97 protein-coding genes and 1 tRNA gene (1 of these 98 running past the window's edge) are annotated in these 115,343 nt (G+C 61.7%); 39 read left to right on the top strand and 59 right to left on the bottom strand.

Annotation, left to right across the window (positions count from 1 at the left end; genetic code table 11):
* Positions 1 to 917: the beginning of an NAD-dependent DNA ligase LigA gene (gene ligA, locus HMPREF2978_RS02895; protein ID WP_070743990.1), read on the bottom strand. It extends 1,108 nt beyond the left edge of the window; 917 of the gene's 2,025 nt are visible here — the first part of the coding sequence; its start codon is at positions 915 to 917; its stop codon lies off the left edge, out of view.
* 53 nt (positions 918 to 970) lie between these two features.
* On the bottom strand, positions 971 to 2,230 hold the full coding sequence (locus HMPREF2978_RS02890; RefSeq protein WP_070743988.1) for an ATP-binding protein: 1,260 nt from the start codon (positions 2,228 to 2,230) through the stop codon (positions 971 to 973).
* Positions 2,231 to 2,375: 145 nt separating this feature from the next.
* On the opposite strand from HMPREF2978_RS02890, the gene HMPREF2978_RS02885 reads away from it, so the two are divergent.
* From HMPREF2978_RS02885 to HMPREF2978_RS02860, 6 genes are all read left to right on the top strand, one after another.
* Positions 2,376 to 3,047 (top strand): 3'-5' exonuclease, encoded by a 672-nt coding sequence (locus tag HMPREF2978_RS02885; protein WP_070528666.1) that lies wholly within the window; start codon positions 2,376 to 2,378, stop codon positions 3,045 to 3,047.
* 63 nt (positions 3,048 to 3,110) lie between these two features.
* Positions 3,111 to 3,623: an ArsR/SmtB family transcription factor gene (locus HMPREF2978_RS02880; RefSeq protein WP_070528669.1), complete on the top strand. Its 513-nt coding sequence runs from the start codon at positions 3,111 to 3,113 to the stop codon at positions 3,621 to 3,623.
* Positions 3,623 to 4,621, top strand: coding sequence for a serine hydrolase domain-containing protein (locus HMPREF2978_RS02875; RefSeq protein WP_070528672.1), 999 nt, complete (start codon positions 3,623 to 3,625; stop codon positions 4,619 to 4,621). The genes HMPREF2978_RS02880 and HMPREF2978_RS02875 overlap by 1 nt, the downstream gene beginning before the upstream one ends.
* 9 nt (positions 4,622 to 4,630) lie before the next feature.
* Positions 4,631 to 4,915, top strand: a complete 285-nt coding sequence (locus tag HMPREF2978_RS02870) for a hypothetical protein (protein ID WP_070528676.1) — start codon at positions 4,631 to 4,633, stop codon at positions 4,913 to 4,915.
* A gap of 4 nt (positions 4,916 to 4,919) precedes the next feature.
* On the top strand, positions 4,920 to 5,183 hold the full coding sequence (locus tag HMPREF2978_RS02865) for a FitA-like ribbon-helix-helix domain-containing protein (protein ID WP_070528679.1): 264 nt from the start codon (positions 4,920 to 4,922) through the stop codon (positions 5,181 to 5,183).
* A 108-nt stretch (positions 5,184 to 5,291) separates the two neighbouring features.
* Positions 5,292 to 6,422 (top strand): ATP-binding protein, encoded by a 1,131-nt coding sequence (locus HMPREF2978_RS02860; protein ID WP_070528682.1) that lies wholly within the window; start codon positions 5,292 to 5,294, stop codon positions 6,420 to 6,422.
* A gap of 8 nt (positions 6,423 to 6,430) precedes the next feature.
* On the opposite strand, the gene HMPREF2978_RS02855 is transcribed toward HMPREF2978_RS02860, so the two are convergent.
* Together HMPREF2978_RS02855 and mnmA are read right to left on the bottom strand one after the other, a co-directional pair.
* Entirely contained in the window at positions 6,431 to 7,339 is a 909-nt protein-coding gene (locus HMPREF2978_RS02855) for a uroporphyrinogen decarboxylase/cobalamine-independent methonine synthase family protein (RefSeq protein ID WP_070743986.1), read from the bottom strand.
* A complete protein-coding gene (gene mnmA, locus HMPREF2978_RS02850; protein ID WP_070743984.1) occupies positions 7,340 to 8,425 on the bottom strand; it encodes a tRNA 2-thiouridine(34) synthase MnmA in 1,086 nt (361 codons plus the stop codon).
* Between the two features lie 102 nt (positions 8,426 to 8,527).
* Between mnmA and HMPREF2978_RS02845 the strand changes: the two genes are divergently transcribed.
* A complete protein-coding gene (locus HMPREF2978_RS02845) occupies positions 8,528 to 9,370 on the top strand; it encodes a spermidine synthase (RefSeq protein ID WP_070743982.1) in 843 nt (280 codons plus the stop codon).
* Here the strand turns inward: HMPREF2978_RS02845 and HMPREF2978_RS02840 are convergent.
* The 8 genes from HMPREF2978_RS02840 to HMPREF2978_RS02805 form a co-directional block, all read right to left on the bottom strand.
* Complete coding sequence (locus HMPREF2978_RS02840) at positions 9,367 to 10,521, bottom strand: glycoside hydrolase family 25 protein (protein WP_070529493.1); 1,155 nt, start codon at positions 10,519 to 10,521, stop codon at positions 9,367 to 9,369. The two genes, HMPREF2978_RS02845 and HMPREF2978_RS02840, sit on opposite strands and share 4 nt — an antisense overlap.
* A 465-nt stretch (positions 10,522 to 10,986) precedes the next feature.
* Positions 10,987 to 11,532 (bottom strand): hypothetical protein, encoded by a 546-nt coding sequence (locus tag HMPREF2978_RS02835; protein ID WP_141761397.1) that lies wholly within the window; start codon positions 11,530 to 11,532, stop codon positions 10,987 to 10,989.
* 163 nt (positions 11,533 to 11,695) lie between these two features.
* The gene (locus tag HMPREF2978_RS02830) at positions 11,696 to 12,820 is read right to left on the bottom strand and encodes a cysteine desulfurase family protein (RefSeq protein ID WP_070743979.1); all 1,125 of its coding nucleotides are present in this window, start codon (positions 12,818 to 12,820) and stop codon (positions 11,696 to 11,698) included.
* On the bottom strand, positions 12,820 to 13,779 hold the full coding sequence (locus HMPREF2978_RS02825; protein WP_070743975.1) for an electron transfer flavoprotein subunit alpha/FixB family protein: 960 nt from the start codon (positions 13,777 to 13,779) through the stop codon (positions 12,820 to 12,822). Before HMPREF2978_RS02825 ends, HMPREF2978_RS02830 begins: the two co-directional genes overlap by 1 nt.
* A 12-nt stretch (positions 13,780 to 13,791) precedes the next feature.
* A complete protein-coding gene (locus HMPREF2978_RS02820; RefSeq protein ID WP_070743972.1) occupies positions 13,792 to 14,592 on the bottom strand; it encodes an electron transfer flavoprotein subunit beta/FixA family protein in 801 nt (266 codons plus the stop codon).
* A gap of 34 nt (positions 14,593 to 14,626) precedes the next feature.
* Positions 14,627 to 15,778: a THUMP-like domain-containing protein gene (locus HMPREF2978_RS02815; RefSeq protein ID WP_070743969.1), complete on the bottom strand. Its 1,152-nt coding sequence runs from the start codon at positions 15,776 to 15,778 to the stop codon at positions 14,627 to 14,629.
* Between the two features lie 21 nt (positions 15,779 to 15,799).
* Positions 15,800 to 16,627, bottom strand: a complete 828-nt coding sequence (locus tag HMPREF2978_RS02810) for an NUDIX hydrolase (protein ID WP_070743967.1) — start codon at positions 16,625 to 16,627, stop codon at positions 15,800 to 15,802.
* A 95-nt stretch (positions 16,628 to 16,722) separates the two neighbouring features.
* Entirely contained in the window at positions 16,723 to 17,571 is an 849-nt protein-coding gene (locus HMPREF2978_RS02805; protein ID WP_070528712.1) for an ABC transporter ATP-binding protein, read from the bottom strand.
* A 57-nt stretch (positions 17,572 to 17,628) separates the two neighbouring features.
* Between HMPREF2978_RS02805 and HMPREF2978_RS02800 the strand changes: the two genes are divergently transcribed.
* Together HMPREF2978_RS02800 and glgB are read left to right on the top strand one after the other, a co-directional pair.
* On the top strand, positions 17,629 to 19,635 hold the full coding sequence (locus HMPREF2978_RS02800; protein ID WP_070744122.1) for a maltotransferase domain-containing protein: 2,007 nt from the start codon (positions 17,629 to 17,631) through the stop codon (positions 19,633 to 19,635).
* A gap of 106 nt (positions 19,636 to 19,741) precedes the next feature.
* A complete protein-coding gene (gene glgB / locus HMPREF2978_RS02795) occupies positions 19,742 to 21,862 on the top strand; it encodes a 1,4-alpha-glucan branching protein GlgB (RefSeq protein WP_070743965.1) in 2,121 nt (706 codons plus the stop codon).
* 96 nt (positions 21,863 to 21,958) lie between these two features.
* Here glgB and HMPREF2978_RS02790 read toward each other — a convergent pair whose 3' ends face one another.
* From HMPREF2978_RS02790 to rho, 21 genes are all read right to left on the bottom strand, one after another.
* A complete protein-coding gene (locus tag HMPREF2978_RS02790) occupies positions 21,959 to 22,357 on the bottom strand; it encodes an arsenate reductase/protein-tyrosine-phosphatase family protein (RefSeq protein ID WP_070743963.1) in 399 nt (132 codons plus the stop codon).
* A gap of 47 nt (positions 22,358 to 22,404) precedes the next feature.
* Positions 22,405 to 23,982, bottom strand: coding sequence for a peptide ABC transporter substrate-binding protein (locus tag HMPREF2978_RS02785; RefSeq protein WP_070743961.1), 1,578 nt, complete (start codon positions 23,980 to 23,982; stop codon positions 22,405 to 22,407).
* Positions 23,983 to 24,171: 189 nt separating this feature from the next.
* On the bottom strand, positions 24,172 to 25,101 hold the full coding sequence (locus HMPREF2978_RS02780) for a tetratricopeptide repeat protein (protein ID WP_070743959.1): 930 nt from the start codon (positions 25,099 to 25,101) through the stop codon (positions 24,172 to 24,174).
* A complete protein-coding gene (locus HMPREF2978_RS02775; protein WP_049155059.1) occupies positions 25,098 to 25,406 on the bottom strand; it encodes a thiamine-binding protein in 309 nt (102 codons plus the stop codon). The genes HMPREF2978_RS02780 and HMPREF2978_RS02775 overlap by 4 nt, the downstream gene beginning before the upstream one ends.
* Before the next feature lie 10 nt (positions 25,407 to 25,416).
* On the bottom strand, positions 25,417 to 25,701 hold the full coding sequence (locus tag HMPREF2978_RS12740) for a hypothetical protein (protein WP_083299018.1): 285 nt from the start codon (positions 25,699 to 25,701) through the stop codon (positions 25,417 to 25,419).
* The gene (gene nucS, locus HMPREF2978_RS02770; protein ID WP_070743957.1) at positions 25,701 to 26,393 is read right to left on the bottom strand and encodes an endonuclease NucS; all 693 of its coding nucleotides are present in this window, start codon (positions 26,391 to 26,393) and stop codon (positions 25,701 to 25,703) included. Before nucS ends, HMPREF2978_RS12740 begins: the two co-directional genes overlap by 1 nt.
* A 24-nt stretch (positions 26,394 to 26,417) precedes the next feature.
* Positions 26,418 to 26,903 carry a DUF2550 domain-containing protein gene (locus HMPREF2978_RS02765; RefSeq protein WP_070528738.1) on the bottom strand — a complete coding sequence of 162 codons (486 nt, stop codon included), beginning with the start codon at positions 26,901 to 26,903 and terminating at the stop codon, positions 26,418 to 26,420.
* Positions 26,904 to 27,087: 184 nt separating this feature from the next.
* Complete coding sequence (locus HMPREF2978_RS02760) at positions 27,088 to 27,456, bottom strand: F0F1 ATP synthase subunit epsilon (RefSeq protein WP_070528741.1); 369 nt, start codon at positions 27,454 to 27,456, stop codon at positions 27,088 to 27,090.
* 10 nt (positions 27,457 to 27,466) lie between these two features.
* Positions 27,467 to 28,915 carry a F0F1 ATP synthase subunit beta gene (gene atpD / locus HMPREF2978_RS02755; RefSeq protein WP_070528745.1) on the bottom strand — a complete coding sequence of 483 codons (1,449 nt, stop codon included), beginning with the start codon at positions 28,913 to 28,915 and terminating at the stop codon, positions 27,467 to 27,469.
* Between the two features lie 3 nt (positions 28,916 to 28,918).
* Positions 28,919 to 29,902, bottom strand: coding sequence for a F0F1 ATP synthase subunit gamma (locus HMPREF2978_RS02750; protein WP_070528748.1), 984 nt, complete (start codon positions 29,900 to 29,902; stop codon positions 28,919 to 28,921).
* Between the two features lie 56 nt (positions 29,903 to 29,958).
* Complete coding sequence (atpA, locus tag HMPREF2978_RS02745) at positions 29,959 to 31,599, bottom strand: F0F1 ATP synthase subunit alpha (RefSeq protein ID WP_070528750.1); 1,641 nt, start codon at positions 31,597 to 31,599, stop codon at positions 29,959 to 29,961.
* A 60-nt stretch (positions 31,600 to 31,659) separates the two neighbouring features.
* Complete coding sequence (locus HMPREF2978_RS02740; RefSeq protein WP_070528752.1) at positions 31,660 to 32,475, bottom strand: F0F1 ATP synthase subunit delta; 816 nt, start codon at positions 32,473 to 32,475, stop codon at positions 31,660 to 31,662.
* A 6-nt stretch (positions 32,476 to 32,481) separates the two neighbouring features.
* Entirely contained in the window at positions 32,482 to 33,054 is a 573-nt protein-coding gene (locus HMPREF2978_RS02735) for a F0F1 ATP synthase subunit B (protein WP_046648931.1), read from the bottom strand.
* A 45-nt stretch (positions 33,055 to 33,099) separates the two neighbouring features.
* Complete coding sequence (locus tag HMPREF2978_RS02730; protein WP_010187073.1) at positions 33,100 to 33,342, bottom strand: ATP synthase F0 subunit C; 243 nt, start codon at positions 33,340 to 33,342, stop codon at positions 33,100 to 33,102.
* Between the two features lie 99 nt (positions 33,343 to 33,441).
* Complete coding sequence (atpB, locus tag HMPREF2978_RS02725) at positions 33,442 to 34,254, bottom strand: F0F1 ATP synthase subunit A (protein WP_070528755.1); 813 nt, start codon at positions 34,252 to 34,254, stop codon at positions 33,442 to 33,444.
* A gap of 445 nt (positions 34,255 to 34,699) precedes the next feature.
* Positions 34,700 to 35,134 (bottom strand): Cg1360 family ATP-synthase-associated protein, encoded by a 435-nt coding sequence (locus HMPREF2978_RS02720; RefSeq protein WP_010187077.1) that lies wholly within the window; start codon positions 35,132 to 35,134, stop codon positions 34,700 to 34,702.
* Between the two features lie 16 nt (positions 35,135 to 35,150).
* Entirely contained in the window at positions 35,151 to 36,326 is a 1,176-nt protein-coding gene (locus HMPREF2978_RS02715; protein ID WP_070528758.1) for an MraY family glycosyltransferase, read from the bottom strand.
* A 10-nt stretch (positions 36,327 to 36,336) separates the two neighbouring features.
* Positions 36,337 to 37,014: an L-threonylcarbamoyladenylate synthase gene (locus HMPREF2978_RS02710; RefSeq protein WP_070743955.1), complete on the bottom strand. Its 678-nt coding sequence runs from the start codon at positions 37,012 to 37,014 to the stop codon at positions 36,337 to 36,339.
* Between the two features lie 53 nt (positions 37,015 to 37,067).
* A complete protein-coding gene (gene prmC, locus HMPREF2978_RS02705; protein WP_070743953.1) occupies positions 37,068 to 37,964 on the bottom strand; it encodes a peptide chain release factor N(5)-glutamine methyltransferase in 897 nt (298 codons plus the stop codon).
* 24 nt (positions 37,965 to 37,988) lie between these two features.
* Positions 37,989 to 39,065, bottom strand: a complete 1,077-nt coding sequence (gene prfA, locus HMPREF2978_RS02700) for a peptide chain release factor 1 (protein ID WP_010187085.1) — start codon at positions 39,063 to 39,065, stop codon at positions 37,989 to 37,991.
* Entirely contained in the window at positions 39,065 to 41,005 is a 1,941-nt protein-coding gene (gene rho, locus HMPREF2978_RS02695; protein WP_070528766.1) for a transcription termination factor Rho, read from the bottom strand. Before rho ends, prfA begins: the two co-directional genes overlap by 1 nt.
* A gap of 467 nt (positions 41,006 to 41,472) precedes the next feature.
* Here rho and HMPREF2978_RS02690 point away from each other — a divergent pair, with 467 nt between their 5' ends.
* Genes HMPREF2978_RS02690 through HMPREF2978_RS02670 form a run of 5 tightly spaced genes read left to right on the top strand, consistent with a single transcriptional unit; the run spans position 41,473 to position 46,861 of the window.
* Positions 41,473 to 43,224, top strand: a complete 1,752-nt coding sequence (locus HMPREF2978_RS02690) for a long-chain fatty-acid--CoA ligase (RefSeq protein WP_070743951.1) — start codon at positions 41,473 to 41,475, stop codon at positions 43,222 to 43,224.
* Positions 43,225 to 43,274: 50 nt separating this feature from the next.
* Positions 43,275 to 44,408 carry a GTP 3',8-cyclase MoaA gene (gene moaA, locus HMPREF2978_RS02685; protein ID WP_070528773.1) on the top strand — a complete coding sequence of 378 codons (1,134 nt, stop codon included), beginning with the start codon at positions 43,275 to 43,277 and terminating at the stop codon, positions 44,406 to 44,408.
* Between the two features lie 42 nt (positions 44,409 to 44,450).
* Positions 44,451 to 45,776: a molybdopterin molybdotransferase MoeA gene (locus HMPREF2978_RS02680; protein WP_246818717.1), complete on the top strand. Its 1,326-nt coding sequence runs from the start codon at positions 44,451 to 44,453 to the stop codon at positions 45,774 to 45,776.
* Between the two features lie 15 nt (positions 45,777 to 45,791).
* Positions 45,792 to 46,271: a cyclic pyranopterin monophosphate synthase MoaC gene (gene moaC / locus HMPREF2978_RS02675; protein ID WP_070528782.1), complete on the top strand. Its 480-nt coding sequence runs from the start codon at positions 45,792 to 45,794 to the stop codon at positions 46,269 to 46,271.
* On the top strand, positions 46,265 to 46,861 hold the full coding sequence (locus tag HMPREF2978_RS02670; protein WP_070528786.1) for a molybdenum cofactor guanylyltransferase: 597 nt from the start codon (positions 46,265 to 46,267) through the stop codon (positions 46,859 to 46,861). The genes moaC and HMPREF2978_RS02670 overlap by 7 nt, the downstream gene beginning before the upstream one ends.
* Here the strand turns inward: HMPREF2978_RS02670 and HMPREF2978_RS02665 are convergent.
* Entirely contained in the window at positions 46,845 to 47,342 is a 498-nt protein-coding gene (locus tag HMPREF2978_RS02665; RefSeq protein ID WP_070528789.1) for a molybdopterin-binding protein, read from the bottom strand. The two genes, HMPREF2978_RS02670 and HMPREF2978_RS02665, sit on opposite strands and share 17 nt — an antisense overlap.
* A 197-nt stretch (positions 47,343 to 47,539) precedes the next feature.
* On the opposite strand from HMPREF2978_RS02665, the gene HMPREF2978_RS02660 reads away from it, so the two are divergent.
* From HMPREF2978_RS02660 to narI, 5 genes are read left to right on the top strand one after another with little or no spacing between them, the layout of a single operon-like run.
* Positions 47,540 to 48,865: a nitrate/nitrite transporter gene (locus tag HMPREF2978_RS02660; RefSeq protein ID WP_070528793.1), complete on the top strand. Its 1,326-nt coding sequence runs from the start codon at positions 47,540 to 47,542 to the stop codon at positions 48,863 to 48,865.
* Between the two features lie 54 nt (positions 48,866 to 48,919).
* Entirely contained in the window at positions 48,920 to 52,669 is a 3,750-nt protein-coding gene (locus tag HMPREF2978_RS02655; RefSeq protein ID WP_070743946.1) for a nitrate reductase subunit alpha, read from the top strand.
* Positions 52,669 to 54,270 (top strand): nitrate reductase subunit beta, encoded by a 1,602-nt coding sequence (gene narH, locus HMPREF2978_RS02650; protein ID WP_070528803.1) that lies wholly within the window; start codon positions 52,669 to 52,671, stop codon positions 54,268 to 54,270. The genes HMPREF2978_RS02655 and narH overlap by 1 nt, the downstream gene beginning before the upstream one ends.
* Before the next feature lie 43 nt (positions 54,271 to 54,313).
* The gene (gene narJ / locus HMPREF2978_RS02645) at positions 54,314 to 55,174 is read left to right on the top strand and encodes a nitrate reductase molybdenum cofactor assembly chaperone (RefSeq protein ID WP_070528806.1); all 861 of its coding nucleotides are present in this window, start codon (positions 54,314 to 54,316) and stop codon (positions 55,172 to 55,174) included.
* A 9-nt stretch (positions 55,175 to 55,183) separates the two neighbouring features.
* Entirely contained in the window at positions 55,184 to 55,966 is a 783-nt protein-coding gene (gene narI, locus HMPREF2978_RS02640) for a respiratory nitrate reductase subunit gamma (protein WP_070528812.1), read from the top strand.
* Positions 55,967 to 56,051: 85 nt separating this feature from the next.
* On the opposite strand, the gene HMPREF2978_RS02635 is transcribed toward narI, so the two are convergent.
* Both HMPREF2978_RS02635 and HMPREF2978_RS02630 read right to left on the bottom strand, forming a co-directional pair.
* Positions 56,052 to 57,431, bottom strand: coding sequence for a multicopper oxidase domain-containing protein (locus HMPREF2978_RS02635; protein ID WP_070528814.1), 1,380 nt, complete (start codon positions 57,429 to 57,431; stop codon positions 56,052 to 56,054).
* Positions 57,412 to 58,611 carry a beta-carotene 15,15'-monooxygenase gene (locus HMPREF2978_RS02630; RefSeq protein WP_070528817.1) on the bottom strand — a complete coding sequence of 400 codons (1,200 nt, stop codon included), beginning with the start codon at positions 58,609 to 58,611 and terminating at the stop codon, positions 57,412 to 57,414. Before HMPREF2978_RS02630 ends, HMPREF2978_RS02635 begins: the two co-directional genes overlap by 20 nt.
* A gap of 94 nt (positions 58,612 to 58,705) precedes the next feature.
* Between HMPREF2978_RS02630 and HMPREF2978_RS02625 the strand changes: the two genes are divergently transcribed.
* From HMPREF2978_RS02625 to HMPREF2978_RS02610, 4 genes are all read left to right on the top strand, one after another.
* Positions 58,706 to 58,966, top strand: coding sequence for a DUF2249 domain-containing protein (locus HMPREF2978_RS02625; protein WP_070528820.1), 261 nt, complete (start codon positions 58,706 to 58,708; stop codon positions 58,964 to 58,966).
* Between the two features lie 22 nt (positions 58,967 to 58,988).
* Positions 58,989 to 59,711, top strand: coding sequence for a molybdate ABC transporter substrate-binding protein (gene modA, locus HMPREF2978_RS02620; RefSeq protein ID WP_070743943.1), 723 nt, complete (start codon positions 58,989 to 58,991; stop codon positions 59,709 to 59,711).
* Positions 59,712 to 61,466 (top strand): ATP-binding cassette domain-containing protein, encoded by a 1,755-nt coding sequence (locus HMPREF2978_RS02615; RefSeq protein WP_070743941.1) that lies wholly within the window; start codon positions 59,712 to 59,714, stop codon positions 61,464 to 61,466.
* 117 nt (positions 61,467 to 61,583) lie between these two features.
* Entirely contained in the window at positions 61,584 to 62,282 is a 699-nt protein-coding gene (locus HMPREF2978_RS02610; protein ID WP_070528829.1) for a helix-turn-helix transcriptional regulator, read from the top strand.
* A 5-nt stretch (positions 62,283 to 62,287) separates the two neighbouring features.
* Here HMPREF2978_RS02610 and thrB read toward each other — a convergent pair whose 3' ends face one another.
* The 4 genes from thrB to argS form a co-directional block, all read right to left on the bottom strand.
* A complete protein-coding gene (gene thrB, locus HMPREF2978_RS02605; protein WP_070528831.1) occupies positions 62,288 to 63,211 on the bottom strand; it encodes a homoserine kinase in 924 nt (307 codons plus the stop codon).
* Between the two features lie 17 nt (positions 63,212 to 63,228).
* Entirely contained in the window at positions 63,229 to 64,554 is a 1,326-nt protein-coding gene (locus tag HMPREF2978_RS02600; protein ID WP_070528834.1) for a homoserine dehydrogenase, read from the bottom strand.
* A gap of 151 nt (positions 64,555 to 64,705) precedes the next feature.
* The gene (gene lysA, locus HMPREF2978_RS02595) at positions 64,706 to 66,043 is read right to left on the bottom strand and encodes a diaminopimelate decarboxylase (RefSeq protein ID WP_070528837.1); all 1,338 of its coding nucleotides are present in this window, start codon (positions 66,041 to 66,043) and stop codon (positions 64,706 to 64,708) included.
* A 12-nt stretch (positions 66,044 to 66,055) separates the two neighbouring features.
* The gene (gene argS, locus HMPREF2978_RS02590) at positions 66,056 to 67,717 is read right to left on the bottom strand and encodes an arginine--tRNA ligase (protein WP_070743939.1); all 1,662 of its coding nucleotides are present in this window, start codon (positions 67,715 to 67,717) and stop codon (positions 66,056 to 66,058) included.
* A gap of 236 nt (positions 67,718 to 67,953) precedes the next feature.
* Here argS and HMPREF2978_RS02585 point away from each other — a divergent pair, with 236 nt between their 5' ends.
* The 6 genes from HMPREF2978_RS02585 to HMPREF2978_RS02560 all read left to right on the top strand — a co-directional run bounded on the left by HMPREF2978_RS02585 (position 67,954) and on the right by HMPREF2978_RS02560 (position 74,766).
* A complete protein-coding gene (locus tag HMPREF2978_RS02585) occupies positions 67,954 to 69,606 on the top strand; it encodes an L-lactate permease (protein ID WP_070743937.1) in 1,653 nt (550 codons plus the stop codon).
* 324 nt (positions 69,607 to 69,930) lie between these two features.
* Complete coding sequence (locus HMPREF2978_RS02580) at positions 69,931 to 70,716, top strand: (Fe-S)-binding protein (protein WP_010187137.1); 786 nt, start codon at positions 69,931 to 69,933, stop codon at positions 70,714 to 70,716.
* Positions 70,716 to 72,221, top strand: coding sequence for a LutB/LldF family L-lactate oxidation iron-sulfur protein (locus HMPREF2978_RS02575; protein WP_070443742.1), 1,506 nt, complete (start codon positions 70,716 to 70,718; stop codon positions 72,219 to 72,221). The genes HMPREF2978_RS02580 and HMPREF2978_RS02575 overlap by 1 nt, the downstream gene beginning before the upstream one ends.
* A complete protein-coding gene (locus tag HMPREF2978_RS02570) occupies positions 72,218 to 72,847 on the top strand; it encodes a LutC/YkgG family protein (protein ID WP_070528844.1) in 630 nt (209 codons plus the stop codon). The genes HMPREF2978_RS02575 and HMPREF2978_RS02570 overlap by 4 nt, the downstream gene beginning before the upstream one ends.
* A gap of 104 nt (positions 72,848 to 72,951) precedes the next feature.
* Entirely contained in the window at positions 72,952 to 74,553 is a 1,602-nt protein-coding gene (locus HMPREF2978_RS02565; protein WP_070528847.1) for an alpha/beta fold hydrolase, read from the top strand.
* Positions 74,554 to 74,692: 139 nt separating this feature from the next.
* Positions 74,693 to 74,766: transfer RNA gene (locus tag HMPREF2978_RS02560), tRNA-Arg, on the top strand.
* Positions 74,767 to 74,971: 205 nt separating this feature from the next.
* On the opposite strand, the gene HMPREF2978_RS02555 is transcribed toward HMPREF2978_RS02560, so the two are convergent.
* The 8 genes from HMPREF2978_RS02555 to HMPREF2978_RS02520 all read right to left on the bottom strand — a co-directional run bounded on the left by HMPREF2978_RS02555 (position 74,972) and on the right by HMPREF2978_RS02520 (position 84,635).
* Entirely contained in the window at positions 74,972 to 75,412 is a 441-nt protein-coding gene (locus HMPREF2978_RS02555; protein ID WP_070529498.1) for a hypothetical protein, read from the bottom strand.
* 258 nt (positions 75,413 to 75,670) lie between these two features.
* Positions 75,671 to 75,895 carry a hypothetical protein gene (locus tag HMPREF2978_RS02550; RefSeq protein ID WP_246818716.1) on the bottom strand — a complete coding sequence of 75 codons (225 nt, stop codon included), beginning with the start codon at positions 75,893 to 75,895 and terminating at the stop codon, positions 75,671 to 75,673.
* A gap of 165 nt (positions 75,896 to 76,060) precedes the next feature.
* Positions 76,061 to 76,354: a molecular chaperone GrpE gene (locus HMPREF2978_RS02545; protein ID WP_070443729.1), complete on the bottom strand. Its 294-nt coding sequence runs from the start codon at positions 76,352 to 76,354 to the stop codon at positions 76,061 to 76,063.
* A 65-nt stretch (positions 76,355 to 76,419) separates the two neighbouring features.
* Positions 76,420 to 76,929 (bottom strand): MarR family winged helix-turn-helix transcriptional regulator, encoded by a 510-nt coding sequence (locus HMPREF2978_RS02540; RefSeq protein WP_070443726.1) that lies wholly within the window; start codon positions 76,927 to 76,929, stop codon positions 76,420 to 76,422.
* A gap of 24 nt (positions 76,930 to 76,953) precedes the next feature.
* A complete protein-coding gene (locus HMPREF2978_RS02535) occupies positions 76,954 to 79,539 on the bottom strand; it encodes an AAA family ATPase (protein WP_070743935.1) in 2,586 nt (861 codons plus the stop codon).
* 3 nt (positions 79,540 to 79,542) lie between these two features.
* Complete coding sequence (locus HMPREF2978_RS02530; protein WP_070743933.1) at positions 79,543 to 80,667, bottom strand: metallophosphoesterase family protein; 1,125 nt, start codon at positions 80,665 to 80,667, stop codon at positions 79,543 to 79,545.
* Positions 80,668 to 80,729: 62 nt separating this feature from the next.
* Complete coding sequence (locus HMPREF2978_RS02525) at positions 80,730 to 81,563, bottom strand: SWIM zinc finger family protein (protein ID WP_070684335.1); 834 nt, start codon at positions 81,561 to 81,563, stop codon at positions 80,730 to 80,732.
* Positions 81,564 to 84,635 (bottom strand): DEAD/DEAH box helicase, encoded by a 3,072-nt coding sequence (locus HMPREF2978_RS02520; RefSeq protein WP_070743931.1) that lies wholly within the window; start codon positions 84,633 to 84,635, stop codon positions 81,564 to 81,566.
* A 243-nt stretch (positions 84,636 to 84,878) separates the two neighbouring features.
* Here HMPREF2978_RS02520 and putP point away from each other — a divergent pair, with 243 nt between their 5' ends.
* From putP to HMPREF2978_RS02505, 3 genes are all read left to right on the top strand, one after another.
* Entirely contained in the window at positions 84,879 to 86,441 is a 1,563-nt protein-coding gene (gene putP / locus HMPREF2978_RS02515) for a sodium/proline symporter PutP (RefSeq protein WP_070743929.1), read from the top strand.
* A gap of 324 nt (positions 86,442 to 86,765) precedes the next feature.
* Entirely contained in the window at positions 86,766 to 87,308 is a 543-nt protein-coding gene (locus HMPREF2978_RS02510) for an HNH endonuclease family protein (protein ID WP_070528873.1), read from the top strand.
* Between the two features lie 46 nt (positions 87,309 to 87,354).
* Entirely contained in the window at positions 87,355 to 87,798 is a 444-nt protein-coding gene (locus tag HMPREF2978_RS02505) for a DUF2269 domain-containing protein (RefSeq protein WP_070528876.1), read from the top strand.
* Positions 87,799 to 87,902: 104 nt separating this feature from the next.
* Here HMPREF2978_RS02505 and HMPREF2978_RS02500 read toward each other — a convergent pair whose 3' ends face one another.
* The 6 genes from HMPREF2978_RS02500 to HMPREF2978_RS02475 all read right to left on the bottom strand — a co-directional run bounded on the left by HMPREF2978_RS02500 (position 87,903) and on the right by HMPREF2978_RS02475 (position 97,335).
* Positions 87,903 to 89,918 (bottom strand): DEAD/DEAH box helicase, encoded by a 2,016-nt coding sequence (locus HMPREF2978_RS02500; RefSeq protein ID WP_070528878.1) that lies wholly within the window; start codon positions 89,916 to 89,918, stop codon positions 87,903 to 87,905.
* A 368-nt stretch (positions 89,919 to 90,286) separates the two neighbouring features.
* Positions 90,287 to 91,465 carry an imidazolonepropionase gene (hutI, locus tag HMPREF2978_RS02495; RefSeq protein ID WP_070528880.1) on the bottom strand — a complete coding sequence of 393 codons (1,179 nt, stop codon included), beginning with the start codon at positions 91,463 to 91,465 and terminating at the stop codon, positions 90,287 to 90,289.
* A 21-nt stretch (positions 91,466 to 91,486) separates the two neighbouring features.
* A complete protein-coding gene (hutU, locus tag HMPREF2978_RS02490) occupies positions 91,487 to 93,163 on the bottom strand; it encodes a urocanate hydratase (RefSeq protein WP_070528883.1) in 1,677 nt (558 codons plus the stop codon).
* 326 nt (positions 93,164 to 93,489) lie between these two features.
* Positions 93,490 to 95,043, bottom strand: a complete 1,554-nt coding sequence (gene hutH, locus HMPREF2978_RS02485) for a histidine ammonia-lyase (RefSeq protein WP_070743927.1) — start codon at positions 95,041 to 95,043, stop codon at positions 93,490 to 93,492.
* Positions 95,044 to 95,222: 179 nt separating this feature from the next.
* Positions 95,223 to 95,951, bottom strand: a complete 729-nt coding sequence (locus HMPREF2978_RS02480) for an IclR family transcriptional regulator (protein WP_070743925.1) — start codon at positions 95,949 to 95,951, stop codon at positions 95,223 to 95,225.
* A 37-nt stretch (positions 95,952 to 95,988) separates the two neighbouring features.
* Positions 95,989 to 97,335: a YjiH family protein gene (locus HMPREF2978_RS02475; protein WP_070743923.1), complete on the bottom strand. Its 1,347-nt coding sequence runs from the start codon at positions 97,333 to 97,335 to the stop codon at positions 95,989 to 95,991.
* Positions 97,336 to 97,700: 365 nt separating this feature from the next.
* Between HMPREF2978_RS02475 and HMPREF2978_RS02470 the strand changes: the two genes are divergently transcribed.
* From HMPREF2978_RS02470 to HMPREF2978_RS02455, 4 genes are read left to right on the top strand one after another with little or no spacing between them, the layout of a single operon-like run.
* A complete protein-coding gene (locus HMPREF2978_RS02470; RefSeq protein WP_070743921.1) occupies positions 97,701 to 99,101 on the top strand; it encodes an amino acid permease in 1,401 nt (466 codons plus the stop codon).
* 2 nt (positions 99,102 to 99,103) lie between these two features.
* Complete coding sequence (gene hutG, locus HMPREF2978_RS02465; RefSeq protein ID WP_070743919.1) at positions 99,104 to 100,072, top strand: formimidoylglutamase; 969 nt, start codon at positions 99,104 to 99,106, stop codon at positions 100,070 to 100,072.
* 33 nt (positions 100,073 to 100,105) lie between these two features.
* The gene (locus HMPREF2978_RS02460) at positions 100,106 to 100,498 is read left to right on the top strand and encodes a (deoxy)nucleoside triphosphate pyrophosphohydrolase (protein WP_070528905.1); all 393 of its coding nucleotides are present in this window, start codon (positions 100,106 to 100,108) and stop codon (positions 100,496 to 100,498) included.
* Positions 100,495 to 103,611, top strand: a complete 3,117-nt coding sequence (locus HMPREF2978_RS02455) for a DUF3427 domain-containing protein (protein WP_070743917.1) — start codon at positions 100,495 to 100,497, stop codon at positions 103,609 to 103,611. The genes HMPREF2978_RS02460 and HMPREF2978_RS02455 overlap by 4 nt, the downstream gene beginning before the upstream one ends.
* Positions 103,612 to 103,955: 344 nt before the next feature.
* Here the strand turns inward: HMPREF2978_RS02455 and HMPREF2978_RS02450 are convergent, their stop codons facing one another.
* Complete coding sequence (locus HMPREF2978_RS02450) at positions 103,956 to 105,191, bottom strand: MFS transporter (protein WP_070529501.1); 1,236 nt, start codon at positions 105,189 to 105,191, stop codon at positions 103,956 to 103,958.
* Positions 105,192 to 105,285: 94 nt separating this feature from the next.
* Between HMPREF2978_RS02450 and HMPREF2978_RS13420 the strand changes: the two genes are divergently transcribed.
* Positions 105,286 to 105,807, top strand: a complete 522-nt coding sequence (locus HMPREF2978_RS13420) for a hypothetical protein (RefSeq protein ID WP_246818715.1) — start codon at positions 105,286 to 105,288, stop codon at positions 105,805 to 105,807.
* Between the two features lie 77 nt (positions 105,808 to 105,884).
* Here HMPREF2978_RS13420 and HMPREF2978_RS02440 read toward each other — a convergent pair whose 3' ends face one another.
* The 3 genes from HMPREF2978_RS02440 to HMPREF2978_RS02430 all read right to left on the bottom strand — a co-directional run bounded on the left by HMPREF2978_RS02440 (position 105,885) and on the right by HMPREF2978_RS02430 (position 109,472).
* On the bottom strand, positions 105,885 to 106,736 hold the full coding sequence (locus HMPREF2978_RS02440; RefSeq protein ID WP_070528911.1) for a hypothetical protein: 852 nt from the start codon (positions 106,734 to 106,736) through the stop codon (positions 105,885 to 105,887).
* Between the two features lie 62 nt (positions 106,737 to 106,798).
* Positions 106,799 to 107,674 carry a DNA primase gene (locus tag HMPREF2978_RS02435; RefSeq protein WP_070528915.1) on the bottom strand — a complete coding sequence of 292 codons (876 nt, stop codon included), beginning with the start codon at positions 107,672 to 107,674 and terminating at the stop codon, positions 106,799 to 106,801.
* Between the two features lie 76 nt (positions 107,675 to 107,750).
* Complete coding sequence (locus tag HMPREF2978_RS02430) at positions 107,751 to 109,472, bottom strand: carboxylesterase/lipase family protein (protein ID WP_070743915.1); 1,722 nt, start codon at positions 109,470 to 109,472, stop codon at positions 107,751 to 107,753.
* Positions 109,473 to 109,587: 115 nt separating this feature from the next.
* Between HMPREF2978_RS02430 and HMPREF2978_RS02425 the strand changes: the two genes are divergently transcribed.
* Together HMPREF2978_RS02425 and HMPREF2978_RS02420 are read left to right on the top strand one after the other, a co-directional pair.
* Positions 109,588 to 110,355, top strand: coding sequence for a hypothetical protein (locus tag HMPREF2978_RS02425; protein ID WP_070743913.1), 768 nt, complete (start codon positions 109,588 to 109,590; stop codon positions 110,353 to 110,355).
* A 153-nt stretch (positions 110,356 to 110,508) separates the two neighbouring features.
* Positions 110,509 to 114,210 (top strand): multifunctional oxoglutarate decarboxylase/oxoglutarate dehydrogenase thiamine pyrophosphate-binding subunit/dihydrolipoyllysine-residue succinyltransferase subunit, encoded by a 3,702-nt coding sequence (locus HMPREF2978_RS02420; protein ID WP_070528925.1) that lies wholly within the window; start codon positions 110,509 to 110,511, stop codon positions 114,208 to 114,210.
* Between the two features lie 707 nt (positions 114,211 to 114,917).
* On the opposite strand, the gene HMPREF2978_RS02415 is transcribed toward HMPREF2978_RS02420, so the two are convergent.
* A partial coding sequence (locus HMPREF2978_RS02415) for an LPXTG cell wall anchor domain-containing protein (protein ID WP_143342261.1) occupies positions 114,918 to 115,343 on the bottom strand: 426 nt, incomplete at its 5' end.

Here is a 115,343-nt window from a genome sequence, read left to right as displayed (position 1 = left end):
GCCCAGCGCGGCGCGCGCGAAGTCGCACCCAAGGCGCGCTGGCTGGCCAGATCATCGACCTTGATGACGAGACCGTCCATCTCAAAGTAGGCGTCGTGGCGGTGCTCCTCCCAGTAGGTCACGCGCTCCTGAACCTCCTTGGCGGTGGTGACTCGCTGGGTATAGGGCGACACCGGGAATCCCCAGGCCTCGAGGGCCTTGTAGGCATCGTGCTGCGAGGCGGGCTGGAAGCCCTCGCGCGCGCCGATGCCGTGGCAGACCATGTGGAGCCGACGCTTCTTGACGTCCTCCGGGTCCTTCATGCGCAGCCCACCCGCCGCCGCGTTGCGGGGGTTGGCAAAGGTCGGCTTGCCATCCTCGCGGCGTGCGGAGTTAATCTCCTCAAATTCATCCGGGCGCATGTACACCTCGCCGCGGACCTCTACCAGGGAGGGAACCGGGTATTCTTCGCTGCCCGCCAACTCATGAGGGATGTCGGGGATAACACGTGCGTTGGCAGTGATGTCCTCACCGACGCGACCATCACCACGCGTGGCGGCCGTGGCGAGCTTGCCGTCGCGGTAGACCAAGTCAATGGACAGACCGTCGATCTTCAGCTCAGTGAGGTAGGCCTTTGCCGGGGTACGGTCCAGCCAGTCCTGCAGCTCATCCGCACTGAAGACGTTGTCCAAGCTGTACAGGCGCTCCAGATGCTCGATGTCAAGGGCACCTTCCGGCGCGGCACCGACCTGCTGGGTAGGCGAATCCGGAGTTTGAAGCTCCGGGTGCTCTGCTTCCAGGGTCAACAAGCGCTGAAAAAGGGCGTCAAAGTCCGCATCCGGGATTGACGGCTCGCCGTTGTAGTACAGCTCACGGTGCTTGCGCACTTCCTGGGCAAGCTCGGACCATTCGCGTTGGATATCTACTGCATCACTCACGAGTCACCAGTGTAGCGGGGCTACCGGACACAGCATGTACCTGGCCAAACGGCCTATCCACGCCACAAAAATGACATCGGTAACGCACATAGTTTGTCCCCCAAGGGCTGCACATAGGGAATCGGAGCCAAGACAAATCCTCCACGGAAACGCGGCCCTAGTTTCTCGCTCAGTGCACGCAAATGCCGAACCTGCCCTGCCTTGACTGTCGCACCGGATTTAACCTCAAGCGCAGCGATGCTATTGTCCGCGAATTCGATCACAACGTCTGCTTCCATCCCGGCGCTATCACGCCAGTGAAGAAGCTGATGCTGGTTTTCTGCCCAACCCTGCTGGGCAGAAAGCTCTTGAAGAACAAACCCTTCGACCAAATGCCCTAGGTGCGACTGCACCAGAGGATTCATGAGCATGTCTCGGGTTTGCCCTGCTAACCAGGAAGCCAAACCGGAGTCAGTGACCCAGCTTTTAGGCTTGGAGATCTCTCTCGACGTCAAATTTGATTTCCACGCTTTCACTTGCGAGGAAAGGAACAGCCTTGACAAAGTATCAAGGTAGGAGCGAACAGTAGACGCTGGGATTTCCGCTTCACGCGCGAGTTTCGCCGGAACCAACTCCCCTGCCTGATGCGCTGCGAGTAGACGCAACAGCGATTGCAGCCTCCCCGGCTGTGCGCTTTCCCGGGATAGGGTTTCTTCAATCACCGTCACGTGTGAAACATAAGACTCGAACCAAGCTCGGCGCATCCGATCTTGCAGTTCTAATGCAACCGGATAGCCGCCCTTGAGCACTTTGTCCACCAAGCCAGCTCGATCTACTTGTTCCGTAGGAACCGAACGCACAGGCAATTCGACGAGCTCATCGAGCCTATCTACAAAGGCGCCGTCACTGACCGTTTCACAAATCTCTTGTTGGCTCAGTGGGTTTAAATGGAGATCAATAATTCTTCCTGCCAGAGAGTCCTTCCGACCCACGCCCCGAGCAAAATCTGATGAACCAGTAATGATAAATCGACCTGGCCGGCGGTTCCTATCCACCTCAGCCTTTAACGGCAGCGTGAGCTCGGGAAGCCGCTGAATCTCATCGATAATCAGCGTTGCGTCACCACCTTGCTGCACAAAGGTCGTCGGATCCTCTTCCGCTAGTGAGAGAGCAGCGGGATCATCCAGCGTTACATACACAGCACGTTCAAGGCCGAGATGCCTTGTCAACGTCGATTTGCCAACCTGCCGTGCGCCCGTGACGTGGACAACGGGTGAGAAGGTCAATGCTTCTCGGGCAAAACCTTCCATGCCGCGCCTAATATACCGTTCCATACATAGCACTCTACCTGCAGTTGGTCATTCTGCAATGATTCATCCGTCATTCTACAAGGGTTGGATCGTCATTCTGCAAGATTCGGATCGCCATTCTGCAGCACTTCCACAGTGCGTGTCCGAGCCGGGCGCTAGAGTGTTGTCCATGAACTTCGACGCCACCCGCATGCTCTCCTTCGACCTCGAGACCACCTCCGTAAAGCCCAAAGAAGCCCGCATCGTCACCTCTGCCCTAGTGCGTATCGACGGGCGCGAAGTAGACAAGCGGGAAATGCTCGCTGACCCCGGCGTGGAGATCCCCGAGGAAGCCGCCAAGATCCACGGCATCACTACTGAGAAGGCCCGCGCGGAAGGTCGCCCCCACGAGGAGGTGCTCAAGGAGACGATCGATTCCATCTATCAGGCCTGGGACGAGGGACTCACGCTCATCGTCTACAACGCCGCCTACGATCTCTCCGTACTGCGCGCGCTGACCGGGGACTTCACAGTAAACGGCCCAGTGTTCGATCCTTTCGTCATCGACCGCGTTAAGGACAAGTGGCGCAAAGGCAAGCGCACCTTGGAGGAGGTCTCCGCCCACTACGGCGTGGAATTGACCAACGCACACGAGGCGACTGCCGACGCCCTCGCGGCCGCCCGCGTCGCCTGGAAGCAAGTGCGCCAGCACTTCCCCGAGCTAGCCCAGATGGATACCAACGAGCTCATGGAGTACCAGGCCGTCGAGTGGTACAAGGACCGCGAGTCCTTCAAGAAGTACCTGGAAGGACGCGGGCGCGATGCCTCGGATGTCTCCACTGCTTGGCCGATGATTTCTTAACCCCAGCACCTAATCCCCAACTAACTCTTGCCAGGTTTCTAGATTTCTGGAATTCTAGAAACCATGGACACAAAAGTCGAAGCACGCCTCGCAGAACTTGAAGCGCGCGTCGCCGCGCTTGAGGGGCGCACCACGCCCACCGACGCCGGCCCCGCATCCACCACTGGAGAAGACTCGACCTACTGGTTGGTCGACGCCCTCGCACCCAACGAGCAGCTTCCCGACGGTTCCGTCATCTTTGGCGGCAACATAAACGTCGGTAAGCGCACTTATGCCTACCAATGGCAGCGCCCCACCAACTTCGTCACCGATGAGAGCTGGGCGGAGAATCTCGAGCGACTCTCCGCGCTTGCCCATCCCATCCGCGGCGAAATCCTGCGCCGCCTGCTCGCTGCACCCGCGACAGCCGCTGAGCTTGTCGAAGAAGACATCGTCACCTCAACTGGCACCGCCTACCACCACTTGAGCGCGCTGACCCATGCGGGCTGGACCACGAAGTCTGGCGGCGAGTATTCCATCCGCCCTGCCCGAGTAATCCCCCTTCTCACCATCATCACCGCGAGCGAGGACCACTAATGCGTAGAATTTCCCTAGCCGTCATCGCTGCCATTGCCGTTGCAGCCATCCTGCTCATCACGGGGCCGCAAAGAATTGCTCTGGCAAAAGACAAAACTGGTGACGAAGCCTTAGCTGCCCAGTTGGAAGAGCACTCAGAGTCCGGCTTCCACAACATCACCGCTTTTACCCTCCAGGACGGCAAGGTCACCTTTGCGGGACTGGGCAGCGACGAGCACACGGAGGTCGAAATCGGCTCCGTGACCAAGATGTTCACCGGCGAACTGGCCCACCAGCTCGTCGAAGAGGAAAAGCTGAGAACTGACACCACTGTGGGCGAGGTCCTCAATGTCGGCGATGCGCCCGTCGCGGACGTCACCGTCCAAGAATTGCTCGACCACACCTCTGGCCTACCGCGACTGGCGAGCGCGAGCCTCCTCAGCAATCTCGCCTCGGGTGTCACCGGCTCGAATCCCTATGAAGGTGAGACCATTGAGGACATCGTGGCTGCCGCCACGGAGGCCGAACTAAAAGACCGCGGTGAAGAATCCTATTCAAACCTTGGCTATGGACTCTTGGGCCACATGCTCGAGACCGTTGACGGGCAACCTTATGAGCAGATGCTCAAGGAACGCATCTTCGAGCCAGCTGGCATGACAGAGACCTATCTCATGACTCCGGGCTCTGTGCCTGACGACGCTCCACGCGGCCTAACCCCCACCGGCCGCCACGCTGAGCCGTGGGAGATGGAAGGCTCCGCACCCGCGGGAGCGATCCGTTCCACGGCGAGTGACATGGCCAAGTTCGCCGAGTGGTTCATGGACAACGGCGATACCGACTTCGGCTGGCAGCCTCCCAGCGAAAACAATGCTGGGTACTGGCACAACGGCGGTACCTATGGCTATTCCACGATGCTCATCATCGAACCAGAGACCAAGCGCGCCGCCTTCGCCAACAACGATTCCCTCGCCGGTACCGAAGACCTTGCCCAAGCTCTATTCGACGAGCTCGCATCTTAAGGAGTAAGCATGTTCCTCACCGTAGCGCTCGCCGTCATCACCGCTTCGGAGCTCTGGGCCGCATGGAAGGCCCTGCGAAAGCCCCTTTCCACGGCAAATCACATCGTCACCGCGGCGATTACGATTCTCGCCATACTCTTCATCGGCTACGCCATGCCATGGCACACCTCAGTGAATTTTGGCTGGTGGTACGCCCTTGTGGCAGCCTGCTCGCTGCACATTGGCGCGGTAGCTTGGCAGGCCTTGCAGCCTTCTAGCCACGCAGACGCTGGTCAAGAAGCTCCCGTACGATAGCACTATGAGCTCCTCCCCTACCTGCACCGTTGAAATCCAGGACGTAGACAGTACAACCATCGCAACTCTTCAGCACCGCGCCGCTACCGCTGGTGTTTCCCTCGAAGACTACGTGCGCAACATCCTCACTATGGCCGCGTCATCCCCATTCACTGCTAACAGAAAGTCCATCGAAGAAAAGGCGACCGAACTCTCCCAGCGTGCACCTATCGATGTGAAGGGAGACTTCGACGTCGTCGCCGCAATCCGCGCCGGACGAGACGCATAGAGGACGAGAGAGATAGTTGGTCTCCCTAGTCGACACCCTCAGAAAAGTCTCCCAAATCTCCTGAGTTTAAAAAGTCTCCCAAATCTCCCAATGCTCTAGGATGAGGCTATGTCCCCACATGAAAACCCCTTCCGCCCCACCTTCGGCGTTCCACCACTCTTTTGGGTCGGGCGCACGGCAGTGCTCGACACCTTCCGGGCTGCGCTTGACTCCCAACCAGGCAGCCCGGGCCGCTCGCTCATCATCAGCGGTGCCCGCGGTATCGGTAAGACGGTGCTCCTCAACGAGCTCGAAGATATCGCCTCTAGCCGCGGGTGGATTACCCTGCGGGCCTCAGGCCGCAGCTCCATGGTTGACGAGCTCGTTGACACCACCATCCCACGCATCATGGACAAGCTGGCCCCGGCGGATAAGAGCAAGGTCAACCGCGTGGGGATCGGCGGCTTGGCAACCATCGGCATCCAACACAACACCGAGGAAGCCTATAAACCCACGCTCAACACCCGCCTGCGCGAGCTTTTAGGCCTGCTCGAAGGCACTGGCGTGCTGCTGACCATCGACGAGGTCCAGGACGCCGACGCCGAGGACCTCACGTCGTTGGCCGTGACCTACCAAGACTTGGTGCGCGATGAGCTCGACGTCGCCATTGTCGCTGCAGGACTTCCACAGGGAGTCAACCGCCTGTTAGACCTGCCTGGTGTAACTTTCCTGCGCCGCGCGCAGAAATTCGTTCTGGGCCCGCTCTCCCCCGCGAACGCCGAGGTGGCCTTCACCGAAACCGCCTCACAATCCGGCCTCGAGTTCACCGATGATGCAGTAGCGGCCGCGGTGCGGCTGTCCCGCGGCTACCCCTACATGGTGCAGCTGGTGGGCTCACTGGCTTGGGGCACAGCACAGCGCGAGGGTGGAAGCCGCATCGAGGAGGGTGACGTCGCGGCAGTGTCGGCCGAGGCTATCTCGGTTTTGGGCGCCCAGGTGCACCAGCCCGCTACCCTTTCGCTTCCACCGGCCCAGCGCCTCTTCCTCGAGGCGATGAGCGCGGTCATGGAGGACGGCACGGCAGAAATCAAGAACATTGCGGCGCACCAGGAACGGACGGTGCGGTCGCTGTCGGCCACACGCCAAAGGCTTATCGACGCCGACCTCATCGAAGCCACTGCCCATGGCCAGCTCCAGTTCGTCATCCCGTATATGGAGTCGTATTTCACCACGACGGACAGCCTGGGGAGAGTCGATTAGAGGGTGAGCTAAAGGTCACCGGCATCGCGAGTGAGGATGCCGGCGGTCTCGGTAACCGAGCGCAGGGATCTGGCGGAGGCCTTGACGGGATAGACGTCGAAACGGTCGACGAGCAGGTCGCGCGGCATGCCGATGCGGTCAAGGTGGCGGGCCAGCGCGATGGCCTCCGCGCGGGCATCGGAGCCTTCAATGCCCAGACCGATGCGGTGGCCGGCATTCAAGTGCTCGCCCAGGCCATCCAGGTGGCGCGGGGTCTCCAGACCACGGAAATCCGTGAGGAAGGTCGAGGCTGCAGGCGCTAGCGACCACAGCGGCGGGGCGTGTAGGTAGTCGGCCTCGAAGACAAGGAGCTGCTCAAGAGCGACCTCCTCTGGAACCGCCGGGATGGTATCGAAGTCGGTGGTGCCGGGGATTCGGCCGGAGATGACGTCTGCGAGGAGTGGCTCGTCGAGTTGGACGACGACCTCCCCGTTGAAGCGGCGCGCGACATCCGCGGCGTGGGCGCGGACGCCATAGAGAAGTGACTCCGCGAGCTCGTGAAAGGCGCCGCGATCGGTGAGGACGCGGTGCCCGTCGGAAAGCTCAATGCTCGCTGCAAGCGTCCATGGACCGAGTGCTTGCACCTTGACGCGAGGCACCGTCTCGCCCCAGGCTTCCTGGACCTCGTCGAGGTCACGTTCCAAGCGGTCCCACGTGCGGCGAGTCAGCAACTGCGGGCGCGCCGTCATGCGCCACGAGCGCGGGCCGCGGTCGATGGAGATAGCCTCCAGCATGCTGGCCGTGCGGCCCACCGCGTCGGAACCGAGGCCACGCTCGGGCAGCTGCGGGATGGCAGGAAGTTCGGTCTCCCCCATGATGATGTCCGCAGCCTCCGCCATGGAGGTGCCGGGCATGGGGCCAAGGGCGAATCCCGTCATCTACGCCGTCCCGCAGATGGTGCCCGAGCCCAGCACGATATCGCCCAGCTCGTCCGGGCTCGGCAGGTAGAGCACGGCAGCCTGGCCACGAGCCACACCGGAAAGAGGCTCCTTCAGCTCCAGCGTCATGCGGTCGGCCTCGCGGTCCACGTGGGCGCGGCAGGGAACGACGGAACCGTGGGCGCGGACCTGTACCTCGCAGTCGAAGTCGCCCTCCATAGCCGGGTGCAGGTACTTCAAGCGGTCGGCTTCGATTCGGGTCACGGCCAAGTCGGCGCGCGATCCGACGGTGACGGTGCCGGTGGCCGCGTCGATGTCGGTGACGTAGCGCGGGGAGCCGTCGGCAGTCGGCGTCTTGATGTCCAGCCCCTTGCGCTGGCCGATGGTGTAGTTCCACGCGCCATCGTGTTCCTTGAGCTCATTGCCCTCAGTGTCCACGATCATGCCCGGGCGCAGACCGATGGAACGCCCCAGAAAGGCCTGGGTGTTGCCATCCGGAATGAAGCAGATGTCATAAGAATCCGGCTTGGCTGCCGTGGAGAAACCATGGCGCTTGGCTTCCTCGCGGATCTGCGGCTTCGGGGTATCTCCAATCGGGAAGAAGCAGTGGTCCAGCTCCTCCTTGGTGATGACACCCAGCACATAGGACTGGTCCTTGTTTTCATCCAGGGAGCGGCGCATGTAGCCGTCATCGTCGATAGTGGCGTAATGGCCCGTGGCCACCGCATCGAAGCCCAGCGCCATGCCCTTGCGGAGCAAAGCTGCAAACTTGATCTTCTCATTACAGCGCAAGCACGGATTCGGGGTTTCGCCGCGGGCGTAGGAGTCCACGAAGTCACCGATGACGGCTTCCTTGAACTCCTCGGAGAAGTCCCACACGTAGAAAGGAATGCCGAGCTTGTCGCACACACGGCGGGCATCGGCGGAATCCTCCAAGGAGCAGCAACCGCGCGCCTTCTCACGGGTCTGCTGTGCATCCTTGTGCAGGGCCAAGTGCACGCCAATGACGTCGTGGCCCGCCTCCACCGCGCGTGCCGCGGCGACCGAGGAATCGACGCCGCCGGACATGGCTACCAATACTCGCATGCTTTCCCCTTCTTCTTTCTTTCGGACCCTTAGGTTAGTCGCGGTGTACCCCATACCCCAACACACTGGACTCACGCTCTATTCCCTATGCTAAAGGGCATTATGGGCAGGAAACGCAACAAGACAGATTCAATCGCGGGCACCTACGAAATTTCCACGGGGGAGCTTGTCGTCGAAGCCGACCCCTTCCGCGATGGCGCCTTCATCCTCAACATTAACGGCGTGCCCTCCTCACACCTCATCCCCGAAGAGCCACGCACGCTGGAGTTTGAGTACATGCGCTGGATTGCCGCAGCTGTGGAGAACCTTGCGCGTGGCAAGCGCCTGCTCCACCTAGGCGGCGGTGGCTGCTCGCTCCCCCGCTACTTCGCGGATCTCTGGCCGGATTCCCACAACACCGTCGTCGAACTCGACGCGAAACTGGCCGAGCTCATCCGCGAGCTGGCCGATATCCCTGCCGCTCCCCGCGTGAAAATCCGCGCCGGCGAGGCACGCGCGGTGACGGAGGGCTTCCCGCCGAACCGTTTCGACGTCATCATCCGCGACGTCTTCGCAGGTGATACAACCCCGGAACCGCTGACCACACAAGAGTTCTTCCAGCACGTCCGCGCCACCTTGTCGCCTGGCGGGCTCTACGTGGCCAACTGCGGTGACCACTCCGACCTGCAGGGCGCGAAGGTAGAACTAGCTGGGATGGCGGAGGTCTTTGCACACGTCGCCGTTATTGCCGACCCTCCCATGCTTAAAGGGCGGCGCTACGGCAACATTATCCTCATCGGCTCAGACACCGAGCTGCCAGTCGACGGCTCCCCGCAAGCCGCCGCGCTTGCTAAACCGCTGCTTTCCGGTGCGGTGCCCGCGCACTTTCGCGACGAGTCTTGGACCCGCCGCTTCTTGAAGGGCGCGACTCCGCGCCGCGACGCCGCCGCAACCGCCGAGGATTAGCGAAGGCTATTGAGCAGGTCCGCTACCTGCTTGGAATCAAATGCCGGGATGGCTACACCCGCGGCGTGACCAGCGCTGCGCGCGGCACGGTCGGCGTTCTCCACATCCTGCTGGCTGACGTTATCGGCGTCAACGTCCTGGAGGTGCTGTGCGTTATCCAAGAAGATGGCCAAGTCACCAATGCTGGCGTCATTGTTGGACATGCGCTTGAGGTCATCGGCGCTGATAGTGCCGTCGTTAAGCAGCTTCTCCGCCTGCTTGATAAGCCCGGTCGGATCCACGTCCAGGCCCGCATCCTTGGCGGCATCAGCAACGGCAGGCAGGGCTACAGCACCTGCTGCCAGGGCCAGGATTCCAGCAATCAAAACGCCGGCGTCGTCGCCCAAGTCAACGCCCGGGATGACCAGGTCATCCAAGATTCCGCCGAAGTCAATGTAGTTGCCGCCGGAGAAGGAGTGCAGCTGGGCCTCAGTGCCGTTGAAAAGGTTCATGTCCACATCGGTCTCGATGCCGGCCACGCGGCCGCTGCCGGAGCGCTGCCAGAAAGCCAGCTTGTCCCAACCACCGACCGGGTCCGGCGCGGTGTCCTGGTAGGCCGCCAACCACAGCGGGTACTCAGAGAAGCGCGTGGAGTTACCCATCTGGCCCATCCAGAAGTACTTGTAGGTATACAGCATCGGCGTGCGGCCGGTCAGGGACTTCAGCTCAGTCATGAAGGTGTCGATCCACTCCTCCAGCTGCTTGGCGCTCAGGCCTTCATCGACCTCAATATCGAGCACCGGCGGCAGGGTTTGCGTCGGCACCAGTGCAATCTGGGAGGCGAAGCTGGCTGCCTGCTGCTTGGCGTCACCAGCCGGGCGCGCGTAGTGGTAAGCACCGACCTTCAGTCCAGCAGCTGCGGCAGCATTGGCATCGCGTACGAAGTGATTGTTAACAAACCCAACGCCTTCAGTGGCCTTGACAAAGGCATAGGACTGGCCATCAGACTTCACGGCATCCCAATCGATTCCGCGAAGGGACGCGTGGTTATTTCCGGAGACATCCACACCGGAAGGTGCGGTGGACGGAATGGCAACGGCGGTGGATACGGACAGTGCCACGGCCGCTACAGCAGTAACGGCGGCGGTAACAAGGCGACGTGCATGGCTCATGCGCGCCACACTACCGCTTTAACAACATCAGTCACAGATGCAACACACGTAACATTGAATTCTTTTGGCACATTTCTCACGCAGCTTGCTCCACCGGCACCACCACACCTGCTCCCCTTTGGCAGTGGCCACCGGCTTCCTTTGACGTGAACTACAACTGCGAGTGTTTGGGCAGCGCTTGGCGACGCCCCTACGACCACTGTTTCGAGTTCGCCAACAAGCCGCGCTCGCACACTTCGCTGCTGTCCAGTTGTCAGATTGTGGTTCTCGAGGACGCGCTTGGTCGCGAGCTCAACACCGACGACGTGTGGTCGCTCAGTTCGCTTGACGAGTTACAAGAGTTTGCTAGGCCGCAAGATAGGGCTCCCGCAGTGGATCCATTTGTTCGCCCTTGGGCGTGGCAATAATTTCGCACGTTCTCGCTGGCCTCCGTGGAGCGGGACGTGGGTCTGGCGAAAGGCGGGCCTAGAAGTATTCGTTCATGTAGTCGCGAGAAACCAGACCGATCGAGTCAAAGCACTCTGCCATCCTGGCTTCTTCTTCGAAATATTCGAGTTCCTCACCCTCGGTGCCCTCAGCTCGCGCTTCCTCGAGTTCCTCAAGGGCATCAACAAGCGCGTACGGTTGCCATACGCTAAGCCCCAGTTTCTCGAAAACATAGGATTCTGGAGCTTGATCATCAGCAAGCCGCGCCCCGTGGTTGAGCCTCTTCAACAGCTCGGCGCACTCGATGGCGTTCATGCGGGAGAGGTTATGGCCTTCCCATTCCACCGTGACACCGTCTTTCTCAGGGTTGGTCGCGAACTCAATGAATTCGACACCGTTGTCACCGATGTGAACTTGAATACTTGCTTGGGAGTAGTACAAGGGGCTTTCACTCGGGTGATTCTCCGGTTCCCCGAGAACCGCTACCACCTGCTCAGCACTGTCACCGAAACGGATAGTACCTTCGCCAAACGGTAAAGCGAACCGAGCACCTTCATGCGAGAACAACGTTATTGAAGAAGTCATCTGTACCTCCACGACCTTCCGACCAAGCTCCGCGAGCCTGAACTAATCGGCATGCCTAGGATAAGCCGAGTTGGGGAAAGCGCAACAGATAGTTTCCATCAAAAAAGAACTGCTAAGCCGACACGTGAAGTGTCCGGCTAAGTTATTAGAAACCGCGCTTCCCTTAGACCGAACGGGCGCGGCGAATGATCTCCGGAAGCTCTGCCAAGACCACGTCGATGTCCTCGTCGGTGGTGAGGCGGCCCAGGCTGAAGCGAAGGCTGCCGCGACCGTGTTCCTCGTCGATTCCCATGGCCTCGAGTACGTGGGACATGCGGTTAACGCCCGCGTGGCAGGCGGAGCCGGCGGAGGCTTCGATGCCGGAGGCGTCGAGAAGCATGATGAGGCTGTCACCATCCGTGCCCGGGAAGGACACGTGGAGGTGGGAAGCCAGGGTGGGCTCGGCGGAGTTGATGATGACGTTGTCGATGCTGTCCTGAATACCGGCCTTGAGCTTGTCGCGGAGTGCGCTCAAGCGGGAGGTCTCCTGCTCCATTTCCGCGACGGACTCGCGCAGGGCCGCGGCGAGCGCGCTCGCGCTGGCCACGTCCACGGTGCCGGGGCGGATGCCGCGCTCCTGGCCGCCGCCGAAGGCTAGTGGCAGTGGCGCGGGGGTACGGCGTGCGAGCAGCAGGCCGATGCCCCGGGGCCCGCCGAACTTGTGGGCGCTGGCCGCGAGTGTGGTGGCACCCAGCTCATGGAAGTTGATGGGTAGCTTGCCGGCGACCTGCACGGCATCGATGTGAACCGGGGTGTTCTGTGCGGCGGCGCGCTCGGTGATGTCCGCGACCGGCTGAATAGCGCCAGTCTCGTTGTTGGCCCACATGCACGTGGCCAACGCGGCCGGGGTGTCCAGGGCGCTTAAGTCGTTGACGTGGCCGGTGGAATCAACCGGGAGCAGGTCCACGGTAGCGCCGTGCTCAGCGCGGAGCTTGTCCACGGTCTCCAGGACGGCGGGGTGCTCGATGGGGGTCGAGATGATGTGCGGTGTAGTATCCGACCCCGCACGGAAAAGACCCTGGATTGCGATGTTATCCGCCTCCGTGCCGGAGGAAGTGAAGACTACCTCGATGGGTTCGCAGCCGAGCAGCTCGGCGACGGTCTCGCGGGCGTCATCCAACGCGGAGCGTGCCTTGCGCCCAGAGCCATAGGCCGAGCCCGGGTTCAGGGACCCGGCGGCGTCGACCCAGGCGTCGATGGCGCACTGGCGCATGGGTTGGGTGGCTGCGTAATCGAGGTAGCGAGCCATTAGTTGCCGGCCCCCTTGCGGGACTCAAGCTCGGAGACCAGGGCCGGGGCAATCTCGTGGAGGTCGCCCACCACGCCGAGGTCGGCGATCTGGAAGAAGGGCTCGTCCTGATCCTGGTTGACCACAACGATGGTCTCCGAGGTCTGCATGCCGGAGGTGTGCTGGATTGCACCGGAAATACCCAGGCCAATGTAGAGCTTCGGGGAGACGGTCACGCCGGTCTGGCCCACCTGGTGGGCCGGGTCGTAGAAACCCTCATCCACGGCGTCGCGGGTGGCGCCGACGGCGCCACCGAGGGCGTCGGCAAGCGGCTCCACCACGTCGGCGAACTTATCGCCCACGCCGCGGCCGCCGGCGACGACGACCTTCGCGGAGGTCAGCTCCGGGCGGGCGGTCTTCTCAGCCGGGGTGAAGGAGGTGACAGTGACGTCCTTCGCGGTGGCGGCGGGCAGCTCGAAGGGAGCGGGTGCCGCAGTGACCGGCTGGGGTTCGGCAGCCACGGAGCCCGGGCGCAGGGTGTAGACCACGGAGCCGGTGGCCGTGGAGGAGGTCTCGTAGGAGCCGCCGAAGATGGTGTGGTGTGCGGAGCCGTCAGCATTGATGCCGTCGACGTTGACCAGGGCGCCCGAGCCCAGGCGGGCGGCGAGGCGGCCGGCGATCTCGTTGTTGGTCGGGGTGGCTGCCAGCACGATGGGCGCCGGGTTATTGGCGGCCAAAGCGTGGAGGGCGTCGACCTCCGGAGTGACGATGCGCTGCTCGTAGTCCGCAGCGGTGGCCTGGACTACCTGGGCTGCACCGAGGTTGCCCAATTCGGCGTCGAAGGAAGCTGCGGTGGCGGCGTCCTTGGCCACGACCACGGCGGAGACGGTACCGAGTGCGCGGGCGGCGGTAATCAGCTCGCCGGTAACGGGGCTGAGCTGCTCTGCTTCGTGCTCAACCAGGACATAAACGTGAGACATAACTTTTCTCCTTTAACCCTCGATGAGATTCTTGGCGGCCAGGAAATCCGCGACCTTGGCGGCAGCCACGGCCGGATCAGGATCGGTGATGACCTCACCGGCGGTGCGGGCCGGGCGCTGCGCGGAGGCGGTAACCGTGGTGGTGGACGGCACGCCGTCGATGCCCAGGTCGGCCACGGCGAGCGTGGTGACCTCAGCCTTCTTGGCGGCCATCAGGCCCTTGAAGTTGGGGAAACGCGGCTTATCGGCTTTGTCAGTAAAGGACAGGATTGCCGGCAGGTTGGCGCTGAGCTCCCAGTGGCCGTGGGCGTCCTCGCGGGTGGCGGTGGCGGTGGCACCGGCCAGGGAGGCTGCCTTGAGCTCAGTGAGCGCGGGCAGTTGGCGGTACTCGGCCAGCAGGCCAGCGAGAAGGCCGGTGGAGGCGTCCGAGGAGTTATTGCCCAGGGTGATGACCTGGACTTCGCCGAATTTCTCAGCCACCTTGTTGATCGCGGCGTTAAGGACCCAGGCGGTGGCCAGGGCGTCGGCGCCGGCGAGGGCGTCGTCCGTCACGTGCACGGCGTGGTCCGCGCCCATGGCCAGGGCCTTGCGCAGGGCCTCGTCGGCAGCCGCCGGGCCCATGGTAAGCGCCACGACCTCATAGCCGGCATCGGCGTTATCGTCGCGCAGGCGCAGTGCCTGTTCGACGGAGTACTCGTTGACCTCATCGATGACGTTATCCACCGAGGTGCGGTCCAAGGTGTGGTCCGCCTCGAGGGACTTCGTTGACCACGTATCCGGTACGTGCTTGACCAGAGCCACAATGACTGGCATGTGGGCACTTCCCCTTCCGTAAATTTTGAAACTATTAGGGTGCGTAATTACCTTCGGACGATACTACTCGCGGTCCACACAACACCGCGACTCCCTTCGCCCCGATGCGCGTAACCACGAGGGTCTTGGCCGTGGAGCCTTTGAGTTTGAGCTTTTTGCGCAGCTGGTCCGGGTTCACGTCTTGCCCGCGTACCAGGATTTCTAGCGAGCCGACATCATGGGCCGCCATCGCCGCCTTGAGCTTCTTCATGGGGACCATCTCGATGAATTCAAATCCGGACGTGCCGTGAGGCAGGCGGTCACCGGTGAGGTAAGCAATGCGTGGGTCCAGCTGGTGCAGGCCTTCCCGCGCGGCGTAGTGGCGCACCAGCCCGGCGCGCACGATGGCGCCGTCGGGATCGATGAGAAAGCGGCCGATGGGCCCTGCCTCAGGCAGTTCTTCTTCGTCGAGGTCATCCTCGATGACGTCCGTGTGTAGTCCTTCGGGCGTGGTGGTGAGGACCACTGCCCTCTTCCCCGTTCCCAGCCCCGGGGTATACAGGCAGGTCTCCTTCACCCCGCCGTCGAGGCTGACCACACAGGCCAGCCCCTCCCATTCGGAATGGTCGATGCCCGGCGCGCATTTGATGGCCATCTCGCCGTGGGTGGCCAACAGGTCTGCTGGTGGCGGTAGCAGTTGGTCAAGCCGGGTGATACGGTTGCCGCCTTGGCGCCTGGCGGGGTCGGCGATGCAGACCTCGGCGGTCGTCGTTGTTGTCAGCGCATCTGCGCGAAAGACGGGGTGCTCAATGTTGTGCCGCGCCATGGCCACGCGCGAGGCATCCAGGTCGCTGCCCACATAAGCGCCGGGGCGATAGGCCTGGCCTTCGGTGCCGATGGAACACGTGAGGTCGTGGACGAGTTCCACGTTGCGCTCCTGGAGGAATTGCGCGCGGTAGGTGGCCACCGCGGGTGGAGTGGCCTGTTGTGCAGAGTCGTGGTCCATGAGCCAATCCTGCGGCAGCTTTCCGGAGCTACGAGCTTGGATGAGCTCGGCCACGGCGCGCCCATAATCACCGAACTGCGCCTGCAGCTTGGCGACGTCCCTCAGGTGCGCCTTCTTTGTGCCTTCCAGGTCCTCTGCGGCGGTGTCGATGGCGGCTGCATTCTCGCGCAGGAAGGCAACTTCGTCCAGAGTGTAGCTCATGCAGGTTTCTTCAGGTGTGGCTTAGATTCGGTCAACGGGGAAGGTGGTGAAGTATTCGCGGTAGCGCTCATCATCGCGCGGGTCGCCGATAATCGGGCGCAGATCGGAGAAGGAGGCATCGTCCAAGACTTCCTTGACGCTGGAATAGGACGTGAGGCGCTTGAGCTGCGCCCAGGTGGGAATGGCTAGGCGTACCAACCCGGCGCGCCAGCCATCGAGGACCAATTGTGGGTCGAACCAGCCGGCGTCGTCGGCTTCCCCTGTATCCCCATCGGGTTCTTGGCCCTCGGGCAGCACACCGATGAAGAAGAAGGTGTCGAACCAGTGGTTGTTATCTTCACCGGCCCAGCGGGACCAGGGCAATAGCATGTCGGCGTCGACACGCATGCCGTTGTGTTCGAGGAAGTCGGTGAAGGAAATCTCGTGGGTTTCTAACAGCTCGCGCTCGCGGTGGTAGCGAGAGGCGTCGGAAACCAAACCGTCATCGCGGATCGCTAACAGCGTGCCGGCCTCCTCGAACAGTTCGCGGGCGGCGGCGAAGACGAGGGCGTGTGCCTTGTATTTGGTCACGCCCATGCGCCGCGCAATAGAAACCACTGAGCGACCCGCCCACAGCTCACCGGAATCCCAAGTACGTGGTGGGAAGTCACGCGGGTCTACCCCGCCGCCGGGAAAGACGACGTGGCCAGGGTAGTTACGCATGGTGTGCACGCGTTCTTGGATCCACACGCGCAAGCCCTCCGCGGTATCACGCAAAAGGAGAACCGTGGCGGCCAGGCGTGCCCCATTGAAGCCCGTGGTTTCGCCAGGGTCGATGGCGTCAAGGCTGTCGTGGATGGACTGGCTCATGCAACTTTCCGTGCCTGCAAGCTAAAAGCAGAATTCGAGAGGTATACGTCGAGAATGCGTACTGAGATTATCTACTAGGGGTTATGTACTAGGAGTTAGCGGACTCGTCGGGCGAAGTACCTCTCCCCGATGCGATCCACCTGGATGGGTTGGTGGAAGGCCTTGGAAAGGTTTTCCGACGTCAGGACAGAGTTAATGAGTCCTTTGGCCACGACCTTACCCTCATCCAGAAGCATCGCATGGGTAAATCCATAAGGGATTTCCTCGACGTGGTGGGTAATCATGACAATTGCCGGGGCATCCGCATCGAGTGCTAGGTCCCCCAGGTAGCCCACGAGGTCCTCACGGCCGCCCAAGTCCATGCCGGCGGAGGGCTCATCCAGGATGAGCAGCTCTGGGTTCGCCATGAGCGCGCGGGCGAGGATGACGCGCTTCTTCTCGCCTTCGGAAAGGGTGCCCCAGGTGCGCTTGGCCAAGTGGGATGCGCCGACCTGAGCCAGGATGTCATCGGCGCGGGAGAAATCCATGTCTTGGTAGTCCTCACGCCAGCGGCCGAGGACCGCATAGCCGGCAGACACAACGAGATCATCTACGCGCTCGTTGTCCGGGATGCGGTGCTGGACGGCAGCGGAAGAGATGCCAATGGCGGCGCGCAGATCGCGCATATCCGTTTTGCCCAGGCGCTCACCCATGAGGAAAGCCACGCCAGCGGACGGGAATTCTTCGGCGGCGGCCATGCGCACCAGGGAGGTCTTGCCCGCGCCATTGGGGCCGATGATGACCCAACGCTCATCGAGCTCCACCTGCCAGTCGACGGGCCCGACCAGCGTGCGCCCGCCGCGTCGTAGCTCGACGCCGCGGAAGTCAATCAACCAATCCTCGTCGGTTTCCATCAGTTCAGGGTCTTGCTGGCTCAATTGCTCTGGAGTGTTCACAGGCACCATTGTGGCCGATATCCTCCTTCCCCGGTGAAACTGACACAGCTGCATTATTCTATGGGCATGACACAACGCCTTGGTATCGACGATGTCCGCCCCTCCCTCTCCGGAAATGTAGCCTCGAAGGCCGTTGTCGGAGAAGTCGTTCCTGTTACCGCGCTGGTGTGGCGTGAGGGCCACGATGCCGTCGCCGCGACGCTGTCGGTGTGGAACACCGAATCCCCATCTACCTCCGCCGTGACCATGACGGTGGACCCGGAGAACCCGGATCGGGTCCACGGCGTGTTTAGCCCGGCCACCGCGGGGCGCTGGTTCTTCCGCATTGACGCCTGGTCCGATCCGATGTCCACCTGGCGCAACGCGGTGGTCAAGAAGATGGAGGCCGGTCAATCCGCACAAGAGCTCAGCAACGATCTCTTGCACGGCGCCGAGCTCTTCGAAGAGGCGGCAATCCAGTGCCCGAGCGATAAGGCGGAGCTGCTCTTTCAGGCGGCGAAGGAGCTGAAGGATGAGTCGGTGGACGTCGACAAGCGCGTGCGCACCGCGCTGTCCGACGAGGTCGCGGACGTCCTCCACCACCACCCCCTGCGCCACCTGCTGGTGGAGGGTGACATTCACGAGGTCCTGGTAGAGCGCCCCGAGGCACTCTACAACTCCTGGTACGAGCTCTTCCCACGCTCCACCGGCGGTTGGGATGCAGAGGGCAACCCCGTGCACGGCACGTTTAAGACCACGGCACGGGCACTCGAGCGAGTGGCAGCCATGGGTTTCGATACCGTCTACTTCCCGCCCATCCACCCCATTGGCAAGGTGCACCGCAAGGGCCGCAATAACTCGGTGGTGGCTGAGCCCGGTGATGTGGGCTCTCCGTGGGCCATCCAGGATCACTCCACCACGCACCCGGAGCTGGGCACCATGGAGGACTTCAAGCAGCTGGTCAAGAAGGCCGCCGACTTGGGCCTGGAGGTAGCGCTGGACTTGGCACTGCAGGCCTCCCCGGATCACCCGTGGGCCAAGACCAACCCAGAGTTTTTCACGGTGTTGGCCGATGGCACCATTGCCTACGCCGAGAACCCGCCGAAGAAGTACCAGGACATCTACCCGCTCAACTTCGATAACGACCCGGATGCCATCTACGCGGAGATCTACCGCATCGTCATGATCTGGGTGGAGGCCGGTGTCACCACCTTCCGCGTGGACACCCCGCACACCAAGCCCGCCAATTTCTGGAATTGGCTGATTTCCAAGGTGCACGTGACCCACCCAGAAGTCATCTTCCTCTCCGAGGCCTTCACCCGCGCCCCGCGCCTGTTCGGTTTGGCCAAGGCTGGATTTACGCAGTCTTATACCTACTTCACGTGGCAGACCTCCAAGCACGAGCTCACCGAGTTCGCGCAGATGCACGTGGAGCAGGCCGATATCTGCCGCCCCAACCTCTTTGTCAATACCCCGGATATCCTCCACGAATCTCTGCAGACCGGCGGGCGCGCCATGTTCGCCATCCGCGCCACTTTGGCTGCCACGCTCTCCCCGCTGTGGGGCGTGTACTCCGGCTTCGAACTCTACGAGCATCAAGCAGTCAAGCCGGGCAGCGAGGAATACCTCGATTCGGAAAAGTACGAGCTGCGCCCGCGCGACTTTCAGGCCGCTGTCAAGTCTGGTGACTCCCTGGAGTCCTATATCCGCCTGCTCAACGTCATCCGCCGCGAGAACCCGGCCCTCCAGCAGCTGCGCACGCTGCGCTTCCACAACACTGATAACGAGGCCATCATTGCCTACTCCAAGGCTGATCCCACCACCGGCAACGTGGTGCTCGTGGTGGTCAACCTGGATCCGCGCAATGCACAGGAGGCCACAGTCTTCCTGGATCTTGCCGCCGTGGGCCGCCACCCGGGCGATCACTTCACGGTGCAGGACACCATCAGTGGAGCTGCCTACGAGTGGTCCGACCGTAACTTCGTGCGTCTGGAGCCGCTGCGTGACGTCGCCCACATCTTCGTCCTCCCGCCGGCCCACCATGACCTGCAGGAACGCATAGCGTGGCGCCGTGTCAACGACTACCGCGCTTAAGCTCTCAGGCCAGTAGATACCCGGCGCTGATTCCGTCCCCCTTTCTGGGTAGCGCGGGGTTTCTTTTCGGCCCCGCGAGCACGTGTTCTTGGGTAATTTGGTCTGTATGAACATCCCGGCCTCAGACCTCGAACGCCTCAACCACTGCCGCCACCACGCGCCCCATGATTTCTATGGTTGGCACGATGGAACCGTCCGCACTCGCCGCCCCGGTGCCGAAGCCGTCGAGCTCGTCACCGCCACCGAGACCCTCGCCATGCGCGCGGTTGGAGATGATATCTGGGAGGCCCCGCTCGCCGAAGAAGCAGACTACCGCCTGCGTATCACCTACCCAGGACAGCCCGCAATCGAGGTAGCGGATGGCTACCACTTCCTGCCTACCCTGGGCACCCTGGATCAGCACCTCATCGGCGAGGGCCGCCACGAACGCCTCTGGGAAGTACTGGGCGCCAACCTCAAGAGCTACACCACCGACATGGGCGTAGTCGAAGGCACCGCGTTTGCCGTGTGGGCACCCAACGCGGAGGGCGTGGCCGTGGTCGGTGACTTCTGCGGCTGGAACCCTACCCAATACCCCATGCGTTGCCTTGGCTCCACGGGCATTTGGGAGGTCTTCATCCCCGGTGTGGGCGAAGGCGAGCGCTATAAGTTTGCGGTCCACGGCAAGAACTCTCCGCGCATTGACAAGGCCGACCCCCTAGCCAAGCGCACCATCGCCCCGCCGGAGACAGCCTCCGTGGTGGCGCGCTCCAGCTTTGAGTGGAGCGATGAGGAGTGGATGAGCAGCCGCACCGGGGACCTCGACGTCCCGATGAGCGTCTACGAGCTGCACGTCGGTTCCTGGAAGGTAGGCGCCAACTACAACACCTTGCGCGAAGAGCTCATCCCCTACCTGCTGGAGCACGGCTTTACCCACGTGGAGCTGCTGCCCGTGGCCGAGCACCCCTTCGGCGGTTCCTGGGGCTACCAGGTCTCCGGCTACTACGCTCCCTCCGCGCGCTGGGGCTCCCCGGATGAGCTGCGCGCGCTTATCGACGATTTGCATAACGCTGGCATCGGCGTCTTCATCGACTGGGTACCCGCGCACTTCCCCAAGGACGAATGGGCGCTGGGTCGGTTTGATGGGCAGGCACTCTACGAACACCCGGACCCGCGCCGCGGTGAGCAGGCGGATTGGGGCACCTATGTCTTTGACTTCGGACGCAACGAGGTGCGCAACTTCCTTGTGGCCAATGCCCTCTACTGGGCCGAAGAATTCCACATCGACGGCCTGCGCGTCGACGCCGTTGCTTCCATGCTCTACCTGGACTACTCCCGCGAGGAATGGCTGCCCAACATCTACGGCGGGCGCGAGAACCTTGAGGCAGTTCAATTCCTACAGGAGACCAACGCCACGCTGAACCGTAACCACCCGGGCGTGCTGACCATCGCCGAGGAATCCACCTCCTGGCCCGGTGTTACCGCACCGACTCACGAGGGCGGATTGGGCTTTAGCCTGAAGTGGAACATGGGCTGGATGAACGACACCCTGGAGTACTTCAAGCACGAGCCGATCCACCGCCGCTACCACCACGGTGAGCTCACCTTCTCCATGGTCTACGCCTACTCGGAGCGCTACGTACTGCCGTTTAGCCACGACGAAGTGGTCCACGGCAAGGGCTCCTTGTGGGAGCGCATGCCGGGCGACGACTGGAATAAGGCCGCGGGCCTGCGCGCGCTGTATGGTTACATGTTCTCCCACCCGGGCAAACAGCTGATGTTCATGGGCCAAGAGTTTGGCCAGACCACCGAATGGGCCGAAGGTCACTCCGTGGACTGGTCCAACTTGGAAGGCTGGGGCAACGAGTGGCACCACGGCGTTAAGCGCCTGGTGCGCGACCTCAACGCGGTGTACAAGCAACAGCCAGCCTTGTGGACACAGGACTTTACCCAGGATGGCTTCCAGTGGGTGAAGGCTGATGACTCGAATAACAACATGCTCGGCTACGTCCGCTATGGCAAGGACGGCTCCGCCTTGTTGGCAGTGTGCAACTTCTCCGGCAGCTCGGTGCCAAACTATGACCTCTGGTTGCCGCGCGATGGCGAGTGGGAGCTAGTCATCAACACAGACGACGCCGTCTACCAGGGCGCTGGCAACGACCTTGCCCACCGCGTGCGCTCCGAAGGCAACCACGTCCAGCTGCACCTGCCGGCCAACTCGGTGCAGTGGTATGCCTTCCGTGGCTAGTTTCTAAGAACACAACTGCCCGATCTGCCAAAGATCACCGCTGAGATCGAGGCGAGTTCCAGCCGCTAGTTTTGGCAACTCGGGCAGTTGCAGTTTTCAGTCTTGTGCGTGAGTATCGAGGAAAGCTCTTACGCGAGCATCAATGTCATCGCGCAACGCATCCATTCGCTCCCCTCCCTCTAGACCGCGCACGGACGGGTCCTCAATCTCCCAACGCTCAGCCACTCCGTCATAGTCGGCATCACCGACGATGATGACGTGATCCACCGAAGACGCGAGGCCGGCATCAAGCAGCGTTGGCGTTCCTGACATGTCGGCGTCGACCTTTGCAAGAGAGGCCTGCGCCTCGGCGTTCACGCCCTGTGCACGATGCTGTTCAGTGGTCTTTACGCCCGCAGAGTAAACCTGCCAGTCGGGCGCATGCTTCTTAGCTAAGGCAGCCGCCATCTGAGACTTACCGCGGTTGGTATTGCAAAGGAAAAGTACGGAGGTCATGCCTCCGCACTTTAGTCATATTGCGGTGTGCCTGTAGGGCCAGATCCCTAGTTCTTCTTCACCGCGTAGTACACCGGCAGAGACTTCCAGTTAAACGTCACGTCCTGGACGTTCTCGGACCAGCCGCCGACCACGTTCGGGTAGAACAGCGGGATTGAGGGAAGGTCACGCAGCAGCAGCTCCTGTGCCTGGTTGTAGAGCTTCGCTGCCTCTTCCTCGTTCGCGGCGCCGTTGGCCTTCACAATCAGTTCATCGAACTCCGGGTTGGAGTATTTCGAGTCATTAGAGGCCACACCCGTGGTGAAGTTTGGCCCAAGGAAGTTGCCCATCGAGGGATAGTCGGCGAACCAGGCCGTGCGGTAGGCGCCGTCCATACGCTCGGTGCGGTAGGCATCGCGGAAGGACTTGAAGTCCGGGTAGGGGTTCCCCACGGCTTGAATTCCCAGCGTGTTGCTGATGTTGTTGGCCACGGCATCGGCCCAGTCCTTGTTGTCGCCATCGGTGTTGTAGTTGATCGGGAACGTGCCTTCAAAAGCACCGTACTTCTTATCGGCCTCCGCCCACAGCTTCTTCGCCTCCTCCGGGTTAAAATCCAGGTTCTCCGAACCCGGCAGGCTGTCGTTGTAGCCATTCAGCACCGGTGAGGTGAACTCACGGGCTGGGGTGCGGGTGCCGTGGAAGATGGTCTCCGCGATCTCTTCGCGGTTGATAGCCATCGAGATTGCCTTGCGGCGCAGCGTGCCCTCTTCCCCACTGAAATGGGGCGTCTCGACGTGGATGGACATCTCCAGGTAGGTGGCTGCTGGCTTGGTCTCCTGGCGGCCGGCCAGGTCCTGCTCATAGCTGCCGAAAGCGGACGAAGGAATGGCTTCGAGCACATCGAGGTTATTCGCCAACAGGTCCATGTAGGCCGCGCTGGAATCGGCGTAGAAGGCGAACTCGATGCCGTCGTTCTGCGCTGCGCGGTCGCCCTTATACTCCGGGTTCGGCTCAATGATCAGGTTCTGGTTGTGGTTCCATTCCTTGATCTTGTACGGACCGTTGGACACCGGGGTCTCGCCGAAAGCCTGTGGGTCCTCCAGTGCGGCAGCAGGAACTGGGAAATAGGCGTTGTAGCCCAAGCGGCTTGGGAAATCGCTCTCTGGCTGGGTGAGCTCGATAGTGAAGGTGCGCTCATCGATAACCTTAAGGCCCTCCATCTCCTTGACGCCTTCACCGTAACCTTTGATGGAGGAAAAGAAGCTCTCATTGAGCTGTTCGTTGGCCACCGCGTAGTTCCACGTATCGACGAAGGTAGCCGCAGTTACGGCGGAACCGTCGGAGAATTTCAGGTCCGGCTTGAGCGTGACCTTGTAGGTCTTATCCCCTTCCTTGTCAATGGACTCGGCCATTTCGTTGTGCACGTTGCCGTCGGCGTCGTAGTACACCAATCCGGAAAACAGCATGTCGACGATGCGTCCGCCACCGTTCTCATTCGTCATAGCGGGAATGAGTCCCTGCTGCGGTTCGGTACCGAGCACGCGAACATAGTTGGAGCCGCCGGCACTATCGGAGCTATCGCTTCCGCAGGCAGTAAGGGTAAAAGCAAGAGAAGCGGCGCCGACGACGCCGAGGAGCTTGCGCATGAGAGTCCTCCTGAAAGAGCTAAACAAAGTGTGTGTGATAACACTAGAAAGAATTTAGCATGAGGTAACTCACACTCAAGTTCAAACATGAAAAGACCCTCAGGAGAGGACTCAACGGAATCATCCTGAGGGTTCAACCGGCGACGGTGCTGGGAGGTCGCTATCGGCTCCTGCACAAGCTGAGCGCTATTAGTACAACGCGCTAGCTAGCTTCGTCCGCGCGGCCAGCACGCGCGGATCGCCGGAATCGAAGAGCCCAAAGAGCTCTAGGAGGCGGTTCTTGAGCTGTTCCTTCTCATCCCCAGCGGTGCGCTTCATGGCCTCAATGAGGCGCTCGAAGGCGCGGTCGGGGGCACCGGCGACGACCTCCGCGTCGGCGGCGTCGAGCTGCTTTGCCACGTCCTCCGGGGCAGCATCCGCAGCGACGATGGGATCCTCACTACGGTTAGCTGGGTCCAAGCGCTTGAGCAGCAGCGTGGTATCACGCGCCTGCTTAATCTCCGCATTATCTGGCTCGGCGGCCAGGATCTCCTCGTAGGTGGCGATGGCGGAATCGAAATCGCCACGGTTGAGCGCCTCCTCCGCCAGGCTCAGGCGCGGATCAGCAGCTTCCTCTGCGGGGCTCTCCCCTGCCTCACCCTGTTCGGACAGGCCCTTGAGCTGGGGGCCGAGCTTATCGACGATCGCCGCTACCCACTGCTCCAGGTTCTCGCGCGGCTGCCCGCCCTCGAAGTTGGTGACGGGCTGTCCGGCGGCGATGGCAACGGTGGTCGGCAGATTCTGTACGCCGAAGACCTGCGCCACCTGGGGCACAACATCAGCGTTGATATAGCCCACGATGAACTTCAGCCCACCTGCGGCCGCCATCTCCTCGAAGTCCTTCTTGAGCTGCTCGGAGGCCGGGGAGCGAGGCGAGCCGATCAGGGCGATAACCGGTACCTCCGCGGAACGGCGCACCAAGTCATTCTCGAAGTTCTGCTCGGTGACCTCGAAGAAAGGGGCAATTCCTCCGCCGGAGTTAGCAGCTCCGGCATTTGTGGACTTCGCTTGCGCCCGCGCCTCCGCCTGCTGCTTGATGGCGCCTAGGTCGAGGGCTCCTCCTACGTACGGTCCGGTCACTTATTCTCCTCCAGGTAACGGTTAACGGAATCTACTTTTTGGGTAATCTGCCCAGTCACACCTTCACGGATATCGGCCTTAATCACCAGGCTCGTGCGCGGCGACACGGCGCGCACGGCGTCGGTGGCCTCCTTGATAACCGCGAAGACCTCGTCCCATTCACCTTCAATAATGGTGAACATGGAGTTGGTCTCATTGGGCAAGCCGGAAGCACGGACGACGCGCACGGCTTCAGCCACGGCCTCGGACATTTCAGCGCTTTCATCACCCACAACGGTGGGGGCTACGGAAAAGGCAACAATCATGCCCGCTATCCTACCGCCGCTCCCAGCAGTGCCGGTGCCAGTGGCGGCGGTCCTCGCCGCGCCCGCCTGTATCCCGTGGCCAGGCCACGATGTGCGCCACCCCGGGAGGAATATTCTGGTTGCATCCCGGGCACACGTAGTACTTCTGTGCGGCGGCGCTGCCGACATGCCTCATAACGAAAGGCTCGCCATGGGTCCAACGCGGCCCAGGGACAGTCTGCGAGCCGAGGAAGGCGCTGCCATCGCGCGGCAGTGAGCGCGGCTCCTCACGAATTCGGCGGTTGCGGCGAGGCACTAGAACAACCGCAGCTCGTTGGACTCGATGCCGCGCAGCTCCTGGTAATCCAAGACGACGCAACGAATGCCGCGGTCCTCCGCCAAGGTCCGCGCCTGGGGCTTGATTTCCTGCGCGGCGAACACGCCGTGGACGGGTGCTAGCAAATCATCGCGGTTGAGCAGCTCAAGGTAGCGCGTGAGCTGCTCGACACCATCGATGCCCCCGCGACGCTTTACCTCCACGGCGACGAACTCGTTCTTATCATTCTTGGCCATGATGTCTACCGGACCAATAGCCGTGGGATACTCGCGACGCACGAGCGAGTACTTCTCCCCCAACGTTTCGATGTGCTCGGCCAGAAGCTCCTGTAGGTGTGCCTCCACGCCATCTTTGACCAGGCCTGGGTCTTCCCCCAACTCCATGTCGATCTCTTGGTGGATCTGCGAGATGGTGATGCGCAGCTGCTCACCTTTCGGGTTCTCCACCAGCCACAGCTTCACCCCCGTGTCTTCGCCGTCGATATCCTCAATCGCCGACTCCTCAAAGGTGCACGGCGGCGTCATCCAGTTCAAAGGTTTATAGGCCCGGTCATCCGCATGAACGGACACCGAACCATCGGCTTTGATGAGGATGAGCCGGTCCGCCATGGGAAGGTGGGCGTCGAGGCGGCCTACGTAATCTACGGAGCATTGGGCGATGACAACACGCATGCCCTCTACCCTATCGTTGGGCCCCTACTTCTTGGGTAAGCGGGTAGCCCGCTGGCGCATCTGGTGATAATCCAGCTTCTCTTGACGCTTCGACGGCGCGGATTCGACCCACGCATTCAAGGCCATAATTCCCTGCGCATCGGAGGCAATCTCATAGTCCTGCCCATCGACGCTAATCTGGATGATTTGGTGGCCGGAGGGCATAAAAGAAGCCTCGTCATCGTCCATAGGGCGGATGCTACCCAGTTCGATGTCGAGGCGATTAAAGCGCTTGTTGGCGCGGGGCATGACGGAGCGAAGCTTAAAATACTTCATGAACTCACCGTCATAGCGCACGAGACCATGACGCCATGTATAAGAGTCCTTCGACGGGAGTCGGCGCAACAGAATGCTCGTGCCACGGGATCGCACGGTGAAAAAGCGCACCGCCGCCAGGATGAGGAAAACCAGGAGGACCAGTGCACACAGACCCAAAAGAATTGTTAGCCCCTGAAGCACCTGAGAATTCATGGGTTGATTGTACCGCCGTTGGAGCAGGCAATGCTAGTTCTTGCCAGTTCCTGCTAGCCCTGAGGTACCCCTCTTGCTGAGATCACGAAGAAACCCCACCCCCTCTTAATGAGGTTGTGGGGTTCCTAGGTGAGAGTGGGAAGGGCGGTCATTGCTGCCCGTCGTTTCCCTCTCCGCTCATCCGTTAGCTGTTGTGGCGGCGGGCGGCGCGCAGTGCGGCATCGCCACGAGACCTCGTCAGCTCGTGCTCAGACTTCAGGTCTTCCTGTGCCTGGGCCTCATCGACCTCGGAGGCCCAGATGGACCAGTCAGCGAGGACGGTGATTTTGTTCTCGGACACGGAGAGGAAGCCACCCTGGACGGCGGCGACGAGACGCTTGCCGTCCACCGGGTGGATGGTCACAACACCATTGTCGATCAACTGACCGACCATGGGCTCATGGCCAGGAAGCACGCCGATCTCACCCTCGGTGGTCTCAGCCGTCACCATGGTGGCCTTTCCGGTCCACAGCAGGCGCTCGACGGAAACCAATTCGGCGGTGATGTCAGCCATGTGCCTCTCCCTACTTCTTCTCGGTCAGCTTCTTGTACGCAGCCTCGACATCGTCCAAGCCACCCAGGCCGTTGAAAGCCTGCTCCGGGTAGTGGTCGAATTCGCCGTTGCAGATGCGCTCGAAAGCGTCGATGGTATCGGCCAGCGGCACGTAGGAGCCCGGCAGGCCGGTGAACTTCTCTGCGACGAAGAAGTTCTGGCCCAGGAAGCGCTCGATACGGCGAGCACGCTGAACGGTGATCTTATCTTCCTCAGACAGCTCGTCCATACCAAGGATAGCGATGATGTCCTGGAGCTCCTTGTTCTTCTGCAGAATACCGATGACACGCTGTGCCACCTCGTAGTGGCGCTCGCCCACGATGGACGGCTCCAGAATACGAGAGGTAGAGGTCAGCGGGTTCACTGCCGGGTAAATACCCTTCGAAGCAATACCACGGTCCAACTCGGTGGTGGCATCGAGGTGGGCGAAGGTGGTCGCCGGAGCCGGGTCGGTGTAGTCATCGGCCGGCACGTAGACGGCCTGCAGGGAGGTAATGGACTTACCCTTGGTGGAGGTAATACGCTCCTGCAGCACACCCATCTCATCAGCCAGAGTCGGCTGGTAACCCACGGCGGAAGGCATACGGCCCAGAAGGGTCGACACCTCAGAACCGGCCTGGGTGAAACGGAAGATGTTGTCGATGAACAGCAGCACGTCCTGGTTCTGCACATCGCGGAAGTACTCCGCCATGGTCAGGCCGGACAGAGCCACGCGCATACGGACTCCTGGCGGCTCATCCATCTGGCCGAAGACAAGTGCGGTGTCCTGAAGAACGCCCATCTCCTCCATCTCGAGGAAAAGGTCGGTGCCCTCACGGGTACGCTCGCCAACACCTGCGAAGACGGAGGTACCGGAGAACTCGCGTGCGATACGAGTAATCATCTCCTGGATAAGAACGGTCTTACCCACACCTGCACCACCGAAGAGGCCGATCTTGCCGCCCTTCACGTACGGGGTCAGCAGGTCGATGACCTTAATACCGGTCTCCAGGATCTCGGTCTTACCCTCCAGCTGGTCGAATGCCGGCGGCTCGCGGTGGATGCCCCACTGCTCACCGTCGCGGCCCAGACCCGGCTGGTCAAGGCAGTCACCGAGGGCGTTGAAGACGTGGCCCTTGACCACATCGCCCACCGGGACGGAAATCGGCTTGCCAGTGTCGGTCACGGCGGCACCGCGGACAAGGCCGTCGGTCGGAGCCATGGACACGGCACGGACGAGGTTGTCACCGAGGTGCTGAGCGACCTCAAGGGTGACGGTCTTTGCAACAGCCTCGAGGGAAACCTCGACGGTCAGTGCGTTGTACAGTGCCGGCAGCCCGCCACGCGGAAACTCCACGTCGACGACCGGACCGATGACACGCACCACACGGCCGGCGGTAGCCGACGACTGTGTGTTCTGCTCTTGCAGAGCTGTAGTCATAATCTAGTCACTTTCTGCGCTTTCGGCGAGCGCCCCAGCGCCACCGACGATCTCTGTGATTTCTTGGGTAATCTGCGCCTGACGTGCCTGGTTGGCCACGCGCGAGAGGTCCTTGACCAGCTCGGTAGCGTTGTCGGTTGCAGACTTCATTGCGGTACGGCGTGCGGCGGACTCGGAGGCCGAGGACTCCAAGAACATCGCAAACAGGAGGCGAGAAACGTACTGCGGAAGCAGCGCTTCCATCAGGGTGTCCGCATCCGGCTCGAAGTCGTAATCAGGAGTGATCTGATTGTTCGGCTCGGCGTCGGAAAGCGCGGACTCACCCAGGTTGTAGTCCTCTTCCTCGATAACCGGTACCACCGGCAGCAGCTGCTGCACACGCGCGGTCTGGGTCAGCATGGACTCGAACTCGGTGTACACAACGTGCACCTGGTCGAAACCGCGAACGGTCTCGCCCTCCACGTTAATGCCCTCGCGGGTCTTGGCCTGGCCATTCGAACCGGCAACGAAGCCGTCGATAATGTGGCGGCGCACATCGTGCGTCTTTTCCCAGGTCGGATCCTGCGAGAATCCAGTCCAGCTGCCTGCGACCTCAGCCTCACGGAACTTGTAGAAGCCAACGCCCTTGTTGCCGGTCACGTAGCGGACGGTCTCGAAACCCTCGCTCTGAAGCAGGGCTTCCAGCTCGGCCGCCTTCTTGAAGATGTTGTTGTTGTAGCCTCCGCACATACCGCGGTCAGAAGAGACCACGAGAATGGCGGCTACCTTGGCATCTTCGCGTTCCCGGAGCATCGGGTGATCCAGGGACGTGTGCGCCGCCAGCTTATTGAGCACGTTGGACAGTTCACGTGCATAAGGCTGCGCCGCTTCTACCCTGGCCTGAGCCTTGGTAATGCGCGAGGTAGCAATGAGCTCCTGTGCCTTGGTGATCTTCTTGGTGGAATTGACGGACCGGATACGGTCACGCAGTTCACGAAGATTAGCCATGGTGTTCGCTCCTCCCTTCTCTTTCTAGACGGTTAATTCTTAGAGCGTGCGAAACTCTATTTGGCCGTCTTGCGGGAGACGTTGAGCTCGGTCTTATTCACATCATCCGCGGCGAGCGGGTCAACCGGCGCCTCGGTGCCGAGGTTGTTGCCCTCGGTCGTGCGGAAGGACGGAATGAAGTCCTTAGCTGCTGCAACAAGTGCATCCTTGGACTCGTCGGTCAGAGCGGTGCCGCCCTGGATCTGCTCGAACACCTGCGGGGTTGCAGAGTTGAGGTGATCGTGCAGCTCCTTCTCGAAGCGGCGTACGTCCTCGACGGGAACGACGTCGAAGATGCCCTGGTCTGCGAGGAAGATGGACACCATCTGGTACTCGACAGGCTGCGGGGAGGACTCGGACTGCTTAAGCAGCTCGACGAGGCGCTCGCCGCGCTCCAGCTGAGCCTTGGATGCCGGATCCAGGTCGGATGCGAAGGCCGCGAAGGCCTGCAGATCGCGGTAGGCAGCCAGCTCAAGACGCAGGTTACCGGCGACCTTCTTCATACCCTTGGTCTGTGCGGCACCACCAACACGGGAGACCGACACACCGACGTTAATTGCCGGACGGACGCCCTGGTTGAACAGGTCGGACTCCAGGAAGACCTGGCCGTCGGTAATAGAAATAACGTTGGTCGGAATGAAGGCGGAGACGTCGTTCGCCTTGGTCTCGATGATCGGCAATGCGGTCATGGAACCTGCACCCATGTCGTCGGAGAGCTTCGCTGCGCGCTCCAGCAGACGGGAGTGGAGGTAGAAGACGTCGCCCGGGTAAGCCTCGCGGCCCGGCGGACGGCGCAGAAGAAGGGAAATCGCACGGTAGGCCTCAGCCTGCTTGGTCAGATCATCGTAAATGATCAGGACGTGGTTGCCCTGGTACATCCAGTGCTGGCCCAGAGCTGCACCGGAGAACGGTGCCAGCCACTTGAAGCCGGCGGCATCGGATGCCGGAGCCGCCACGATGGTGGTGTACTCCAGGGCGCCGTGCTGCTCCAGGGTGTGGCGCACACCAGCAATGGTGGAGCCCTTCTGGCCGATGGCGACGTAGATGCAGCGGACCTGCTTGTTCTTGTCGCCAGATTCCCAGTTAGCCTTCTGGTTCAGGATGGTGTCGATACAGACAGCGGTCTTACCCGTCTTACGGTCACCAATGATCAACTGACGCTGACCGCGACCAATCGGGGTCATCGCGTCAATAGCCTTGATGCCGGTCTGCATCGGCTCTTCCACCGGCTGACGCTGCAGCACGGACGGTGCCTGCAGCTCGAGGACGCGGTCCTCTTCAGCGGTGATCGGGCCCATGCCGTCGATCGGCTGGCCCAGGGGGTTAATTACGCGGCCGAGGAATTCCTCGCCCACAGGGATGGAGAGAACCTCGCCGGTCCTCTTGACCTCGTCGCCTTCTTTAAGCGACTCGAAGTTGCCCAAGACCACGACACCGATGGAGTTGGTGTCAAGGTTCTGTGCGACGCCAATCACGCCGCCGGGGAACTCGAGCAGCTCATTCGCCATGACGGACGGCAGGCCCGAAACCTGCGCAATACCGTCAGCTGCCGAAATGACCACGCCGACCTCCTCACGGGAGGCCTCCGCGGAGTAGCTCGAGGTGTAGTTCGCAATCGCGCTACGGATCTCGTCGGAGGAGATCGTCAGCTCCGCCATGTTCTTCCTGCTCTCGGTAGTATCTTCCAGCAATTACTTAATCGTTTCTGTCGTTTCGGCTTATGCCATCTGCGCACGAAGGCGAGCAATCTTGCCTGCCGTCGAGCCATCGATGACTTCGTCGCCGACGCGGATGGTCATACCACCGAGGAGGCTGGTGTCAACCTCAGAGTGGATGGACATCGCACGACCATAAATTTTGCCCAGCTTTTCAGCGAGTGCTGCCCGCTGGCTATCGTTCAGCTCACCCGCGGTGGTCACTCGCGCGATGGTACGGCCCTGCAGCTTGGCTGCGGTGTCCGCCAAACCGGCGAGATCATCAATCGGGTTCTGCTCCGGGCGGCCAATGGCCTGCAGCGCGAGCGCCTCAGTAACCATCGTGACCTTGCCGTAGAGCACGCTTGCCAGCAGCCCGACCTTGCGATCGGACGTAGCAGTACGGTCTGAAAGCAGCTGGGTCAGTTCGCCTTCGCGGTCAAGCACGCGCGACAGGGAGAAGAGCTCGTCTTCTACCTGGCCCAGCTTGCCCTCAAACTCAGCGCCACGCAGCAGTGCGCGGCGGCCGAGGATGATAAGGCCACGGGCGATATCACGCGGCGTCGACCACTGTGCGGCGGCGGCCTCCTGCAGCACCTGGAGTGCTACCGGGGAGACCTTCCCGCCGAAAAGGGTCTGGACCAGGGACTTGCGCTCCTCAGCGGTGGCGGCGTCGTCGGTCAGCGCGACGCGCAGTTCGCGGTCGCCGTCGAGGACGCGGACCACCTCGAAGAGGTCCTGGCCTGCCTGGGTAGCAGTCGCTACCGAGCGGTCGCTGGAGAGAAACTCATCCAGCTTGGACTCAACGGTAGCGAGTGCTTCGCGGCTAGCTGCCTTCATCGTTGCCTACTTTCCGGCCGGTGCCACAGTGTCGAGCTCGGACAGGAAGTTATCAATCGTGGAGGACTGCTTGGTGGCGTCCGAAAGTTCGCCGCCGAGCAGCTTCTCTGCCAGGTTGATGGAGTTCTGTCCGATGTCGGAACGCAGCTCAGACACGACCTGTGCACGGGAAGCTTCAAGCTGCTTCTCGCCGGCGGTCAGGATGCGACGAGACTCTTCCTCTGCAGCTTCCTTAGCCTCTGCCTCGATCAGCTTGCCGCGCTCGCGCGCCTGCTCGCGGATCTCCGCAGCCTCTGCTCGAGCGTCAGCGAGCTGAGCATTGTACTTTTCCAGAGCGGCCTTTGCTTCGGCCTGCTGAGCCTCCGCACGCTTAAGGCCACCTTCGATCCGGTCTTCACGCTCCTGCAGCATCTTGTTGTATGCCGGAAGAACAAGCTTCCAGAACACAATCAGGATGATGGCGAACGGAATGATCGACCAGACCAAGTCGTACATCTTGGGCAGAAGGATGGAGTTGCCGCTCTCCAGCGGCAGGTGCTCACTTCCCTCTGCTGCAAGGTAGTAAATGACGTTGTTCATGGGGCTCCGTTCTTAAAGTTCGATTTACTTTGTGTAAAGCGCTCTTTAGAACAGGAAGCCTGCAACGAGGCCGATAAGTGCCAGGGCCTCAACGAAGGCGATACCCAGGAACATGGTGGTACGCAGCTGGCCGGCCATCTCCGGCTGGCGAGCCATGCCCTCGACGGTCTTGCCGACGAGGATACCGATGCCCAGACCCGGGCCGATGGTTGCGATGCCGTAGCCGATAGCGCCGAGGCCCTTGAGGGTGGACTCGTCAGCAGCCTGAGCAAGAATGATTTCGTTCATGATGAAAGTCGTTCCCTTTCAATGTTTTCCCGCGAATTGTTCCGCGGGGGAAGTGGTGATTTCTGGGGTATTTAGTTAACCGCGAGGTTCGCGTTGTTGTTAGTGCGAATCTGCATGCAGCGACAGTTCGATGTATACCGCCGTCAGCAGGGCGAAAATGTATGCCTGCAGGAAGATGACGATAATTTCGTACAGCGTGAACAGAACCGCTGCGACCAGAGTGAGGCCACTCAGTGCGGTCCAACCGTTGAACTGGAAGAAGAAGAAGTTCGTTGCCGAGTACAACAGGACCAAAATGAGGTGACCAGCCAGGAAGTTCGCCATAAGACGAAGAGCCAGCGTGACTGGACGCATGACAAACGTAGAGAAAGCCTCAATCGGTACAACAAGCACGTGCAGCAGCGGTGGAAGGTTAGGAATAACCACCGAGGACTTGATGAACTTGCCGAAGCCAAAGCGCTTTGCGCCGGCGTAAATCATGGCAATGTACGCAACGACTGCCAGCACGATTGGCATACCGATACGAGCATTCGGAGAGATGTTTAGGGCTGGAACAATGGTTGCCACGTTCCAGAACAAAACACCGAAGAAGATCGTGGCCAAGATAGGAAGGAAACGGCGTCCTTCCTTGCGGCCCAGAATGTCTTCTGCGATGTGAATTCGTACGAAGTCAATCGCATGCTCCGCTACGTTTTGCAATCCTTTAGGAACCAACTTCGGGTTCCTGAAGGCGACAACAAAAAGGAGCACCAAGATAGCCGCCATGAACAGGCGAACCAGCATGATGCGATCCAAAGCGAACCAACCGTTGGCGAAATCGGCGAACAAAAGATCGACGACATCACCATCATCGGTTACGTGCCCCGGGAAAAATTCTGGATCCAGTTCGGGTGCGTGAAACTCACCCTTCATGGCCAATGTCGTAACGCTCAGCGTTCTCTCCCGTGTTCGGGCCACACAGCTTGTCGAAGGCTATGTGGTGCGATGGACGTCTCAAGCTCTTTGCCCTGCTCACGGACTCCGTCGCACATCAGCGTAAACAGGGCAAGGATAAACCGTACTTTTTCGGGATAGCATGACGCTAACCCGCGGTAACCCGAAGAGAATGCTATCAGTTCGCCCTCAAGTTTTCGCACGTGGGGGCAGTGTTGCGAGCCTAAAGGCACAGCCCAGCACTAGAAAGCCTCATAAAAGGCCCGCATTCTGCCAAAACCCTGCTGAGTGTATTTGGTCACATACCCACGTTTTCCCACCTTGACGGGGGTAATGAGCATGCTGAAAGGAGCGTCTTACTACACAAAAAGCCACCCTCCCGGGGTCACCGGAAGCAGTGGCTTTTGATGAAGATTAAGGCGCATTAGGACACGTAGGTCACGTTGGAGGTAATGACGCCCCAGACCTCGGTTCCCAGCGTCACCGCTAGTGCTAGCAACACAGTCACGAACAGCGCCATCGTGTCATAGAACTCCAAGTCCTTAATCAGCAACAGCACCATGATCAGGATGACCACCTTGAGCAACCAGCCGCCGAGTACCACAGCCATCGTGGTCGAGGGAGTAGTCCGCGCGGTGAGAAGCACCGACGCTGCGGTAAAGAGCACGAAGCCGCCTCCGATAGCAGCGCCGACAAGCACTCCCCAGATACCAGGCAACCCGCGGACGCCACCCCAGATAGCCAAGGACGCGATGGTCACTACGACGAGGCCAATGACCCCGAGGCGCAGGGCGCGCTTGAGGGGACGACGATGATCGTCATAGGGCGATAGCTCTTCGGAAGTCGTTGAATCAGTCACAGCCCCATACCCTACCTCAGGAAGGATCCGTTTCCAGCACCACGCTAGTAGAACGCGGACGGCGGCCAATCTTGCCTTGGCGCAGCGGAATCAAGGTCACGCCAAAGGCTACGAGGAGCGCGAAAACAGCCAGCGCCACCGCGACGGGGGCCGGAACGATAGAGAAAGAAACCGCCCCGAAAGCTACCGCGGAGACCCACAGATAGAGCACAAGCACCGTGCGGCGATGCGTGTGCCCCAGCGACAGCAACCGGTGGTGAATGTGGGCCTTGTCGGCAGCGAAGGGCGAGCGCCCCTGCGAAACACGCCGAATAACCGCCCAGACAAGGTCCAGGACTGGAACAAAGACCGCAGCGATAACGACGATGACGGGTGACATCAGCGCCACAATGTCCACGGTGCCGTAGAGGGACATGTTGATCTTGCCGGATGCTGAGGTCGACGCCGCGGCAAGCAACAAACCAATCAGCATCGCCCCGCTATCCCCCATGAAGATGCGGGAGGGCTCGAAATTGTGCGGAAGGAATCCGGCACACACACCAACGAGCGCCGCCGCAATAATCGCGGGCGGATAAGCCGATACTGTACCGCCCTGGTCATGCAGAACAGTCAAGGAGAAAACCAGGATGGCTCCGCCGGCAATCATTCCCAGTCCAGCCGCCAAGCCGTCGAGGCCGTCGACGAAGTTGATGGCATTAATGAGCAGTACGGTAAAGAAAGTAGTCAAGAGTGTTCCCTGGACCTGGTCAAGGATGACCGTGGTTCCATCACCAAAAGGCAGAAAGAGAAGCGTCCACGTCAGCCCCAATCCGCTCATGATGGCCGCGGCTACGAGCTGCCCGATGAGTTTGACCAAAGCGCTTAGCTCCAACAGGTCGTCCACCACACCGACAACCACGATGGCGGCAGCGGACCAGAGCACAGCGTTCATCTCTGGCGTGACGGGCATAAAGCCGCGAGTCAAGGCTGGAAGCTGGCCTGCGAGATAGACGGCGGCGGCAAAACCCGTAAACATCGCCACTCCGCCAAGCTGCGGGGTGGGCTGGGAGTGACTATCGCGCAGGCGGATCTCCGCCACCTGGCCGCTGCGCACTAAGAAGGTGCGCACCAGTCCGGTGGTGAGGTAGGTAAACGCCGCGGCGACGAATATCACCAACGCTAGCTCGCGCAGCGGCACTCCGGTTCCAGCCACTAAAGTCTCCTTAAGAGGATTGGGCGCCCGGGCGGGTGCGCAGCGATTCGGCGGAGACTCCGATGACTTCACCAATCTGCTCGGAGCTCAGCGCGCCTTCGCGCAAGAGGTAGGGACGCGGGCCAGACAGATCGATAATGGTGGAAGGCTTGCCCACCTCAGCTTCTCCCCCGTCGAGGTAGACCGTGACCGCCTTGCCCAACTGCTGCTTCGCAGCAATCGCGGTGGTGGGCGGAGTCTGTCCAGAGATATTCGCAGAGGACACCGCCATGGGGCCGACCTCGCGCAAAAGCTCAATAGCAATCGGGTGCAGTGGCATGCGCAGCATCACCGTGCCGCGGGTATCGCCCAGGTTCCAGGGAAGCGAAGGCGCTTGGGGGACCACAATGGACAGACCACCCGGCCAGAAGGCCTCGATGAGTGTTTGCGCGGTGTCATCCAAAGAGGCGACAAGGCCTTTCACGGTGTCCCAGGATCCCACGAGGACCGGCACCGGCATGTCTGGGCCGCGGTGCTTAGTGGCCAGCAGGCTGGCGACGGCATCATTATCGAAGGCATCGCAGCCCAACCCGTACAACGTATCGGTGGGCATCACGACGAGCCGCCCCGACTTGGCCGCCTTGACGGCAAGGGCCATTCCTTCTTCGCGTTCTGCCGCGTCCGCACAGTTATAAATCTGTCCCTGCATTGGTCTCTCCTTAATCCCGTTCCTATCGGCTTGTCGACCAATCTTCGACCAATCTACTGTACTCCCCGCTCGGCCGTGACAAAGCGGGCGGTGCCAGTCAGATCCTTGAGCACCTCGATGTGCGTGAACCCGCCATGCGCGCGCAGGGCCTCTTGCACCTGCTCGGAGGTGTCATCATCGTGTTCAATACCAACTTTTCCGCCGGGGCGCAGCAGCGCAGCGATGGTCGGAATCATCGCGGTGATGGTCTCCATGCCGTCTTCTCCCCCAAACACCGCCTCGTGGGGGTCTTGGTAGACCTCCGGATCCAGGTCCGGGGTCTCGGGGACGTAGGGCGGGTTGGTCAGCACGAGGTCAACGGTGCCGTGCAGCTTCAGCAAGAGCTCAGAGTCGGTGACGTCGCCCTGGACCACGTCCACCGATCCCGCACCGTCGCGCACAGTACTCGCGGCATTGCGGCGGGTGTAGGCCAGGGCGGCGGCGGCAAGCTCCACTGCCCCCACCTCGGACTGCGGCACGTAGTGGGCGGCGTATAAGGCCAGCGCACCGGATCCAGCGCACAAATCCACGACGCGGGGAGGACGCGCGTTAGTCTTCGTCGTCCCCAACGAGTTAAATTTCTTTAGAAATTTAACTCCCCAGTCGGCAAGCACCTCCGTCTCCGGGCGCGGGATGAACACGCCGGGGCCCACCTCGAGTTCGAGGGGTCCAAACCACGCCACTCCCAGGATGTGTTGAAGGGGCTCGCGCGCTTCACGACGCCCCACCAACGCCCCGTATGCCACGTCAAAGCCGGGGACCGGAGCCTCGTTAAGCGGGATATCCATGTGCCCGCAGTGAATGAGGTGGGCCGCCAACAGCCGCGCATCCCACTCGGGTGAAGGTACCCCGGCAGCGCGAAGGCGCTCCGTGGCATCACGAAGCGCCTCCTTATAGGTGTGAAAAGTCACCGTATCTAACCGTGCCTTAGCCTTCTAGCCTTCAGCCTCAAGGCGCTCCGCGCGCTCCTGAGCCTGCAGAGCCTCAATGAGATCCTGCATATCGCCGTCGAGCACGGAGTCAAGGTTGTTGGCCTTGTAACCAATGCGGTGATCGGTGATGCGGTTCTCCGGCCAGTTATAGGTGCGGATGCGCTCCGAGCGGTCCATGGTGCGCACCTGAGAGGCACGCTGCTCGCCAGCCTCGGCCTCGCGGGCCTCGCGCTCCATCTGATCCAGGCGAGCTTGCAGCACCTGCAGGGCACGCGCCTTGTTCTGAATCTGCGAGCGCTCCTTCTGACAGGTCACCACCAAGCCAGTGGGCAGGTGGGTAATACGCACAGCGGAGTCAGTGGTGTTCACGCCCTGACCACCCTTACCGGAGGAACGGTAAACGTCGACACGGATGTCCTTGTCATCGATGTTGACAGAGTCGATCTCCTCCGGCTCCGGGTAGACCAGCACACCAGCCGCAGAGGTCTGGATGCGGCCCTGGGACTCGGTCACCGGCACGCGCTGTACACGGTGGACGCCTCCTTCAAACTTGAACACGCTCCACGCGCCATCGCGCGAGGGGGTCTTGGACTTGAAGGAAATGGACATATCCTTCACGCCGCCGAGGTCGGACTCGTTGAGGCCCAGAACCTCCCACTGGAAACCTGCCTTGTCGGCGAAGCGCTCATACATGCGGGCCAGGTCGCCGGCGAAGAGCGCTGCCTCTTCGCCACCGGCACCGGCCTTGATCTCCATGATGATGTCCTCGGAGTCATGCTCATCGCGCGGGGCTAGCAGATCCGCGAGTTGCTCCTCCAGCTGCACAACGAGCGGCTCGAGTCGGTCAACCTCAGACTGAAACTCGTGATCCTCGTAGGCCATCTCTTTGGCATCGGCCAAGTCCTGGCGGGCCTGAACCAATTCTTCGTTGACGGCGACGATGGGGCGCAGCTCAGCGTAGCGCTTGGACAGCTTGCGGAATTGCGACTGATCCCCGGCTACTTCCGGGTCAGCCATCTGCATTTCGATGCCTTGGTACTCGGAGATGATGTCATCAACGAGGGAAACCTGATTAGACATTACTTGTAGTCCTCCTCGTCCGTATCTGCCGCCATGGGCGCGGACGAAGCGACCTGCATGAGGAACTCGCCGTTGGAGCGGGTCTTCTTAAGCTGCTTGATGAGCAGGTCAATGGCAGCGAAGGAGTCCAGGCCGGAAAGGATGCGGCGCAGCTTGGTCATGATGCGTGCCTCCTCCGGAACCAGCAGGAGCTCGTCCTTACGGGTACCGGAGGGGTTGACGTCCACAGCCGGGAAGATGCGGCGCTCGGAGATGGCGCGGTCGAGCTTGAGCTCGGCGTTGCCGGTGCCCTTGAACTCCTCGAAGATGACGGTGTCACCGGTGGAACCGGTCTCCACCATCGCGGTAGCGATGATGGTCAGTGAGCCACCGTTTTCGATGTTGCGGGCAGCGCCCAAGAAGCGCTTCGGCGGGTACAGGGCGTTGGAGTCCACACCACCGGACAGGATGCGGCCCGACGCCGGGGAGGAGTTGTTGTAGGCGCGGCCCAGGCGGGTGATGGAGTCGAGCAGAACGACGACGTCCTTGCCCTGCTCCACCAGACGCTTGGCACGCTCGATAGCCAGCTCCGCCACGGAGGTGTGCTCTGACGGCGGGCGGTCAAAGGTGGAGGCAATGACCTCACCGTTGACGCTGCGCTGCATGTCCGTGACCTCTTCGGGGCGCTCGTCCACGAGGACCACCATGAGGTAGCACTCCGGGTTGTTCGTGGCGATGGCGTTGGCAATGTTCTGCAGGATCGTCGTCTTACCGGCCTTCGGCGGGGAGACGATGAGCGCGCGCTGGCCCTTACCAATCGGCATGATGAGGTCGATGACGCGGGTGGTGAGGATCTTCGGGTCCGTCTCCAAACGCAGGCGCTGGTTCGGGTACAGCGGGGTGAGCTTGGCGAAGTCCGGGCGCTCCTTCGCGGTGGACGGATCCAGGCCGTTGACGGTGTCAACCTCCACCAGCTGGTTGTACTTGCGGCGGTTGCGGCCGTTGCCGTGGGTGTGAGTCGGGCCGGAAACCTTGACCTTGCCGGTCAGGGCGTCGCCAGAGCGCAGGCCCAAGCGGCGCACGAGGTTGTTGTTGACGAAGACATCGGAGCTCGCCGCGCGGTAACCGGTGGTGCGCAGGAAGGCCACGTTGTTGTCCACGACCTCGAGGATGCCGCCAACTACCTGTACTTCATCGCCCTCGCGGATCTGCAGGTCATTGCCACCGTTGCCGCCGCCATCGCGGTCACGCCCGCGGCGGTTGCGACGGTTACGACGGTTACGGCGGCCACCGCCACCATTGTTGTCATCGTCGTTGCGGTGGTTATCGCGGCGGTTGTTGTTGCCGCCCCCGTTATTGCCACCGCCGTTGTTGCCATTGCCACCGTTACCGTGGTCACCGTTGTCGGAGTTCTTTCCGCCACGGGACTGGTTCTCCTCGGACTTGCCGTTGTTGTCCGACTTGGCATTGTTGTCCTCGGCGCCGTTGTCATTCCCGTTGCCCTTGGACTCTTCGCGGGCCTCGCGCTCCTGACGGCGCGCACGGTTACGGCGGGCGCGGCGGGCCTGGGAGCGAGACTCATAGCGCTGCTCGTCGTGGCCGCCCTTGTGCTCAGACTCTTGAGCACCGTCCTCGCCCTTGCGGGCATTCTCGGATTGCTGCTGCGGCTGCTCCTGCTGGCGCTTCTTATCCTGCTCCGACTGCTCGGAGGCTTGCTCAGCAGCACCGGCAGGGCGCGAGGCCTTGCGGGCGGCGCGACGCGGCTGTGCGTCCTTAGCTTCGCCCTCGGCAGCAGCCTTCGCGCCGCGTGCCGGAACCTGGCCGGTGGTCAGTGCGGTAATGAGGTCCCCCTTGCGCAGGCCAGAAACGCCGCGAAGTCCGCGCTCCGCAGCCAGCTTGCGCAATTCCGGCAGCTTCAGGGATGCGAGATCCTGTGCTGCGGTCTTGTCCGTATCGCTCACGGATATCCTTTCGTCGCTTCACCAACGCGCGCTGTTTCTTGTGCTGCACCTGCACTGTGCGCGGTGCCGCTCCGAATGGGCGTTGGAAGCCAGTGTGTAATTGAGATGGTCCACCGCCACCAGCGAGTTCACGCGACGGCGATCCCCGTGGGCGGTGGTTTTCTTTGGCTCTCCCCCCTCTCCGGCCCTGCGGTACAGAACATGAAGAACTCCTTGCAGAACTCCTGAAAAGTTCTCGAGGAAGCGGCCGCGGGTCAATCGCGGGGAGATATTTTAAGAAGGCGACTGCGAGCGTGTCTCTCCCCTCTCACCGTCGCGTGCACCGTTGGACTGCCATGAGTTTTCACCGCAGGTGTGTGCGCCGTGGAGGGAGCTCGGAGGTGCGGAGAAGGCCTTCCCCGCCAGTCGCCGACAACTATACCGCATCCTTCCACCGCGCTCACACTGACACGGCTAAAGTAGTGCGCATGCTCTCCACAATGCAGGATATCCCGCTGTCCCTCACTCGCATCCTGGAGTACGGTTCCACTGTCCACGGCCAAACCCAGGTGGTTACGTGGCACAGCGCCAATCCCGGCAATGAACGCGAAGAAACCACCTTCGCCGATATCGGCGCTCGCGCCGCTGCCTTCGCCCACGCCCTGCATGACACCCTCGGCATCACCGGTGATGAACGCGTGGGCTCCTTGATGTGGAATTGCGCCGAGCACCTCGAGGTGCTTTTCGGCACTGCCTGCAAGGGCGCGGTGTTTACCCCGCTCAACAAGCAGCTGATGAATGATCAGATCCGGCACATCATCAACCACGCCGAGGTCCGCGTCATCGTCGCGGATTGTCGCCTCGCCGAGCAACTAGCCCAGGTTCTGGAAGGCGTGGACTGTGTGCGTGCGGTGGTGTTCACGGGCGTCGACAAGCCCAGCACCGCTCTGCCGGGCAACGTCGAGATTTATAGCTATGAGCAACTGCTAGATGGGCGCTCCACCGTATATGACTGGCCGGTTCTGGATGAACACACCGCCGCCGCCCTGTGCTATTCCACCGGCACCACCGGTGCGCCAAAGGGCGTGCTCTACTCCCACCGCGCCCTGTACTTGGAAGGTATGCAGCTGCGTTCCTCCGATTCCCTGTGTGTGACCCACGGTGAGACCTTCCTGTGCTGCATCCCCATCTACCACGTCCTGAGCTGGGGAGTTCCCTTTGCGGCGTGGATGACGGGCACGCCGCTGGTGCTTCCCGACGCCGACGTCTCCCCCGCCACCCTGGCCAAGATCATCGCCGCCACCTCCCCACGCGTGGCGCATGGCGTGCCCACCATCTGGATCCAGCTCTTCGTGCACTACCTCAAGAACCCACCAGAGCGCATGACGCTGACGGAGATCTTCGCTGGCGGCTCCCCTGTGCCACCGCAGCTCATCAAGAGTTGGGAAGAGCGCTACGGCGTGGACGTGGTCCACGTGTGGGGTATGGCGGAAACCACCACGGTAGGTACCGTGGCGCGCCCGCCCTCAGGCGCCTCGGGTGAGGCCCGCTGGGCCTACCGCATTTCCCAAGGTCGCTTCCCTGCCGCCCTGGAATACCGCGTGGTCAACGACGGCCACGTGGTCAACACCACCGACCGCAATGCGGGCGAGATTCAGGTCCGCGGCAACTTGGTCACCGGCTCCTACTATCACTCACCCACCTCAGAGGATGGCGGTGCTGCCCACGAGTTCCGCGGCAAGGATGTCGAGGATGCGGCCTCGAAGTTCACAGCCGACGGCTGGCTGCGCACCGGCGACGTCGGATTCGTCAACGAGGATGGCTTCCTTACCGTGGAGGATCGCGCGCGCGATGTCATCCGGTCCGGTGGTGAGTGGATCTACTCCGTGCAGTTGGAGAACCTCATCATGGCCAACCCAGTGGTGCTCGAATGCGCTGTCATTGGCTACCCCGACAAGCAGTGGGTCGAGCGCCCGCTAGCCGTCACCGTGCTCGCCGCAGGCATCAGTCCCACCATTGAGACCGCTGAGCGTCTACGCAATGGCATGCGCTCTGAGCTGCCCTCCTGGATGCTGCCGGAGTATTGGACCTTCGTGAAATCCATCGACAAAACCTCGGTGGGCAAATTCGATAAGAAGGACCTGCGCGCCCACCTGGCGGAAGGCGAGTACAACATCATTCGCCTGAAGGGCCCGGGTGAGGCGCAGCGCTTAGACGCCGAAGAGGGCACACCGCAATAAAGGGGCTGAGCGACTATAGATCTGCTTTTACTCCGGCTAAAGTGTGGTTAATGTCTGATCGCGTCTTCCTGCCTACGCCCTCCCCACGCGGAATCCCCCGCGGCGGGGCCGACGCAACGCCTCCGGACCTGCCGCCTGCCCTAAGCGATGGTCGCCGCGACCTGCTCGACCGTTACGGACGCCAAGCACGCGACCTTCGCGTCTCGCTGACGGATCGCTGCAACCTGCGTTGCACGTATTGCATGCCCGCCGAGGGCCTCGAGTGGATGCCCACTGAACAGACACTCAGCGATGAAGAGACTATCCGCCTCATCAGAATTGCTGTGACCCAATTGGGCATCCGCCAGGTGCGTTTTACCGGCGGCGAACCTTTGCTGCGCAAGTCGCTAGAGAAGATAGTCGCCGCCACGACGCAGCTGCAGACGGACGAACAGCTGGCTCCCGCCACCGCCCTGACCACGAACGGCTTGGGACTGCCCCGCCGCCTAGACGGCCTCATTGAGGCGGGGCTTGACCGCGTCAACATCTCCCTAGACACCATTGATCCTGACCTCTATGCCCGACTCACCCGGCGCGACAGGCTCATCGATGTCTTTGCTGCCATCGAAGCCGCAACTGCCGCCCACCGCGAAGGCCGTCTAGGCACGGTCAAAGTCAATGCTGTGGTGATGCCCGGGGTAAATGAAGAGGACATCATCCCCTTGGCACGCTACTGCCTTGGCCACGGTGCACAGCTACGTTTTATTGAGCAGATGCCGTTGGGGCCGCGCGATCAATGGAATCGGGAACAGATGGTGACCGCTGATGATATCCTCGCCCGCCTCGCTGAGGCATTCACCTTGCAACCTGCGGGCGAGCAGCGGGGTTCCGCCCCAGCGGCGCTGTGGGAGGCAACCGGGCTCGATGCTGACACTCCCTCAGGGCGCATTGGTGTCATCGCTTCCGTGACGCGTCCTTTCTGCGGCAGTTGCGACCGCACCCGGCTGACCACCGACGGCGCTGTGCGCAACTGCCTCTTTGGCAACTCGGAAACCTCGCTGCGGGATCTCATGCGCGCCGGAGCCAGCGATTCCGAGTTGGCACACGCGTGGGCCAAGGAGATGTGGGCCAAGCTTCCAGGCCATGGTGTTAACGACGAAGGTTTTTTGCAGCCAGACCGCCCTATGTCTGCAATCGGCGGATAAGCGCTACAAGGTTCCTTTTAATCCCGCTGTTAGGCTATTGACGTGCTGAATTCTTCTCATTCACCTGTTCCTTTTGCTTCCCCACATAGTGCTTCCGGCCCGGGCAACGCCCGCACCCTAGAGGAGCACTTCACCGCGGTGCTCGATCTTGTTCTCAGCTCATCCCCACTGCGTAGTCACGAGCGTGACGTCGATGCCTCCATCGTGGGGCTGGTGTTGGCACAGGATGTTTATGCGAAGTTCCCTCTGCCACCGTTTAGCAATTCCGCAATGGATGGTTTTCTCCTCCACGCCTCTAGCCTCGAGGGCGGTCCGGGCCCGTGGACGCTTCCGGTGGTTGGTGATGTCCCCGCCGGCAGTACTCCGCTCGAGCCTTCCCCAGGCCAGGCTGTGCGCATCATGACTGGTGGCCCAGTGCCTGAAGAGCACTCGGCTCTCTGTGTGGTGCCGGTCGAATTGACTACCACTGCGCCGGGCCCGCAGCCCGTGCCTCAACAGGTCACTATCACCGAGGCGCCACATCGCCGTCACATCCGGTCCCGTGGCGAGCACATAGCCCAAGGGGAGGTCATTGCGCGCGCTGGCGAGCTTGTCGACGCCGGAACGCTCGCCGCCCTACTCTCCGCTGGGGTGTCACGCGTCAGTGTGTATCTGCGCCCGCGCGTTGGGATTATTTCTACCGGGGCCGAGCTCAGCGGGCAGACGCACGATGATCTCACTGCATCAGCAGAGTCCGGTACACGCATACCTGACTCCAATGGTCCCATGCTCAGCGCACTCGCGTGCCAGGCCGGCGCGGAGGTCATCGACACGCTTCACAGCAGCGACGACGCGGCTGAGCTTGCTTCGAAGCTGGACGCTCTCGCTGAACGCTGTGATCTCATTGTCACGACCGGCGGGGTCTCAGCAGGAGCCTTTGATGTCGTGCATGAAACCCTAGGCCAGAACCAGGGCGCCTGGTTCGGGCACGTGGCGCACAAGCCTGGTGCTCCCCAGGGGCAGGCCAAATGGAAGGACACACCGGTGCTGAGTTTGCCGGGCAATCCGGTAGCGGCGTTTATGTCTTTTCACCTTTATGTCAGTCAGGCGATCGCTGCATTGGCAGGGCATCCGCGCCCGGAGACACCCTGGCAGCGCCCACACGTGAACGCCACCATCGATGCGACGAAATTCCCGGCGGCTGCGCCGGCGAAAACCACGTTGATACCTGTGCACGTGGATTTCCGGGGCCCTGTACCCGTGGCCGCACCTTTTAGTCACCGCACAGTAGGCAGTCACCTCGTGGCCTCGTTGTCAGGCACGCACGGTTTCGCGGCAGTTCATGCTGGTGAAGAAGTACATAACAGCTTAACGATTTACCTGTTCTAGCAAGGAGAAATACCCATGAAGTTCACCCACCTCAACGAGTCCGGTTCGGCCTACATGGTCGATGTCACTGAGAAGCAGCCCACGGTGCGCTCTGCCACCGCACAGGGCGAAGTGGCTTGCTCCCCAGAGGTTCTTAGCGCGCTGCGCGATGGCACCGTCCCGAAGGGCGACGTCCTTGCGGTGGCGCGGGTAGCAGGCATTTCCGCGGCCAAGAAGGTTCCGGATCTCCTCCCCTTGGCCCACACCATCGGTGTGCATGGCTGTGAACTCAACATCTCCCTGGCCGAGGAGCACGTCTTTATCGAGGCCACCGTACGCACGGCCGACCGCACTGGTGTGGAAATGGAAGCCTTAACCGCGGTGAACGTGGCAGCACTATCCATCATTGACATGGTTAAGGGTGTCGATCGCTCCGCGTACATCCGCCGCTGTGGCATTACCGCCAAGTCCGGTGGGCGCTCGGGTGACTGGTCCCGCGAGTTGCCCGCATGTTAGCCAGAACTGCGCCCTATGCCACCATCATCGTCGCCGGTGGTCGTGGCAGCCGCATGGGCGGAGCGGACAAGGCCAGCCTGCGCGTCGGCGGGCAGCGCTTAGTCGACAGGCTGCACAGTTACCTGCCTTATGGCACGCCTAGCGTGGTGGTATCCCCACACTGGCTGGGCCTCCCGCAGGTCTGCGAATCACCGCTCTACGGCGGGCCCACCGCGGGCATCGCGGCTGGCTACCGCTTCCTCACAAGAGGCGACTCAGCTCAGCACTCTCAGCGCGAACTCGTTGCGGTTTTGGCCGTCGACGCGCCGGAGTCCCCAATAGCTATTCCGCACCTCATCGATGGACTCGGTGAGCATTCAGTTGCGGTTGCTGCCGCAGGAAACCAGATTCAACCACTATGCGCGGTGTGGCGTGTTGACGCTCTAGGCCGCGCATTGACGCGCCTGGGCCGTGTGCACAATCGCTCCGCACGCTCGCTTCTCCGCGCCGCGGACTCGGTAGCTGTCGTCCAGGTGGGTGAGGAGGTCCGCGACTACGATACCCCGCAGGAATTGCGGACTTATGAGCAAAGAATTAGTGGTTCGGTTTAGAGTCACCGCTACTGCAACTGCCGAAAATGTCCGGCACCAAAGGCAGCACCACACCAAGGGTGTCCTCCACCGCCCCACGGGAGGATGCACTATTGATGATGAGGTTTCCGCCGTGGTGGTCAAGGCCGATGATGCCCCGGCACAGTCCAGCCTTTGGCGAATTCTTCAGCCCCTCCATGAGCACTTGGGTCTCCACACCATGTAGGCGCACGCGCACGTAGCGCTCGCTAACCTCCGGAGTGACGTTTCCAACATGAGTGCCGGTTGCACCAATGATGATTACCACCTGTGCGCCTGACTCCAACGCGGCTCTTAATGCCTCATCGATTGCTTCAAAGTTTTCCGCCACCACCGTGGAGCTCACCACCGCGCAGCCGAATTCCTTGGCTAGCTCCTGTGCGCGAAAACCAGCGTTATTGGCTTTCTCCCCGCGGAGTACCCGGTCCGAGGCGACGATGATGGATGTCGTCCATGGCGTCATGTTTCTTCCTCCAGTGGTTAAGAATCGCAGAAGTTGAAATCCACACACAGCCGTCCCGTAGAAATCCGAGCGACAAAGAATTTCGCAACATTTTTGTGTCGTTATTTTCCACGAGATTCTTCTTGTTAAATGCCATATTAACGGAGATACTCGGGTACTTTGGCAGTTACAGGTTCACTTCGACCAAGAGAGGCATCATGTCAGCTCTCACCACCTCAGGAAAGGTCATCCAAGGCTGGGATCCAGAAGATCCCGCCCGCTGGGACTCTAAAATTGCCTGGCGCACTCTGTGGGTATCCACTTTCGTTCTGATCATCGGTTTTGCCACCTGGTACCTGGTGTCTGCCATCGCACCGATGCTCAACCAGATTGGTTTCGATCTCACCAAGCCACAGCTCTATTGGCTGACCTCCATCGCAGGCCTATCTTGCGGACTCTTCCGTCTACTATTCATGTTCCTGCCGGCAATGATCGGCACCCGAAAACTAGTCAGTCTCTCCTCGCTGCTCTTCATCATCCCCATGTTGGGCTGGTTCTTTGCAGTGCAGGACACCTCTACCCCGTACTGGTGGCTGCTCACCCTATCCTTCCTCTCCGGTATTGGCGGCGGCGTTTTCTCCGGATTCATGCCCTCCACTGGTTACTTCTTTCCCAAGCGCATGTCCGGCACCGCCCTGGGCATCCAGGCAGGAATCGGTAACTTCGGCATCTCCTTCATCCAGCTCGTGGCACCGTGGCTTATGGGATTCACCCTGCTGGGTATCGGCTTTGTCGCTCCGCAGCGCACCGACACCGGCGAGATCTTCGTCCACAACCCCGCCATCTTCCTCGTTCCCTGGGCACTCGTCGGCGCCGTCGTCGCGTGGATGGTTCTTAAGGACGTGCCGGTCAAAGCCAACTTCCGTCAGCAGATAGACATCTTCGGCAACAAGAATACCTGGATTCTCACCGTGGTTTATCTCATGACTTTCGGTGCTTTCTCCGGATTCGCCGCCCAGATGGCGCTCCTCATCAACCAGACTTTCGGCGCGGACTCCCAGTTCGCCGGTTCCTACGACAACCTCCCTAAGGGAGCAGCCTTTGCATTCCTCGGCCCACTCATTGGTGCGCTCGTACGCGCTCTCTGGGGCCCGCTGTGCGATAAGTTCGGCGGCGCGATCTGGACCTTCATTGGTTGTGCGGGAATGACCGTTTTCACGGCTGTCGCCGCACTCTTCCTGAATCCCTCCAGCCCGGATCAGTTCTGGTGGTTCTTGGGTTCAATGCTCATCATGTTCTTCTTCACCGGTCTGGGTAACGCCGGAACCTTTAAACAGATGCCTATGATCCTGCCGCCGCGCCAAGCTGGCGGTGTCATTGGCTGGACCGGCGCGATCGGCGCCTTCGGTCCTTTCGTCGTGGGCGTCCTGCTGTCCATGATGCCGGCCGCCGCGTTCTTCTGGGGTTGCGTGGTGTACTTCGCCATCACCACAGTCTTGGTGTGGGTCTACTACGCCCGCCCCAATGCCCCGTTCCCTGGCTAACCGCACCGGGGCTACAGACTCTCCCCGCGAAACTTATCTCAAGGAGACCACCACATGGCTTATTACGATGGGCCCAACAACGACAAACAAAACCCGCTGTTCAAGCTAGGCGCGCACCTCCGCAAGGGCGAAGCCAGCGACTCGGGCCAGCAACTCTTCCTCCGCGGTGGCCGTCAAGCTGATGTCTTCTACCGCAACCGCTGGGCCTTCGACAAGATGGTCCGCTCCACGCACGGTGTCAACTGCACCGGCTCGTGCTCGTGGAAGGTCTACGTCAAGGACGGAGTCATCACCTGGGAGTCCCAAGCTGTGGACTACCCCACCACCGGCGCTGACATGCCGGAGTACGAACCCCGCGGTTGCCCGCGCGGCGCTTCCTTCTCGTGGTACACCTATTCACCCACTCGCGTACGTTATCCCTACGCCCGCGGTGTCTTGGTGGACATGTTCCGTGAAGAAAAGGCTAAGCACGACGGGAATTCCGTCCTGGCGTGGAAGGCAATTCAGGAGGATCCTGAAAAGCGCCGCGCCTACGTCTCCCAGCGAGGAAAAGGCGGTCTCATCCGCATCTCCTACGAAGAAGCCATCGACATCGCGGCCGCCGCACACGTCTACACGCTGCGCAAGTACGGCCCGGACCGCATCTTCGGTTTCACCGTCATTCCCGCTATGTCCCAGGTCTCCTATGGTGCGGGAACTCGTTTCCTGCAAATGATCGGCGGCGTCGCGCTATCCTTCTACGATTGGTACGCTGACCTCCCGCCAGCATCACCGCAGACTTTTGGTGACCAGACCGATGTGCCAGAGTCCGGAGATTGGTACAACTCTTCCTATCTCATGATGTGGGGCTCGAATATCCCGGTCACCCGCACCCCGGATGCTCACTTCATGGTCGAGGCCCGTTATAAGGGCACCAAGGTGGTCGTGGTCTCTCCCGATTTTGCGGATAACACCAAATTCGCCGACGAGTGGGCACGCATTGAACCCGGCACAGATGCTGCCCTCGCTTTTGCCATGGGGCATGTCATCCTCAAGACCTTCCACGTCGAGCGCCAAGAGCCTTATTTCCTCAGCTACATGCGCAAGTACACCGACGCGCCCTTCCTCATCACCCTCGATGAGCGCGAGGATGGCACCTACACCCCGGGCAAGTTCCTCACCGCTGCTGAGCTGGACACTGACCCCCTGGCGCAGTCCGCCAATGCTGAGTCCCGCACACTCGTGATGGAGGCCAACGGCCGCATCGTGGACCCGGGCGGCACGATGGCCGACCGCTGGGATATGGACTCCGCCAAGTGGAACCTCTCGCAGGACAACGTTGACTCAGTGATGTCTATCGCCGAGACCGACGAGTTTAGCACCGCCGAGGTTCTCTTCCCCCGCTTCGATCTCGACGCCGACGTGGAGGGAGAAACCGCCGATGGCGGTCATGGCCCCATTGGCGCGGGCATCGTCCACCGCGGAGTCCCCGTGCGTGACGTGAATGGCACGAAGGTGACCACCGTCTTCGACATCATGCTGGCCCACTACGGCGTTGAGCGCCCCGAGCTGAATCTCCCCGGCAGTTGGCCGAAGGACTTCTTCGACTCCAGCGAGGTAGGAACCCCGGCATGGCAAGAAGAGCTTACCGGTGTGCCGGCAGAGACCGCCATCCGAATCGGACGTGAGTTTGCCCAAAACGCTGCGGACTCCAAGGGTCGCTCCCAAATCATCATGGGAGCCGGTGTCAACCACTACTTCCACGCTGACACCATCTACCGCACGTTCCTGGCCCTGACCTCCATGTGCGGCACGCAGGGCGTCAACGGCGGCGGCTGGGCTCATTACGTGGGCCAGGAAAAACTGCGCCCCATCAACGGCTGGACCCAGTGGGCTATGGCGACAGACTGGCAGCGCCCGCCGCGTCACATGATCTCCACTGGTTTCTACTACTTCGCCACCGAGCAGTACCGGTATGACAATTCCCGTGCCTCGCATCTGGGCTCCCCCTTGGCCACCCGCGGCAGTATCGGCGACAAGATGGTGTCGGACACCATGGCTGAATCCATGCGCCGTGGTTGGATGCCGGCCTATCCGCAGTTCAATAAGAACAACCTCATCATCGCGGAAGAGGCTAAACAGGCAGGCAAGGATATCTCTGACTATGTCGTGGAGAAGCTTGGTACTGGCGAGTTGGAGTTCTCTTACGACAACCCCTCCGCTGAGGAAAACTGGCCGCGCATCCTGCTCAACTGGCGCACCAACCTTCTGGGGTCCTCCGCTAAGGGAACGGAGTTCTTCCTGCGTCACCTGCTGGGCGTGGACTCTGATGCCAACGCCGAGGAGCTCAGCGAAGAGGATCGTCCCAAGACCATCAAGTGGGTCGACGAAGCTCCTGAAGGCAAGCTCGACCTGATGATGACGACGGATTTCCGCAACACCTCGACCACGCTGGTCTCTGACATCATCATGCCGGCGGCTACCTGGTACGAGAAGCACGACATGTCTTCCACGGACATGCACCCCTACTTGCACTCCTTCAATGCCGCCATCAACCCGCCGTGGGAGGCGCGCACTGATTTCGAGGTCTTCAGGGACTTGGCGGCCTCGCTGTCAGATAAGGCGGTCAAGTGGCTGGGTACTCAGACCGATATCATCACGCAGCCTTCCCACCACGACTCCCCCGATGAGATGGGAATGCCGCGCGGTGTGGTGCCGGACGTCGACAAGCAGCACCTTATTCCGGGCAAGACCATGCCCAAGCTGCACGTTGTCGAGCGCGATTACACCAAGATCTACGAGAAGTGGACGCACCTTGGTCCCCTGCCGGCGAAGGCCGGAACCGGCGTGCATGGCACCAAGTTCGATGTGTCCAAGCAGGTCAAGGAATTGGAGCTTATCTGCGGCACCTCAGAGACCTCGCAGGGCCAACTGGTTGACCTCACCAAGGACACCAAGGTCATCGACGCCATCCTTCACCTTTCTGGTGTCTCCAACGGCGAGCTGGCCAAGCAGGGATTTGAGTTCCTCTCTTCACGCACGGGCAAGGACCTCACCCCGCTGGGCGCCTCGGACGAGGATGTGCGCATTACTTGGGACTCCATTAAGGAACGCCCGACTGAAGTCATCACGTCGCCGGAGTGGACCGCGGACAAGCGCGGGAAGCGCCGCTACACGGCGTTCAGCATCAACGTGGAGTTTGATAAACCCTGGCACACCGTGACGGGGCGCATGCAGTACTACGTGGACCACGACTGGTTCCTCGACTACGGCGAAGCCCTGCCGATTTTCCGCCCACCTCTCGACCACGTGCGCATGCACGGCGAGTTCGCCCCGGGCCAAACTCTGCAGAACGAGCGCGGTGAAGTCGAAGTCACGCTGCGGTACTTGACCACACACAACAAGTGGTCCATCCACTCGCAGTACTTTGACAACCTTCACGTGCTCTCCATTTCACGTGGTGGCCAGGTGGTGTGGATGTCCGATAAGGACGCCGCCAAGATTGGCGTGAGCGATAACGAGTGGGTGGAGGTCTATAACCGCAACGGTGTGGTCTCCGCGCGTGCGATTGTCTCTCACCGCATCCCGGAAGGCACCATGATCTGCAACCACGCCCAGGAGCGCACCGTTGGCACCCCGCTCAACGAGCACACTGGGCGCCGCGGCGGTACGCACAACTCGCTGACCCGTATTTCCATTAAGCCGGTGCACATTGCTGGTGGCTACGGCCAGCTGACCTACCACTTCAACTACATCGGCCCCACCGGCAATAACCGCGACGAAGTCACCCGCGTACGCCGTCGTTCACAGGAGGTTACGTACTAATGAAAGTCATGGCACAAATCTCCATGATCATGAACCTGGACAAGTGCATCGGCTGTCACACTTGTTCAGTGACCTGTAAGCAGGCCTGGACCAACCGCGAAGGCACTGAGTACATCTGGTTCAACAACGTAGAGACCCGCCCCGGCGTGGGCTACCCGCGCACCTGGGAGGACCAGGAGAAGTGGAAGGGCGGCTGGGAGCGCACATCCAGCGGCGGGCTCAAACCCAAGGCAGGCGGCCGCCTCAAGAAGCTTGCCACCCTCTTCCACAACCCCAACCTGCCCACCATCAAGGACTACTACGAACCCTGGTCCTACCAATATGAGGACCTCATGGGAGCCAAACCTGGGCAGAAGACCCAGCCCACCGCCAAGCCGGTCTCCCAAATCGATGGCCGCGAGATCAACAAGATTGAATGGTCCTCCAACTGGGACGATAACCTGGGCGGTTCGACGGAAACGCTGGACCAAGACCCCACGTTGCATGCGATGAACCTGCAGGTAAAGAAGGAGATCGAAGACTCCTTCATGTTCTACCTGCCGCGCATTTGCGAGCACTGCCTCAACCCCACCTGCGTCTCCTCATGCCCTTCAGGTGCCATGTATAAGCGCACTGAGGACGGCATCGTGCTCGTGGATCAGGATCGCTGCCGAGGCTGGCGCATGTGCGTCTCCGGCTGCCCTTATAAGAAGGTGTACTTCAACCACAAGACCGGCAAAGCGGAGAAATGTACGCTGTGCTACCCGCGCCTTGAGGTGGGCCAGCCCACCGTGTGCTCCGAGACTTGCGTCGGTCGCCTGCGCTACCTGGGCGTCATCCTTTATGACGCCGACCGCGTAGCAGAGGCTGCTGCCGTTGAGGACGAGAAGGACCTCTTCGAGGCACAGAAGTCCGTGATGCTCGACCCCCACGACCCTGAGGTGGTGCGCGCCGCGCAGGCCGAAGGTATCCCGCATTCTTGGATCGATGCCGCGCAGAACTCACCAATCTACGACCTCATCTTCACCTACGGTGTGGCCCTGCCTCTGCACCCAGAGTTCCGCACCCTCCCCATGGTCTGGTACATCCCGCCGCTGTCTCCCATCGTGGACCAAGTCAGCGCCACCGGCAATGACGGTGAAGACCACAAGATTCTCTTCAGTGCGTTGTCGAATATGCGCATCCCGCTGGAGTACCTCGCGGGCCTCTTCACTGCGGGCGATACTGTGCCGGTGGAAAAGTCCCTGCGCCGTCTCGTGGCCATGCGCTCCTATATGCGTGATATCAACCTCGGTAACGAACCGCAGGAGGAGATCGCTCAGGCCGTGGGCATGACAGGTAAGGACATGGAGGCTATGTATCGCCTGCTGTCCATCGCCAAGTATGACGATCGCTATGTGATCCCCACCGCCTCCCCGGAAACCCCGCGTGGCATTTCCGCTCTCGATCCTTTCGGCGGCGTCGATCCAGCGCGCCAGAGTGATGAGATCTTCCATGACCTGGGCATGGGAGCACCCGAGGCCTGCTCCACTGGAGCATCGGGGGAAGGCCAGCCGGTCTCCTTGTTGTCCTGGACAGGGGATCGCCCCGATTCCATGTTCCCGCCCAAGCGCGAGGATTAACGGCCAGCGTCCACACCAGCATGTACAAGCTAGGAGAACGAGGATGAATATCTTTGAGAAGCTGGCGCAGCGCCGAGCCGCAGCCAAGCTCAGCGCTACCCACCGCAGCACTGCCTCACACGGCGGTCCAGCGGGCGCGCCGCTTGACGACGCCATCGCTGGTTACGGAACTCCGGCCGGCATCGGCAGCGCGGGCGGGGCGAAGGATCTCAAGCGAACCGCGCGCACGCACACCGGGCCGGTCCCGACGGACTTCGTGGATCCGGTGAGGATGAGCGAAGAGCAACGCCGTACTGTAGCGATGTCCGCGGCCGTGTTGCTCCACTACCCCAACGCGGACTACCTTGAGCGGCTTGCCGTGGTGGAGGAATCTACCGCCGGGCTGCCTGAGGAAGTGCGAACCTGCTTTTCGGAGTTTGCCGCGTGGGCCACAGAAGCCGGCCTACGAGCCATCGAAGAACACTACGTGGAGACTTTCGATCAGCGCCGCCGGTGTTCGCTCTACCTTTCCTACTATGCGGTAGGTGATACCCGCCAACGCGGCATGGCAATCCTGGCCTTCCGCCAACAACTAGAGTCGATGGGGCTTTTCCCCAACGACGACGAGCTAGCTGATCACCTCTGCGTGGTCCTCGAAGCTGTTGCCATGGCTGAGGGCGCTCATCACGCGCACGCCATCGAGATGCTGGCCAGCCACCGTCAGGGCCTCGAGGTGCTGCGCGCAGCATTGCTGGGTTTGGGTTCACCCTTTGCGTCGCTCATCACCGCGGTGTGCGCATCCCTGCCTGCCGTGGATCCCGACACCGCGCAAAAATACGTTGACCTTATCCGCACGGGCCCACCGGCAGAGATGGTGGGCATCGCTGATCTTCCATTTCCGACCACCCAACCCGACTACATTTAAGGACCACCCATGGACTATTTCACTAACTTCCTCTGGGGCGCATTCCCGTGGTTGGCTATCGCTGCCTTCGTTGTAGGCACGTTCTGGCGCTGGCGCACAGACCAGTTTGGCTGGACCACGCATTCCACCCAGATCTACGAGTCAAAGCTGCTCCGCCTTTCTTCCCCGCTGTTCCACTGGGGCATGGTCTTTGTGATCATCGGCCACCTCATGGGCCTCGCCATTCCCAAATCCTGGACGCGGGCGATGGGAATTAGCGATGCCGTCTACCACCTCATCGCCACCATCCCCGGTACTCTTGCGGCCATCGCCGTCGTGCTGGGCTTCATCGGCTTGCTCTACCGCCGCATAGTCAATCGCTCCGTTTTCCTGTCGACCTCAACCTCGGACAAGGTGATGTACCTCGTGCTTGGCCTAGCGATTGCCTCCGGCACTATCGCGACGGTAAGCACCCAGGTATTTGGTGGGCCTCATGGATACGACTACCGTGAGACCATCTCCCCGTGGCTGCGTGATTTGTTGGTGTTCAATCTCCACCCGGAAACCATGGCGGATGTGCCGTGGCAATTCAAGGTGCACGTGCTCTGCGGGTTCACAATTATCGCAGTATGGCCTTTTACCCGATTGGTGCATGCCTTCTCCGCCCCGGTGGGCTACGTCACCCGTCCGTACGTGGTCTACCGTTCTCGGGATAACCGCACCACTGATATGCGCGGTCACACCGCGTGGGAACCTGTACGCTCCCACCGCGCGCAGCTCGATGCCAGCGAGACTCCCTCGCACGGCGCCTAAAAAGGTTCAAGCGGCCTGGCACAGCCCTCTCACTGAGGGCTGCTGCCAGGCCGCTTCTCTTTCCCCTTGCTAGCCTGCTAGCCGTCTATTCCACGATGAATTGGCCGTGCTGGCCCTTCTCCGCGTTCGTCATGAGGTGGTTGACAAAGGAGTAGGTCCCCGGCTCGTTGAAGGTCATCTCCACGAATCCGCCCTGGGCAGGTAGAAGGTCGAGCGCCTGGGATCCGGAATCCTTCGCGCCCTTAATCAGGTAAGCGCCTTCCTTGTACACGGTGTCGAATTGCTCGCCCACGACGTGGAAGCTCAACGGCAGATCCGGGCCGAGGTTAACCAGCCAGATGCGCACGGTATCGCCCACCTTCGCGCGCAGCGGGGCTAAGCCTTCGTCATATTGATTGGGATAGTAGTTAAAGGCCGTGAGGTCATAGTCGCCGTCGCTGACTCGCTGCGCATCCGCACCGTCAGCTTCCTTACCGGCGGAGGCCAGGAAGACCTCGCTCGCCGTCATGACGTACTCCGCATCGACGTCTGCCAGCGCATCCTCGCCGCGCGGATCGATGATCACCGCTCCTGCCATGCCGTTGGCAATGTGCAGACTCATCGGCATGGTTGAGCAGTGGTACATCCAGATACCCGCCCTGTGGGCCTCGAATTCATAGGTCAGCGATTCACCCGGCTGGATCGTCTTCATGTTCTTATCCGGGTTGACCTCACCGGCATGAAAATCCACCGAGTGCCCCATCGAGCCTTCGTTTTTGATGGTGATGCGGAACGTATCCCCTACCTTGCCGCGCAGAGTTGGTCCGGGCGCCTGCCCGTTGAAAAGCCAGCGAGTTTGGCGCACTCCTGGGGCGACTTCCATCTCTTCCTCAGTCATCACCCAGGTTTCCTCATGGAGGTCGCCTTCGGCGGGGGCAAGGGAGGCGTCGACGGCTTCGAAACCTTCGCGAGCTGCCATGCGCTCGGCAACCGAGGGCACCTTCGCCGGGGCACCAGCAGAGCCCGTGCTTTCCGATACCCCCGCATGATCATGCCCACTCGAAGCGGAGTCATCGACATTGACCATGAACGTCATGCCCTGCATCTTGTGGCCGGCGATCGTGCAATATCCTTCGATGGACTCCTCAATGACCCCGGCATCCAGCTGCACGGTCTCGCCCGGTTCTACCCGTCCGGTCTCCTCGCGTCCGATCTTCAGGTCATGTACCTGGTCACCGGTGTTGGTGAAGTTCACTACGAGGTGACTGCCCGCGGCCACGTCAATGGAGGACGGGACAAAGGCCATGCCGTCCACGGAGACGTCAACAGTCACGGCGTCGGCGGATGCCACCGTGGCTGGGTCCTGCTTGCCTGTGGCCGAGTTGAACACCGCCAGCCCAATGACGGCGAGAAGCGCCACGATGATAATGAGCCAGGATGCCCATTGCTTCTCAGAATGCTCCTGTTTAACGGGCGCGCTTGACATGAACTTCTCCTTGAGGTGACGAGACGGCCCACACCAGGGCCACAATATTGGCGATGAGGCCTAGCCCCATCATGATAAGCCCGGCGAAGGACACGCCAGCAATGCCAAGAAGGCTGAGCACGCCGCCGAGATTGATGAGCCCCACGCGCAGGAACCCTGCGAGGTGCCCACGTGCGGGACGTGCCGCCCCGGCCAGGATGGGCAGCATGTGGTGGAGCACCCCGGTCACGAGCTGCAGTAGGCCGGCACCAAGAAATGCCGGCATGAGCAGCAAGGTAACCGCACGCGGGTAGGCCCCTGCGACGGTAGCGGCGGCATCACCGGCGCAGAGCGCCACCATCCACACCAGGCCTGCCATCGCGGACACGCTTGCCGTCGTCTTTTCGCCGCCAAGAGCGCTGGCAAACACGGGCTGGATGATGAGCACGGCAGCGAGCACCGTGAGCAGCTGTGCCATGCCGGCGGCGCGGGTGAGCCCGGAGGCGTCGGCAAGCATGGCCGCCGCCAGGCCCACGCAATGCACTGCCAAAGCCCGGCTGCACCGCGCCCGGGCCACCGAGGAAAAGGGGGTCCGGGTAAACGTCGGCACAAGCGTGATGACCGTGCCCAGGATAGTAAGCAAGGCGAAGCCCCACACCATCCCGCGTGAGTGCGCTGCCACCAATAACGAGTAGTTTCCCACCCCGTGCGCAGCAAGGATGACCACGAGCACCGAGAGAACCATGAAACAGGCCGCAGCCAGATAAAAGGGCACGGTGACGGCGAAGGAACCAGACAATGACCCCCGGAGCTTGCCCCACAGCGCCCGCAGGTGCCACGCAACGGCAGCGATGACGAGAGCGGAGCCGATATCCGCAAGCACGCCCCAGTCGTAGCCTGCGCGATCAACGAGTAAAAGAACCAGCCCCACCTGAACCAGCCCCACCCGCGCGCCCACCCCGAGGAACCCTGTGGCCGGGGTGCGGGTCAGCGCCTCCGTGAAGTGGGTGCTGAATACGAGGATGGCGGTGGTCAGCGCCCCGAGGGTGAAAGGATGAATGAGGTCCCACCATACGACGGGCGCGCCCCAGATATTCGCCACGGTGATCCCCACGCCTGCCACAATCCAGAACGCGACGAGGCTGAAAGCAATGGTGTGCCAGCGCCGGCGAGAAGCCAGGGAGACATCACGCAGAGACATATCTGACATTTTTATTTGCACGGATATAATCGTAGTAAATTAGTTGCACGGGCAGCAACGCCCGCCGCCCTAGAACTCGAAAGGGATAACCCGAATGAACTTGCCGCTTGTTGACGCCTCCAAGGGCCACGACATCCCCACCCTCAACGCCTCCGAAATCCCTCACGCAGTGCGCCACGGTGCCATCCACGGAGCGCTGGGCACCCTCAACGTGGGCGAATCCATGATTCTCATTGCTCCCCACGACCCGCTTCCGCTGCTCAAGGAGGTGGACCAGCGGGAGGAGTCCTTCACGCGTGAGTACCTCAAGAAGGAACCAAAGGAAGTACATATTAAATTCACGCGAACCGCGTAGAGCTCCCGTAAGCTGACTGAACATGCGCCTTCTCAAGATTGCCGTCCCCGTCCTTGCCGCCGCGCTGACTGTCGCTGGCTGCACCTCCAGCTCCGACGAGCCATTGCAGGTATTTGCAGCGTCCTCCACGCGCGTGCTCAATGACGACCTCTCCAGCGCTTCTGAAACTCCGCTGGCCTTCAACAATGGCGGCTCTTCCGCGCTCGTTCAACAGATCAATGAAGGAGCGCCCGCAGATCTGCTCCTTACTGCCTCTCGCGAGACCATGGAGAATGCGACTGCGCAAGGCAGCGTGGACACTTCTGTAGCCCTCGCTAGCAACGTCATGGTCATGGTGGTGCCGAAGGGCAATCCTTTAGGTCTGCGCTCCGCTGCCGATCTGGATTCCTCCGCACGCTTGGTTCTTTGCGATCCCAGCGTTCCCTGCGGTGCCATTTCCACGCGCATCATGGAGGCCAATAATTGGGATCTGCAGGCCTCCTCCTTGGAGGGACAGGTAGCTGACGTCCTGGGTAAGGTCGCCTCAGGTGAGGCGGACGCAGGGTGGGTTTACTCCACTGATGCCGCCGCTAACGAGGATGTCGAGGCCATTCCGCTCGACCACGCGGAAAACTTCCGCAACGAGATCATGGGCGCGGTGGTGTCTGATTCACCACGGCATGAGGAAGCCCAAGAGGTCCTCTCGCTCCTCGAGTCGGATTTTGATAGCACCTGGGAAAAGTACGGTTTCACCCCGGTGAACTAAGTGTCACCCACGTTTTTGCGCGAGCAGCGCCCGCGGACAACCTGGCCGGCCATCGCCACCGGCGCGCTCGCCGCGCTCTACATCCTTGCCCCGGTCCTCGCCCTCGGAGTGCGGGTACCGTGGCCGAAGCTCTCCGACACGCTGAGCGCTCCGGCGACCCATGACCTCCTCCGCGTCAGCCTCTCCGCAGCGGCCTTGTCGACCTTGCTGTCGACATTCCTGGGCACCTGCCTGGCGCTGTGGCTCCAGCAGCTACGCCGTGTTTCTCACCTTGTGAGGCTGGTGGTTTACCTCCCTTTGGCCTTGCCTCCTGTGGTCGGCGGCTTGGCCCTTACCGCGCTACTCGGGCGCCGTGGACTCCTTGGCCCGGCATTGGAGCAGGCAGGGCTGCACGTCTCTTTCGCCTTCCCCGGTGTCGTGGCAGCACATCTCTTTGTCACCCTCCCCTTCGTGGTGGTGGCGGTGGATTCTGCTTTGCGGCAGCTCGATCCTGAGGTCGTGGCTAGCGCGCGGGGCATCGGCCTCAGCACAAGCACCATCCTTCGACACATCATCCTCCCGGCTATCCTCCCCGCCGTGTTCACGGGCGGTGCACTGGCTTTCGCCCGCTCACTGGGTGAATTTGGAACGACGATCACCTTCGCCGGATCCCTGCCCGGTTCTACCCGAACCATGCCGAGCGGTATCTACCTTGAACGTGAAGTCAGCGCGGACAATGCCTATGCTCTGTCGGCCGTGTTAATCGGGATAGCCATCCTTACGCTCACCGCTGCCGGAATGCCCCTGCTGCTACGGCGCCGCCGCGAGCAAGCTGTACGCGCTTTGCAGCCGATGGACCCAAATGCACTCCGCGCGGCGACTGCCCCGCTGACGCCGCCCCACGATCTTTCCGTGACGGTCGGCGACACCACCACGACGTTCCGAGGCGGGCGCGTAACCGCGGTGGTCGGACCCAACGGCGCCGGTAAGACCACACTGATGCGTTTTATTAGCGGGCGGCTCCAGGGAGCGCAAACTAACACTGAACGCGTCATCATGCTCTCTCAAAACCCCGGGCTACCGCCCACAGCCACCGTGGCTCAAGCGTTGACCATGGTGACCAATGACCCGCGACGGACGGAGGAGTTACTGAAGGCCGCCGGACTGCAGGAGCTAGTCCATGTCTCCGAGCTCTCCGGCGGCCAGGCCGCGCAAGTTGCACTTCTGCGCGCGCTCGCGGCACGGCCAGAGGTATTGGTTGCGGATGAGCCCTTTGCCGCCATGGACGTCGAATCCGCCGCACGGTGGCGCCACCTCCTGTGTATCTCGGCCGCTGACCGCACCACGGTCATTGTCACCCACAGCCGCGTGGACCTCACCACGCTTGCGGATGACGTCGCGGTGATGGAAGCCGGCGAAGTCACTTCCCAAGGCCCTGCGGACCGACTATTGGAGCAGCCCACCACCCGCTTCATGGCGGAGCTAGCGGGCGTTAATGTTCTGCGCGGTTCCCTCAGAGGAGACGCGTTTGCTCCAGACCGCGACGGTGAGCACTGGGCGGCCTTCCCGCAGTCAGCGCTGCACTTCGACTCCACTGACGCGCAGCATGCCACCAGTTTGAGTGCCACCATTGTGGCTGATTTGGGAAGCTCTACCCTCGTTGATATCGACGGCCAACGGGTCACGGTGGGCCAGCCAGCGCGTAAAAACGCTCCCGGTCAGGCGGTGCCGGTGGCGCTCGACTCCAGCGCCCTCACGGTCTATACCCGTACTTAATCTACTGGGTCTGCCCACGTCGTGAGGAAGATCTCGGTATTTAAACTCACCACGATAGTAGAAATTCGACGGAGTGGATGTAGGATCCTCGTAGCGTTTACCAAGGAGCTACAGTCCATGTCCACAATGTCTACCCATAGTCCTCGCTCATCTAGCGAGCTATTTCCTGACACGATGAGGCTCTCCCCCAAGCAGCGCGAAGTCCTCTCGGTTCTACAGACGTTCCCGCAAGGAGCGCGGGCCGCAGCAATTGCTAAGAAAATGGGCATGCACGTTAACACAGCGCGCGGGCATCTGGACGAACTCGTCGGAGCCGGGGCGGTGCGGGTAGTCACTGCCCCAGCGAAAGGGCGTGGGCGCCCCTCCCTGATCTTCCAAGTGCGGGTACCCGACAACCGTTCGGTGGCGGAAGAATACGTCACGCTGATTAGCGTGTTAGTCAAAGCGCTCGCGGATAAAAATCAACTCAATGATTATTCTTCCGAACAAGCACGAGAGATCGGCCGCGCATGGGCTAAGGCCGCGGCCAGCAGCCACGGCGCTGAGGCGCTGGCACCGCTCTACCAAACCATGCGCGATATGGGCTTTGACCCGGTAACCTCGGCCGAGCAATTCGACCAGGAGGGCCGCACCGACGTGGAGCTGAACGCCTGCCCCTTTGTGACCGCCGGTGTAGAGCCCTCCCCCTTCGTCTGCGCCATCCACGATGGCTACTTAGAGCAGGCGGCTGCCGATTCCGGCGGTCGGTTAAACCTGAAGCTCATCCCCAAGTCCGGCAACGGTGTGTGCCGGATCAGTGTGGAAAAGTCCAGCTAACTAGCCTAGCCACGCTCGACGGAGACCGGCCCGGCGACCTCCAGCTCCAGCACGCGCAGGTTCTGTTCGCGGGCGTCATCGAGGATGGCTTCCTCGATGGGCTCGGTGTGCAGGACCATGACGGTAGGGCCGGCGCCCGACAAGTAGGCGGCATAGCCGCGGTTGCGCAGGCGGTTGACCCACTCCGCGGTAACCGGCAGCACGTCAGCGCGATAAGGCTGGTGCAGGCGGTCGCGGGTGCCCTCCCACAGCAGGTCCGGATAGGCCGTCAGCGCCGCCACGTTCACTGCGGTGCGGGAGACGTTGAAGGCGGCGTCGGCATGGGTGACGTGCGAGGGCAGCACGCGGCGCACTGCCTGCGTCGAGGCATGGAAGTCCGGGACCAAGGCCGTCGCCTTGATGCTCGGGTGCACCTCTAAGGTGGCGGCGCGGTACTCCGGAAGGGAGCGGCCGTCGACAGGCACGGTGGTCCAAGAGACCACAGCATTGCCTAACACGGAGGCCGCAGCATTATCCGGGTGGCCTTCGAAGGCAGATGACAGCTGCACAACCTGCTCTTCGGAGAGTGGGAATCCAGCCAAGCCGTTGCCCGCGGCAACACCTGCCACCGCGGCGGACGCCGAGGAGCCCAGGCCACGGGACTGCGGGATGTTATTCGTGCACACCACGCGCAGGCCAGAGACTTCGACGTCGGCGGCCTTGAGTGCGGAACGGATGGCCTTGACCACGAGGTGGGAGCCGTCGCGCGGCAGTTCATCGGCGCCCTCTCCGAAGATCTCTACCTCCAAGCCGGAGCGGGTGACCTCTACCTCCACGGTGTCGTAGAGGCTCAGCGCGATGCCGAGGGTGTCATAGCCCGGCCCCAGGTTGGCCGAGGAGGCGGGAACCTGGACGGTGACCTTGGAGCCTACTTCGATATCGATACTCATTGTTGTACCTAAGCTCCTTAGACGCCCAGGCGGATGACGGAGTGAACGGCCTTGACCTCATCGAGCTCTCCAAGGGCGGCGACGATATCCTCGAGGACTGCTTCCTTCGCCGCGTGGGTGACCACAATGAGGCGAGCGGTAGCATCGCCGTCTTCCTGGCGCACGGTGCGCAGGGAGACCCCGTGGCGGGCAAAGACACCGGAGATGGCGGAGAGCACGCCGGTGCGGTCTTCAACTTCCATGTCGACGTGATAACGAGTTTCCACTTCTCCGAACTCCGCAATAGGTAGGTTGGCGTAGGTGTTCTCCCCCGGTGCACGGCCGCCGTGGACAATGTTGCGTGCCGCACCGATGACATCACCCAGCACAGCAGATGCCGTGGGGTTACCGCCGGCGCCGTTGCCGTAGAACATCAGCGAGCCAGCGGCCTCTGCCTCGACGAAGATGGCGTTGTAGGACTGGCTGACCGAAGCCAGCGGGTGCTCCTTCGGCACCAAGGTCGGGTGCACGCGGGCGTTGACGGATTCCGCACCGGTCTCCTCATCGACGAGGCGCTCGCAGATAGCCAGCAGCTTGATGGAGTAGCCAGCCTGATTAGCAGCCTTGATGTCATCCGCGGTGATCTTGGAAATACCCTCGCAATAAACATCGTCGAAGGTCAGGCGGGTGTAGAAACCCAGGGATGCCAGGATGGCGGCCTTGGAGGCGGCGTCGTGGCCCTCCACGTCAGCGGTAGGATCGGCCTCCGCATAGCCCAGGCGCGTGGCCTCAGCCAGTGCGTCCTCATAGGAGGCGCCGGTGGACTCCATGGCGTCCAGGATGAAGTTCGTGGTGCCGTTGACGATTCCGGAGATGCGCTGGATCTTGTCACCGGCTAGGGAGCGGCGCAGCATGCCAACGACCGGAATGGCGGCGGCCACGGCGGCCTCGAAGTACAGGTCAACGTCGGCGCGGTCGGCGGCCTCAGCGAGCTCATCCGCGTGTGCGGCCACGAGAGCCTTGTTGGCGGTAACCACGGACTTGCCGGCATTGAGGGCTGCGAGGACGAGCTCGCGCGGGAAATCAATGCCGCCGATGACCTCGACGACGAGGTCGATATCATCGCGCAGGACAAGCGCCTTGGCGTCGTCGGTCAGCAGCTCCGCCGGCACGCCCGGGCGCAGCTTGTTCTTGTTGTGCACGGCGACGCCGCGGATCTCCACGGGGCCGCCGATGCGGTGCGCAAAAGCGTCAGCGTTCTCCTGCACGAGGCGGAAAACCTCGGCGCCCACGGTGCCAAATCCAAGCAGCGCGATTCCTACGGGTTCGCCTTCGGGCTTCTTGCTACGGTTCGTCGTCGTCATGGTGTCCCCTTGTTGAAATTGCGAAAGATTCTTACGTGCTAGCCCATCACTATACAGAACGAGCTGTCTATTTCTATACAAAATGGCCGGCACAACGTGCGACCGGCCATGTCTTTGTGAATAAAATGCGGTGAGCTGTGGCAACGCCGCGCTAGTCGACGTCCAACGCCAGCAAGTCCTCCACCGTTTCCCGGCGCAGCATGAGCGAGGCTTTGCCGTCACGCACGGAGACGACCGCCGGGCGCAAAGCACCGTTATAGCGCGAGGCCATCATGTACTGATAGGCACCGGTGGTGGCGAAAGCGAGGAGATCCCCGGTAGTGATATCCGAGGGGAAACGGCGCTCGTTGACCAGAATGTCGCCGGACTCACAGTGGAAGCCCACGATGCGCGAATCTACGGGCTCGCCCTGGGTGCGGCGGTTGACCACGCGCACGTCGTACTCCGAGCCATAGAGCGCCGGCCGGATGTTATCGGACATGCCACCGTCCACGGAGAGGTAGCGGCGCATCGGCAGATCCGCCTTGCCGGTCTCCACATCCTTGACCGTGCCCACCCGGTAGACGGTGACCGCGGAGGCGCCCACTAAAGAGCGGCCGGGCTCCACCAGCACGAAGGGCGGCTTGATACCGAGCTCGGTAGCGGTGCGCTCCACGGCGTCGAGCAGGTCCTTGGCCAGCGTGGCGACGTCGAGGGCTTCCTCGTATTCCATGTAGGGAATGCCGAAGCCGCCGCCCAAGTCCAGTTCCTCGAGGGCAACTCCGAGCTCGGAGTGGATGCGCTTGTACAGGCTCAGCACGCGCTCGGCTGCCAGCTTGAAGCCATCGGCGTTAAACACTGAGGAGCCCACGTGGCAGTGCAAGCCCACGAGCTTAAGGTTCGCGGATTCCAGCACCGTGCGAGCGACATCGAAAGCGGCGCCGGTGGACAGGGAGATGCCGAACTTTTGATCCTCGTGAGCCGTGGCGATGAATTCGTGCGTGTGGGCATCCACGCCAGGCTTCACGCGGATCATCACCGGCTGCACACGCCCGGCGGCCGCAGCGATGCTGTTGAGGCGCGAGAGCTCCGACGCGTTATCCAGCACCACATGGCCAATGCCCTCGTTTACGCACAGTTCGAGGTACTCGTCTTCCTTGTTATTGCCGTGCGCGGTCATGCGCTCCGACGGGAAGTCCGCGGCAAGCGCCAGCTTGGCCTCGTTAAGGGAGGCCACGTCAAGACACAGGCCCTCCTCATCGACCCAGCGCACGATGCGCTTGGTAATGAAAGCCTTGGAAGCATAGTGCACGTGGTCAGGGCCGCCGAAGGCCTGGGCCATGTCCCGGCAGCGCGAGCGGAAGTCCTGCTCATCGAAAACATAGAGCGGGGTGCCGTATTCTTCAGCCAGCTCGGTCAGGGAAACGCCACCAATCGAGACCACACCATCGGAGCCTCGAGCGGCGTTGCGCGGCCATACGTGGGCCGGAAGAGAATTGAAATCAGTCATCGATACCTTTTCTTACATCTTCTCCGGTGCGCTGACCCCGACCATGGTCAAGGCATTGGACATGACCTGGCGGGTGGCGCTGGCCAAGGCGAGGCGTGCAGAGTGAATCGGCTCTGTCTCTTCACCGGCCTTTGGCAGCACCTGGCACTGGTCATAGAAGCGGTGGAACACGGCGGCAAGCTCCTCGGCATAGCGCGCGATGCGGTGCGGTTCGCGCAGCGTGGCGGCGGTGGCCACAACCTCCGGGAACTCGCCCAGGGTGCGGATGAGGTCGCCCTCCTTGTCGTGGGTGAGGAGGTCGAAGGGGGCGTCGCCAAGCGCGGCGGTGTCGAAGCCCAGCTCTGCTGCCTTGCGCAGGATAGAGCAAATGCGAGCGTGGCCATACTGCACGTAGTAGACCGGGTTATCCGCCGACTGCGAAGCCCACAGGCCCAAGTCGATGTCCAGGCTGGAATCCACGGAGGAGCGCACCAGGGAGTAGCGGGCGCCGTCGACGCCAATGGCCTCGACAAGGTCATCAAGGGTGATGACGGTGCCGGCACGCTTCGACATCTTGACCGCCTTACCGTCGCGGACCAGGTTCACCATCTGCCCGATGAGCACCTCGACGGCCTCCGGGTCATAACCCAAAGCCTGGGCCGAGGCACGCAAGCGGGAGATGTAACCGTGGTGGTCAGCGCCCAGCATGTAGATGGCCAGGTCGTGGCCGCGGTCGAATTTATCGGCCACGTAGGCGATATCACCGGCGATATAGGCAGCATTGCCATCGGACTTGATGACCACGCGGTCCTTGTCGTCGCCGTATTCGGTGGACTTCAGCCACCACGCACCCTCGGCTTCGTAGAGTTTGCCGTTGTCCTTGAGCGTCTGGATAGCCTTCTCCACGGCACCGGATTCGAAGAGAGAATTCTCGTGGAAATACACGTCGAAGTCCACGCCAAACTCGTGGAGTGACTCCTTGATCTGGGCAAACATCATCTCCACGCCGTCAGCGCGGAAGTTCTCCTGGACCTCGGCATCGCTGCCCTCGAGAGCCTGCGGTTTCTTCTCCACTACCGCCTGCGCGATGTCCTTGATGTAGTCTCCGCCGTAGCCATCCTCCGGGGTGGGCTCGCCCTTGGCCGCGGCCACGAGGGAGCGAGCAAAACGGTCGATCTGTCCGCCGTGATCGTTGAAGTAGTATTCGCGAGTCACGTCCGCGCCGGAGGCCTCGAGCACGCGGCCGAGTGAGTCACCCACGGCGGCCCAGCGGGTGCCACCCAGATGGATCGGGCCAGTCGGGTTCGCGGAGACGAACTCCAGGTTGATCTTCTTGCCCTGGTAGGTGGTGTTGCTGCCGAAGGCTGCGCCGGCGTTGAGGACCTGGGCCACGATGGCGCCCTGCGCTGCGGCAGCGAGGCGAATATTAAGGAATCCCGGGCCCGCGATGGAGGCCTCATCGATGGCGTCATTGCCGGCGAGGGCATCCGCCAGCCACTGCGCCAGCTCGCGGGGCTGGGTGCCGGCCTTCTTGGCCACCTGGAGTGCCAGGTTGGTGGCGTAATCGCCGTGCTCCGGGTTGCGCGGGCGCTCCACGCTCACGGTCTCCGGCAGGACGGAGGAGTCCAGCTCATGCTCGGTGAGCACGGCGGCGGCAGTGTTCTTGATCAGGACGGAAAGATCTTCAGGATTCATAGGGCCAAAGTCTATCGTCTCCGCCGCTTGGAGGCGCTATCAGGTCTCAGACGTTAGCAAGGTCACTCACCCCCATCGGGTGAACAATGCAGCACAGCGAAGCGCCAAGTTCTACCCTAAAAGGCGCTATCTGAATCGATTCAATCTTTCGCCCTCTCGCTCGGCCGAAACATGCGGTGCCGCATCCTGGGGATCTCCACGAGGACGCCAGCGGGAGCCAACTGGAATTGAGATTTATGTCAACCTTCAACATCACCACCGACGCCATTGCTGGCAACGTGGGGCTTACCGCGCTGGTGTCCACGCTGCCGCTCATCGCGTTCTTCATCATGCTCTTGGGCCTCAAGGCCCGCGCCCATACCTCGGGTGCGGTAGCGCTTCTCGTGGCACTCCTCATCGCAGTCTTTGGCATGGACATGCCCACCGGCATGGCCCTGTCCTCCGCGGTGCGCGGCGGACTCTTTGGCCTCTTCCCCATCGTCTGGGTGATCATCACCGCCATCTGGTTCTACGAAGTCACCGTGGCCTCCGGCCGCTTCGAGGACCTGCGCAAGACCTTCGACCTCCTAGGCGACGGCGATATCCGCATCCAGGCCATCCTCATCGCCTTCTGCTTCGGTGGCCTGCTGGAGGCACTCGCCGGCTTCGGCGCACCGGTGGCTATTACTGCCACGATGATCCTAGCGCTGGGCGTGAAGCCCCTAAAGGCTGCCACCACCGTCCTCATTGCGAACACCGCCCCGGTGGCCTTCGGTGCCGTGGGCATCCCGGTCACCACCGCCGGTTCCGTGGGCGGCCGTACTGCTGAGCAGACCGCGGACATCGCCAGCCTCATCTCCCTGCAGGTGCTGCTCATCGCGGCGGTCGTGCCTTTCTTTATCCTCTTCATCCTCGACGGCATGCGCGGTGTTAGGGAAGCTGGCCCCGCAGCCGCCGTCATCGGCATCTCCTTCGCCATTGCCCAGTGGGCCGCGGCCACCTTCTTTGCCTACCAGCTCACCAACGTCGTGGCCTGCATCGTCTCCCTCGGCGCGGGCTTTATCTTCCTGCGTGTATGGAAGCCCAAGGGTGTGGACAGCCTGCGCGAGCGCATGAAGCTGCCCGCCCAGGAGGAGGTCACGGACCTCAATGGCAGCCGCATCTGGATGGCACTGCTGCCCTATGCAGTGGTCACCGCTGTCTTCGCCATCGCCACCGCGTGGCCGGCCATCTTCGGCTTCCTGCAGGTTAACGTTGCGTGGCCGCTTCTCGACGGCACCGTCTTCGACGCCGAAGGCCAAGCCATGGACACCGCCTTCACGTTCAACGTGCTGGGCAACCCGGGAACCCTACTGCTGATTTCCGGCATCATCGTGGCCCTTATCTACATGACCTTCAACGAGAACGGCCGCTACAAGCTGGAAGCTTCCGAGCTGCTGGCTAAGTTCGGCGAGGTTATCTCCCGTATGAAGTTCTCGGCGCTGACCATCATCCTGGTCCTCGCACTGGCCTACACCATGAACTACTCCGGCCAAACCATCTCCATCGGCCAGTTCGTGGCTTCTGTCGGCGGCATCTTCGCGCTCTTCTCCCCCGTCCTGGGCTGGATCGGCACCGCCGTCACCGGCTCGGATACCTCCGCCAACGCACTCTTTGCCAACCTGCAGGTCACCGCCGCCGAGCGCATCGGCGTCAATCCGGACCTCATGCTGGCCGCCAATACCTCCGGTGGCGTTGTGGGCAAGATGATCTCCCCGCAGTCACTGGCCATCGCCGCCACCGCCGTGCAGATGGAGGGCGAGGAATCCCGCATCTTCAAGGCGGTCGTGGGCTACTCCGTGGCCTTCCTCGCCGTCGTGTGCGTCATCGTCTTCCTCATGACCAACGTGCTGGGCTTCTTGGTCCCCTAAAAGGATTTAGCCATAAAGTTCTACACCACTAACTACCCCCAGATTCGGGCGTCTTCATCGCCCAGTCTGGGGGTTGCCTCATATCGGCCGCGACCGCTGCGACCATCACCGCACGTTAGGAATTTCACAACATTAGTGTTGCGATAAAAAGCCAGGTAGGAGGGGTAATCCCGTGTCGATAATGTGAGTTTTGGGCGGTAGGCTCAAAGATACAAACTCGAAAAATGCCCAGTGCGGCTGTCCTGGTAGCGCGCATCCGAGCACAACTCCGCTGTGCACAGCACGGGACAAGCCACATGGAGGCAGATTAAGGAGCGCTCACAAATGCGAATAGCATTGTTTTCCACCTGTATCGGTGATTCACTCTTCCCCGATGCCCACAAGGCCACGGCCCTGATCCTCTCCCGCCTGGGCTACGACGTCGTCTTCCCCGAGGAACAGACTTGTTGCGGCCAGATGCACATCAACACCGGCTACCAGGAGCAGACCTTGGGCATGATCCGCACCTATGCGGACGCCTTCGCGGATCCCTCCATTGATTACGTGGTTTCTGCCTCCGGCTCCTGCGTGGGCGCCGTGCGTGAGCAGCACGAGATGATCGCTGATCGTTTCGGTACCTCCGCCGATGTGGACGGCGCCAAGAAGGCAGCCGGCAAGACCCTGGATCTGCCGGAGTTTCTTGTCGACGTCGCCGGGGTCACCAACGTCGGCGCTTTCTTCCCGCACCGCGTGACCTACCACCCCTCCTGCCACGGCCTGCGCTTCCTCAAGTTGGGTGACCGCCCCTACCAGCTCCTTAAAGAGGTCGAGGGAATCGACCTCGCCCCGCTGCCTAATGCAGAAGAATGCTGTGGTTTCGGCGGCACCTTTGCACTCAAGAACGCCGAGGTTTCCGCAGCGATGGTCGGTGATAAGACCCGCCACATCCGCGAAACCGAGGCCGAGTACGTCACCGGCGGTGACTCCTCCTGCCTGATGAACATCGGTGGCGCTTTGGCTCGCCAGCGCTCCGGTGTTCGCGCTATCCACCTGGCGGAAATCCTCGCCTCCACCAAGGAACACCCGTGGACTCCCACCTCCGCGGCCTACTCCAAGGAGAAGATGCTCTAATGACTTCCTTCCTCGACACCACCCCTCCCCGCGCCCCAGAAGGCTACGGCAACCTGCGCGGATCGAAGGCCTTCGTGCCGCTGGCTCACGTGGGTCTCAACAACGCCACCCAGCGCCGCAACCTGCACCACGCCACCACCACGATTCGTGACAAGCGCCAGCACGCCGTTGATGAAACACCGGACTGGGAGCAGCTTCGCGACGCCGGCTCTGCACTCAAGGATGATGTCGCCGTGCGCATGGGCGAACTGCTGCTCCAATTCGAAGAGCAGGTGACCAAGCGCGGAGGCATCGTCCACTGGGCACGCGACGCCAAGGAAGCCAACGAGATCATCGAGGGGCTTATCCGCGAAACCGGTGAGACCGACGTGGTCAAGATTAAGTCCATGGCTACCCAGGAAATCGCTCTCAACGAGCACCTGGAAGAGGCCGGCATCCACGCCCAGGAAACTGACCTGGCGGAGCTCATCGTCCAGCTGGGTGAGGACAAGCCTTCCCACATTCTGGTCCCGGCTATTCACCGCAACCGCGCGGAGATCCGTGACATCTTTGTCAACAAGATGCCGAATACGGATGACTCCCTCAAGGCCGAGCCGGCGGAGCTGGCCGAAGCATCCCGCCAGTTCCTGCGCGAGCAGTTCATGAAGGCTAAGGTCGCCATCTCCGGCGCCAACTTCGGTGTGGCAGAAACCGGCACCATCAACATCGTGGAGTCTGAGGGCAATGGCCGCATGTGCCTGACCCTGCCGGAGACCCTCATTACCGTGATGGGTATTGAGAAGCTGGTCCCGACTTTCCAGGACCTCGAGGTCTTCCTGCAGCTGCTGCCGCGCTCCTCCACCGCGGAGCGCATGAACCCGTACACCTCCATGTGGTCGGGCGTGACCGAAGGTGACGGCCCGCAGAACTTCCACATCGTGTTGCTGGATAACGGCCGCACCGCTGCACTGTCCTCCCCCAAGGGACACGAGGCACTCAAGTGCATTCGCTGCTCTGCCTGCCTGAACGTCTGCCCGGTCTACGAGCGCGCCGGCGGCCACGCCTATGGCTCGGTCTACCCGGGCCCGATCGGCATCTCCCTGACGCCGCAGCTGACTGGCATGAAGGACCACAACGATCCGTCGGCAAGCTTGCCCTACGCCTGCTCCCTGTGTGGCCGCTGCGATGAGGTGTGCCCGGTGCGCATCCCGCTCTCCCAGGTCATTCTGGAAAACCGCTACCAGAAGGTCACCCACGCCACCCCGCCGGTCGAGGAGAAGCTCTTCCAGGTCGTGGAGCTGGTGTGGAAGAACCCGAAGATTTGGAACCAGATCACCCACATGGTGGCGCTCGGCCGTGTCCTCGGTGGTTTCAACGGAGTCATCGACAAGCTGCCGCTGTTCATGTCTGGTTGGTCCGAGGTACGCGATACTGCCGTTCCGCCGAAGAAGTCCTTCCGCCAATGGTTCAACACCGACGAAGCTCAAGAACTCCTCGCCCAAGCCAAGAAGGAGGGCATCAAGTGACCACCGCCAAAGAGGAAATCCTCAACCGAATTTCAGCCGCCCAGAAGCAGGCCGGCCTGCCGGAGCACGTAGACATTCCGCGCGAGTACCAGAAGCAAGGCACGCTCAACGAAGATGAGCTGCGTGAGATGCTGGTGGACCGCCTCGAAGACTACAAGGCTGATGTGCACGTCACCGATGAGTCTGGACTGAACTCCACCCTTGTGGACATCCTCACCGAGCGCGGCTGCTCGAACGTCGTCTACGCACCCGGCATGGACGCTGGGCTTCTCGACGGCTTCGAGGGAACCATTACCCCGGATGACAATGCCAAGGACCCGCGCGAGCTCGACGCCGTCGATGCAGTGGTGACCGAATCCCACGTCACCTCCGCCCAGACCGGCACCATCGTGCTCGAGTCCAATGAGACCTGTGGCCGCCGCGCGCTGACCTTGGTGCCGGACCGTCACGTGTGCATCGTGCGCAAGGACCAGATTGTCTATGGCGTCCCGGAGATGGTCTCCCGCATGAACCCGGAGCGCCCGGCAACGTGGATCTCGGGCCCTTCCGCGACCTCGGATATCGAGCTCTCCCGCGTGGAGGGTGTCCACGGCCCGCGTGATCTCATTGTGGTGATTGTTAAGTAATGTGACGTTCGGGGGCACCCGCCCCTTCCGAACACTCGGCTCACATCACCCCCGGCGCATAGGATAAGGCACGTACTAATTAACGATTCTAGGAGCCTTATTCTATGCGTCTTTCTCGCGTTTTAGGTTCGGTTCTGGGCCCAGTAGCTGTTGCTGCCGGCCTGGTTGCCGTGCCCGCTGTTGCTCACGCCGACCAACCCACCATCAACTGGGGCCCGTGCCCGGAGGGGGTCACCGAGGAGCGCGCCGAGTGCGGCCACGTCACCGTGCCGAAGTACTACGACGCACCGGACAAGGGCACCATCGACGTCGGTTTCATCCGCCTCAAGGCCACCGGCGAGCGCAAGGGCAGCCTGTTTACCAACCCGGGCGGCCCGAGCGGCGATGCATACGCCTGGGTGAACAACGCGAATTGGCCAGACGAGATTGAGCAGGAGTTCGACATCATCGGCGTCCAGCCGCGCGGCCTGCGCGATTCCGGCGCGCTGAACTGCTCCATGACCGCGGCCACAGGCAATCCGCTAGAGACTCTCACGAAGGCAGGTGCCGTTACCCGCAACAACTGCGAGAAGAACACCCCGGGCTACACCGACTCCCTTACCACAGAGAACACCGCCCGCGACTGGGAGGTTGTACGCCAGGCACTCGGCGATGAACGCATTAACATCGCTGGCCTGTCCTACGGCACCTTCCTGGGGTCGACCTACGCCACTCTCTTCCCGCAGCACACCGACAAGGTGGTGCTGGATTCCGGCATGAATCCGGACATGGCCTGGAACCAGATCTTCGCATCCCAGCAGGCAGGCTACGAAAATGCCCTGCATGACTTCTTTAACTTCGTGGCGAAGAACGATGACACCTACCACGCGGGCAAGACTCCGCTGAAGGCCTACGAGCGCTGGTCTCAGATTGTCGCCGCCGAGGCCGGCGTGCGCCCCACCGTATTGCCGCCGGACGCCGAGATTGGTGATCTCCCGCCGGGCCTCGAATTCGCCGGCCAGCCGGGCGCGAATATCATGACCGCCACGGGCGAACTGCGCGTGCAGGCCGAGCACCTCGCAGGCAAGGCATCCAACCCGCAGGGCATCCAGGCTACCTCCCCCACCCTCCAGGTAACGCGCGACCAGGTAGTCCCGCGCCCAGAGGCCTGGGACGCGATGGCCAAGCACATCGGTGGCATCGAACCGCTCGACTTCAACGCAATCGAGCCGCAGGCTAGCGAAGCGGACCAGGAAGCTGCGATCCAGAGCCTGGTGAATACCCAGAGCATGCAGAACATCATCATGTGCAACGAGAACACCGCCCCGATGGATCCGACGCGCATCCCGGCCTTCCTGTGGTCCAACTACGTCACCGTTGACCCCTTCACGCTGTTTAACTCCATGTACGCCTCCGGCGTCGGCTGCGGTGGCCGCGCACCAATCACCAAGCCGGTACAGGTCAGCGGCGCGCAGCTGGCTACCAAGCCGCTGCAGATTCAGTCCACCGGCGACCCGCAGACCCCGTATGCCTTCTACCGCGGCCTGTCTGACCCGATGCAGTCCCGCGTGGTGACCGTCCACGGCCCGGGCCACGGACACTTCGCCATGGGAAACCAGGCTGTGAACCAGATTGTGGTTGATTACCTGCGCACCGGTGAGGTCCACACCGCAGATGCGCCGGGCTTCTTTGACCAGCCCCAGGCTCAGGAGCAGCCCACCCAGTAACACAGGTGCGGAGCGATGAAGGGGCGGATTACTTACCTAGCCGCCCCTTCCTCCCATCACACCCCCATCGGCGTGAGGCCAATTACTGCGCTTCAGTCTTTATAGGCTAGAATCGCATCGTTGGCATTTCGCCAGCAATGCCCTTGTAGCTCAGCGGATTAGAGCATCGGTTTCCGGTACCGAAGGTCGCAGGTTCGATCCCTGTCAGGGGCACTTTTTCATGCCTAAACCGCCCCGCACTATGCCGCGCCTCGGCCCACCGTTTCAACGACGCCACGTGTGCGGGGCCGCAACCGTGCGCATTTTGCATTCCCCCAGACCTGAAACCCGCAACCTGCCCAGGTGGGCGTCGCCCAGCGCTTGCCGACGTCTCACCACCCACCAGGAGGTTTCGGGATCGAGGTCTGGGGATATGGAACTAGCGCAAGCGCGACTCAATATCCGCGACCACTTCTTCCGGATTCTTCGCGGAGGCAATCACGCAGCTGCTGCCCTGTTCAATGCGCACAGTCGGCCCGGACACGATGTACGCCGAAGCTCCGTCGACAATGCGCGGGCCTGCGCCTTCCTTGAGCCCGGTCGCGGGACCGACGCTCGCCCCGGTGATATCGCTGAGTGGAATCCTCTTCGTGAATATGCCCAGGATGGAGACCGCAACGTCGTCGTCACTCACGACGATCTTCACCCGCATCAGAATGCAAGCCACAGTTGCGGCGAGCACCAGGGCGCCGAAGAGGATTGCCGCCCACGTGGAGTCAATCATCGTGGGAACCACCGCGGCCACGACGGCAAAGCCAACGATAATTCCCAGCCACAGGAGCGGGCCGTTGAGATAGCGAACGTAGATGCGAGAGTCCATGGAGTTCAGGCTATCGGATGAATACACTCCCTGCCTGATAGATACTCCCTTCGCGCTCACCGAGCATGTTTGTGGCAGCAGATTAAGGCCCACGGTGAGCGCGAAGGGCGCGGGCGAGAAGTGAGTGAGCGCGAAGAGAGACGGATGAAAGGTTGAGAGGGTGGCAGGTGAGAAGGATGAAGCCCCAGCAGGCAATTCTGCTGGGGCTTGAAGTCAGCTGTTTTCCCCCGCTTGGCGGCAGCGTGAGGAGCGAACCAGTTACTGGGTGATGTACTGGTTGACGATCGGCTGGGTGATATCCAAGGTGCCGTGCTCGATGTAGTACATGCCGAACATCAAGGCGCCCAGCATCACCACGGAGAGAAGCATGGAGGGAATCCACTGAACGAAGACGGATACCCAGCCGTCAGCCTTGTCACGTGCAGCTGCTTCGCGCTGCTCCTGAGCCAAAACGCGCTCGCCGATCATGTTTAGTCCTTTCACTTAGCTCCCCTAGCCAGACTGCGCTCTCATTGAAGCTGTCTTTAAAAAGCATGGGGGATGCTCGCCCTTTAACACAGAGTATCTTAGCAGTTTATGCAGAGCCGTCCGTAGTTAAACGCAGATATTTCCGCCGCTATCCGCCTTTAGTTTGACACCGACTGTGGGCTAGACCCCAGGGTCCTCGTTGTTATTGAGCGCTTCGACGAAATCTTCGCGGTCCTGGAACATGCGCTCAATATCTTCTTCCGCGCCGACGATCCACAGCTGCGAAGCGTCATCGAAAGTCAATGCACCCTCCGGATGCTGTTCAAGGGCAGTCTCAAGTGCGGTGGCTTGTTCCTCAGTGAGCTCCTCTAGGTCCTCAACGGGGCCTACCTGAGCGCTGAGCTCTGTCAATGGGGTGATGCCATACGTGGTGTACTGACGCTGCGGATGCTCAAACAGTTCTTGTCCCATCATGGTGCGGGAAAGTCACCTCCTAGTGCGTAAACGGACGGGCCCTACTCTACTCGCGCTAAGCGGAGCTAGTCGGCGTGGAGGCCCAAGCGTTCATCCGGAACGAAGCCCTCATAGCCCGGAAGGTTGCTCTCTGAGAGGACCCCCTCACAGAATCGCAGGAGTGCAGGGGCATCGGCAGGATCGAGGTGATCAAAGACCATGCGGCGTACGGACTCAACGTGCTCAGGCACCGCCGCCTCAAGGCGCTCCTGTCCGAGCTTCGTCATAACGACTTCAACACCGCGCGCATCGCCCGCGCACTTTTCTTTGCACACCAAACCCCGCTTCTCCATGCGGGTGATTTGGTGGGAGGCGCGGGAGCGGTCCCAGTCCAGTTCCGAGCACAACTCGCGCAAACGCAGCGTGTGCTCAGGTGCCTCCGAAAGCGAGACGAGGACTGCAAACTCCGCCGCAGAGATATCGCTACAGGCTAAGAGAGTTTCCTCCATGCCGCGATTAATCTTGCGAATGCTGGCCAGAATATGCCGCCAGAGGTTCTGTTCGCTTTCGGTGAGCCATCGAGTGTCCGCTGTCATGGCTCATACCCTACACGCTAGGACTTAGGAGCTTGTAAGTTTCTCCATATCTAAGTCCGTGCGCCCAGATACCCACGAGTAGCGCTGCGGCATACAGGTCAGCACAATGACCTGCGTGTTCCTTCCAGCCTTGCTAAACAACGCCGCCATGAGCTGAAGGCGCTGTGAGTCAGTGGAGCCCAAGGCGTCATCGATGATGACCGGCACCGGTTCTTCAGAGACCAGCTGCGCTATGGCAAAGCGCGTCAAGATGCTCAACTGCTCCTTGGCGCCACCGGACAGCGCGTTGAAGGCTACGGTCTCACCATTGCGGCTGCGAGCCTGGACCTTGAGCTCTTCTGAGAGTTCAAAGTCCACATCGCCACCGAAGACCGTGCGGGCCAAGCCGTTGAGCGCCGCGACAAACGGCGCGGCATAGCGCTGACGGGCGGCATCGCGATGGCGCAGCATGAGCGTGCGGAGGTAGCGCGCGGCATTCGCTCGGCGCTCGATGGCAGCGTGCCGCTCATGCGCTACTTCCAGCTCCGCGGTGGCTTTCTCCGCGTCCTCAGCCGCACCGGAGTGCATTGTGATGAGCCCATTGAGCTCGCGCATATCGCCAACCGCCGTGTTTACCGCTGACTTCAGGGAGTCCAGGTGTGTGTGCGCTCCCTGAGCTAAGTGCTCGGCAGTTTCCACGTCCACAGCAGACATCTCCTCTAAAGCCGCCTTCTCCTTCGCCAGCTCAGTCTGTGCTGCCTCAATTGCTGCAGTCACGTCGGCATCACTGAGCTGAGCACGGGCAGCCTCCACTGCTGCGGCCTTGGCATCGCGCTGCGCGGTGGCCTCCTCCGCGCGCACGGTGGCTACCTCCAATGCCACGCCTGCCTTGTTCTCACGGTAGGGAGCCACAGCGCGGTCAAGCTCATCGAGCTTCCTGCGCAGCTCCTCTTCCTCGCGCTCCACCACGTCCAACTCTCGCGGCTTCGCAGAATCCTCGGCAATCCCGGCGGCGTCCACGGCGTCCTCATTATCCTCTGCACTGGCCTCAAAACGCGCACGCAGCTCACCGAGGTCCTCCCCGCCGAGTGCGGCGGCCAGTTCGCGAGCGGCAGTGTCGAGAGCAGAGGCGAGTTCGGTGTGTTTCTCGTGAGCGGCACGGGCGGACTCAAGATCCTCGCACCCGGCATCTTCCAGTAGGCGCGCGAGCTCAGCGCGGGCCTTCTCCACGCCTTCCTCACCGGTTTCACCAGCGCCTGCTGCATAGCGGGCTGTAACCTCACCGAGCTGAAGGGTGGTGCCCTCACGCAGCTCAACTGCCAGTTCTTTGCTACTCTCCAGCGCGCGTTCCTCACCATCAACGACGACGGAGCCTTCTCCTGAAAGGTGAAGCTTGGCCGCCGCGGCAGCCCGCAGACGCTCCTGGACGGTGACCTCACGAGCCGCAGCTTCCAGATCTTGAAGGTGTGGTACGTCCGGAGTGGCAGCCAGCTCGCGGCGGCGGGAGGCCAAAGTCTCTTCCAACTTGTTCAGTGTTTCGAGGCGGGTGCCCAGGGCCTCGCGTTCAGCGCGTTGCTGGGCGCGGCGGGCGCGCTGGCGCTCCTCGCGCACGGCCTCATAGCGCTGATGAACCTCGGCGCGCTCCTCCTCTAGTTTCCTACGGGCGGCGGCTTCTTCCTTGGCCCGCTCGCGGGCTTCCATAACCGCTGCGGCGGCGCGCTCAGCAGTATCAATAGCCGCGGCATGCTCAGCAACCACAGCTTTACGGCGCTCCGCTTCCGCCTCCGCGCGCGTTACGGCCTCCGCTGCCCTCGTCACGGCCGCCTCCTGCGCTGTGACCTTCTCCTGGGCGGCCCGGGCAGCAACAAGCTCACTGTCCCGGCGCTCGCACTCTTCCGCAGCGTCCGGCAAAGCGGCTTCGGCCTCAGACTTCTTCAGCTCGGCAGCTTCATAGCGCTCCACCACTCCATCGAGTTCGCGCAATGCAGACTCGGCAGCAGCCAGCTTCTCCTTTGCATCTGACAGCGCGGCGATGGCGGCCTTAAAATCCCCCGCCGGCTTGTCCGTCTTCGCGGTGAAGTACTCCTTATACTCCGCCTCAATGCGCGTGAGCAGCTCGGAGTCTTCCGCCGCGGAACTCGCCCCGGTTTCCTCCTCCAGCGCTGCGGTCAGGGAAGGAATGCCCACTGCGGCGATGCCTTGGTGGTGCTCGTCCTGGCGGACGAAGAGGGCGTCGAGAAGCGCGCGGTCCACGTGCTCACTGAGGATGCGCTCCAACTCCCCATCCGCCTCGGCACCGGTCCACTGGCCCGGGCGTGGGGCGAAAACATGCAGCTCCGACGTGCGTTTCTTCACCCACCGCTTGCGAATGCGGAAGCGGTAAGGCCCCACGGTCGCCTCCAGCGTGACCTCAGGTCCCACATCGCGGCCTGCAGGCTGCAGCGCTCTCACCGGCTTGGAATTGGCCGTGTGCTTTTCCGTCAGCACGAAGTCAATAGCCTCCACCAGCGTGGATTTGCCGGCCTCGTTCGGCCCGCCGATAACCACCACGCCGTTCTCCGGGAGGTCTTTGACCTCTAGGTGCTCCACACCGCGGACGTTGTTCAGTTCAACAGAATGTAGCTGCATCATGGTTTAAGCTCCCATCGCGCTGAGGCGGAACAGCAGGTTGGCGGCGTCGCGGGTGGTGGGATTATCTAGGTCCTCGAGCAGCTCCGCCAGGGCATCCGCGGCATAACCGCTCAAGCTCAATTCGCTGAGCTCCTCTTCGGAGGGCGCTAGGTGCAGATCCATCGTCCTCTCGCGCGGCTTGAGGGAGGCGAAGACCTCCTCTAGCTCCGCCAAGCCCTGCTCCAAACGAGCCTGCGCGCTCAACCCCACAGTGCCACGCAGACTGTATTTCACCGCGGTGCGGATCTTCTCCGGAACGGCGTCTAGCCCCGCAAGAAAAGCCTCGACCTCCTCCAGTGAATTAACGTCCGCATCAATCGCCCGGAAGTCCCAGCGACCGACGCGGTGCTTGGCGACGTCCACCCGCGCCCCCTCAACGGTCACCACCAAGGCATTGCCCGAATCGCGCTCCCTATCGTCGAAGGCCGTGGTCTCCGGGCTGCCGGAGAACCACACCTTGCCGGTACGGCCCAAGGATTCGGTGGAGTGCGTATCCCCCAGCGCCAGATAATCAATAACGCCTTTATCCAGGCACTCCTCCACGAAGGAGAGGTCGATAGTATCTGCGTCAGAGTCCTCGCCCTCGCCCGCGCGGGACTCCACCTGGCCATGTCCCACCGCGATGCGAACCGTGCCCTCATCGGCAGGCTGCAGCGGCTCCAGCGCGCGGCGCACCAGGTCATAATTGGCCCGCTTGGACAAGTAGGGGGCGCCGACGATTTCCACGCCTGGGCGCACCTCGATGGGCTCTGAATCCGCGATGACGTGCACGTTATCCGCAAAGGAGTTGAAGAAGATGGAATCCGCCACGAGAGGATCGTGGTTGCCAGGCAGCAGGTAGACCGGCACCGGCAGGCGCTTGAACATGTCCTTGGCGCGCAGCAGCGTGGACGTGCTCAGGGAATTGTGCTCAAAAACATCACCGGCCACGACGATGAACTCGGCACCTGTCTCGGTGGCCAACTCCCCGAGCCGCAGGACCGCTGCTTCGCGGTCATCATCAAAGCGCGACTGCGCGGCGGGGCTTAAGAACCAGCGGGTCATGCCTAGCTGGAAATCTGAGGTGTGGATGAACGTGACCGCGGCCATGCAAACTCCCTACAACGTGGTCCAGGGCTGGCGCTTGAGCCTCTCCCCTGGGGTGGCAATGTCTAGTGCGTCAGATGATAGTAAAGGTCCTCGACATCGGAGACGGCCCGAAGCAAATCTATGTTCGTATGGCTGACAGACCTCATGGCCTTGCGCAGCAGTTCCGGGTCGGAATCATCGACGGCGGGAGCGGTCTTCGGCTCCGGCAAGGGCGGGAGTTCTCGCCCCTCCCAGAACAAGGCATTGCGCTCCTCGGCCGAGATTTCAGAGGCCGCGGAAGCGGAATAAGAGTCCTCCGAGGCCGCCTTGGCCTGCTCCATGACCGCTTGCTCCAGCCGCGCGAAGTCGAGGCCGCGCAAGGCGAAGATGACGGACGGGTCAGCGTCCATGCGCGCGGCCAGTCGGTCCGCCACCGCCACGACGTGCTTGCACACGTACTCCGGATCGGGGCAGGTGCACGAGAAACGGAGGTCGTCGGGGTACTCGGCGATGAGGATGTCGAGGGAGGCGTCGGCAAGCATGCCCTCCCTAGCCTTCGCCACGGAGTTGGGGGTGCGCGCGAACATCTCCGACAGCCGCCCGATGTCCTCGTTGTTGCGGTAAGGCACCTGGATGAGCACCGCGAAAGGTTCATTCTGAGAGCCCGCAACCTTGCCGTGCACAGCACCATTGCGCACGTCGAGGCCCACGACATGACCCTCGGTGGCGTACTGGCGCCCGCGGCGAATGCGGCCGGAATCCGTTTGCTGGTTGACAAAGTTGAGCAGGCGCGTGGCCGCCGGCTGCATGGTGCGCACGCGATCGACGCGGTTGACCTCCTCAGGCGTGCTCACGCGCTTGCGGGTGCCGAAGTTGGCGTAGATGACGTTGTTGTCCTCAGGACTCTTCGGTGCCATTTACTTCTCCTGCTCCCTATAGCTCATGAGATCCGCCAGCTGCTCGGGGCTCAGTTCGGTGAGCCAGCCCTCGCCCTCGCCCACGACGGCCCCGGCCAGCTGCGTCTTACCATCAAGAATGTCCTGGATGGATTCCTCCAAGGTACCGGCGGTAATCATCTTGTACACCTGCACGTTGCGCTGCTGGCCAATGCGGAAGGCGCGGTCCGTGGCCTGGTTCTCCACCGCCGGATTCCACCAGCGGTCCATGTGCACGACAATCGACGCCGCCGTGAGGTTCAAGCCTGTACCGCCGGCCTTGAGCGAGAGCAGCATGACGGGTGCGCCATCCTCGGCCTGGAATTCCTCCACCATCTGGTCGCGCCGGTTCTTGCTCACCCCGCCGTGGAGGAAGGGAATCTCACAGCCCAGCTGCTCAGACAGGTAAGGCTGGAGAACGTCACCGAAAGCCTTGTACTGAGTAAAGATCAGCACGCGCTCCTGAGATTCGATGGCTTGGTCGATGATCCGCATGAGTTCTTCAACCTTGCCGGAGCGGTGCTTGCCCTTGATGGTCACGGGACTGCCATCGGCCAAGAAGTGCGCTGGGTGGTTGCAGATCTGCTTGATGCGGGTCAGCGATGCCAAGATGAGGCCGCGGCGCGAGATGCCCTCCTTCTTCTTCGCCAGGGCCTGTTCCACATCATTGACCAGGGCCTTATAGAGGGCGGCCTGCTCATCGGTCATGCGCACGGTGATGATCTGCTCGGACTTCTCCGGCAGGTCATCGATGATATTAGGGTCCGTCTTCAGGCGGCGCAGGATAAACGGGCCGGTGAGCAGGCGCAGGCGCTCCGCCATGACATCGCTGCCTTCGCGCTCGATGGCCTTGGCAAAGTGGTTGCGGAAGAAAGAGGCCGAGCCCAGGATTCCGGGGTTGCAATAGTCCAGGATGGAGCGCATTTCTGACAGCCGGTTCTCAATCGGCGTGCCGGTCAGCGCCACGCGGTGACGTGACGGGATGGCGCGAACCGCCTTGGAGGAACGCGTCGAGGCGTTCTTGATCGCTTGAGCTTCATCGAGGACCACGCGGTCCCACTCCACCTTGCTCAAGGTCAAAAAGTCACGGCTTACCGTGCCATAGGAAGTGATGACGATATCGGCCTCCTGAGCTGAGGTAACCAATTCCTCGCCCTTCAGGCGCCCGGTGCCGTGTTGCACCATGACCTTAAAATCCGGCACGAAGCGCTTGGCCTCCCTAGCCCAGTTGCCCACCACGGAGGTCGGTGCGACGACGAGGGTGGGTTTCCACGCCTCCGCTTCCCCTTCTGTCTCATGGGCGGCCTTTTCCACCGCCAACAAAGACAGCAGCTGCAGGGTCTTGCCCAAACCCATGTCATCTGCCAGCACCGCGCCGATGTTGTTGCGGGACATCCAGTACAGCCAGTCCACACCGCGACGCTGGTACTCGCGCAGCTCGGCATGGACCGTATCGGGGATGTCCACGCGGTCGGGTGCCGTACTATCCAGCCCGCCGAGCAGCGAGGTATGCCACTCGGATCCGGTGAAGGCCACGGGGTCCTCCGCCATGGACTTCAAGGCCATCTCGCGCAGGTCTGCAAGCGTGACCGCTTCTTCTTGCTCGCCCTCGTTGAATTCCTTGCGGCGGCGCTCCACCTCGGCCACAAGTTCTTCCCAGCCGGGCTGTTCCAGCTGGCGGGCCATTTCCGCGGTCGCGGCGAGTTGCTCCAGCTCCTTCAGAGCGCGCTTGCGTGCGGTATCGGCCAACTCGCGCATGTACTGCGAGATCTTGTTCAAGGCCTGGGTATCCGCCATGACCCACTCACCGCGCAGGCGGATCAGGCCGGACTTGGAGGAGATGAGCTCTTGCATTTCGGCGTCGGTTAGCTGCGTGTCACCCACCGAAAGCTTCCAGTCATAGCTGAACAACTTCTCCATGCCGATGTGCGCCTTGGTGGCGGCATCGGCCGGATCGCGCACCTCCGTGGTTTCCAGCTTGGCCTTGGTCTCCATGTGGGACCAGGACTTGGGCAGCAGCACGGTAAAGCCGGCTTTGCGCAGGGCGGCGGCATCGTGGGTGACAAATTCCACGAGCTGCTCCGTGGTCAGGTACACATCCCAGTCACCCGCGTTCCGGCTCGCCGGCGCGGAGTTGTACTTCAGCCGCGGTGCCACGTCGAAGGCATGGCGGCGGGCTTCGCGCAGCTTCTCGACGCTTCCCCGATCCAACTGCTCCTGCCGCACCGGCAGGGGTGAATTGGTCCCGGAGCGAACCAGCAGGCGGATGGGCCACGCTGCGTCTTCGACGGAGACATTCTCATTTGGTGGCTCCTCCACGAGGAACACCAGCTGGAGATCGACGGAGGTAATGGAGTCTTTCCACTCATTGAGTCCGCGCAGCAGTTGGGCGCGGCCCTTCTTCACCGGCGCGGTCTTCAGCAGCGCCTGGGCGAAGTCATGCCAGGGCGCGGCGCGCGGGGCGTCGATCTGCGGACGCAATTGGGTATAGGCAATCCAGTGCGTGAGCTCATCAGCCAAATCATCAGAGAGAGCCCGGTTATTTATGGAAAGGATGCCGGGCGCGGAGGCCAGCATCTCCGCCAGCCAGCTACGCTCACCCAAGCCAGAAGCCAGTTGCCACATGGGGTACCACTCGCCTGCTTGATAAGACAAGCGGATAGTCACGCGGCCGGCGCGTACAAAACGGTAAAGCCCGCGGTAGGCCCGGATGAGCCACAAGAGATCTGGCGCGATGGTCGCGCGCTGCTCCGGGGTGGCCGCTTGACTATCGGTGTCGAGGTATTCCAGCTTGGCCAATGTTTCCACCGCTTCATCCGGGGCGAACATAGCCATGGGCACCATGAGGGAGACATCTTTGCCCTTCGGTGTGCGCAGGGACACTCGCGCTCGGTTGCGGAAGGTCTTCTTGCTCAGGATGGAGTCCACCACATCCGGGAAGGTTCCCTCTGGGACTGCTGAGGGCATGATGATCTTGTGCCCTTCGACCTGTTCGATCCATAGACTCAGGCCGGAGACGGGCAGCCAGAGGCCATGCAGCAGGTAAGAAGCCATAGGGGCCAGTTTAGCAGCACGCCTTTTGGGGGTCAGGGTCGCAGAAAGTTCCCGAATCCTGCCCAAATAAGCAATCGTTACAGTCTCGTTATATAACGGCGTAACACCAGTAAGACCGTACATTAAGCTGTGACCAAGGTAACCAAATACTGGTCAACCAGCCAATTTTCAGTTGGGTAGGAGCATTTGCCTCGTTAGCGTGGGTGAGTCCTATTCTTTAATCTCAATCTCAAGGAGAGATCAGTGCAAGACTCCACTTGGTATGTCGTTGCGATGATCATCTACCTGCTTGCCATGGCCGCTATTGGCTTCTGGAGCTACAAGCAGACGGATGAGTATGACGACTACGTTCTCGCCGGCCGCGGCCTTCACCCGTTCGTAGCCGCCCTATCCGCCGGCGCCTCCGATATGTCCGGCTGGCTGCTCATGGGCCTGCCGGGCGCTTTGTTCCTGACCGGTATGTCCGAGCTGTGGATGGCCATCGGCCTCCTCATCGGTGCTTGGGCCAACTGGAAGTGGGTTGCGCCGCGTCTGCGCTCCTACTCCGAAATTGCCGGCAACTCTATTACCGTGCCCTCCTTCTTTGAGAACCGCCTGCACGATAAGTCGCGCCTGCTGCGCATTATCGCGGCGGCAATCATTATCTTCTTCTTCACCTTCTACGTCTCCTCCGGCATGGTGGCCGGCGGCCGCTACTTCGAGTCCAGCTTCGGCGGCGACTACATGGTCGGCATGCTCGTCGTGGCTGCCGTGACGGTCTTCTACACCTTCGTCGGCGGCTTCCTTGCGGTGTCCTACACCGATACCGTCCAGGGCCTGCTGATGTTCGCCTCTCTCATCATCGTGCCGATCATGGTGCTCTTCTCCTTGGACAACCCGGGCGAGATTTTCAGCTTCGCTGCTGAAAACCCCTATGCCACCGGTGGCGTCATTGAGAACCCCGACTACTTCTCCTTGTTCTCCGGCGTTTCCGCCGCCGTCATCATCGGTAACCTGGCCTGGGGCTTGGGTTACTTTGGCCAGCCGCACATCATCGTGCGCTTCATGGCGCTGCGCAAGCCTTCCGACGCCCGCGCGGGCCGCTTCTACGGTGTCAGCTGGATGGGAATCTCCCTCATCGGCGCTATTTTCGTCGCGCTCTCCGGCACGGTTTTCTTCACTGAGACCAGCCACTCCATTACTGACCAGGAGAACTACGAGACCATCTTCCTCGACATGGCCCAGGTTATGTTCCACCCGCTGTTTGCTGGTCTGGTCCTGACCGCCGTTCTGGCGGCCATCATGTCCACGATGTCCTCCCAGATGCTGGTGGTCTCCACCTCGCTTATTGAGGACCTCTACCTCATCTTCGCTAAGAAGAAGCCACGCCAAGAAGTTCTGATCAACCTGTCCCGCACCGCCGTTGTGGCCATTGCCGTCATCGCTGCCGTGCTGGCCATCAACCCCTCCGACTCGATTCTGGGTCTGGTTGGCTTCGCGTGGGCCGGCTTCGGTTCCGCCTTCGGCCCACTGGTGCTGCTGTCGCTGTACTGGAAGCGCCTCAACTCCACCGGCGCCGTCGCTGGCATGATCACCGGTGCCGTCGTGGCTATCGGCTGGGGCATGAGCCCGCTGGGCGATACCCTCTACGAGCTGGTACCGGGCTTCATCTCCGCTCTGCTCGTGACTGTCGGCGTTTCGCTGGCCACCAAGGCTCCGGATGAGAAGGTCACCCAGGAGTTCGAGGAGGCATCCCGCCTGGCCAAGCTCGTTGAGAAGAACGATGACTTGGACTTTGAGGAGGCCGCGGAGAAGGTTCAGAAGTAACCTTCACACTCTTTTCCCTCTTCCCGAACCCCGCTCACAGCAGTTCACACCATCTGCTGGGGCGGGGTTTCGCTTGTGATCGGCTCGGTGGCTCTACAAGGTCGCTACTCAAAAGCCTCTACTCAAATGGTATTTCTCAAAAGGTGCTTTTGCCTCGAAAACGCCGTGTGCGGGCCCCTAAAAGGTGTCTTTGCCCCCAGAGAAACCTTCTTACTAATGCCTTTTAGAAGATGCCTTGTGGCTGCCCCACCTAACCCGTTTCTGCAACCACGTGCTTCCTGCCTATACGGGAACCGCCCATACATCCCAGCAGTCTAAAAGTACATGAACCTGCGCGCGGCCTATATCGGCTTCCTCTCCATAGCCACGGTGGCCTACGGCGGCTACCACCTCCTCCCCGGCCCCGACCTGGGCGTGGCTACCGTGCCCGCGCGCGTGGAGGTCCCTGGCTACGACCGAGAAGAGTTCGGCGGCTGGGCGCCGGGTACCCGCGATAGCGTTAAAGCAACGCAGACCATCGACGGCACCCTCTACGACCCCTATGCCCGCGCACCGGCACCGGCGCGCGTGGAAGTCGACCACGTTTTTCCGCTCGCCGCCGCCTGGGATCTCGGCGCATCAGCCTGGCCGCGTGATAAGAAAATGGCCTTTGCCAACGATCCGCTCAACCTTGTTGCCACCGCCCGCAATCTCAACCAAGCCAAGTCCGATTCCTTGCCGGCAGACTGGCTTCCACCGGCTGATCGTTGCGACTACTCGCAGCGCCTTGCCGCTGTGGCGCGTAAGTATCAACTCCCGCTTCCCTCCCGCGATTATGCGGTCATGCGCCACCAATGCCGATTCGATTTCATCTCACAGCACCGTTAGACTTTCGCTGGGAAAGCCCCGTACAGAAAGGTAAAGCGCACTCCCCATGACAAGCTTGCTTATTTTCCTCCACGCCTTCGCCGCTATCTTGTTGGTCGGTACCGTGTGTATCTCCACCTCCGCCTTCCCTGCCCAGCTGGCAAAGGCTGGCGCCGGTGATGCTTCGGCTGCTGGTGCCGCCGGCATCCTCAACAAAATCACCTCGACCTATGGCTACATTTCCGCCATCGTTCCGGTCATCGGTCTGGCCGTTTTCCTCACTGACCTGGCCACTTACAAGTCCGAGGTCCAGTTCCACATCGCTCTGCTGCTTTCTGTCATCGCTTGGGTCATTCTGCTCGTCGTGGTTATCCCGAAGCAGAACCAAGCCATGGCTGCGATTGCGACCCCCGGCTCCGCGGATGTGGCCAAGCTGAAGAAGCAGCTGTCTATGTTCTCCGGCATCTTCAACCTGCTGTGGGTTATCTGCGCCATCCTGATGTACGTCTAAACTCTCCGGTTTAGGCCTCAACAGCGAAAACCTCCCAAGCTCTCATTGAGAGTTCGGGAGGTTTTCTCGTGCAGGATTAAGGCCGCTGCGGGGTTGAACGGAGCCTAGTCGCGCCAACCGCCGCGGCGCCCACCACGGTCGCGGCCATGTCCACCGCGGTCACGGTCGCGGTATCCCCCGCGCTCACCGCGTCCACCACGACCACGTCCGCCGTAACCACCACGGCCACGGTCGTCATCGTAGTTCCGACGCGGCGGGCGGCCGGTATCCTTCTGGATCTTGATGAGCTGTCCGGAGATGCGGGTGTCCTTCAGACGCTCCAGCACCGCCGGGTCCAGGTTCTTCGGCAGGTCCACCAAGGTGTGGCCCACCGCAATGGTGATGCGGCCGAAGTCCTTAGAGGACAAGCCACCCTCGTTGGCCAGCGCACCCACGATGGCGCCGGGGCGCACGTTCTGACGCTTGCCGACGTCCAGCCGGTACGTCTCAAAGTCCCCATCCGGGCGGCGCGGGCCACGGTCGCGGTCGCGGCCGCCGCGGTCACGGCCGCGGCCTTCACGATCGCGGTCACGCCCGCGGCCGTCGCGCTCAAAGCGATCGCGCTCGCGACGGTCCTTCTTGGATACCGGACGTTCCTTGAGCAGGAAGTCCGTCCCACCCTGCAGCTGCACAGCCAAAGCAGCGGCGATATCATCCATCGCCACGTTCTCCGCCGCGGAGTACTCACGCACCATGTCGCGGAAAAACTCGAACTGCTTGTCCTGCTGGGAGGCACCGATGGAAGCGAAGAACTTCTCCTTGCGCTTGGCGTTGACTTCATCCGCGGTCGGGAGATCCATCTCCTCCAAGCGGGCATTGGTCACGCGCTCGATGGAGCGCAGCATGCGGCGCTCACGCGGGGTGACGAACAGGATGGCCTCACCAGTGCGGCCAGCACGGCCGGTACGGCCGATGCGGTGCACGTAGGACTCGGTGTCGTTCGGGATGTCGTAGTTGACTACGTGGGTAATGCGGTCCACGTCGAGACCACGAGCAGCCACGTCGGTAGCCACCAAGATGTCCAGGCGGCCATCCTTGAGCTGATCGACGGTGCGCTCACGCTGCTGCTGGGCAATATCGCCGTTGATGGCGGCAGCGTTGTAGCCGGCCTCCTTGAGGCTATCGGCCACGTCCTCAGTCGCGTGTTTGGTGCGGCAGAAGACGATGATGGCGTCGTAGTCAATAACCTCGAGGATGCGGGTGAAGGCATCCATCTTGTGGCGGTGCGGGGTCAGCAGGAAGCGCTGCGTGATGTTGTCATTCGTGCGGCGCTCCGACTTCACAGTGATCTCAGCGGGGTTGTTGAGGTACTGCTTGGACAGGCGGCGAATCGAGTTCGGCATGGTGGCCGAGAAGAGTGCGACCTGCTTGTCTTCCGGGGTGTCCTCAAGAATGCGCTCGACGTCTTCCTGGAAGCCCATGTTGAGCATCTCGTCCGCCTCATCGAGGACGAGGAAGCGCAGCTGCGAGATGTCCAGGGAGCCCTTCTCCAGATGGTCGATAACACGGCCCGGGGTGCCCACGATGATTTGGGCGCCACGGCGCAGCCCAGAGAGCTGAATGCCATAAGCCTGGCCACCGTAGATAGGCAGAACTTCGATGCGGCCCAAGTGGTCGGCGAAGGACTGGAAAGAATCCGCAACCTGGAGGGCGAGCTCGCGCGTGGGCGCGAGGACCAAAGCCTGCGGGTAGCGGGCCTCGGTATCGATCTGGGAGAGAACCGGCAGCGCGAAGGCCGCGGTCTTACCCGTACCCGTCTGGGCCAGGCCGACGACGTCGCGGCCCTCCATGAGGATCGGGATGGTTTCTTCCTGAATTGGGGATGGCTTGGTAAAGCCCACCTTGGACACGGCTTCCTGAACGTCATCGGGAAGGCCGAGGTGTGCAAAACCCTGGGAGTTGTCGTTGGCTGAAGTTTCTTCAGCGCCGGTGTCCTCAGGGTTATTCGCAGCCCCGGTGTCCTGGTTCGACACCTGCGAAGCGTCCAATGCTTCGCCACCTTGCGAGTTTTCCTGAGATTCCGACTTATTGAATTCTTCCGGCTCGTTGACGCCGCCGGTGGCGTTATCGGTAATGCTCATTGCTCAAACCAGAGTACGGCACTGCGGTGAGATTAGCTATTTCTCCCCACGGCCTGCCGCTACCCCATGCTGCGCCCCAGTCTCCTTTGAGCCTCAGCCCGTTAAAACCCACACAGCAGCTCGTGAGGAGCACTCTGCAACCTTTGGATCAGCCCCCCAACCCCCGAATCCCAAGGCTCGGAGAAAGACCAAAGGCACCAAACTAAAGGCACCATTTGCGGCTTTCGAAAGATAAAACCCCAGGTTAAAGCATGCGGTTTCCTTCATAAGGTGCCCTTCAAAAGGTGCCTTTGCGGCTGGGTTTAGCCCTAGCACGCCCAACGCGCAGGCCACACGTAATCAACACGCGGGCCAGACGTGATCTGCGCCTACACCTCGCGGCCGCCGACAAAGGTCTTGAACGTCATCGGCATGCCCGGGCGGTAGGCCAGGTGGATAGCGCTCGGGGCATCGAGGACGTGCAGGTCCGCGGCAGCGCCGACCACCAGCGAGCCCTTGGCCGGGCGGCCCTTCGCGTCCTTACCCTCACCGACATCCTGGCGGCGCAGCGCGGTGGCACCACCCAGCGTGCCGGCGGCGATGGCCTCATCGAGAGTCAGGTGCTGCTGGAGCACGGCCGTGGTCACGCAGAAGTTCATCGAGGACGTGTACGAGGTGCCCGGGTTGAGGTTGGAAGCGATGGCGACGGTCGCGCCGGCATCAATAAGCTTGCGGCCAGGCGCCAGCGGCTCACGCGTGGACAGGTCGCAGGCCGGCAGCAGCGTGGCCACCGTCTCGGAGGAGGCCAGCGCCTCAACATCGGCATCACTGAGGTAGTTGACGTGATCCACGGAGGCCGCGCCCAACTCCACTGCGAGTGCTACGCCTGGACCCTCGCCGAGCTGGTTGCCGTGCACGCGCACGCCCAAGCCCCGGGCCTTGCCAGCCTCGAGCACGCGGCGCGACTGCTCCTCGTCGAATGCACCGCGCTCGCAGAAGACGTCAATCCACTGCACGTGCTCGGCCACGCCGTCGAGCATCGGGCCCACAACCTCGTCGAGGTAGGTTTCAGCCTCCGCCCCCGGCGGCACGAGGTGCGCGCCGAGGAAAGTCACGTCATCGACGTGGCGGGCCGCCACGCGAGCAGCCTCCACCTCGGATTCGGTATTAAGACCGTAGCCGGTCTTGGTCTCCAGGGTCGTTGTACCGCCTCGGCGGGCCGCTGTGATGCGCTCCACCAGGAGCTTTTCCAGGCGCTCCTCCCCCGCCGAGCGGGTCGCATCCATGGTCACGGCGATACCGCCGGCCTGGTAAGACTCGCCCGCCATGCGGGCTTCGAACTCGGCGGAGCGGTCACCGTCGAAGATCATGTGGGTATGGGAATCCACCCAGCCCGGCAGAACTGCGCGGCCGCCAAGGTCGACCTTCTCGTCCGCGGCCGGCGCCTCGGAGGCTGGGCCGATCCAGGCGATGGTGCCGTCGGTGTTGGCGATGAGTGAGGCGTCGGCAAGCGTGCCTGTCTCCGACACCGTGCGCAGCTCTGAGATTCCAGTAAACAGGGTGGACATGATCTTCTTTTCCTCTCTTGTCTAGTCGCGGGCCTTGAATTCCATCGGGATACGCACGCCGCGCTCGTCGGCGACTTCCTTGGCGCGAGTGTAACCGGAATCCACGTGGCGGATAACGCCCATGCCCGGGTCGTTGGTGAGCACCGCGCGCAGCTTGGCGGCGGCCAGCTCGGTGCCATCGGCGACGGTAACCTGGCCCGCGTGGATGGAGCGGCCCATGCCCACGCCACCACCGTGGTGGATGGACACCCAGGTGGCGCCGGAGGAGACTGCGGTCATAGCGTTGAGCAGCGGCCAGTCAGCCACGGCGTCGGTGCCATCGAGCATGGCCTCGGTCTCTCGGTACGGGGAGGCCACGGAGCCGGAGTCCAGATGGTCACGGCCGATGACGATCGGGGCCTTGATCTTGCCTTCCTTGACCAAGTCATTGAAGAGCAGGCCGGCCTTGTGGCGCTCGTTGTAGCCCAGCCAGCAAATACGCGCCGGCAGGCCCTCGAACTCCACGTATTCCTCGGCGGCATCAAGCCAGTTGTGCAGGTGCTCGTTGTCCGGGAAAAGCTCCTTGAGTGCCTGGTCGGTGACCTTGATGTCCTCCGGGTCGCCGGAGAGCGCTGCCCAGCGGAAGGGGCCAAGGCCCTCGCAGAAGAGCGGGCGGATGTAGGCCGGGACGAAGCCCGGGAACTCGAAGGCGCGCTGGTAGCCGGCCTTGCGGGCCTCGTCGCGGATGGAGTTGCCGTAGTCGAAGACCTCGGCGCCCTCATCCTGGAATTCCACCATGGCCTGGACCTGGGCGGCCATGGCCTCGCGAGCCTTCTTCGTGAAGGTGGTCGGGTCCGCCTTGGCCTCGTTGTGCCAATCCTCGACGGTGATTTCGGTGGGCAGGTAGCTCAGCGGGTCGTGCGCGGAGGTCTGGTCCGTAACGATATCCACGGTGAACTCACCGGCGCGCTGGCGGCGCAGCACCTCCGGGAAGACCTCGGCGGCATTGCCCACCAGACCCACGGACAGCGGCTTCTTGTTCTCCTTGGCGTCGAGCACCAGCTTGAGGGCCTCGTCGAGGTCGGTGACGACCTCATCGAGGTAGCGCTTGGACTGGCGGCGCTTCAGTCGGGTCTCGTCAACATCGACGATGAGGCAGGCGCCGCCGTTCAAAGTAACGGACAGCGGCTGCGCGCCGCCCATGCCGCCGCAACCACCAGTCAGGGTGAAGGTGCCGGCGAGCGTGTCGTTGAAGCGCTTCTTGGCCACAGCCGCGAAGGTCTCAAAAGTACCCTGCAGGATGCCCTGGGTAGCGATGTAAATCCAGGAGCCGGCCGTCATCTGGCCGTACATCATCAGGCCCTCGTCCTCGAGCTTGCGGAAGTGCTCCCAATTGGCCCAGTCACCGACCAGGTTGGAGTTGGCGATGAGCACGCGCGGCGCCCACTCGTTGGTCTTCCAAATACCCACCGGCTTGCCGGACTGCACCAGCAGCGTCTCGTCGGACTCGAGATCCTTGAGCGACTCCACGATGGCATCGAAGGCTTCCCAGCTGCGGGCAGCGCGTCCAGTGCCGCCGTAGACCACGAGATCCTCGGGGCGTTCGGCAACCTCGGGGTCAAGGTTGTTCATGAGCATGCGCAGCGGGGCTTCGGTCTGCCAAGACTTGGCGGTGATTTCGGTTCCGCGCGGGGCGCGTACTTCGCGGGGTTCAGACATGACTTCCTTTCGCTCGTGCTTTTCGACGCCCTCCCAAACCCCCAAGGCCGGTTCCCCGGGGCTGTCCCTTTTAGGGCTTGGTCAGCGTCACACCGAACAAGTTACTGTGACCCACGACCATGAACTAGCACTCTTTCGGGCCGGCTGTCTCAGATACAAGACTGTTGCACGACCAGTACTGCAGCGCCGCGCTTCCCGCCTCTACCAAACCCAAAAGTGCAGACCTGGAAGTGCATTCAGGCAGGTCTGCACTTCTAGGTCTGCACTTTTGGAATTAAGACGGCAAGAGAAGGCCCCATGGCACATGCCACGGGGCTGGGGCGGAGTTAGCGCAGCGTGCCGACGGCCCCTTCTACCGCATCCACCAATGCACCTTCCTTGACCAGGCGCACGGTCTCCTCGATCTCCGGGGAGAGGTAGCGGTCGGTGCCCGGCCCCTGGACGGTCTGGCGCAGCGCATCGATGACCGCGCCGGTACCCTTGGCCGGCTGGCCCTCGCGCATATCAATAGCGCGGGCGGCGGTGAGAATTTCGATGGCAAGCACGCGCTGCAGACCGTCGACTGCCTTGCGCAGCTTGCGCGCACCCGACCAGCCCATGGAGACGTGGTCTTCCTGCATCGCCGAAGACGGAATGGAATCCGCCGAAGACGGGTTGGCCAGGCGCTTGAGCTCAGAGACAATGCCTGCCTGCGCATACTGCGCAATCATGTGGCCGGAGTCCACGCCCGGATCATCGGCCAGGAAGGCGTTGAGTCCGCGGTTGCGAGCGACGTCGAGGAAGCGGTCGGTCCGGCGCTCAGAAATGGAAGCCAGGTCAGCCACAACGATGGCCAAAAAGTCCAGCGCGTAGGCCACCGGCGCGCCGTGGAAGTTGCCGTTGGAGACCACGCGCCCGTCCTTGGCCACCACCGGGTTGTCGACAGCTGCGGCTAACTCACGCTCAGCAACCGTTGCTGTGTGCGCCAAAGTATCGCGGAAACCGCCGGCCACCTGCGGCGCGCAGCGTACCGAGTAGGCGTCCTGGACCTGCTTCTTCTTGAAGTCCTCGAGCGCCGCCACGAGAATCTCTGAGCCTTCCGCCACCGTCAAGATATTGGCCGCGGCATCCGCCTGGCCCGGATGCGGGCGCAGCTGCTGCAGGTCATCAGCGAAGACCACCAGCGTGCCCAGCAGGCCCTCTACCGTCATCGCGGTAGCGATATCGGCGGTCTTGGCCAGTTCGCGCAAGTCGGTGATAGCCAGGCAGAGCTGGCCCAGCATGCCATCGGTGCCGTTAATGAGTGCTAGGCCTTCCTTTTCCCGCAGCTTGAGCGGCTCGATACCCGCTGCAGCCAGGGCCTCGGCAGCCGGAGTGACCTCGCCGCCATCAACGCGCACCTCGCCCTCGCCCAGCAGCGCCAGTGCGCAGTGCGCGAGCGGCGCCAAGTCGCCGGAGCAACCCAGGGAGCCGTATTCGCGGACCACCGGATGGATATTGGCGTTGAGGACTGCGGCATAGGTTTCCGCCACCACCGGACGCACGCCGGTGCGGCCAGTACACAGGGTGGACAGGCGCAGCAACATGAGCGCGCGGATAACCTCTTGCTCAACCTCCGGGCCCGTGCCCGCGGCATGCGAGCGCACGAGCGAGAGCTGCAGCTGCGCGCGCATTTCCTCCGGAATGTGACGGCGGGCCAGCGCGCCAAAACCAGTGGAGATGCCATAGACCGGAGTCGGGTCCTGGGCCAGCTCCTCGACGCGCTCGCGAGTGGAGGCGATTTCCGCCAGGGCGTCCTGGGAGATGTCCACCTTCGCGCCATAGCGCGCAACGGCCACGACTTCCTCGATGCTCAGCGCACCGATTCCCACGGTCACGGTGGAGGGATAAGTATTAGACATGTAAGGCTCCTTCGACGTCACGCAGCCCAGACCTCACCCAAGAGTGGGAAGAAAAGGCACACGGAAATACGTACTTGTTTTCACAAGAATAGAAAAATAGTGATACGCGCGACAGCCTTACGCGTTGCGCTCATAGTACAACAGGCTGCCCGGCGCGCCAATACCCCGCGCACTACCTTTTAGCGGCGCCCGTACATTCTCTCTGCCACCTGCCGCGCGGCGGTGCGCAGTTGTTGTGCGACGTCGGTGGCGTCGGCAGTGCCCACCGGGAAAGTCACCGCCAGCGCCGCTGCGGGCCTGCCCACGTGGTCCACCACGGCCACGCCTACCGACGCCTGCCCGCGCGCCACCACCTCAACCTCTTCGGCCCATCCGCGCTCGCGCACCTGGCGCAGGATTTCTTTATATTCCCCAAAGCCTAAGGAACCTGGGAAGAATGCCGCCTTCCATTCCGCTTCTGGAAGCAACGCCAGCATGGCGCGCCCGGAGGCCGTGCGCTGGGCTTGCAGCCGCACCCCCTTCTCTGTGACCAGTGACAGCGCCCCCGGCGCGCGCACCTCGTTGAGGTAGAGAATCTCCGAACCCGCCAAGCGCGACAGGTGCCCCGAGCCGCTCACAGTGCTAGCGATGCGTTCCAGGTGCCCCTGCGTTGCCTTCACGAGGGGCTGCTGCGTGGCATAGGCCGCGGCCATAGAGTAGGCGGCGAGCCCCAAACCATAGGTTTGGTTTTCCGGCAGGTGCACCACGAATCCCGCGTCCACCATCTCCTTGAGCAGGTGGTAGGTGGACGAGCGCGGCAGGTCCAGCTCACTGCGGATGCGTGCGGCGGAAATCGGCACGTCGATGGTGGACAGCAACCGCAGGATCTCCAGCGCGTTGCGCGCCGCCGGGACTCGGGAGGTACTCATGGGCCCACATTCTAATGAGACCTCATTTAAGTCCCAGCTAAATCACCAGGAAAGCAATCGGCGTCGCAATAATGATGGTGAGCACCACGCGCTCGAACCAGATGACCACGATCTGCCACAGCTTGATCGGAATCTTGGTGGCCAAGATGCACGGCACCAGCGCGGAGAAGAAGATGATGGCGGAAATCGCCACCACGCCGATAACGAACTTGAGCACCATGCTCTCAGAACCCGCCACAGCTGTCGCCGGCAGGAACATCTCCGCAATGCCCATTGCCGCGGCCTTGCCCGCCAGCTCCGGTTCTGGCAGCTGGACAAGCCACGCGAATGGATAGAACAGGTAGCCCAACCAATCGAAGAGCGGGGTGAAGTTGGCCAGCAACAAGCCAATCAGGCCCACGGACATGATGGAGGGCACAATCGCCGCCGCCATGCGCACGCCATCGCGCAGGTTGTCCCAAATGGCAGCACCCAAGGACGGCGCGCGGTCCAGCGCCAGCAGCGCCTCACGCCACGCTGCCTTAAAGAAATTGCCCTTCACTGGCTTTTCCGGATCCGCTTCCACACCATCGATGTAGTCATCAGGAATCCTGCTCAGCGGCGGAATCCACACGGTAATCGCCGTAACCAGGAAGGTCACCACGAGGGATACCGCGAAGTAGATGCCCCACATATCCATCAGGTCGAGCTGCTTGGCGACGATCACCATGAAGGCAGCTGAGACCGTCGAGAAGCCCGTCGCAATGATGGAAGCCTCACGCGCGGTGTAGCCGCCGCGCTGGTACACGCGGTCAGTAATGAGGATTCCCAACGAGTAAGAACCCACGAAGGAGGCCACCGCATCGATGGCGGAGCGCCCCGGCGTGCGCCACAGCGGGCGCATGATGGGCTGCATGAATACGCCGACGAATTCTAGGAGGCCATAGCCAATCAGAAGGCCGAGGAAGGCGCCGCCAATCGGCACGATAAGGCCTACCGGGGTGGCAATGGAATTCCACAGGAAGGGCACGATGTCCTCGTTGGCCAGCACTCCCGGCAGCGTTCCAATGACCATGAGGAAGGAGACCACCAGGCCCACCACGTTGAGCGCGGTGAAAACCGCCTGCAGTGGCCCCTCCCGCCAGTTCTTGTTCACGATGCTGCGCACCGTGCCATAAAGCGCCAGCGCCAGGATGAACCATGGCACGAAAGCCTCAGCATAGGTGCGGATGATGGTGACCATGTGGTCAAGCGGGATGGACTTCTTTCCGTCATAGCTGATGGGAAAGAAGAATACGAAAGCGCCAATAGCGCTGTAGACAAAGAGGCGCCAGATGCCCTTCTTGGAGGGGACATCGTCGTCACTCTCGTAGAAGGCGTCAACGATTGCGTCTTCAGAGTTCATGTTCTACCTCACGGTGGTGGAAACTATACGTCACTAGCACGGCCACAACACGCTCACTTCTTGAACGCGCCAAGCAAGCACAAACCCAAGAAAGGGGCGGTTGCTTTTAAGCCATGCCCACGCGACAGCCACACGCAGGTCTTCACATACTAGCGGCACCATAAACAAATGTCCCCTACGTCACCCCCGTGCAAAGAATGCGGCCCCCGCCATACGCCCAACCGCGCCACCCCCACCACAGAATTGACCCCACGTCTGAACTAGAGGAAAGTAACTCCCAGACCCACCCGCACCAACTACTCCCCTTAATGCGCGGCGCCAGGACCACCAAGCGCCATACAGGGGACAGAGGAGGACGCAACCCCGTGGCAGAAACCACCCCCAAGCGCCCCGGCTTGAAACACCGGCACCTGCACTTCATCGCCTTGGGCTCGGCCATCGGCACCGGCCTGTTCTATGGCTCCGCCGGCGCCATCCAAGCCGCCGGCCCCTCGGTGCTCTTGGTCTACCTTCTCGGCGGCGCCGTGGTCTACTTCCTCCTGCGCGCACTCGGTGAGATGTCCGTACACCACCCCGTCACCGGCTCCTTCGCCGAATACGCCCGTACCTTCCTAGGCCCCTGGGCCGGCTATATCACCGGCTGGATGTTCGCCTTCGAAATGGTCATCGTGGCCCTCGCGGATCTCACCGCCATCGGCGTCTACATGCAATTTTGGTTCCCCGGCTCGCCCAAATGGGTGTGGGTCGCCGCCACACTGCTTCTCGTCGGCGGCGCCAACCTCGCCACCGTCAAGGCCTTCGGTGAGCTGGAATTCGCCTTCACCATCGTCAAGGTCGGCGCCGTCATCGCCATGATCTTAGGTGGCGTGGCCGTGCTCGTCTTCGGACTCTCCACCGCGGAGACCACCGGCCCGGCCAACCTGGTCAACGATGGCGGCTTCTTCCCCAACGGCGTCTCCGGCATGGTCGCCTCCTTCATCCTCGTCCTTTTCGCCTTCGGCGGCACGGAGATCGTCGGCGTGGCCAGCGCGGAGGCCGAAGACCCCGCCAAGTCCGTGCCGAAGGCCGTCAACACCATCCCGGTGCGCATCCTGCTCTTCTACGTCCTAGCCATCCTGGTCATCCTCATGATCAACCCCTGGCGCAGCATCACCGGTGAGGAAAGCCCCTTCGTCCAGATCTTCTCCACCCTGGGCGTCACCTGGGCTGCGGCCGCCCTCAACATCGTCGTCATCACCGCGGCTGTTTCCGCCATTAACGCCGATCTCTTCGGCGCCGGCAACGTCCTTACCGGCCTAGCACGCCAGAACCTCGCACCGAAGGTCATGGCCAAAAAGACCCGCGGTGTGCCTGTCATGACCATGATCATCCTGCTCATCGTCATGGTCATCGGCACTGGACTCAACGCGCTTATCCCGGATAACGTCTTTGAGGTCATCGCCTCCCTGGCTACCTTTGCCACCATCTACGTGTGGCTGATGATCCTCCTGGCCCACGTGGCCTCCCGCCGCCAGATGCCCACCGAAGAACGCGCCAGTCTGGAATACACCGTCCCCTTCTGGCCCTGGGGCCAATACTTCTCCATCGCCTTCATCATCTTCACTTTTGGCATCATGGTGTGGCAGGAGCAGTACCGTCCGGCACTGGCCACGGGCGTTATCTTCATCCTCCTGATGACCGCCATTTTCTACCTCACCGGCCGCCGCACCGCCGCCGCGAGCACCCCACAGGGAACAGCTCCGCAAGGAACAGACGCGAAAGGATAACCATGAACACCGTTGATGCCCCCGCCTACTCCCCTGCCCCCGAGTGGTCCGGCCGCTCCGATGGCCCGGGCCCCGAGCATGCGCGGTGGCACAGCGTGGTTCGCCCGCTGGACGTCGCCAAGCCCCAGGCAGAACCCGGCGTCGCACTCCTTGGTTTTGCCTCCGACGAGGGCGTTGAGCGCAACCATGGCCGCCCCGGCGCGGCTGCGGGCCCGGCCGCTCTGCGCGGTGCCCTGGGTTCCCTGGCGCTGCACCATACGCACCCGCTGTACGACGCCGGCACGATCACCACCCAAGGCACCGACCTGGAGGGCTCCCACGAGCGCCTCTCCGACGCAGTGGAATCACTCTCACGCGCCGGGCACCTGCCCATCATCCTCGGCGGCGGCCATGAAACTGCCTTCGGCTCTCACCGCGGCGCCTTCCGCGCCCTAGGCCCTCTGCAGATCATCAACTTGGACGCGCATTTCGATCTCCGCACCGCGGACGTGCCCACCTCCGGCACCCCGTTCAAGCAGATTGCTGACCTGGCGGGCCGCGAGGACTTCGACTATTCCGTCCTGGGAATCTCCCGCCCCAACAACACGCCGGTGCTTTTCGACGAAGCCGCCGCCCTCGGCGTCACCGTCGTCCTCGACGAGGAATTGCTCAACATGGACCGCACCCAGGTGCGCGACACCGTCGCGCGCATCTGCTCCGGCACCAAGCCCATCCACCTCTCCATCGACTTGGATGTCCTGCCTGCCGACCAAGCACCAGGTGTCTCCGCCCCCGCCGGCCTCGGCGTGCCGTTAAACACCATCCGGGAACTCGCACTCACCATCGCCGCCTCGGGACGCCTGGCGCTTGTCGACGTCGTCGAGCTCAACCCCACCTTCGACACCGACAACCACACCGCCAAGCTGGCCGCGCGGTTGATTGATGACATTGTGACGGCGCATTTTTCTGCCACCACGTCCGCGAATTCCTAGATAAGACCGGGGCCAGCCGGCATACTAGTGCCCATGAGTTCACCGATTCGTGTTGTCGGAGCCGTCTTCGTCGACGGCAATCGATTCCTAGCTTGCCGCAAAGCTGCAGGAAAGTCCCTAGCCGGCATGTGGGAATTTCCGGGTGGCAAAATTGAATCGGGCGAAACCCCGGAGCAGGCGCTCGCGCGTGAGATCAAGGAAGAGCTTTCCGTAACCGCAACCGTTGGTGACGAGGTCACCACGACGGTCTATGAGTACGACTTCGCCACCATCGAGCTTACGACGTTTCTGTGCCGCATCGAGTCCGGTGAACTAACCCTTAGTGATCACGACGAGACGCGTTGGGTAACCCCTGCCACGGCACGGGAACTCGACTGGGCTCCCGCAGACATCCCCGCCGTCAAACTCATTTCTTCGCGCCTATGAGCTCCGAATCCATCCTGCCCTTCGGCATCTACGAAACCCCGGTCACCGCTCGTATTCAGGAGCGAATCGAAGAAACAAAGAAGGCTCGCCCCACTGCTGCACTGGGCATCGCACACGAATCCAAGAAGGACGTAGACCCGCGGTTCGCGGCGGCAGTGTCCCAGCATTTCGCCAAAGCACTTGAACAAAAACTCACCGAGATGACGAAGGCGGAAGACCGCGTTGCCCTCATCAATGCGCTAGCACAACATCTTGGTGCAGATGAGTCCATCTCCGCAGAACAGCTGCTCTACGCCATCTATCGATCAGAGCATGAAGAGCCACCAGAGCTTCCGGAAGTCTCGCTCAACTCCAGTGCCTTGTTTACCAACAGCGTGGACGATACCAATATGTCGGTCGAGATTGCCCGCGAGATCCGAACGGCCGACTCCGTCGATCTACTGTGCGCTTTCATCAAGACTTCAGGCATTGCGGTCATCAGCGATGAATTGGAGTACCTCAGGGATCGCCAGATCCCGCTGCGCGTCATCACCTCGACGTACTGCGGGGCGACCGAAGCAGCCGCAGTGCGCCGCCTAGTGGAAGACTACGGTGCTGAAGTCCGCATTTGCTATGAGCACAAGAGCACACGCTTGCATGCCAAGGCCTGGCTCTTTCGGCGCCAGTCTGGTTTTGACACCGCCTTCATCGGCAGCTCGAACCTCTCGCGCTCAGCGCTAGTTGATGGCTGGGAATGGAACGTCCGGGGCTCTCGTTCCTCCACGCCGGAGATCATTGAGGAGTTCATCAAGACCTTCGATAGCTATTGGTACGACAATCACTTCAAAACCTTTGTTCCGGGGAAGGACTACGCGCGCCTCAAGGAGGCTCTCGGCAGCGCCAAGTTCCTCGAATCAAAGCCCGGCGAAAAGCTCGAGCTATCTGGCCTTCGCGTCGAGCCCTACCCCTACCAAGAAGAGATGCTCGAAGCTTTAGAGTCCGAGCGCGAAGTTCACGATCGTCATCGCAACCTCCTCATTGCCGCCACCGGTACAGGCAAGACGGTCGTGGCCGCATTGGACTACCGCCGCCTGTGCGAGAAGCTGGGGCGCAGGCCACGACTACTTTTCATTGCCCACCGGCGCGAAATTCTCACCCAGGCCCAGCGAACGTACCGCGAGGTTCTTCGTACTGCTGGCTTTGGCGAGCTCCTCCTAAGCGGTGAGCAACCCGCCCAGTGGGACCATGTCTTCGCGAGCATCCAGTCTCTGCATGGCAAGCGCCTAGCCCAGATTGCGCCAGACCATTTTGAGGTCGTCGTCATTGATGAGTTCCACCACGCCGAGGCCGCGACGTACCGCGCTGTTTTGGACTACCTGCAACCACGTGAACTCCTCGGACTGACAGCCACACCCGAGCGCGGTGACGGCGAGAACGTCCAGAAGTATTTCGACTACCGCGTGGCCCATGAGCTTCGCCTCTGGGATGCGTTGCGCCTCCAGCTCCTCGCACCGTTGCACTACTACGGAGTCGACGATGATACCGACCTGACGAGCCTAACCTGGAACCGTGGAAAGAAGGACTACCAAGCTTCGGAGCTGAGCGAGTTTTATCTCAAGGCCGGAGAGAAGCGCACCAGGTTCATCATCAATGAGCTCAACCGTCGCATCTTCGATCTCTCCGAAATGAAAGCCCTTGGCTTCTGCGTGACCATCGCCCACGCCGAATACATGGCGGAGCAGTTCAACCTTTTCGGCATCCCTGCCCTAGCGGTCAGCAGCAGGCTCAACGTTGATGAGCGTCGTCGCGCCATCGAGCAGCTTCGCGAAGGCACTATCAAGATTATCTTCGCGGTCGATATTTTCAACGAAGGCGTGGACATTCCATCGATCAATACGCTGCTGCTTCTGCGTCCGACGCAAAGCCCGGTGCTTTTCGTCCAACAGCTTGGTCGAGGTCTGCGTCTCCACGAGGGAAAGAATGCCTGCACCGTCTTTGATTTCTTGGGCCTCCAGCACGAGGAATTCGATTTCGAAGAGCGCTTCAAGGTGCTTACCGCCGCTCGCGGAAAGAACCTCGCCAAGGAGGTAGAGCAAGGTTTCCCCACTGCTCCGCCGGGCTCCAACATCACCTTGGACCGTGTAACGACCGAGCGCGTTCTCAAGAACATCAAGCGCTTGGCCCGTAACTCCGTTAAGAAGATACGAGCGCTCATTTCTGATTACGGCACAACCGATCTCGCTAGTTTCATTAATAGCTCCGGTGTTCCTGTGGAAGATATCTACCGCCGCAAGGGCATTACGTGGACCACGCTGCTGCGCGACGAAAAGCTACTGCCCTCCAGCCCCGCAAACGAGCACGAAGAATTCCTTCTCAGCCGAATCCGCGTACTGTTGCACATCAATGACCCTCGCCGCGTAGCGGCCTATAGCCTCCTTGTTTCTCCGGACGGTCCCAACGAGAAGGAAATGACTCCCGAGCAAACCCGATATGCCACCATGCTCGTGTTGGCGCTGTGGGCTAACTCAAATACGACGGTGCCGGAATCCCTCGATGAGGCCCTGCGCATCATCCGTGCCTGCCCTTCCTTCATCGCTGAGGTAACGCAGATCATGCAGCTCACGCTCGACCGCTCCCGCGTCATTCCAGAGAAGTCAACGAACAGCGTCTTGGAAACTCACGCCGACTACAGTCTTGCCGAGCTCGTTGGAGCTTTGGACGATGGCCCGTTGCGCAAATTGGCAAATCTGCCGCGCGAAGGTGTACGGCGCTTCGACGCATCAAACACCGACCTCTTCCTGGTCACCTTCCAAAAAGACGAGAGTGTCAGTGCTTCCACAAACTACCGCGACTACCCACTGGCACCGGATCGCTTGCACTGGGAATCCCAATCCACCACGTCACTCAAGTCCGCGATGGCACGGCGCTACATCCACCATCATGAGCTCAACGGCAACATCATCATTGCTACGCGCTTCAACAAGAGGAACAAGGTGGACACTGCATCGGCATACACCTTCCTCGGCAATGTCGACTACGTTACGCATAGGGGCGAGAAGCCCATCCAGTTTGAGTGGAGCCTTCGCCGTGACATGCCTAAACAGCTTTATGCCGCTGGACGCACTGTGGCTTAAGTCTCACATAAATATAAATAATGAAGTTGACACCCCCAACTAACCCACTTTAAGATTTCCTTAGCAGATTAAGAAAAGTTCAGTCTCTAATGCCTTGGTGCGGAAGTGTGGAGGACGGTTATGGGAGCCGCGAGTGAGCGAAGCCGAAAGAGGTGGAGCCGCCCAGATAACGGGTCTGAAACTTCCGTCTATGGCTTTACGCGCTTTCGGGAGCGTAGCTTCAAAACTGGCACCACCCCGCGATGGGCTGCGTGTAGCAAGAAAGCGCGCCGCACCCACTAGGACTTAACAGCCCTGAAGACTCCGTCAGAAAACTACCGACGGAGTCTTCCAGTTTTTGCCCATTACCGCCGTGGGCGGTAGCGGCGGCGCAGGCCGCGCAGAATACCTGTTCTCTCCCCCAAGGTGTCGCGGCCGAAAACCCACGCCACGACGCCAACTGCAGCCACTACTGCACAGAAGCCAAAGGCAGTCTCAAACCCGTACTTATCCGCCAGCAGTCCAATGACGATGGGGCCCAGAATCTGCCCGAAGTCACCAGCCATCTGAAAAGTTGATAACACCTGGCCGCCCGAGCGCTGCGAGCCGACGATATCCGCCACGGCTGCTTGCTGTGAGGGGGCAATAAGGCCTGACGCCGCGCCTGACAGGGCGGAGAGGATGAGGAGGGAGACGATGTTCGTCGCCAAGCCCAGCGTGCCCACGAACAGAGCGGAACCCACGAGCCCCGCAACGATGAGCGGGCGGCGCCCCACGCGGTCCGACCAGGAGCCGGAGAACTGCAAGACAATGGCGTTGCCTGCGGCAAAGGCCGCTAGCGCAACGCCGGATGTGGATGCGCCGTTGGCGAAGATGGCGGCCGCGAACAGCGGGAGGACCGCCACGCGCACGCCCATGTTGATCCAGCCCTGGGCGAAGTTCGACGTCAGCACTGCGCGGTATGCAGTATCCGCCCAGGCTTCCTCCAAGCGCATTGGTGTTAGGTGACGCCGACGTTCATCGGCCTCGTTGACCGAGGGCATAAGGATCCACACAACGAGTGCGGCGATGGCCACGCCGACGCCGTAGATGAAGAAGGGCCAGCGGAATCCTAAGAAGGAGAGGCTTGCGCCCACGAGCGGGCCAATTACGTTACCAAGCAGGAAAGACGTGGCATAAGTGGCCGAACACCGTCCGCGAATGCTGGGCGGCGCCAGACGCACAATGAGCCCCATCGCCGCGACAGTGAACATCGTCGAACCAATGCCGGCGATAGTGCGCAGCGCGACGATCTGCCAGTATTCCTGCGCCACGCCCACCAGGCCGGTCGTCACCGCAACGGTGAAGAGACCCGTCACGTAGACGCGGCGCGTGCCCACACGGTCGATGAGGAACCCAGCGGCCGGAGCGAAGATGAGGCGGCTGGCGGAAAAGACGGAGACAACGAGGCCTGCTGCGGCCATTGAGACGTCGAAGCTGACGATGAACTGCGGCAGCAGCGGTGCAATGAGTCCGTACCCCAAGGCAATGATGAACCCGGCGGTGACCATGACCCAAATTTCCCGCGGGATTTTAACCTGCGGCGCAGCATTATTTTTCATATCGCCACTCACTGTATCCCACTCCGCCAAATCGTCGCACACGTGTTCGATACTCGTGGAGGGAATGTCCGCTCGGTTTTCTAGTGTGTGGGCCATGAAGAACTACAGCAGCATTTACCAATCCGTTCAGTCCCCGTCCACGCTCAGCCCCGGTGAGCTCACCGCGGAGATCCTCTACCACCACCATGAAACGCTTCGCTCCATCGAGAGCATCATCCGCCACCCACGCTCGCTCGCGCGGCCCACGCCGCAGTGGCGTCCACCATCGAAGGTGTTGCCACCAGTGGACATAGAGGGCGGCGAATCGCTACCGCTGACGTTTACTGTTTCACGCCACCGCGTGGGCGAGCGGGCTAAGGCCCGTGTGCTGGGCTATGGAGAAAAGCGCGTGCCTGCTTATCTCATTACCGTGCGCATCACCGATCCGACCGGACGTCCCGTCGCGCCCTCGTTAGCGGAAGCCTGGGTGCGGGCACTGGTCCCAGAGGAGCTTGTCTCCGCGGTGCATGAGATATCCAGCAGCAGTGCGGCGACGTTTGTGTGGCTGGTGGATAGCACCTATACCCCGGTGCATTCACCGCTCTCCCTCTTCGAAGGATTCAGCCAGGCTGCCTAGTACCTACTTAGCTCCTGTCCCATGTGGGTGTGTTCCGAGTGGGTGGAACTGCGCAGCTTTTAAAGCTCGTGAATCTTTTAGAAGTAGCGCTGCATCCGGCCCAAGAGGTTGCGGGGTGGTTCCTCATCAAGAGAAATCGAGAACCTGTCCTCCGTTAAGACACGGGCACGGGATCGGCGTGTCTCCGGGTAGTCATATAGACGGAGGATGGGCTGCGGCGCCAAGCGAATAGCTACGCAGACGACGAGGGCCGTGAATGTCTTATCAATCACGTCGGAGCTCAGACTCTGCAAAAGAACCGCCAGGCGCCCGTCATGCAAAATTAGCTCCCACAGCGCCATGAGCTTGATGGGTCCGCTTTGCCCATACTCACTGGGCAGGAGCAAGGTACACATCGTGGTCAATAGCCCGGCGACTACACCCACACCGGCGCCGGTGAGCATCATGACCAACATCCGCTTAAAGGCACCACGACGTGCCAGCCAACCAAATAGGTAGGCCACCACCACGGCCACCGGGAGGTACACCAAAAGCAGCGGGTTGTTGATGCTGGCCAAGCACGCAGTCAAGAGCGCCGTTCCCATCCCCAAGACGGGTCCGTAGACAATTGCCACGAATGCCGTGCCCATCATGTCCAGGTACAAGGGAATATTCACGTTAAAGATCAACGAGGAGAACACAAGGTTCACTGCCACCGCCAGCAACGGGTTAAGCAATGCGTGATGACCCAAAGAACGCCACTGTGCGGCAAGGAAGAGAAGGGCGCCGAGCAGGGTCAGGCACCACACACTGCTGGAGAGCACGGAGCCAAAAACATAGTCCCCGCTACCGTAGTTCGAATTCAGCGACAGGACCCAGGCCAGAGCCGCGCACACTAGTGCGGAGCCAACACACAGACGTTGACTCCGAGATGCCTTCTTGTCCGGCATGTGTTTTCGTCGCTCCTCATTAACGTAGGGAAAAGTACGCACTTACCCTACCCTGGGAGCTTTTAGTCCCCGGAGTCACCGTCGCTATCGGCGTCCTCTGTTTCGTCCTCGTCGTAATCATCGTCATCGTCATCAACGTCGTCGAAGAGAACGTCATCATCGTCATCGTCATCGGCGCCGAAGATGTCATAGACCTCGGGCTCGTCGAAGTCGGAGTCATCGATGCTAACCAGCTGGGCTTCCCAGTCCAGGGCTTGATCAGAAACCAGGCTCAGCACGTCAAAGAGACGGTCGAAGTCGGTGTAGGTGCCCAGTTCGAGAGCCTCGGCGGGAACCTCGATGATGGGGGCTAGCCCGCCCTCCTCGTCTTCCGCATCACCGAAGATGGCAACGCGCTCTTCCTCGCTCATGTCCTCCGGGGTACCGATCTCCCAGAGCTTGCTGATTGCCTCATCCTCTAGCTCATCGAGCTCTTCCTCATCGAAGTCGAAGGAGAGGAAACGCACGATTGCGCTCGGGACACCGTCGATGGTTTCCACCAGCACGCGCAGCTCCGAGTCGTTGGCCACCTCCGCCACGACGAGGTTCGGGTTGAACTCATCCTGGAGAAACTCCAACTCAGCGATGCGTTCATCGGTGCCCTCCAGCAGGTCACGCAGCACCGTCACCACCTGGTCGGTGGCGATGTGACGCGACACAGCCTCGACTGCATCCTCTACAGAGAACGCCACGGAAACTAAAACGGCCTCGAAGTCTTCATCGTCTTCATCCACATCGGCTGCGGCAATGTAAACGTTGGCCGCCGGCAGGATGGGGTCAATTTCCACAAACTGGATTTCCAAATCGGAGGTGATGGGCACGAACATCACATCGTCGTTGACGCGGGACTCAATGCCCTCCCCGTCCAGCGCAGAGGCGATATCTTCAAAAAAGCTCATGTGATTAACATCCGTCCATGTGGGAGTCTCACCCGGGCTGCTGCCAAGGCCCCACACATCTTACCTGCGATCCCCGTCAATAGCTCTCCTCATCGAGCAGGAATCCCAGTTCCTTCAGAATCTCCGGACGCCCGGTGCCCCACTCCAACATGTCGTAGGCCTCCCATGCTTGGCGACGCCCCTCCATCGGCGCCTCCTCCACGCGCGGCTCCACATCGAAAACCATGGTCGAGCGCTGCGGGGCGCGATATTGCGGCCAGTTTTCTAGAGGTGCGCCGTCCCGAATGAACTCGCCCCACTGCGCCTGCATGGTCTCGGTCACCTCCTCCATTTCGGCGGGCTTGGCAATGCTGTTCAGGAAGGAGACGCGCGATGCTCCCGGATCGCCAAAGATATTGGAGAGCTCCATCGAATGCATCGCCCCCAAGCCCAACCAGCGCAGTGCTGCCGGCGCGAAGTCGAAGCGGTACATCCACGTCGGATAGCGCCGCGCGTGTTCGGAGGCCACGCGGACGGTGGGGGCCCAGAAGAGGGCGTCGGTAAGCAGGTCCCCAAAGTCGCGGCGCGAGACCGCACCGCCGTAGGCCGCAATGACGTCCGGTGCGCTCTCCGGATCAAAAGAGGCCAAAAGCCGCAGGGCCGCGCGCTCCCGGGCACTCTGGCGTTGGAAGAGGAACTTTCCAAAGCTGGCCTCACCGGAGTTGGTTCCCACCAGCAGCGGCACCGGGTGTTGGTTGCCGTCCTCAAAGGCTTCGATGGGATGTTGCGGGATGAGGTCACCGTCGACAGTCGGCGCGTAGCAGGAGTTCAGGTACAGCAACTCGCCCGCGCGCCACATCATGGACTGACCGGAGCGCACCAAGTCCGCGAAATCCTCCCGACGCAGGTCATCCGCGGTGGTATCGCGCGGCAAGGCCATCTTGTGAACCAGCTCGCGGGCCCAAAACACCGACTGCGCCCGCGAATGAATCATGCCTATCGGCGGTGACTGCGCAATCGCGCGGTGAAACAGACCCTCGGCGCGCGGCACCGCCATGAGTGTCAGGACCGCCGCGCCGCCGGCGGATTCCCCCATGAGCGTGACGTTATCTGGGTCCCCGCCGAAGGCCGCGATGTTCTCGCGCACCCACTCCAACGCTAAGACCTGATCTGCCACAGCCGGGTTGGCGCAAGCCGCACCGCCAAGACTGCGGACGTCGAGATAGCCCAAGGCGCCCAACCGGAAGTTCACCGAAACATAGACAACGTCCATCTGGGCTGCGAACTCGAAGCCGCGCAGCATCAGCATGTGGGAAGAACCCACAATGAAACTGCCGCCATGCAAATACACCACGACGGGCAGCTTCTCCCCTGCCTTAGAACCCGATGATGTATCGGGCGAACCCGAATGGTGCGGCCGGACAACATCGAGGGTCAGGCAATCTTCTGAGCCCTCGATGCGGTCGGTCCAGGAGTACACCGGCTGCGGGGCCACGTGTCCGAACTCGCGGCAATCTCGGATTCCTTCCCAGGCCGGGGCAGGCCGCGGCTCCATGAAACGGTTGGCACCCGAGGTATCCGCGCCAAAAGGGATACCGCGCCACGAGCGCACCGGCGCGGAAATCGGGCGGTCCGGACGCAAGTCCTCCTCGATGCAACCGCGCACCCAACCTCCTGTGGTGAGCACCGTGAGATCGTCGGCAAGCGCGGTGCGTGCCGCCTCCTGCGCGGCGCGGGCACGGGCATGCAGGGATTCGGCAAGCAAGCGCGCTGCAGCTGCGCTGACCTCACACGAGGGGGAAGGCTCAAACTCGCTCATGCCTCATACCCTAATGCGCTAACCTGCTGGCGCGCTGAATAAAACGTTTTCGATACGGTGGTAAACATACTGTTCAAATTCACACGCAGTTTTAGTAAAGAAGTTAGGTGAGACAATGTTGGACAAGGTCTTTGGCAAGGACGACAAAGGCAAAGCAGTTAGTCGCCGGGAAGGATTGGTCGATCAAGCCGGCCCCGCAGAGGGCGTGGGCACCTTAGAGGTAGACGAGGCCAACCGCATTACTAAGGGATTCCTGGGGGCCATCGACAAAATCGTTTCTGTCCAATCCTCCGTCATCATCAACTATGTCGAGGGCGTAAAGAAGCGTAACCCCGACGCCAGCCCGGCAGAGTTACAAGAGCTCATTGACAAGCACTTCATGAACATCATCACCGGAACCGGTGCTGCCGCAGGCGCCTCCGCGGCTATCCCTGGCATCGGTCTGGTCACCGGCGCGGCCATTATCGGCGCGGAATCCCTGGTCTTCCTCGAAGCCGCCGCCTGGTACATCCTCGCCTCCGCGCACCTGCGCGGTGACAACATCCGGGATAAGGAGCGCCGCCGCGCGCTGGTCTTGGTGGTACTCACCGGCTCCCAGGGCAGCGCGCTGGTCGATACCTTTGTGGGGGATGCAACCTCGCTGTCTGGCGTCACCTCCGCTGCTACCCTCTCGCGTTTTTCCGGTCCGACCCTCAGCGGCCTCAACGGACGCCTGACCAAGCTGTTTATGAAGCAGGCCACCAAGAAGCTCAAGTGGGCATGGGTATCCAAACTGCTGCCAATGGGTGTAGGCGCGGTGCTGGGAACAACCGCCAACCGTAAATTGGGCCGCCAAGTTATTGACCATGCCGGAACCCAGCTCTCCCCCCTGCAGGGGGAGTAAAAGGCGGGAAACCCGCCCGGGATAGTGGGCAAACTTACAAGGGCCGTATCATAAGGGGAGACACTTTTCGGGGTGCCTTTCGCACCCGTGGATTGGCCTACTAGAGTCGAATAAAGACAAACTTAGAAGCACAGAAAGAGGCGAGCATCTGCCGTGAGCAACTCGAGCATCTATGGCCCGAATGCGTGGCTGATTGACGAACAGTTTCAGCAGTACTCCAAGGACCCGAACTCCGTAGACAAGGAGTGGCGCGAGTACTTTGAGGCCAACGGAGCACCGAAGGCGGCCGCACAGTCCAAGGCTGCGAACGCTCAATCCAGCACCCCCACCCAGAGGAAGAGCGCGGCACAGGCTGCACCGAAGAAGAACCAGGCTGAGGAGAAGGCTTCCTCCGCACCCGCGAAGGCTGCGAAGAAGACGGAGAAGAAGTCCGAGTCCCCGCTGGACCGAATCAAGGAAGCACCGGAGCCGGGCTCCCGCGTACTCAAGGGTATGTTCAAGGCAATCGCCAAGAACATGGACGAGTCCCTGGAGATCCCCACCGCTACCACCGTGCGTGACATCCCGGTCAAGCTCATGTGGGAAAACCGCGCGATGATCAACGATCACCTCAAGCGCACCCGCGGCGGCAAGATCTCCTTCACCCACATTCTGGGCTACGCGCTGGTCAAGGCCGTTCAGATCCACCCGGATATGAACGTGCGCTACGAGCTTCAGGACGGCAAGCCCACCGTTGTCCAGCCGGAGCACGTCAACCTGGGCCTGGCCATCGACCTTCCGCAGAAGGATGGCTCCCGCGCCCTCGTCGTCGCTGCCATCAAGGAAGCGGAGAACAAGACCTTCTCCGAGTTCATCGATGCCTACCAGGACATCGTTGACCGCTCCCGCAAGAACAAGCTGACGATGGATGATTTCTCCGGCGTCACCATCAACCTGACCAACCCGGGTGGCATCGGCACCCGCCACTCCATCGCCCGCCTGACCAAGGGCTCCGGCTCCATCATCGGCGTGGGCTCCATGGACTACCCGGCCGAGTTCGCCGGCACCTCCGCTGACCGCCTGGCAGACCTCGGCGTCGGCCGCCTGGTTACCCTGACCTCCACCTATGACCACCGCGTCATTCAGGGCGCGGAATCCGGTGAATTCCTGCGCACCGTGGGCCAGCTGATTCTGGATGATGCCTTCTGGGACGAGCTCTTCGAGTCCATGGGTGTTCCCTACCAGCCCTTCCGCTGGGCTGCCGACGTCCCCAACACGGGCGTCGACAAGAACACGCGCGTCATGCAGTACATCGAGGCCTACCGCTCCCGTGGCCACCTGCTGGCGGACATCAACCCGCTGGGTTGGAAGCAGCCGGGCCTGCCCTGGCCGGATCACCGCGACTTGGACCTGGCTACCCACGGCCTGACCATCTGGGATCTGGACCGCACCTTCAACGTCGGTGGTTTCGGTGGCAAGGAGACCATGACGCTGCGCGAGGTGGTTACCCGCCTGCGCTCCGCCTACACCCTCAAGGTTGGCTCCGAGTACGCCCACATCCTCGACCGCGATGAGCGCGGCTGGCTGCAGGAGCAGATTGAGGCCGGTATGCCGAAGCCGACCAACTCGGAGCAGAAGTACATCCTGCAGAAGGTCAACGCCGCTGAGGCCTTTGAGAACTTCCTGCAGACCAAGTACGTGGGCCAGAAGCGCTTCTCCCTGGAGGGCGCTGAGTCCCTCATCGCCCTGCTGGACTCCATCGTGGACACCGCCGCTGGCCAGGACCTCGACGAAGTTGTCATCGGCATGCCGCACCGCGGCCGCCTGAATGTTCTCTTCAACATCGTGGGCAAGCCGTTGGCGGATATCTTCGGCGAGTTCGACGGCAACTACAAGGGCGGCCAGATGGGCGGCTCCGGTGACGTGAAGTACCACCTGGGCGCAGAGGGCGAGCACCTTCAGATGTTCGGTGACGGTGAAATCAAGGTCACCCTGGCCGCTAACCCGTCTCACCTCGAGGCCGTCGACCCGGTCATGGAAGGTATCGCACGCGCCAAGCAGGACATCCTGGACAAGGGCGCCGAGGGCCACACTGTTGTGCCGATCATGCTCCACGGCGATGCATCCTTCACTGGCCTGGGTGTGGTCCAAGAGACCATCAACCTTTCCCAGCTGCGTGGCTACACCACCGGCGGTACCGTCCACGTGGTGGTCAACAACCAGGTGGGCTTCACCACCACCCCGGATTCCGGCCGCTCCACCCACTACGCCACCGACCTGGCTAAGGGCTTCGATTGCCCGGTCTTCCACGTCAACGGCGATAACCCGGAGGCTGTTGTCTGGGTGGGCAAGCTGGCGACCGAGTACCGCCGTCGCTTCGGCAAGGACGTCTTCATTGACCTCGTCTGCTACCGCCTACGCGGCCACAACGAGGCTGATGACCCGTCCATGACTCAGCCGCGGCTTTATGACATCATCGACGACCACAAGTCCGTCCGTGAGCGCTACACCGAAGAGCTCATTGGCCGCGGTGACCTCTCCGATGAAGAGGCAGAGGCAGCTGCACGCGACTTCCACGACCAGATGGAGTCCGTCTTCGCCGACCACAAGAAGGCTGAAGAGGCTGGCCCGAAGGAGCAGACTGGTATCACCTCCTCCCAGGAGCTGACCCGTGGTCTGGACACCTCCATCACCGCCGAGGAGCTCGCCGAGATCGGTGATGCCTACGGCACCCCGCCGGAGGGTTTCGAGTACCACAAGCGCGTGGCCAAGGTGGCCAAGGACCGCCAGAAGTCCTCGCGCGAAGGCGGCATCGACTGGGGCTGGGGCGAGCTCATCGCCTTCGGTTCCCTGGCTAACTCCGGCAAGGTTGTGCGCCTGGCCGGTGAGGATTCCCGCCGCGGTACCTTCACCCAGCGTCACGCCGTGGCCTTCGACCCGCGCACGGGTGAGGAGCACAACCCGGTTGCTCACCTGGCCGCGTCCAAGGGCAATGGCGGTAAGTTCATGGTCTACAACTCGGCCCTGACCGAGTTCGCTGGCATGGGCTTCGAATACGGCTACACCGTGGGCAACCCGGATGCTGTCGTGGCTTGGGAGGCACAGTTCGGTGACTTCGCCAACGGTGCGCAGACCATCATCGATGAGTACGTCTCCTCCGGTGAGGCCAAGTGGGGTCAGCTCTCCAGCCTGATCCTGCTGCTGCCGCACGGCTACGAGGGCCAGGGCCCGGACCACTCCTCCGCCCGCATCGAGCGCTTCCTGCAGCTGTGTGCTGAGGGTTCCATGACGGTGGCCCAGCCTTCCACTCCGGCTAACCACTTCCACCTGCTGCGCCGCCAGGCCCTCGGTGAGATGAAGCGCCCGCTGGTGGTCTTCACCCCGAAGTCCATGCTGCGTAACAAGGCCGCGACCTCCTCCGTGGCGGACTTCACTGAGGTCAAGAAGTTCCAGTCCGTTATCAACGACCCGAACTTCGTGGACCTCAACGGCAAGAAGGTCGGCGACACCGACAAGGTCAAGACCATCATGCTGGTCTCCGGCAAGCTCTACTGGGAACTGGCTAAGAAGAAGGAAGCCGATGGCCGCGATGACATCGCCATCGTGCGCGTGGAGATGCTCCACCCGATTCCGTTCAACCGCCTGCGTGAGGCTTTCGAGGCTTACCCGAACGCAACGCAGATTCGCTTCGTGCAGGACGAGCCGGCTAACCAGGGCCCGTGGCCGTTCTACAACGAGCACCTGCGCGACCTCATCCCGGACATGCCGGAGATGGCCCGCGTATCCCGCCGCTCGCAGTCCTCGACTGCGACCGGTAACGCGAAGGTTCACCAGATTGAGCAGAAGAACCTGCTCGAGGAAGCCTTCGACATCTAAAGGCGCTTAACGCCACAGGCGCTGGCACACTGCGCAGCGCCGAGCAAGGCCCCGGCCACCACGAACTCACAGCGAGTGTGGTGGCCGGGGCCTTTTCTTGCTTGTGTAACCCGGGTTGCCTCCCCTACCAGAGCACTACAGCCGCGCTGCGCGCCTATGCCCCTTTCACCAAACAGCCCTTCGCGCTCACCCAATCGCCCTTCACACTCACCCCACCGCCCCTCGCTTTCCCCTACTCGCCCTTGGCGCTCACCGGGAACGCCCGTGGTCAGCGATTCAGGCTCCTGGTGAGCGCGAAGGGAGACACGCATAAGAATCTCTTCTCAGAAAATCCACGAAATGTTGGGCAGAACTGCGCGAGGAGATAAAGCTGTGGCGAAACCTCTAAGCGGTCTTCGCATCCACCAGCGCGTTCGACCACGATGACGCCCCAGCTGCCGACGATCGCGGCAGAACCCACGGCAGCACTAAGAGAGTCGTTGAGCTGGACAGCGAGCTCCCCAATCTTGCTCACCTCGGGTCGAGTGGTGCTTCACGCCGAAAGCAGACAGACCTAACTCGATATGACCCCGAATTTCGAAAATGCTTTTCGACTGCCGCAGTGCAATTGATCAAAAAGAAACGCCCGAGCTATTGCTCGGGCGTTTACTCGTGGTCTACTCAACCACTGCCGTGGGGCCGGAAGGGCCCCTGCGGACACCTAGCGTTTAGGAGTCCTTGCGGCGGCTAGGACGCAGAATCAGAGCTGCACCAGCGATGAGTGCCAGCGCCACACCAATGAGGCCCAGGACGTTAGCACCGGTGTTGGCAAGCTTGCCAGACGAGGTGCTCTTGGAAGAGGCCGGGGTGCTCGTGGTCGCGCTTGGCTGGCTGCCCTGGCTCGGCTGAGCACTCGGGGTCTGCTCGGCCGTCGGCTGTGCTTCCTCGCTCGGTGCCTCTGGTGCCTTCGGCTCCTCAGGCTTCAGCGGCTCAACTGGCTTGGCCGGCTTCGTCGGCAGCTCCGGAAGGTGCGGAAGCTTAAAGAAGTGGGCCAATGCCGGCGGGATAATCACCAGCGGGATGAGCGGCCACAGGCTGCTGAGGTTCGGGATGGTCGAGGTGCCTGGCTTGTCCGGGTTGCCTGGCTTGTCCGG

Source organism: Corynebacterium sp. HMSC074C01, from assembly GCF_001814605.1.
Taxonomy (GTDB): Bacteria; Actinomycetota; Actinomycetes; order Mycobacteriales; family Mycobacteriaceae; genus Corynebacterium.
Note: the sequence above shows the minus strand (reverse complement) of the source record. Positions and strands in the feature narration are given on the sequence as shown.

Excerpts from the sequence above, each read along its gene's own strand:
- HMPREF2978_RS02830 (WP_070743979.1), bottom strand. The coding sequence starts at position 12,820 with ATGGCTCGCTACCTCGATTACGCAGCCACCCAACCCATGCGCCAGTGC.
- argS (WP_070743939.1), bottom strand. The coding sequence starts at position 67,717 with ATGAATCCTGAAGATCTTTCCGTCCTGATCAAGAACACTGCCGCCGCC.
- HMPREF2978_RS02735 (WP_046648931.1), bottom strand. The coding sequence starts at position 33,054 with ATGAACAACGTCATTTACTACCTTGCAGCAGAGGGAAGTGAGCACCTG.
- HMPREF2978_RS02585 (WP_070743937.1), top strand. The coding sequence starts at position 67,954 with ATGTCAACCTTCAACATCACCACCGACGCCATTGCTGGCAACGTGGGG.
- prfA (WP_010187085.1), bottom strand. The coding sequence starts at position 39,065 with ATGTCTAATCAGGTTTCCCTCGTTGATGACATCATCTCCGAGTACCAA.
- glgB (WP_070743965.1), top strand. The coding sequence starts at position 19,742 with ATGAACATCCCGGCCTCAGACCTCGAACGCCTCAACCACTGCCGCCAC.
- HMPREF2978_RS02665 (WP_070528789.1), bottom strand. The coding sequence starts at position 47,342 with ATGACGCCATGGACGACATCCATCATCGTCGCCTCGGACCGGGTACTC.
- HMPREF2978_RS13420 (WP_246818715.1), top strand. The coding sequence starts at position 105,286 with ATGAAGAACTACAGCAGCATTTACCAATCCGTTCAGTCCCCGTCCACG.
- HMPREF2978_RS02670 (WP_070528786.1), top strand. The coding sequence starts at position 46,265 with ATGTTAGCCAGAACTGCGCCCTATGCCACCATCATCGTCGCCGGTGGT.
- HMPREF2978_RS02575 (WP_070443742.1), top strand. The coding sequence starts at position 70,716 with ATGACTTCCTTCCTCGACACCACCCCTCCCCGCGCCCCAGAAGGCTAC.
- HMPREF2978_RS02580 (WP_010187137.1), top strand. The coding sequence starts at position 69,931 with ATGCGAATAGCATTGTTTTCCACCTGTATCGGTGATTCACTCTTCCCC.
- HMPREF2978_RS02535 (WP_070743935.1), bottom strand. The coding sequence starts at position 79,539 with ATGATGCAGCTACATTCTGTTGAACTGAACAACGTCCGCGGTGTGGAG.
- HMPREF2978_RS02840 (WP_070529493.1), bottom strand. The coding sequence starts at position 10,521 with ATGAGCCATGCACGTCGCCTTGTTACCGCCGCCGTTACTGCTGTAGCG.
- HMPREF2978_RS02775 (WP_049155059.1), bottom strand. The coding sequence starts at position 25,406 with ATGATTGTTGCCTTTTCCGTAGCCCCCACCGTTGTGGGTGATGAAAGC.
- HMPREF2978_RS02630 (WP_070528817.1), bottom strand. The coding sequence starts at position 58,611 with ATGTCTCTGCGTGATGTCTCCCTGGCTTCTCGCCGGCGCTGGCACACC.
- atpA (WP_070528750.1), bottom strand. The coding sequence starts at position 31,599 with ATGGCGGAGCTGACGATCTCCTCCGACGAGATCCGTAGCGCGATTGCG.
- HMPREF2978_RS02870 (WP_070528676.1), top strand. The coding sequence starts at position 4,631 with ATGTTCCTCACCGTAGCGCTCGCCGTCATCACCGCTTCGGAGCTCTGG.
- HMPREF2978_RS02460 (WP_070528905.1), top strand. The coding sequence starts at position 100,106 with ATGAGTTCACCGATTCGTGTTGTCGGAGCCGTCTTCGTCGACGGCAAT.
- HMPREF2978_RS02455 (WP_070743917.1), top strand. The coding sequence starts at position 100,495 with ATGAGCTCCGAATCCATCCTGCCCTTCGGCATCTACGAAACCCCGGTC.
- nucS (WP_070743957.1), bottom strand. The coding sequence starts at position 26,393 with ATGCGTGTTGTCATCGCCCAATGCTCCGTAGATTACGTAGGCCGCCTC.
- HMPREF2978_RS02760 (WP_070528741.1), bottom strand. The coding sequence starts at position 27,456 with ATGGCTGACATCACCGCCGAATTGGTTTCCGTCGAGCGCCTGCTGTGG.
- HMPREF2978_RS02890 (WP_070743988.1), bottom strand. The coding sequence starts at position 2,230 with ATGGAACGGTATATTAGGCGCGGCATGGAAGGTTTTGCCCGAGAAGCA.
- HMPREF2978_RS02800 (WP_070744122.1), top strand. The coding sequence starts at position 17,629 with ATGACACAACGCCTTGGTATCGACGATGTCCGCCCCTCCCTCTCCGGA.
- moaC (WP_070528782.1), top strand. The coding sequence starts at position 45,792 with ATGAAGTTCACCCACCTCAACGAGTCCGGTTCGGCCTACATGGTCGAT.
- HMPREF2978_RS02565 (WP_070528847.1), top strand. The coding sequence starts at position 72,952 with ATGCGTCTTTCTCGCGTTTTAGGTTCGGTTCTGGGCCCAGTAGCTGTT.
- HMPREF2978_RS02810 (WP_070743967.1), bottom strand. The coding sequence starts at position 16,627 with ATGAGCCAGTCCATCCACGACAGCCTTGACGCCATCGACCCTGGCGAA.
- HMPREF2978_RS02765 (WP_070528738.1), bottom strand. The coding sequence starts at position 26,903 with ATGAATTCTCAGGTGCTTCAGGGGCTAACAATTCTTTTGGGTCTGTGT.
- narI (WP_070528812.1), top strand. The coding sequence starts at position 55,184 with ATGGACTATTTCACTAACTTCCTCTGGGGCGCATTCCCGTGGTTGGCT.
- HMPREF2978_RS02860 (WP_070528682.1), top strand. The coding sequence starts at position 5,292 with ATGTCCCCACATGAAAACCCCTTCCGCCCCACCTTCGGCGTTCCACCA.
- HMPREF2978_RS02625 (WP_070528820.1), top strand. The coding sequence starts at position 58,706 with ATGAACTTGCCGCTTGTTGACGCCTCCAAGGGCCACGACATCCCCACC.
- HMPREF2978_RS02450 (WP_070529501.1), bottom strand. The coding sequence starts at position 105,191 with ATGAAAAATAATGCTGCGCCGCAGGTTAAAATCCCGCGGGAAATTTGG.
- narH (WP_070528803.1), top strand. The coding sequence starts at position 52,669 with ATGAAAGTCATGGCACAAATCTCCATGATCATGAACCTGGACAAGTGC.
- HMPREF2978_RS02855 (WP_070743986.1), bottom strand. The coding sequence starts at position 7,339 with ATGACGGGATTCGCCCTTGGCCCCATGCCCGGCACCTCCATGGCGGAG.
- HMPREF2978_RS02635 (WP_070528814.1), bottom strand. The coding sequence starts at position 57,431 with ATGTCAAGCGCGCCCGTTAAACAGGAGCATTCTGAGAAGCAATGGGCA.
- HMPREF2978_RS02660 (WP_070528793.1), top strand. The coding sequence starts at position 47,540 with ATGTCAGCTCTCACCACCTCAGGAAAGGTCATCCAAGGCTGGGATCCA.
- HMPREF2978_RS02880 (WP_070528669.1), top strand. The coding sequence starts at position 3,111 with ATGGACACAAAAGTCGAAGCACGCCTCGCAGAACTTGAAGCGCGCGTC.
- HMPREF2978_RS02730 (WP_010187073.1), bottom strand. The coding sequence starts at position 33,342 with ATGAACGAAATCATTCTTGCTCAGGCTGCTGACGAGTCCACCCTCAAG.
- hutI (WP_070528880.1), bottom strand. The coding sequence starts at position 91,465 with ATGTCCACCCTGTTTACTGGAATCTCAGAGCTGCGCACGGTGTCGGAG.
- HMPREF2978_RS02530 (WP_070743933.1), bottom strand. The coding sequence starts at position 80,667 with ATGGCCGCGGTCACGTTCATCCACACCTCAGATTTCCAGCTAGGCATG.
- HMPREF2978_RS02815 (WP_070743969.1), bottom strand. The coding sequence starts at position 15,778 with ATGAGCTACACTCTGGACGAAGTTGCCTTCCTGCGCGAGAATGCAGCC.
- HMPREF2978_RS02790 (WP_070743963.1), bottom strand. The coding sequence starts at position 22,357 with ATGACCTCCGTACTTTTCCTTTGCAATACCAACCGCGGTAAGTCTCAG.
- HMPREF2978_RS02555 (WP_070529498.1), bottom strand. The coding sequence starts at position 75,412 with ATGGACTCTCGCATCTACGTTCGCTATCTCAACGGCCCGCTCCTGTGG.
- HMPREF2978_RS02690 (WP_070743951.1), top strand. The coding sequence starts at position 41,473 with ATGCTCTCCACAATGCAGGATATCCCGCTGTCCCTCACTCGCATCCTG.
- moaA (WP_070528773.1), top strand. The coding sequence starts at position 43,275 with ATGTCTGATCGCGTCTTCCTGCCTACGCCCTCCCCACGCGGAATCCCC.
- HMPREF2978_RS02610 (WP_070528829.1), top strand. The coding sequence starts at position 61,584 with ATGTCCACAATGTCTACCCATAGTCCTCGCTCATCTAGCGAGCTATTT.
- HMPREF2978_RS02750 (WP_070528748.1), bottom strand. The coding sequence starts at position 29,902 with ATGGCTAATCTTCGTGAACTGCGTGACCGTATCCGGTCCGTCAATTCC.
- HMPREF2978_RS02865 (WP_070528679.1), top strand. The coding sequence starts at position 4,920 with ATGAGCTCCTCCCCTACCTGCACCGTTGAAATCCAGGACGTAGACAGT.
- thrB (WP_070528831.1), bottom strand. The coding sequence starts at position 63,211 with ATGAGTATCGATATCGAAGTAGGCTCCAAGGTCACCGTCCAGGTTCCC.
- HMPREF2978_RS02885 (WP_070528666.1), top strand. The coding sequence starts at position 2,376 with ATGAACTTCGACGCCACCCGCATGCTCTCCTTCGACCTCGAGACCACC.
- HMPREF2978_RS02540 (WP_070443726.1), bottom strand. The coding sequence starts at position 76,929 with ATGACAGCGGACACTCGATGGCTCACCGAAAGCGAACAGAACCTCTGG.
- narJ (WP_070528806.1), top strand. The coding sequence starts at position 54,314 with ATGAATATCTTTGAGAAGCTGGCGCAGCGCCGAGCCGCAGCCAAGCTC.
- HMPREF2978_RS02825 (WP_070743975.1), bottom strand. The coding sequence starts at position 13,779 with ATGTCTCACGTTTATGTCCTGGTTGAGCACGAAGCAGAGCAGCTCAGC.
- hutG (WP_070743919.1), top strand. The coding sequence starts at position 99,104 with ATGAACACCGTTGATGCCCCCGCCTACTCCCCTGCCCCCGAGTGGTCC.
- HMPREF2978_RS02435 (WP_070528915.1), bottom strand. The coding sequence starts at position 107,674 with ATGAGCTTTTTTGAAGATATCGCCTCTGCGCTGGACGGGGAGGGCATT.
- HMPREF2978_RS02805 (WP_070528712.1), bottom strand. The coding sequence starts at position 17,571 with ATGGTGCCTGTGAACACTCCAGAGCAATTGAGCCAGCAAGACCCTGAA.
- HMPREF2978_RS02505 (WP_070528876.1), top strand. The coding sequence starts at position 87,355 with ATGACAAGCTTGCTTATTTTCCTCCACGCCTTCGCCGCTATCTTGTTG.
- lysA (WP_070528837.1), bottom strand. The coding sequence starts at position 66,043 with ATGACTGATTTCAATTCTCTTCCGGCCCACGTATGGCCGCGCAACGCC.
- atpB (WP_070528755.1), bottom strand. The coding sequence starts at position 34,254 with ATGAAGGGTGAGTTTCACGCACCCGAACTGGATCCAGAATTTTTCCCG.
- hutH (WP_070743927.1), bottom strand. The coding sequence starts at position 95,043 with ATGTCTAATACTTATCCCTCCACCGTGACCGTGGGAATCGGTGCGCTG.
- HMPREF2978_RS02440 (WP_070528911.1), bottom strand. The coding sequence starts at position 106,736 with ATGCCGGACAAGAAGGCATCTCGGAGTCAACGTCTGTGTGTTGGCTCC.
- HMPREF2978_RS02430 (WP_070743915.1), bottom strand. The coding sequence starts at position 109,472 with ATGAGCGAGTTTGAGCCTTCCCCCTCGTGTGAGGTCAGCGCAGCTGCA.
- HMPREF2978_RS02820 (WP_070743972.1), bottom strand. The coding sequence starts at position 14,592 with ATGCCAGTCATTGTGGCTCTGGTCAAGCACGTACCGGATACGTGGTCA.
- HMPREF2978_RS02425 (WP_070743913.1), top strand. The coding sequence starts at position 109,588 with ATGTTGGACAAGGTCTTTGGCAAGGACGACAAAGGCAAAGCAGTTAGT.
- HMPREF2978_RS02785 (WP_070743961.1), bottom strand. The coding sequence starts at position 23,982 with ATGCGCAAGCTCCTCGGCGTCGTCGGCGCCGCTTCTCTTGCTTTTACC.
- modA (WP_070743943.1), top strand. The coding sequence starts at position 58,989 with ATGCGCCTTCTCAAGATTGCCGTCCCCGTCCTTGCCGCCGCGCTGACT.
- HMPREF2978_RS02545 (WP_070443729.1), bottom strand. The coding sequence starts at position 76,354 with ATGATGGGACAAGAACTGTTTGAGCATCCGCAGCGTCAGTACACCACG.
- HMPREF2978_RS02510 (WP_070528873.1), top strand. The coding sequence starts at position 86,766 with ATGAACCTGCGCGCGGCCTATATCGGCTTCCTCTCCATAGCCACGGTG.
- HMPREF2978_RS02475 (WP_070743923.1), bottom strand. The coding sequence starts at position 97,335 with ATGAACTCTGAAGACGCAATCGTTGACGCCTTCTACGAGAGTGACGAC.
- HMPREF2978_RS02875 (WP_070528672.1), top strand. The coding sequence starts at position 3,623 with ATGCGTAGAATTTCCCTAGCCGTCATCGCTGCCATTGCCGTTGCAGCC.
- HMPREF2978_RS02845 (WP_070743982.1), top strand. The coding sequence starts at position 8,528 with ATGGGCAGGAAACGCAACAAGACAGATTCAATCGCGGGCACCTACGAA.
- mnmA (WP_070743984.1), bottom strand. The coding sequence starts at position 8,425 with ATGCGAGTATTGGTAGCCATGTCCGGCGGCGTCGATTCCTCGGTCGCC.
- HMPREF2978_RS02655 (WP_070743946.1), top strand. The coding sequence starts at position 48,920 with ATGGCTTATTACGATGGGCCCAACAACGACAAACAAAACCCGCTGTTC.
- HMPREF2978_RS02525 (WP_070684335.1), bottom strand. The coding sequence starts at position 81,563 with ATGGCACCGAAGAGTCCTGAGGACAACAACGTCATCTACGCCAACTTC.
- HMPREF2978_RS02835 (WP_141761397.1), bottom strand. The coding sequence starts at position 11,532 with ATGACTTCTTCAATAACGTTGTTCTCGCATGAAGGTGCTCGGTTCGCT.
- HMPREF2978_RS02520 (WP_070743931.1), bottom strand. The coding sequence starts at position 84,635 with ATGGCTTCTTACCTGCTGCATGGCCTCTGGCTGCCCGTCTCCGGCCTG.
- HMPREF2978_RS02600 (WP_070528834.1), bottom strand. The coding sequence starts at position 64,554 with ATGACGACGACGAACCGTAGCAAGAAGCCCGAAGGCGAACCCGTAGGA.
- HMPREF2978_RS02740 (WP_070528752.1), bottom strand. The coding sequence starts at position 32,475 with ATGAAGGCAGCTAGCCGCGAAGCACTCGCTACCGTTGAGTCCAAGCTG.
- atpD (WP_070528745.1), bottom strand. The coding sequence starts at position 28,915 with ATGACTACAGCTCTGCAAGAGCAGAACACACAGTCGTCGGCTACCGCC.
- HMPREF2978_RS02500 (WP_070528878.1), bottom strand. The coding sequence starts at position 89,918 with ATGAGCATTACCGATAACGCCACCGGCGGCGTCAACGAGCCGGAAGAA.
- HMPREF2978_RS02480 (WP_070743925.1), bottom strand. The coding sequence starts at position 95,951 with ATGAGTACCTCCCGAGTCCCGGCGGCGCGCAACGCGCTGGAGATCCTG.
- hutU (WP_070528883.1), bottom strand. The coding sequence starts at position 93,163 with ATGTCTGAACCCCGCGAAGTACGCGCCCCGCGCGGAACCGAAATCACC.
- HMPREF2978_RS02710 (WP_070743955.1), bottom strand. The coding sequence starts at position 37,014 with ATGCAGGGACAGATTTATAACTGTGCGGACGCGGCAGAACGCGAAGAA.